105 protein-coding genes and 1 riboswitch (1 of these 106 running past the window's edge) are annotated in these 101710 nt (G+C 42.5%); of the genes, 103 read left to right on the top strand and 2 right to left on the bottom strand.

Translation table 11 applies throughout. The annotated features are described in order from the left end of the window. Positions 1-2 precede the first annotated feature (2 nt). From V6Z54_RS18910 to V6Z54_RS18715, 40 genes are all read left to right on the top strand, one after another. A complete protein-coding gene (locus V6Z54_RS18910; protein ID WP_338527575.1) occupies positions 3-2039 on the top strand; it encodes a carboxypeptidase regulatory-like domain-containing protein in 2037 nt (678 codons plus the stop codon). A 250-nt stretch (positions 2040-2289) separates the two neighbouring features. After that, entirely contained in the window at positions 2290-3219 is a 930-nt protein-coding gene (gene spoIIGA, locus V6Z54_RS18905; RefSeq protein WP_338527574.1) for a sigma-E processing peptidase SpoIIGA, read from the top strand. Between the two features lie 58 nt (positions 3220-3277). Beyond that, entirely contained in the window at positions 3278-3997 is a 720-nt protein-coding gene (gene sigE, locus V6Z54_RS18900) for an RNA polymerase sporulation sigma factor SigE (RefSeq protein WP_041084928.1), read from the top strand. A 143-nt stretch (positions 3998-4140) separates the two neighbouring features. Next, positions 4141-4920 carry an RNA polymerase sporulation sigma factor SigG gene (gene sigG, locus V6Z54_RS18895; RefSeq protein WP_041084927.1) on the top strand — a complete coding sequence of 260 codons (780 nt, stop codon included), beginning with the start codon at positions 4141-4143 and terminating at the stop codon, positions 4918-4920. A 151-nt stretch (positions 4921-5071) separates the two neighbouring features. After that, positions 5072-6010: a sugar-binding transcriptional regulator gene (locus tag V6Z54_RS18890; RefSeq protein ID WP_041084926.1), complete on the top strand. Its 939-nt coding sequence runs from the start codon at positions 5072-5074 to the stop codon at positions 6008-6010. Between the two features lie 244 nt (positions 6011-6254). Next, positions 6255-7499, top strand: a complete 1245-nt coding sequence (locus V6Z54_RS18885) for an SAF domain-containing protein (protein WP_041084925.1) — start codon at positions 6255-6257, stop codon at positions 7497-7499. 12 nt (positions 7500-7511) lie between these two features. Further along, positions 7512-7943, top strand: a complete 432-nt coding sequence (locus tag V6Z54_RS18880; RefSeq protein WP_041084924.1) for a transcriptional regulator GutM — start codon at positions 7512-7514, stop codon at positions 7941-7943. A gap of 18 nt (positions 7944-7961) precedes the next feature. Then, positions 7962-8492 (top strand): PTS glucitol/sorbitol transporter subunit IIC, encoded by a 531-nt coding sequence (locus V6Z54_RS18875; protein WP_003210918.1) that lies wholly within the window; start codon positions 7962-7964, stop codon positions 8490-8492. Positions 8493-8505: 13 nt separating this feature from the next. Further along, positions 8506-9516: a PTS glucitol/sorbitol transporter subunit IIB gene (locus tag V6Z54_RS18870; protein ID WP_254805786.1), complete on the top strand. Its 1011-nt coding sequence runs from the start codon at positions 8506-8508 to the stop codon at positions 9514-9516. Between the two features lie 26 nt (positions 9517-9542). Continuing rightward, complete coding sequence (locus V6Z54_RS18865) at positions 9543-9899, top strand: PTS glucitol/sorbitol transporter subunit IIA (RefSeq protein ID WP_007499733.1); 357 nt, start codon at positions 9543-9545, stop codon at positions 9897-9899. A 130-nt stretch (positions 9900-10029) separates the two neighbouring features. Beyond that, on the top strand, positions 10030-10806 hold the full coding sequence (locus V6Z54_RS18860) for an ABC transporter ATP-binding protein (protein WP_338527573.1): 777 nt from the start codon (positions 10030-10032) through the stop codon (positions 10804-10806). Positions 10807-10885: 79 nt separating this feature from the next. Then, positions 10886-11122, top strand: a complete 237-nt coding sequence (locus tag V6Z54_RS18855) for a YlmC/YmxH family sporulation protein (protein ID WP_008344958.1) — start codon at positions 10886-10888, stop codon at positions 11120-11122. Positions 11123-11357: 235 nt separating this feature from the next. Next, positions 11358-12197, top strand: a complete 840-nt coding sequence (gene pgeF / locus V6Z54_RS18850; protein ID WP_224928188.1) for a peptidoglycan editing factor PgeF — start codon at positions 11358-11360, stop codon at positions 12195-12197. 6 nt (positions 12198-12203) lie between these two features. Further along, the gene (locus tag V6Z54_RS18845) at positions 12204-12893 is read left to right on the top strand and encodes a YggS family pyridoxal phosphate-dependent enzyme (protein WP_039183105.1); all 690 of its coding nucleotides are present in this window, start codon (positions 12204-12206) and stop codon (positions 12891-12893) included. A gap of 1 nt (position 12894) precedes the next feature. Next, a complete protein-coding gene (gene sepF / locus V6Z54_RS18840; protein ID WP_003212271.1) occupies positions 12895-13353 on the top strand; it encodes a cell division protein SepF in 459 nt (152 codons plus the stop codon). Between the two features lie 6 nt (positions 13354-13359). Further along, positions 13360-13641: a YggT family protein gene (locus tag V6Z54_RS18835; RefSeq protein ID WP_073979465.1), complete on the top strand. Its 282-nt coding sequence runs from the start codon at positions 13360-13362 to the stop codon at positions 13639-13641. Between the two features lie 53 nt (positions 13642-13694). Then, positions 13695-14471: an RNA-binding protein gene (locus V6Z54_RS18830; RefSeq protein WP_041084920.1), complete on the top strand. Its 777-nt coding sequence runs from the start codon at positions 13695-13697 to the stop codon at positions 14469-14471. A 26-nt stretch (positions 14472-14497) separates the two neighbouring features. Then, entirely contained in the window at positions 14498-14992 is a 495-nt protein-coding gene (locus V6Z54_RS18825; RefSeq protein WP_008344947.1) for a DivIVA domain-containing protein, read from the top strand. 356 nt (positions 14993-15348) lie between these two features. Continuing rightward, on the top strand, positions 15349-18114 hold the full coding sequence (gene ileS, locus V6Z54_RS18820) for an isoleucine--tRNA ligase (RefSeq protein ID WP_041084918.1): 2766 nt from the start codon (positions 15349-15351) through the stop codon (positions 18112-18114). Positions 18115-18275: 161 nt separating this feature from the next. Further along, positions 18276-18650: a TraR/DksA family transcriptional regulator gene (locus V6Z54_RS18815; RefSeq protein WP_338527572.1), complete on the top strand. Its 375-nt coding sequence runs from the start codon at positions 18276-18278 to the stop codon at positions 18648-18650. 94 nt (positions 18651-18744) lie between these two features. Next, entirely contained in the window at positions 18745-19212 is a 468-nt protein-coding gene (gene lspA, locus V6Z54_RS18810) for a signal peptidase II (protein WP_024424236.1), read from the top strand. Then, positions 19209-20123 (top strand): RluA family pseudouridine synthase, encoded by a 915-nt coding sequence (locus tag V6Z54_RS18805; protein WP_041084915.1) that lies wholly within the window; start codon positions 19209-19211, stop codon positions 20121-20123. Before lspA ends, V6Z54_RS18805 begins: the two co-directional genes overlap by 4 nt. A 170-nt stretch (positions 20124-20293) precedes the next feature. After that, complete coding sequence (pyrR, locus tag V6Z54_RS18800) at positions 20294-20836, top strand: bifunctional pyr operon transcriptional regulator/uracil phosphoribosyltransferase PyrR (RefSeq protein ID WP_024424234.1); 543 nt, start codon at positions 20294-20296, stop codon at positions 20834-20836. Positions 20837-20991: 155 nt separating this feature from the next. Continuing rightward, a complete protein-coding gene (locus V6Z54_RS18795) occupies positions 20992-22320 on the top strand; it encodes a solute carrier family 23 protein (protein ID WP_039178389.1) in 1329 nt (442 codons plus the stop codon). Between the two features lie 130 nt (positions 22321-22450). Beyond that, positions 22451-23374, top strand: a complete 924-nt coding sequence (locus V6Z54_RS18790; protein ID WP_338527571.1) for an aspartate carbamoyltransferase catalytic subunit — start codon at positions 22451-22453, stop codon at positions 23372-23374. Next, the gene (locus V6Z54_RS18785) at positions 23358-24644 is read left to right on the top strand and encodes a dihydroorotase (RefSeq protein WP_024424231.1); all 1287 of its coding nucleotides are present in this window, start codon (positions 23358-23360) and stop codon (positions 24642-24644) included. The genes V6Z54_RS18790 and V6Z54_RS18785 overlap by 17 nt, the downstream gene beginning before the upstream one ends. Further along, on the top strand, positions 24641-25735 hold the full coding sequence (locus V6Z54_RS18780) for a carbamoyl phosphate synthase small subunit (RefSeq protein ID WP_073979470.1): 1095 nt from the start codon (positions 24641-24643) through the stop codon (positions 25733-25735). The genes V6Z54_RS18785 and V6Z54_RS18780 overlap by 4 nt, the downstream gene beginning before the upstream one ends. Further along, the gene (gene carB, locus V6Z54_RS18775) at positions 25720-28935 is read left to right on the top strand and encodes a carbamoyl-phosphate synthase (glutamine-hydrolyzing) large subunit (RefSeq protein WP_338527570.1); all 3216 of its coding nucleotides are present in this window, start codon (positions 25720-25722) and stop codon (positions 28933-28935) included. The genes V6Z54_RS18780 and carB overlap by 16 nt, the downstream gene beginning before the upstream one ends. Then, positions 28932-29708, top strand: coding sequence for a dihydroorotate dehydrogenase electron transfer subunit (locus tag V6Z54_RS18770; RefSeq protein WP_144491185.1), 777 nt, complete (start codon positions 28932-28934; stop codon positions 29706-29708). The genes carB and V6Z54_RS18770 overlap by 4 nt, the downstream gene beginning before the upstream one ends. Beyond that, positions 29702-30634 carry a dihydroorotate dehydrogenase gene (locus V6Z54_RS18765; RefSeq protein WP_047202127.1) on the top strand — a complete coding sequence of 311 codons (933 nt, stop codon included), beginning with the start codon at positions 29702-29704 and terminating at the stop codon, positions 30632-30634. The genes V6Z54_RS18770 and V6Z54_RS18765 overlap by 7 nt, the downstream gene beginning before the upstream one ends. Beyond that, entirely contained in the window at positions 30606-31310 is a 705-nt protein-coding gene (pyrF, locus tag V6Z54_RS18760) for an orotidine-5'-phosphate decarboxylase (protein WP_041084905.1), read from the top strand. The genes V6Z54_RS18765 and pyrF overlap by 29 nt, the downstream gene beginning before the upstream one ends. Positions 31311-31317: 7 nt before the next feature. Then, a complete protein-coding gene (pyrE, locus tag V6Z54_RS18755) occupies positions 31318-31956 on the top strand; it encodes an orotate phosphoribosyltransferase (protein ID WP_041084904.1) in 639 nt (212 codons plus the stop codon). Between the two features lie 163 nt (positions 31957-32119). Next, positions 32120-32222: riboswitch (SAM riboswitch) on the top strand. A 74-nt stretch (positions 32223-32296) separates the two neighbouring features. Next, the gene (locus V6Z54_RS18750) at positions 32297-32443 is read left to right on the top strand and encodes a YezD family protein (protein ID WP_080772238.1); all 147 of its coding nucleotides are present in this window, start codon (positions 32297-32299) and stop codon (positions 32441-32443) included. Positions 32444-32488: 45 nt separating this feature from the next. Then, positions 32489-33190 carry a phosphoadenylyl-sulfate reductase gene (locus V6Z54_RS18745; protein ID WP_041084902.1) on the top strand — a complete coding sequence of 234 codons (702 nt, stop codon included), beginning with the start codon at positions 32489-32491 and terminating at the stop codon, positions 33188-33190. A 13-nt stretch (positions 33191-33203) separates the two neighbouring features. Further along, positions 33204-34268, top strand: coding sequence for an inorganic phosphate transporter (locus tag V6Z54_RS18740; protein ID WP_041084900.1), 1065 nt, complete (start codon positions 33204-33206; stop codon positions 34266-34268). Positions 34269-34325: 57 nt separating this feature from the next. Then, positions 34326-35462, top strand: coding sequence for a sulfate adenylyltransferase (sat, locus tag V6Z54_RS18735; protein WP_039178416.1), 1137 nt, complete (start codon positions 34326-34328; stop codon positions 35460-35462). Positions 35463-35476: 14 nt separating this feature from the next. Then, a complete protein-coding gene (gene cysC / locus V6Z54_RS18730; protein ID WP_041084899.1) occupies positions 35477-36070 on the top strand; it encodes an adenylyl-sulfate kinase in 594 nt (197 codons plus the stop codon). 29 nt (positions 36071-36099) lie between these two features. After that, positions 36100-36855 carry a uroporphyrinogen-III C-methyltransferase gene (cobA, locus tag V6Z54_RS18725; RefSeq protein WP_041084898.1) on the top strand — a complete coding sequence of 252 codons (756 nt, stop codon included), beginning with the start codon at positions 36100-36102 and terminating at the stop codon, positions 36853-36855. Between the two features lie 77 nt (positions 36856-36932). Further along, positions 36933-37718, top strand: a complete 786-nt coding sequence (locus V6Z54_RS18720) for a sirohydrochlorin chelatase (protein ID WP_041084896.1) — start codon at positions 36933-36935, stop codon at positions 37716-37718. Further along, positions 37699-38202, top strand: coding sequence for a bifunctional precorrin-2 dehydrogenase/sirohydrochlorin ferrochelatase (locus V6Z54_RS18715; protein ID WP_041084894.1), 504 nt, complete (start codon positions 37699-37701; stop codon positions 38200-38202). Before V6Z54_RS18720 ends, V6Z54_RS18715 begins: the two co-directional genes overlap by 20 nt. A 34-nt stretch (positions 38203-38236) precedes the next feature. Here V6Z54_RS18715 and V6Z54_RS18710 read toward each other — a convergent pair whose 3' ends face one another. After that, the gene (locus V6Z54_RS18710; protein ID WP_338527569.1) at positions 38237-39946 is read right to left on the bottom strand and encodes an NFACT RNA binding domain-containing protein; all 1710 of its coding nucleotides are present in this window, start codon (positions 39944-39946) and stop codon (positions 38237-38239) included. A 165-nt stretch (positions 39947-40111) separates the two neighbouring features. Here V6Z54_RS18710 and V6Z54_RS18705 point away from each other — a divergent pair, with 165 nt between their 5' ends. From V6Z54_RS18705 to spoVM, 17 genes are all read left to right on the top strand, one after another. Further along, entirely contained in the window at positions 40112-42787 is a 2676-nt protein-coding gene (locus V6Z54_RS18705; RefSeq protein WP_269103615.1) for a calcium-translocating P-type ATPase, SERCA-type, read from the top strand. Between the two features lie 83 nt (positions 42788-42870). Next, a complete protein-coding gene (locus V6Z54_RS18700; RefSeq protein ID WP_073979480.1) occupies positions 42871-43746 on the top strand; it encodes a YicC/YloC family endoribonuclease in 876 nt (291 codons plus the stop codon). 76 nt (positions 43747-43822) lie between these two features. Next, complete coding sequence (remA, locus tag V6Z54_RS18695) at positions 43823-44092, top strand: extracellular matrix/biofilm regulator RemA (RefSeq protein ID WP_008344898.1); 270 nt, start codon at positions 43823-43825, stop codon at positions 44090-44092. Positions 44093-44101: 9 nt separating this feature from the next. Next, a complete protein-coding gene (gene gmk / locus V6Z54_RS18690) occupies positions 44102-44716 on the top strand; it encodes a guanylate kinase (protein ID WP_024424214.1) in 615 nt (204 codons plus the stop codon). 3 nt (positions 44717-44719) lie between these two features. After that, positions 44720-44923: a DNA-directed RNA polymerase subunit omega gene (gene rpoZ, locus V6Z54_RS18685; RefSeq protein WP_003211647.1), complete on the top strand. Its 204-nt coding sequence runs from the start codon at positions 44720-44722 to the stop codon at positions 44921-44923. A gap of 117 nt (positions 44924-45040) precedes the next feature. Further along, positions 45041-46258, top strand: coding sequence for a bifunctional phosphopantothenoylcysteine decarboxylase/phosphopantothenate--cysteine ligase CoaBC (gene coaBC / locus V6Z54_RS18680; RefSeq protein WP_041084889.1), 1218 nt, complete (start codon positions 45041-45043; stop codon positions 46256-46258). Continuing rightward, complete coding sequence (gene priA / locus V6Z54_RS18675; protein ID WP_338527568.1) at positions 46255-48663, top strand: primosomal protein N'; 2409 nt, start codon at positions 46255-46257, stop codon at positions 48661-48663. Before coaBC ends, priA begins: the two co-directional genes overlap by 4 nt. 15 nt (positions 48664-48678) lie before the next feature. Then, on the top strand, positions 48679-49161 hold the full coding sequence (gene def / locus V6Z54_RS18670) for a peptide deformylase (RefSeq protein WP_041084886.1): 483 nt from the start codon (positions 48679-48681) through the stop codon (positions 49159-49161). Between the two features lie 5 nt (positions 49162-49166). Then, entirely contained in the window at positions 49167-50120 is a 954-nt protein-coding gene (gene fmt / locus V6Z54_RS18665; RefSeq protein ID WP_338527567.1) for a methionyl-tRNA formyltransferase, read from the top strand. Beyond that, positions 50107-51450, top strand: coding sequence for a 16S rRNA (cytosine(967)-C(5))-methyltransferase RsmB (gene rsmB, locus V6Z54_RS18660; RefSeq protein ID WP_212039810.1), 1344 nt, complete (start codon positions 50107-50109; stop codon positions 51448-51450). The genes fmt and rsmB overlap by 14 nt, the downstream gene beginning before the upstream one ends. Positions 51451-51453: 3 nt before the next feature. Next, positions 51454-52536: a 23S rRNA (adenine(2503)-C(2))-methyltransferase RlmN gene (rlmN, locus tag V6Z54_RS18655; RefSeq protein WP_024424208.1), complete on the top strand. Its 1083-nt coding sequence runs from the start codon at positions 51454-51456 to the stop codon at positions 52534-52536. A gap of 3 nt (positions 52537-52539) precedes the next feature. Further along, positions 52540-53310: a Stp1/IreP family PP2C-type Ser/Thr phosphatase gene (locus V6Z54_RS18650; RefSeq protein ID WP_041084883.1), complete on the top strand. Its 771-nt coding sequence runs from the start codon at positions 52540-52542 to the stop codon at positions 53308-53310. Next, positions 53304-55259 (top strand): Stk1 family PASTA domain-containing Ser/Thr kinase, encoded by a 1956-nt coding sequence (pknB, locus tag V6Z54_RS18645; RefSeq protein WP_073979483.1) that lies wholly within the window; start codon positions 53304-53306, stop codon positions 55257-55259. The genes V6Z54_RS18650 and pknB overlap by 7 nt, the downstream gene beginning before the upstream one ends. Positions 55260-55271: 12 nt before the next feature. After that, a complete protein-coding gene (gene rsgA, locus V6Z54_RS18640) occupies positions 55272-56168 on the top strand; it encodes a ribosome small subunit-dependent GTPase A (protein ID WP_039178462.1) in 897 nt (298 codons plus the stop codon). 3 nt (positions 56169-56171) lie between these two features. Next, the gene (rpe, locus tag V6Z54_RS18635) at positions 56172-56822 is read left to right on the top strand and encodes a ribulose-phosphate 3-epimerase (RefSeq protein WP_041084879.1); all 651 of its coding nucleotides are present in this window, start codon (positions 56172-56174) and stop codon (positions 56820-56822) included. Between the two features lie 60 nt (positions 56823-56882). Further along, positions 56883-57527, top strand: a complete 645-nt coding sequence (locus V6Z54_RS18630; protein WP_041084878.1) for a thiamine diphosphokinase — start codon at positions 56883-56885, stop codon at positions 57525-57527. Positions 57528-57598: 71 nt separating this feature from the next. Further along, positions 57599-57679: a stage V sporulation protein SpoVM gene (gene spoVM, locus V6Z54_RS18625; RefSeq protein WP_008354550.1), complete on the top strand. Its 81-nt coding sequence runs from the start codon at positions 57599-57601 to the stop codon at positions 57677-57679. A 69-nt stretch (positions 57680-57748) separates the two neighbouring features. Here the strand turns inward: spoVM and rpmB are convergent, their stop codons facing one another. Beyond that, positions 57749-57937 (bottom strand): 50S ribosomal protein L28, encoded by a 189-nt coding sequence (rpmB, locus tag V6Z54_RS18620; protein WP_003212514.1) that lies wholly within the window; start codon positions 57935-57937, stop codon positions 57749-57751. Between the two features lie 271 nt (positions 57938-58208). Here rpmB and V6Z54_RS18615 point away from each other — a divergent pair, with 271 nt between their 5' ends. From V6Z54_RS18615 to flgG, 46 genes are all read left to right on the top strand, one after another. Beyond that, on the top strand, positions 58209-58571 hold the full coding sequence (locus tag V6Z54_RS18615; RefSeq protein ID WP_008344871.1) for an Asp23/Gls24 family envelope stress response protein: 363 nt from the start codon (positions 58209-58211) through the stop codon (positions 58569-58571). A 15-nt stretch (positions 58572-58586) separates the two neighbouring features. Then, a complete protein-coding gene (locus V6Z54_RS18610) occupies positions 58587-60260 on the top strand; it encodes a DAK2 domain-containing protein (RefSeq protein ID WP_075611381.1) in 1674 nt (557 codons plus the stop codon). Between the two features lie 148 nt (positions 60261-60408). Continuing rightward, a complete protein-coding gene (gene sdaAB / locus V6Z54_RS18605; protein WP_041084875.1) occupies positions 60409-61071 on the top strand; it encodes an L-serine ammonia-lyase, iron-sulfur-dependent subunit beta in 663 nt (220 codons plus the stop codon). Between the two features lie 20 nt (positions 61072-61091). Next, on the top strand, positions 61092-61994 hold the full coding sequence (gene sdaAA / locus V6Z54_RS18600; protein ID WP_024424200.1) for an L-serine ammonia-lyase, iron-sulfur-dependent, subunit alpha: 903 nt from the start codon (positions 61092-61094) through the stop codon (positions 61992-61994). Then, positions 61972-64020 carry an ATP-dependent DNA helicase RecG gene (gene recG, locus V6Z54_RS18595; RefSeq protein ID WP_041084874.1) on the top strand — a complete coding sequence of 683 codons (2049 nt, stop codon included), beginning with the start codon at positions 61972-61974 and terminating at the stop codon, positions 64018-64020. The genes sdaAA and recG overlap by 23 nt, the downstream gene beginning before the upstream one ends. 112 nt (positions 64021-64132) lie before the next feature. After that, a complete protein-coding gene (gene fapR / locus V6Z54_RS18590; RefSeq protein ID WP_024424199.1) occupies positions 64133-64699 on the top strand; it encodes a transcription factor FapR in 567 nt (188 codons plus the stop codon). Positions 64700-64714: 15 nt separating this feature from the next. Continuing rightward, positions 64715-65713, top strand: a complete 999-nt coding sequence (gene plsX / locus V6Z54_RS18585) for a phosphate acyltransferase PlsX (protein ID WP_034281756.1) — start codon at positions 64715-64717, stop codon at positions 65711-65713. A 15-nt stretch (positions 65714-65728) separates the two neighbouring features. Beyond that, entirely contained in the window at positions 65729-66673 is a 945-nt protein-coding gene (gene fabD / locus V6Z54_RS18580; RefSeq protein ID WP_041084873.1) for an ACP S-malonyltransferase, read from the top strand. Then, on the top strand, positions 66673-67416 hold the full coding sequence (gene fabG, locus V6Z54_RS18575; RefSeq protein ID WP_039178486.1) for a 3-oxoacyl-[acyl-carrier-protein] reductase: 744 nt from the start codon (positions 66673-66675) through the stop codon (positions 67414-67416). The genes fabD and fabG overlap by 1 nt, the downstream gene beginning before the upstream one ends. Positions 67417-67497: 81 nt before the next feature. After that, on the top strand, positions 67498-67731 hold the full coding sequence (acpP, locus tag V6Z54_RS18570) for an acyl carrier protein (RefSeq protein WP_008344853.1): 234 nt from the start codon (positions 67498-67500) through the stop codon (positions 67729-67731). A gap of 181 nt (positions 67732-67912) precedes the next feature. Then, a complete protein-coding gene (gene rnc, locus V6Z54_RS18565) occupies positions 67913-68656 on the top strand; it encodes a ribonuclease III (protein ID WP_008344850.1) in 744 nt (247 codons plus the stop codon). Positions 68657-68761: 105 nt separating this feature from the next. Continuing rightward, positions 68762-72322 carry a chromosome segregation protein SMC gene (gene smc / locus V6Z54_RS18560; protein WP_073979485.1) on the top strand — a complete coding sequence of 1187 codons (3561 nt, stop codon included), beginning with the start codon at positions 68762-68764 and terminating at the stop codon, positions 72320-72322. 21 nt (positions 72323-72343) lie between these two features. Beyond that, positions 72344-73330, top strand: a complete 987-nt coding sequence (ftsY, locus tag V6Z54_RS18555; RefSeq protein WP_073979486.1) for a signal recognition particle-docking protein FtsY — start codon at positions 72344-72346, stop codon at positions 73328-73330. 143 nt (positions 73331-73473) lie between these two features. After that, positions 73474-73806, top strand: coding sequence for a putative DNA-binding protein (locus V6Z54_RS18550; RefSeq protein ID WP_012009935.1), 333 nt, complete (start codon positions 73474-73476; stop codon positions 73804-73806). A gap of 13 nt (positions 73807-73819) precedes the next feature. Then, positions 73820-75160, top strand: a complete 1341-nt coding sequence (gene ffh, locus V6Z54_RS18545) for a signal recognition particle protein (protein ID WP_024426967.1) — start codon at positions 73820-73822, stop codon at positions 75158-75160. A gap of 105 nt (positions 75161-75265) precedes the next feature. Beyond that, complete coding sequence (gene rpsP, locus V6Z54_RS18540; RefSeq protein ID WP_008344841.1) at positions 75266-75538, top strand: 30S ribosomal protein S16; 273 nt, start codon at positions 75266-75268, stop codon at positions 75536-75538. After that, complete coding sequence (locus V6Z54_RS18535; RefSeq protein WP_024424192.1) at positions 75538-75783, top strand: KH domain-containing protein; 246 nt, start codon at positions 75538-75540, stop codon at positions 75781-75783. Before rpsP ends, V6Z54_RS18535 begins: the two co-directional genes overlap by 1 nt. Before the next feature lie 103 nt (positions 75784-75886). Then, the gene (locus V6Z54_RS18530; RefSeq protein WP_024424191.1) at positions 75887-76273 is read left to right on the top strand and encodes a YlqD family protein; all 387 of its coding nucleotides are present in this window, start codon (positions 75887-75889) and stop codon (positions 76271-76273) included. Positions 76274-76281: 8 nt separating this feature from the next. Next, positions 76282-76806 carry a ribosome maturation factor RimM gene (gene rimM / locus V6Z54_RS18525; protein WP_047202151.1) on the top strand — a complete coding sequence of 175 codons (525 nt, stop codon included), beginning with the start codon at positions 76282-76284 and terminating at the stop codon, positions 76804-76806. Next, positions 76803-77537 (top strand): tRNA (guanosine(37)-N1)-methyltransferase TrmD, encoded by a 735-nt coding sequence (gene trmD, locus V6Z54_RS18520; RefSeq protein WP_041084868.1) that lies wholly within the window; start codon positions 76803-76805, stop codon positions 77535-77537. Before rimM ends, trmD begins: the two co-directional genes overlap by 4 nt. A gap of 137 nt (positions 77538-77674) precedes the next feature. Beyond that, a complete protein-coding gene (gene rplS, locus V6Z54_RS18515; protein WP_008354510.1) occupies positions 77675-78022 on the top strand; it encodes a 50S ribosomal protein L19 in 348 nt (115 codons plus the stop codon). A gap of 90 nt (positions 78023-78112) precedes the next feature. Next, positions 78113-78961 (top strand): ribosome biogenesis GTPase YlqF, encoded by an 849-nt coding sequence (gene ylqF, locus V6Z54_RS18510; RefSeq protein WP_024424188.1) that lies wholly within the window; start codon positions 78113-78115, stop codon positions 78959-78961. Between the two features lie 76 nt (positions 78962-79037). Continuing rightward, a complete protein-coding gene (locus tag V6Z54_RS18505) occupies positions 79038-79802 on the top strand; it encodes a ribonuclease HII (protein WP_305960443.1) in 765 nt (254 codons plus the stop codon). A gap of 26 nt (positions 79803-79828) precedes the next feature. Continuing rightward, entirely contained in the window at positions 79829-81568 is a 1740-nt protein-coding gene (locus tag V6Z54_RS18500) for a glycosyltransferase (RefSeq protein ID WP_338527566.1), read from the top strand. Then, on the top strand, positions 81565-81840 hold the full coding sequence (locus tag V6Z54_RS18495) for a FlhB-like flagellar biosynthesis protein (RefSeq protein ID WP_003211418.1): 276 nt from the start codon (positions 81565-81567) through the stop codon (positions 81838-81840). The genes V6Z54_RS18500 and V6Z54_RS18495 overlap by 4 nt, the downstream gene beginning before the upstream one ends. A gap of 176 nt (positions 81841-82016) precedes the next feature. Beyond that, on the top strand, positions 82017-83177 hold the full coding sequence (gene sucC, locus V6Z54_RS18490; protein ID WP_024426972.1) for an ADP-forming succinate--CoA ligase subunit beta: 1161 nt from the start codon (positions 82017-82019) through the stop codon (positions 83175-83177). Between the two features lie 22 nt (positions 83178-83199). Next, a complete protein-coding gene (sucD, locus tag V6Z54_RS18485) occupies positions 83200-84102 on the top strand; it encodes a succinate--CoA ligase subunit alpha (protein ID WP_007499624.1) in 903 nt (300 codons plus the stop codon). Positions 84103-84165: 63 nt separating this feature from the next. Next, positions 84166-85068, top strand: a complete 903-nt coding sequence (gene dprA, locus V6Z54_RS18480) for a DNA-processing protein DprA (RefSeq protein ID WP_041084865.1) — start codon at positions 84166-84168, stop codon at positions 85066-85068. A 193-nt stretch (positions 85069-85261) separates the two neighbouring features. Next, complete coding sequence (topA, locus tag V6Z54_RS18475; protein ID WP_024424184.1) at positions 85262-87337, top strand: type I DNA topoisomerase; 2076 nt, start codon at positions 85262-85264, stop codon at positions 87335-87337. Between the two features lie 70 nt (positions 87338-87407). After that, complete coding sequence (gene trmFO, locus V6Z54_RS18470; protein WP_024424183.1) at positions 87408-88712, top strand: FADH(2)-oxidizing methylenetetrahydrofolate--tRNA-(uracil(54)-C(5))-methyltransferase TrmFO; 1305 nt, start codon at positions 87408-87410, stop codon at positions 88710-88712. A 62-nt stretch (positions 88713-88774) separates the two neighbouring features. Beyond that, entirely contained in the window at positions 88775-89692 is a 918-nt protein-coding gene (xerC, locus tag V6Z54_RS18465) for a tyrosine recombinase XerC (protein ID WP_305960445.1), read from the top strand. Between the two features lie 14 nt (positions 89693-89706). Next, on the top strand, positions 89707-90252 hold the full coding sequence (hslV, locus tag V6Z54_RS18460) for an ATP-dependent protease subunit HslV (RefSeq protein WP_024424181.1): 546 nt from the start codon (positions 89707-89709) through the stop codon (positions 90250-90252). Between the two features lie 16 nt (positions 90253-90268). Beyond that, entirely contained in the window at positions 90269-91669 is a 1401-nt protein-coding gene (hslU, locus tag V6Z54_RS18455; RefSeq protein ID WP_024424180.1) for an HslU--HslV peptidase ATPase subunit, read from the top strand. A gap of 34 nt (positions 91670-91703) precedes the next feature. Continuing rightward, complete coding sequence (gene codY / locus V6Z54_RS18450) at positions 91704-92483, top strand: GTP-sensing pleiotropic transcriptional regulator CodY (protein WP_007499612.1); 780 nt, start codon at positions 91704-91706, stop codon at positions 92481-92483. 288 nt (positions 92484-92771) lie between these two features. Continuing rightward, positions 92772-93161: a flagellar basal body rod protein FlgB gene (gene flgB, locus V6Z54_RS18445; RefSeq protein WP_039178512.1), complete on the top strand. Its 390-nt coding sequence runs from the start codon at positions 92772-92774 to the stop codon at positions 93159-93161. After that, entirely contained in the window at positions 93161-93613 is a 453-nt protein-coding gene (gene flgC / locus V6Z54_RS18440) for a flagellar basal body rod protein FlgC (RefSeq protein ID WP_024424179.1), read from the top strand. The genes flgB and flgC overlap by 1 nt, the downstream gene beginning before the upstream one ends. 11 nt (positions 93614-93624) lie before the next feature. Continuing rightward, complete coding sequence (gene fliE, locus V6Z54_RS18435; protein WP_039178515.1) at positions 93625-93942, top strand: flagellar hook-basal body complex protein FliE; 318 nt, start codon at positions 93625-93627, stop codon at positions 93940-93942. Positions 93943-93991: 49 nt separating this feature from the next. After that, positions 93992-95584: a flagellar basal-body MS-ring/collar protein FliF gene (gene fliF, locus V6Z54_RS18430; RefSeq protein WP_039178517.1), complete on the top strand. Its 1593-nt coding sequence runs from the start codon at positions 93992-93994 to the stop codon at positions 95582-95584. 11 nt (positions 95585-95595) lie between these two features. Continuing rightward, positions 95596-96612, top strand: a complete 1017-nt coding sequence (gene fliG / locus V6Z54_RS18425) for a flagellar motor switch protein FliG (protein ID WP_034281776.1) — start codon at positions 95596-95598, stop codon at positions 96610-96612. Then, complete coding sequence (gene fliH, locus V6Z54_RS18420; RefSeq protein WP_041084863.1) at positions 96605-97369, top strand: flagellar assembly protein FliH; 765 nt, start codon at positions 96605-96607, stop codon at positions 97367-97369. Before fliG ends, fliH begins: the two co-directional genes overlap by 8 nt. Further along, positions 97366-98682, top strand: coding sequence for a flagellar protein export ATPase FliI (gene fliI, locus V6Z54_RS18415; protein ID WP_024424174.1), 1317 nt, complete (start codon positions 97366-97368; stop codon positions 98680-98682). The genes fliH and fliI overlap by 4 nt, the downstream gene beginning before the upstream one ends. Positions 98683-98690: 8 nt before the next feature. Further along, positions 98691-99134, top strand: a complete 444-nt coding sequence (gene fliJ, locus V6Z54_RS18410; protein WP_024424173.1) for a flagellar export protein FliJ — start codon at positions 98691-98693, stop codon at positions 99132-99134. 12 nt (positions 99135-99146) lie between these two features. Beyond that, positions 99147-99848, top strand: a complete 702-nt coding sequence (locus V6Z54_RS18405) for a MotE family protein (RefSeq protein WP_073979489.1) — start codon at positions 99147-99149, stop codon at positions 99846-99848. Continuing rightward, positions 99849-101204 carry a flagellar hook-length control protein FliK gene (locus V6Z54_RS18400; protein WP_338527565.1) on the top strand — a complete coding sequence of 452 codons (1356 nt, stop codon included), beginning with the start codon at positions 99849-99851 and terminating at the stop codon, positions 101202-101204. Continuing rightward, the gene (gene flgD, locus V6Z54_RS18395) at positions 101204-101650 is read left to right on the top strand and encodes a flagellar hook assembly protein FlgD (RefSeq protein WP_041084858.1); all 447 of its coding nucleotides are present in this window, start codon (positions 101204-101206) and stop codon (positions 101648-101650) included. The genes V6Z54_RS18400 and flgD overlap by 1 nt, the downstream gene beginning before the upstream one ends. Before the next feature lie 17 nt (positions 101651-101667). Continuing rightward, a protein-coding gene (flgG, locus tag V6Z54_RS18390) for a flagellar basal body rod protein FlgG (protein WP_075611392.1) crosses the window boundary here: on the top strand, positions 101668-101710 show its 5' portion. 749 nt of this gene lie beyond the right edge of the window; the window shows 43 of its 792 coding nt (coding positions 1-43); it begins with the start codon at positions 101668-101670; its stop codon lies beyond the right edge, outside the window.

The raw sequence follows: 101710 nt of genomic DNA, 5'->3' as shown, positions 1-101710 counted from the left end.
ACGTGAGAGTTATTTTTCAGCTAAGAACAGATGGCAGTGTGACAAAAGACGGTTTTTATTTAGATGATGTGAAAATAACAGATGAAGCCTTGCCTCAAAAGGCAAAGAAACAACTTGGCGTCATCAAAAAAGAAAAGCCTGCACACGAGCAGAAGAAACCCGTTGATCCGAAAAGGGCAAAGCCTGCTAAAATAAAAGAAAAACATGTCCAGATGAAAAAGGAAAAAAGCTTAGATGCTCCGTCAATCAAAGCTCTTCCGATGAAGGCAGAAATCAGTGTGCTTGAAAGCGGCAAGTCCACGTACACAGATGAAGCGACAGGGAGATATCAGCTTTCTCATGGTGCAGGGGAGTTTACAGTGAAAGCTGAAGCATATGGGTTTGAATCACGCACCCAAAAAGTCAATATTTCCTCAAGTGACACGGCAGAGGCGAATTTCTCTTTGCAGCCACTTGAGAAACGAACGATCTCCGGGACAATTGTAAACGAAACAACGGGTGAAAAAGTCAAGGATGCTACGGTTTATCTTGTAGAGGATGCGAAAATTGAGCCGGTCAAAACAGATGAATCTGGCGAGTTTTCTCTAGAGGCATTGAGCGGTGTGTATACAGTCAAAGTATTTGCGAAAGGGTTTAAAGGATATTCGTTTACAGCGGATGTGACAGAAAAGCCGCTTGAAAAAGCAATTAACCTGGAACCTTTCATTGGTTTTGCTGGCGAAATTGGCTACGATGACGGAACAGCTGAAAATGCACGAGCGTTCTATGATCCTGGCAATGGCTGGGCGGTGAAATTTTCATTAGAAAAGGGGAAGAAACAAGCGCAAGTCACAGGTGGGCTTTTCCGTTTCTGGACAACAGAGTGGCCAGCTCCTGGCGGGAATGAATTTGCGGTTGAAGTGTATGATGCGTCCGGGAAGGACGGCGCTCCCGGTGAGAAAGTCGCTGGACCTTTCAAAGCGAATGCGCTGCGCAATGGTGAATGGACAAAAGTAGATTTAGAGGATCAAGCCATTACGGTGGAGGGAGATTTCTATCTTGTCTATATTCAAACGAAAAAGAATACGGAATCTCCAGGCCTTGCAACAGATGAAGATGGACCAAATGCTGAAAGAAGCTGGCAGCTGACAAGCGGTTCCTTTTCTCCTTCTCCAAAAGAAGAGGGAAATTATATGATTCGTGCGCTTGTCCAATATGAAGCTGATGTACCAGAAATAACATCTCCAAAAGCAGGAACGATCACGAGCAAAGATGAACTGGAGATTGAAGGAAAAGCCTCTCCAGGGCTTGATGTAGCGATCTATCAAAACGATGAAGAGATTGCCAAAGTGAAAGCAGACCAGTCAGGTGTTTTCAAAGAGGAGGTCACAGTGTCAAGCGGAGAGCATGTATTCACGGCTGCCACTGTTACAGATAAAGGTGCAACGAAAAAATCCAAATCAGTAAAGGTGATCATTGATCAAACAGCCCCAGCGTTAACGATAGATACACCGAAAAAAGGGGAAAAGTCTAACAAAGAATCTCTCACTGTAGAAGGAAAGGTAACGGATGCTCATCTTGATCAAGTCACTGTGAATGGAAAAAAGGCAGCAATAAAAGGTGGGAAATATTCTGTAAGAATACTGCTTGAAAACGGGAAAAATACGATCAAAGTAACAGCGAAAGATGCAGCAGGAAACAAAACGACTAAAAAAGTCGATATCGATGTTCAATACGAAGCACCTGAGATTTCGAAGCTGACACCAGCAGAGAATGTCAATCTATCATCAGGTGAGTCTGTTAAAATTTCATTTAGCAGCAGAGAAAAGCTAGACGCAACGTTTGTCATTCATATGCCGCTGACAAACGCTAGATCAAAGCTGCAAAATACAACAGAGCTGCCGCTTCGCGAGGTAGCTAACGGAACATATGAAGGCTACTGGACAGCTACCTCTACCGCCAAAGCAAAAGGTGCAGTCATTGAAGTGATTGTGCGGGATGATTATGGAAATGTCACACGACAAAAGGCTCCAGGCACATTAAATATCAATGAAAAATAAACCTTAAAAAAAGGCACGACTCCTTGGAGCGTGTCTTTTTCGTTTCGAACAATTGTTTGGAGGCTTGTCCGGTAGAACACTCTCTTGCTTTGTGCTCTCATTCCTCGACAAAAACAATAACAATCCACCAAAAGTTCTCTATCATCCCCAACAAGAATTGACAGACTTCCATCTCTTGGCTGTTTTATACTGGTACAAACAAGTGCAAGTACTGCTTTTGATTCTTTGTTTCAGATGAAAGGAGCAGAAGGTGGTCATTTATTTAGATGTGATTTGGCTGTTAAACTTTTGTTTTGATCTATTGCTTCTCTTACTCACTGCATTTATTCTCAAACGACAAGTAAAAAAACGGCGATATATGTTAGGAGCTCTGATTGGATCGAGCATTGTTCTCTTGCTCTTTACACCATTTGCAATGTTTGTGTCACACCCTATAGGCAAACTGCTTTTTTCTGTCTTGATCGTGCTTGCAACTTTTGGATTTCAAAGATTTCGTTCCTTTTTTCAAAACTTGTTTGCTTTTTACTTTGTCACATTTTTGATGGGAGGAGGCATGATCGGGGTTCATTCGTTTTTACAAACCAATACTGTTATTCAAAACGGCCTGCTGATTTCACAAAATGATGGCTTTGGTGATCCCGTTAGCTGGCTTTTCGTTTTAACTAGCTTTCCTGCGATTTGGCTCTTTTCAAAGAAAAGATTAGGAGAGGTCGGTGCGAAAAAAAGACAGTTTGATGAACAAGTACTTGTGGAGATACACATTCACGGAGAGACCATCCGGCTAAAGGGACTCGTCGATTCTGGTAATCAGCTGTATGATCCTATGACGAAAACACCTGTGATGATCGTTCAGGCCGATCAGCTCATGTCCATTTGCGGAGAGCCTTTTATAGAGCTTATGAAGCAGTCTCATCCTGTTGAAGTGATGCAAAAGCTCGATGAGCGATTTCCGCTTCTTGATCGTTTACGACTTGTTCCATATCGAGCGGTCGGGCATGATCACGGGTTTCTTCTATGCTTAAAACCAGATACGGTCTTCATTTATTCAAAAACGCATATGATCCAGCCAGCCAAGTGTTTTGTAGGCATGAGTCTAAGCGGTTTATCAGCAGATCAGGAATTTCAATCCATCATTCATCCAGATATGTTAGACGGAAAAATCATCCAAGGGGTGTCTTAAGTTTTGGTGATGTCTTTTATCTTACGAGGTCAACTTGACATTTAGAAGGGAGAAGAAGATGAAAAAATTAAAATTTAAATTCACTTACTACTGGTATAAACTCCTCATGAAGCTAGGTATAAAGAGTGATGAGATTTATTATATTGGTGGTAGTGAGGCGCTGCCGCCTCCATTATCAAAGGATGAAGAGCAGGAACTGCTTGTCAAATTACCAAAAGGTGATCAAACAGCAAGGGCCATTCTGATCGAAAGAAATTTGCGGTTGGTTGTTTACATCGCAAGAAAATTTGAAAATACAGGGATTAATATTGAGGATTTAATTAGTATTGGAACCATTGGCCTCATTAAGGCAGTCAATACATTTAACCCAGAAAAAAAGATCAAGCTTGCGACATATGCTTCGAGATGTATTGAAAATGAGATTTTGATGTATTTGCGCCGAAATAATAAAATTCGTTCAGAAGTGTCGTTTGATGAACCGCTCAACATTGATTGGGACGGAAATGAACTGCTTTTATCAGACGTACTTGGAACAGATGATGATATTATCACGCGGGATATTGAAGCAAATGTAGATAAAAAACTTTTGAAAAAAGCGTTAGAGCAATTAAATGACCGCGAAAAGCAGATCATGGAGCTCAGGTTCGGATTGGTCGGCGGTGAAGAAAAAACCCAAAAAGATGTCGCTGACATGCTAGGAATTTCTCAGTCGTATATTTCAAGGCTTGAAAAAAGAATTATTAAACGATTACAAAAAGAATTTAACAAAATGGTCTAAAAAAATTTTTTTGAAAGCTCTGTCCCTTTGCTGTCAAAGGAATCAACTTCTTTTCTCATGATTCTCATCATCACTCGTGCATATTTTTCCATCCCAAGGAGATACTGAACTTTGTACAACAGCTCCTGTAGGGAGGGAAAAAAGTGTCCAGAAATAAAGTGGAAATCTGCGGAGTCGACACCTCCAAACTGCCTGTTCTGAAAAACGACGAGATGAGAAAATTGTTCAGACAGCTGCAAGATGAAGGTGACGATACAGCAAGAGAAAAGCTAGTCAATGGCAATTTGCGGTTGGTTTTAAGTGTGATTCAGCGTTTTAACAACAGAGGCGAGTATGTGGATGATCTCTTCCAAGTAGGCTGTATCGGATTAATGAAATCAATTGATAATTTTGATTTAAGCCACAATGTCAGATTTTCAACTTATGCGGTCCCTATGATCATAGGAGAAATCCGTCGATACTTGCGTGATAACAACCCAATTCGGGTGTCTCGTTCACTAAGAGATATTGCCTATAAAGCACTTCAGGTCCGTGAGAGGCTGATCAGTGAGACAAGCAAGGAGCCAACGGCAGAAGACATTGCCAAAGTGCTGGAAGTGCCTCATGAGGAAATTGTCTTTGCCCTAGATGCGATTCAAGATCCTGTTTCTTTGTTCGAACCGATCTATAATGACGGAGGAGATCCGATTTATGTGATGGATCAAATTAGTGATGATCGGAACAAAGACACACAATGGGTAGAAGAATTGGCCTTAAAAGAGGGAATGCGCCGATTGAATGATCGAGAAAAAATGATTCTCCGCAAACGCTTCTTCCAGGGAAAAACGCAAATGGAAGTCGCTGAAGAAATCGGGATTTCTCAAGCACAAGTCTCAAGACTTGAAAAAGCAGCCATCAAACAAATGAATAAAAATATCTTTTAAAGCCGCCGCTTCATGTGCGGCTTTTTTCATTCTTGTGAGAGAGCACGTCTCTAGTATTGACTCTGTTATTTTTTTCATTTAATCTGTTTCTAACAAATGTTATTTTAGATATCATTTGTTAGGGAACACTTAAGCGGAAAGAAGGGTTATTATGACATTCCATGATGAAAGAAGGCTGCTCATAAAGGTTGCGCATATGTATTATGAAGAAGGCGCCACTCAATCTAAAATAGCAGAAGCTGTTGGGGTTAGCCGTTCGCTCATATCGAAATATTTGGCAAAAGCACGTGAAGCAGGAATCGTGGAAATCATTATTCATGATGAAGTGAATCAACAATATGGATCATTAGAAAGAAAAATAGAGCGGAAATATGGGCTGCGAGAAGTCGTCTGTGTGGAAACGCTCAGCCAAGAAACAACAAAAAGCCGAATCGGCGCTGCAGCGGCAGGCTTTTTGTTAAAAGTGATAAAGGATGGACAAGTTATCGGTTTTTCTTCAGGAACCACTTTGCATGAAATGGCGAAAGCGCTTACGTCAGTTCAGCACTTTCCATCCGTGACATTTGTTCCGCTTGTCGGGGGTGTGGGAAACGAAGATGTTGATATCCACGCCAACTATATTATTGCAAGGTGCACAGAAGCACTCAAATCTAAATGTGAGTTTTTACATGTGCCTGTTATGCTTGATACGAAAGAAGCGAAGGACGTACTAATCCGGCAGCCATCAATCAAAAAAGTGATTAAACTAGGAGAATCATCAAATATTGCGGTTGTCGGAATTGGCGGGGTTCCGCAGCATTCAACGATGGTGAAATCTTATATGACAAGCGGTGAGGAGGATATTCTTCAAGCGAAGGATGTAGTGGGTGACATTTGCTATAACTTTATTGATCATCAAGGGGAAGTGTATCCCCACCCGTGGAACGACCGGGTAATGGGCATAAGCCCGCAAAAGCTGAAGGAAATCCCGCTAGTCATTGGTGTCGCTGGAGGAGAAGAGAAAATTGAAGCGATCAGGGCAGCATTAGAAGGTGGATTAATTCATGTATTAATTACGGATGAACGAACAGGAGATGCCTTGTTAAAGTAACTACCTAATCATATTAGGTAGTTTTTTTGAGTCTTTAGACTCAAAAAGATTGAAAATTTTATCGATTTTAGCTTGACACAAAGTTGACACATCGTATAAACTAAGTTCATAACAAATGATAAATAAAATAACAAATGTTACAAGAAACAGATTTTTGTTAATTTTTATAACATTTGTTAAAAGTTTCAGATTATTTTTCTAGCAATCTACCCGAGAAGCAAGAAAACCTGAAAGGATGATTTTTATGTCAATCTATCAACAATTGTTAGCTCGAGAACGCAGTGGAGATCCAATCAAAGTAGGAATTATTGGGGCAGGCCAAATGGGCTTTGGACTCATTTCACAAATTTCTAAAATTCCAGGCATGATTGTAGCAGGTGTTTGTGATATTCACCTTAGTGCAGCAGAGAAGGCAGCGAATTTTTACAAGCAGCATGCGAAGCCGCATCAAATGGTCGTCACAAATGATTATAGAGAAGTGATTCAATCAGATTTTGTGGAAGTTGTCGTAGATGCAACAGGAGTGCCAGAGGTCGGAGCAAACATTTCTTTGGAAGCGCTTAATTCAAAAAAACATCTCGTTCTTTTAAATGTAGAAGTTGATATTACCATCGGTTTGGTGATGCATAAATTATTCACAAATGCAGGACTTGTTTACTCAGGATCAGCTGGAGACGAACCGGCAGCAACACTAGAATTATATGAATTTGCAAAAACAATGGGACTTGAGGTGCTCGTTGCTGGGAAAGGCAAGAACAACCCATTCTTCCCAGAAGCAAATCCAGATACGTGTAAAGCAGAAGCAGATAGTAAACATATGAGTGCACATATGCTCGCTGCCTTCCAAGACGGAACAAAAACAATGGCAGAAATGAACTTATTAAGTAACGCGACAGGGCTTTTGCCAGATAAAGTCGGTATGCACGGGGTCGAAGCAAATTTAGAGAATGTAGCAGATAAATTGAATCAAAAACAACAAGGCGGCGTGCTTGATAACTTCGGAGTCGTTGAATATGTAAACGGACTTGCGCCAGGCGTATTCGTTATCGTCAAGAGTGATCTTGAGCCAGTAGATGAAGAGCTTCGTTACTTAAAAGTTGGAAAAGGTCCTCACTACACGCTTTACCGTCCTTTCCACTTAGCGAGTCTTGAAACACCTGTTACCATCGCAAAAGCAGTCTTACAGCATGACTCATCGATCCACCCGATTGGTGTACCAGTGTCAGAAACAGTCGCTGTTGCGAAAAGAGATATTCAAGCAGGGGAATCACTTGACGGAATTGGCGGATACTCCGTAAGAGGTGTACTTGAAACGCATCAAGACATGAAAACGAACGGTCACATTCCGATTGGCTTAATCAGCGGAAAAGTCGTAGCGAAAAAAGACATCAAATTAGGACAGTTCCTCACTCATGATGATGTAGAGCTTGATTCAAACACAACCGTTTGGAAGCTGCGTTCATTACAAGATCACTTATTTCAATCTTAAGGACGTGAAGCTATGGAAAAATTAGCAATCGTACTTTGTATCATTCTCATCGTGCAGTATGGATTATCTTTTATTCAAATCAAGTATTACCGCAAAAGCATGGACTCACTAATTGATGACTACAGAGGGAAACAGGGTTATCACTTATTTTCAGGAATGGAACGGCGCAAAGTTGGCCCTGGGGCCATTGCGCTCATCATTGTGGATGAATCGTATATCATTCAGAAATGTCATGTGCTTGGCGGCGTGTCGATCTTATCTAAATTTAAAGAAGTTCCTTCATATGAAGGCAAGCATGTAGGGGCTGTGCTGGACGAGCACCACATGATGAAGAAAACGTTGAAAAAACGTAAAAAGGCGCCAGCTGTCATGCAAGCACTTTCCATGGCGGCTGAGCAGGCACTTGTCTCGATTTCGAAAAAAAATATAACAAATGTGAACTAAAGAAAGGGGAGATGAAACATGGAATGGATTCAATGGTTTGGAGAGCACTTTATCGGAATGTTTGAAGCCGGCGGAAAGCAATTCATGGGTCTTGTTACAGGTATCGTTCCAACACTTGTTGTGTTACTTACTTTCACTTATGCTGTCATGAAATTTATTGGAGAAGAGCGAGTGAATAGAGCCATTCAGTTTGCAGCGAAGTATACCATTTTGCGCTACACGTTAATGCCGATCTTATCCGTCCTTATTTTGACAAACCCAATGGCTTATACGTTTGGCCGCTTCTTACCTGAAAAACAAAAACCAGCATTCTATGATTCAGCTGTTTCATTTGTTCATCCGGTGACATCACTGTTCCCGTATGCCAACGCAGGAGAACTATTTGTCTACTTAGGAATTGCGAACGGGATTAAAGAAGCTGGATATTCAATGTCAGAGCTTGCTGTTCGTTACTTCTTAGTCGGGATCGTCGTCATTTTACTACGCGGAATCATTACTGAATGGATTACAAAATATTTAGCAGGAAAAATGAAAGCGAATTCACAATAGGGGAGGGTTAGACATGACAAACCACAAAGTATTTGTTGCAAAAGGTGCTGGCGGATGGGGAGAAGGCTTAGAGCTTGAACCAACTGGTAAAAGAAGAAAGGTTGTTTCCATTACAGGTGGAGGCATTCACCCGGTTGCACGTAAAATTGCAGAAATGACAGGGACAGAAGCATGTGACGGCTTTAAAAACTCCATACCAGAAGATGAAATGATGTGTGTTGTCATTGACTGCGGAGGAACAGCGCGAATCGGACTTTATCCAATGAAACGCATTCCTACTGTAGACGTTTTGGCATCCTCTCCTTCTGGACCGCTTGCTAAACATATTACAGAAGATATCTTCGTATCAGGCGTAACAGAAAAAGATATTTCCTATGCAGAAGCATCTGATGGTGAGGAAAAAGCAGAAGGTCAGGAAAACAGTGAGTCGATTGACAAAGAGAATTTCAAAGAGACGTATGCAAAGCTGAAAGAGGAAAATATCGAGCGGCAGGAAAAAGGCAATTTCCTGATGAGATTCTCGCGTGGAATTGGGAAAGTCACCGGTACGTTCTATCAGGCTGGCCGTGATTCTGTTGATATGCTTTTGAAAAACATTATTCCATTCATGGCATTTGTCAGTATGTTAATTGGAATTATCAATTATACAAAAATTGGTGACCTGATTGCCCATTTTCTATCACCTTTGGCAGGATCTCTTTGGGGGCTCTTACTGCTCGTAGTGGTCTGTACATTGCCGTTCCTATCACCTGTCTTAGGACCTGGAGCAGTCATTGCCCAAGTCATCGGTGTTCTGATTGGTAGTCAAATCGCACTAGGAAACATTCCGCCTCAATTTGCACTTCCTGCACTATTTGCCATCAACGGTCAAGTAGGGTGTGATTTTATTCCAGTGGGGCTGTCACTTGGTGAAGCGAAGCCGGAAACGGTACAATATGGGGTACCAGCTGTTTTGTATAGTCGTCTAATTACAGGGGTTCTATCTGTTGTGATCGCATACGTTGCTAGCTTCGGTATGTATTAAACGTATTTAAGGAGGAATCGAGATACATGGTAACACAATCTGTCGTAAAGGAAATTGGGATCTTAGTCCCGCAATTTAAAGAAGATAAGCTGATTGTATTATTTGGACCCGCAGCGCCGCAGGAATTAAGAGATATGTCTGTCATTCATGAGTTCGAACACTTAGAAGAAGAGCCGCTGAAGCTGGGCGGAACCATTCAAGTAGGCGATCAAACGTACACGATCACAGCCCTCGGCAATAAAGCAAATGACAACTTTAAAGAACTCGGCCATATTTCGATCTACTTCCAAGAGCCGTTTGATGATGTATTACCAGGAGCTGTATTTGCATCCCCTCACACGTTTCCTGATATAAAAGAAGGCGTACGAATTGAAATTTCGTAACCGTGTAAAAAAAGCTGTTCCTAATAAGGAGCAGCTTTTTTATATGAGGTTTACCAGAAAGAGCATTTACGATATGCTGTAAACATTCATTATTTGTATATTCAGAATTTTTACTCAGGAGGAAGTTATCGTGTCACTTGAATTGAAGAATGTTTCATTAAAACGAAATGGGAAATGGCTCCTGCAGTCTATTGACTGGCAGGTGAACAAGCAGGAACACTGGGTACTTTACGGTTTAAATGGTGCGGGGAAAACCGCATTATTAAATATGCTCTGCTCTTATTATTTCCCCACGTCAGGCGAAATGACAGTGCTGGGACATGTCTTTGGCAAGGAGGCTCTTGGTGAAAAGCTCAGGAGGAAAATTGGTCTCATCTCAGCAGGACTTGAAAAGAAATTGCACAGAGACGACAATGCTTTTGAAATTGTGCTGAGCGGCGCATTTGCTTCTATCGGGCTTTATGAAACCCCGACAGATGAAATGAGAGAGAAAGCCATTGATCTATTAAAAGCATTCGGTTCATTCAAATATGCCAACAGAACTTATGAAACACTCTCACAGGGAGAGAAGCAAAAAGTCTTGATTGCGAGGGCTTTAATGAATGATCCGCAGCTCTTGATTTTAGATGAACCTGTGACGGGTCTTGATTTTCTAGCAAGAGAGCAAGTGCTGGAGTCCATCTCATTTATTGCAGCAAAGCCTGATGCGCCTACTTTGCTCTATACGACCCATCATGCAGAGGAGATTCTGCCTGTTTTTCAGCATACCTTATTATTAAAAAATGGATCTGTTTTTGATCAAGGAGAAACAAAAGAGATGATGACAAGCGGCCTGCTTTCTTCTTTTTTTGAATGTCCGGTAGATGTCATGTGGAGAAATGGCCGTCCGCATTTAAGTAAATTGTAGATAAAAGAAACTATTGGTCTGCGTCCCTGCTTTTCCATCATACATATTATAGTAGAAAACGAAAGGCGGGGAAGGACAGATGATCAGCATTTCTGAATTCCAAATCAAGGATGTCGTCGATGTATCCAGCGGGAAAAAACTAGGTACCATTGGGGACATTGATATTAATGTCACAAGCGGCAAAATCCAAGCGATTATTATTGGCGGCACAGGTAAAATGATGGGATTTTTCGGAAAAGAAGAGGAAATGATTGTCCCATGGCGAAATATAGTAAAAATTGGCGAAGATGTGATACTCGTCCGCTTGTCTTCTTAATTCGTATAACTCCTCAATGAATCATTCAATTTTTCCTTAAAATAAACTCTTCATTCTTAGCAAACAATGTCTTTTTCGGGTAAAAAGATTACGTTTTCATATCAATTTGAAAAAAAACCTGCAGAAAGTGCACATTTGAGTGTAATATTTAATGAATCCCACTAACTGTCTATGTATGTCTTGTGGTAAAATAGGAGCGAAATAAAGAGAGATGAATGAAAGGTGGGAGGCAGCTTTGACACACAAATATGACCCCTTTCAGCAGAAATCACCATATGCAATGACCATTCATGATTGGACGAACATGACATGTTCTGGTAAAGAGGTATTGGCCGGATTTACAACAAAAAATGGCGGCTTCAGCCTACCTCCATATCAATCATTGAACACTGGACTCCATGTAGGAGACGATGCTTCTAGTGTTCAAATGAATCGTCAAGTCATAGCAGATGCTGCTGCTGTGCCGCTCTCTGATTGGGTGTTTGCAGACCAAACACACGAGGATCGCATCCTGAAAGTCACCAAGGAGCAAAGAGGAAGAGGAAGTCTTCATTATGATGAGGCACTGCCTGGTACAGACGGTTTATATACGTCTGAGACGAACATGATGCTCGCTCTTTGTTTCGCTGATTGTGTTCCGCTTTATTTTCTAGCTCCGCAAAACGGATTAATTGGAACGGCTCATGCCGGCTGGAAAGGAACCGTCAAGCAAATTGGTGCAAAGATGGTTGATGTATGGGTCAGCCAAGAAGGTGCCAAGGCCGATCAGATTCAAGTCGTCATTGGACCATCCATTGGCAGTTGTTGCTACATAGTCGATGACGTCGTCATGGATCAAGTGAAACAGCTTCCTTTTTCAACAGAGGATGTGTATTCCGAGATTTCACAAGGACAATATAAAATTGATTTGAAAACACTAAACAAAAACGTATTGCTTCATGCAGGAATAAAAGAAGAAAACATACATGTCAGTTCGATGTGCACAAGCTGCAATGATCAGCTTTTCTTCTCACACCGGCGTGATCAAGGGAAAACAGGACGTATGATGTCTTTTGTCGGGTTTAAGGAGGCATAAGTGCAATTGAATGTACGAGAGAATCTCAGACAAATAAATGAACAAATAAACGAAGCATGTAAAAGAGCCGGTAGACAACCAGCAGATGTATCAGTCGTCGCTGTGACAAAATATGTTTCGATTGAACGAGCACTAGAAGCCAAGGAAGCAGGGATTGTGCACTTTGGTGAAAATCGAGACCAAGGGTTACTTGAAAAGCAGGCGGCCATAACCGATGAAAACATTAACTGGCACTTTATCGGCAGTTTACAAACACGAAAAGTGAAATCAGTCATTCAGACAATTGACTACTTACATTCGCTCGACAGGATGTCTCTTGCGAATGAAATTGAAAAAAGAGCGGATCACACAGTTCGCTGTTTTGTACAAGTGAACACATCACTTGAGGAGTCAAAACACGGCTTGAAAAGTGAAGACGTCATTCCATTTGTGAAACAGCTCGCTGATTTCAAACAGATTGAAATTGCAGGACTGATGACGATGGCTCCATTTACAGAGGATCACACTGTGATTCGCAACTGTTTTAAAGCATTAAAAAACCTTCAAGAAGAAGTAAAACATCTTAACCAAGTAAATGCACCTTGTCAGCATTTATCGATGGGCATGTCAAATGATTTTGAAATCGCAATTGAAGAAGGTGCGACATTCGTTCGGATTGGCTCTTCACTTGTTGGAAATGAAACAGGAGGTGCGTGACATGAGCATAAAAAATAAGTTTAAAAGCTTTTTCACTCTCGACGATGAAGAGTATGAGTACGAATATATTGATGAAGAAAGAGAACCCGTTCAAGAAGAAAAAGGAACGAAGGACAAAGCAGCATTTCAAGAGCGCCCGCAGACAGGAAAACAAAATGTTGTCAGCTTGCAAAGCGTGCAGAAATCCTCTAAAGTGGTGTTAAGTGAGCCGCGTGTTTATGCAGAAGCGCAGGAGATTGCAGACCATATTAAAAACAGACGTGCAGTCGTCGTGAATTTGCAGCGCATTCAGCATGATCAAGCAAAGCGAATCATTGACTTCTTAAGCGGAACCGTTTATGCAATCGGTGGAGACATCCAGCGTATTGGCTCGAATATATTCCTCTGCACACCTGATAATGTAGATGTATCTGGCACAATATCAGAGCTATTGACAGAGGAAGAACCTCAGAGGTGGTAAATCATAGTGATTCTATATTACATTTTCCAGCTTTTACAGACTGTATTAACGATTTACTCATTCGCGATTATTATTTACATCTTTATGTCATGGGTGCCATCTGCAAGAGAAACTGTAGTTGGCCGTTTCCTGACAAATATATGCGAACCGTATTTAGAACCATTTCGTAAAATTATTCCGCCAATCGGTATGATTGACATCTCGCCGATTGTGGCATTGCTTGTGATTCGTTTTGCATCTTCATATGGACTAACTGGTCTTTACAATATGATTTTGCGCTTCATGTAAACAGGCTGCCGGGCTTGGCACTGCCAGGCTCTTTTACATAAGAGGGGAACAAAATGAGCGATATCTATCAGCATTTTAGAAAAGACGAACAGCCATTTGTCGACCAAGTGTTAGGCTGGAAAAAAATCGCACTCGACCAATATCGAATGAAATTAACAGACTTCCTTGATCCGCGTGAGCAATTTATTACCGAGTCCGTCATCCAGCATGCTGAAGAACTTGGGATCATGTTTTTTGGCGGGTATGAGGGAGCGGAGCGCAAAAGAGCTCTCATTTATCCTGATTATTTAGAACCTTCTATTGAAGATGTTGAGCTGTCATATTTTCAGGTGAACTATGCGAAAAAGTTTATTTCCTTAGAACACCCGAAGCTTCTCGGCTCATTGATTGGGACAGGCTTGAAGCGTCAAAAATTCGGAGATCTATTATTTTCAGAGGAAGATGTGCAGTTTATTTGTACAAGTGATGTCGCTGATTTTGTGCGGGCGCAGCTGACACATGTCGGCAGAGCATCCGTTTCATTAGAGGAAATCACGCAGGCAGATATAAAGCCAGTGATGACGAAGACTGATATCAAAGAAGATACCATTTCTTCACTTCGGCTTGATGCTGTATGTGCTGCTGTCAGCCGTCAGTCTCGGCAAAAAGCACAGCTTTTAGTCAAAAATGGGCTTGTCAAAGTCAATTGGAAAGTCACTGAGGACCCTTCCTTTACAATCGGTGAAGGCGATCAGCTCTCTGTTCGGGGATTTGGCCGCTTTAGCCTCAAAACGATTGATGGGAAGACCAAAAAAGATAAATTCAAAGTAACATTTGAGCTTATGACATAACGAACTTGAATCTGGAGGTGGCGAGGTTGCCATTAACACCTAATGATATTCATAATAAAACGTTCACAAAAAGCTTTCGCGGCTATGACGAAGACGAAGTAAACGAGTTTTTAAGCCAAGTACGTAAAGACTACGAGATCGTACTCCGTAAAAAGAACGAGCTTGAAGACAAAGTAAACGAGCTTGACGAAAGACTAGGTCATTTTGCCACAATTGAAGAGACATTAAACAAATCGATTCTTGTGGCGCAGGAAGCAGCAGAAGACGTTAAGCGTCATTCTGATAAAGAAGCAAAATTGATTATTCGTGAAGCAGAGAAAAATGCAGACCGTATTATCAACGAAGCGCTGTCAAAATCAAGAAAGATTGCAATGGAAATCGAAGAGCTGAAGAAACAGTCGAAGGTCTTTAGAACTCGTTTCCAAATGCTCATCGAAGCGCAGCTTGATCTTCTGAAAAATGATGATTGGGATCATTTACTGGAATATGAAGTGGACGCTGTCTTTGACGAAAAAGAATAAGCGCATCATCTTGACATGACGTGCTCATGTTGCATATAATACCATCATAAATTAACAAGAGATAAACGTTTGAAAGGGACACTCGCAGCTGTCACATGCGTAATTAAGCGAATCAGGGATGGTGGAAGCCTGACATTACGAGACGCTGCAATGAGATCACCCCTTTAGTTCCTTTTCTGAAAAAAACAGTAAGAAAAGGCGTCTGATCACGTTACGATTTTAGAGTGGATAAGCGGCTGCTTAAATAGCGCTTGTCTAAAAGGGTGGTACCGCGAGACAAGCCTTCTCGTCCCTTATGGGATGAGAGGGCTTTTTTTATTGTTTTTTAATCAGAATTTGCATGTGGAGGAATGGGTATGAACTACAAAGACACCTTATTAATGCCGAAAACAGAATTCCCGATGAGAGGGAACTTGCCGAACAAAGAGCCTGAAATCCAAGAGGAGTGGGCAGAGAAAGACATCTATCAAATGGTTTTAGAGCGGACAAAAGGACGCCCGACGTTTATTTTGCATGATGGACCTCCATATGCGAATGGTGACATTCATATGGGGCATGCACTCAATAAAATCCTAAAAGATTTTATCGTCCGTTTTAAATCAATGAACGGGTACCATGCTCCGTACGTACCGGGCTGGGATACACACGGGCTGCCAATTGAAACAGCTCTTACTAAAAATAAAAAAGTAAAACGCAAAGAAATGTCTACAGCAGAATTCCGCAAACTATGCGAGGAGTATGCTTGGAAGCAAATTGAAGGTCAGCGCAGCCAGTTTAAACGCTTAGGCGTCAGAGCAGACTGGGACAATCCATATGTCACATTAAAGCCTGAATACGAAGCGCAGCAAATTCTTGTCTTTGGTGAAATGGCGAAGAGAGGCTATATCTATAAAGGATTAAAGCCAGTTAACTGGTCTCCTTCAAGTGAATCAGCTCTTGCTGAAGCCGAAATTGAATATAAAGACAAACGTTCACCATCGATTTACGTTTCGTTTAAAGTAAAAGATGGCAAAGGCGTTCTTGAAAACGGCGAACAATTCATTATCTGGACAACAACACCTTGGACGCTTCCTGCAAACCTTGGCATTTGTGTTCATCCGAACTTAGAGTACAGTGTTCTTCAAGTCGGTGCTGAGCGTTATGTCGTTGCATCTGAACTGGTTGAACAAGTGGCAAAAACACTCGGCTTTGAAGAGTATGAAGTCGTGAAAACGCTAAAAGGAAAAGAATTAGACAACATCGTTGCAGAGCATCCAATCTATGGTAGAGATTCTCTTGTGATGCTTGGCGATCACGTGACAACTGATGCAGGAACAGGCTGTGTTCACACTGCACCAGGCCACGGGGAAGATGACTTTATTGTCGGTATGAAATACGGTCTTGATGTGCTCTGTCCAGTAGATGAAAAAGGTGTGATGACAGATGAGGCACCTGGTTTTGAAGGACTATTCTATGAGGATGCCAATAAAGCCATCACAGAACAGCTTGAAGCAAAAGGCGCGCTGAAAAAGCTCGACTTTATCACGCACTCCTACCCGCATGACTGGAGAACGAAAAAACCAACGATTTATCGTGCGACAGCTCAGTGGTTTGCATCCATTAAAGATTTTAGAGAAGCGTTATTAGACAATATTAAAGAAACGAAATGGGTTCCAGCATGGGGTGAAACACGCCTGTTCAATATGGTGCGTGACAGAGGTGACTGGTGCATTTCAAGACAGCGTGTATGGGGCGTTCCAATTCCGGTGTTTTATGCGGAAAATGGTGAGCCGATCATCACGGACGAAACAATCCAGCATGTATCTCAATTGTTTAGAGAGCATGGCTCGAATATTTGGTTTGAAAAAGAAGCGAAAGAGCTATTGCCAGAAGGCTTTACACATCCAGGCAGCCCGAATGGTGAATTCACTAAAGAGCAGGACATCATGGATGTATGGTTTGATTCCGGTTCTTCTCACCAAGCCGTTTTAGAAGAAAGAGATGACCTAGTCCGTCCGGCAGATTTATACCTTGAAGGCTCTGACCAATATCGCGGCTGGTTTAACTCCTCTTTATCAACAGCAGTTGCTGTCACTGGAAAAGCGCCGTATAAAGGTGTCCTAAGCCACGGCTTTACGCTTGATAAAGAAGGACGTAAGATGAGTAAATCATTAGGCAACACGATTGACCCAACGAAGGTTGCGAAGCAGCTCGGTGCAGAAATTCTTAGACTTTGGGTATCTTCTGTCAACTATCAAGCCGACCATCCAGTGTCTGATGATATTTTGAAACAAGTAGCAGAAGTCTATCGTAAGATCCGTAACACCTTCCGCTTCCTGCATGGAAACCTATTTGACTTTGATCCAGCAGTAAATGCTGTGCCAGTAGAAGAGCTTCGCGAAGTGGATCAATACATCTTGATCAAATTAAACAAATTGATTGATAAAGTGAAAAAAGCTTATGATGATTACGAATTTGCGGTCGTCTATCATGCGATTCACAATTTCTGTACAATTGAGCTCAGCTCTTTCTATCTCGATTTTGCAAAGGATGTCGTCTACATTGAGCATGCGGATCATCCAGACCGCCGCAGCATGCAGACTGTCTTCTACGAAACATTAATGGCATTAGTGAAGCTGACTGCACCAATTCTTCCGCATACAGCAGATGAATTATGGAGCCACTTAAGCTTTGTTGAAGAGCCAAGTGTTCAGTTAACAGATATGCCAGAAGGTGTGGCAGTTCCTCAAGCTGAAGTGACAGAAGCGAAGTTTGACCGCTTTATGGAGGTACGTGACGATGTGCTAAAAGCGCTGGAGATTGCGCGTAACGAGAAAGTCATCGGACGTTCACTTGAAGCAAGTGTGACGCTTTATGCGACAGACGAAGTGAAAACCCTTCTTGCATCCATTAAAGAAGATGTGAAGCAGCTCTTTATCATCTCTGAATTAACGGTAGAGGATAAGCAGCATGCAGATACATCGGCGCCTGAATATACATCAGGAAGAATTGTGGTTCAAAAAGCAGAAGGAGAATTGTGCGAACGTTCCCGTATTATTTCAAAAGATGTTGGTGCAAATCCGAAATACCCAACATTGTCGCTGAAAAATGCTGAAATCGTGGAGAAATATTACCAAAATTAACAGTGCGATAATCACAAGCTAGCGCCCCGTCATATGCGGGGCGTTTTCTTTTTTGAGAAAATGACAGCGTTTAGAACGAAAGGAAAAATCTTATGGCTTTAAAGTAACCAGGCAGGGCAACAATATGATTATCACGACAGGGCAGGAGTTGAAATTGCGACATGAATGGCGATCTAGAGACGATTTACACGGAACTCCTTCAAATAAAAGAAGAGCTGCAATCTAAACTGTTTGAATACGCATCATTTCGTTCACCCGCTGAGCATGTCTCGTTGAATGACGTTAAAACGACCACACTTCTTTATCACATCAAAGAAGAGCTGCAAGATGTGTCTCTCGCTATTGCGAAAATCGAACAAGGAAACTATGGCATATGTGAGGCAACAGGAGATGTGATTCCGCTTGAACAAATGAGCATTCTTCCTACCGCCCGCACGGCTGACGACTTTTTATATCATAAGCAATACGAGAAAAAAGCATTCACTCCTTATCCTTCCGAATCAAATGATTCTCATTTTGAAGCCTTCCACATGTAGGGAGGTTTTTGTCTGTCAACTAAAGTTTCTTTACTCCTTCCTGTTTTCTTGATAAAATGCTTAAAGATCAAAGTATGAAGATGGAGGAACGTGTGTGTTCTATTACATAATCGCATTCGTTATCATTTGTTTAGACCAATTAACAAAATGGCTCATTGTCAAAAATATGATGCTCGGAGATTCTGTTCCAGTCATTGATGGATTCTTTTATATCACGTCTCACCGAAATTCAGGAGCCGCATGGGGAATTCTCCAAGGGCAAATGTGGTTTTTCTATGTGATCACACTCGTTGTTATTGCGGGAATTGTTTATTACTTACAAAAACATGGACAAAAGGACAAGCTGCTTGGAGTAGCGCTGGCCTTAATGCTTGGCGGAGCGATCGGAAACTTTATCGACCGTATTTTCCGTCAGGAAGTGGTTGATTTTGCTCATTTCGTATTTGGGGATTATCACTACCCAATCTTTAATATTGCAGATTCTTCTCTCTGTGTAGGGGTTATTCTGCTCTTCATTCAAATGCTGTTAGATGGAAAGAAAAATAAGGAGTCAACTACATGAATCAAGTAAATATTGCCGTTTCAGAAGAACAAACGAGTGAACGGCTAGATAAATTTCTAAGCACAACAGAACCAGAATGGTCAAGAACCCAAGTCCAGCAATGGGTTAAAGATGGGCTGATCGAAGTAAACGGGAAACAAGTAAAGGCCAATTACAAAGTACAAGCTGGGGATCAAATCAAAGTGGAGATTCCAGATCCGGAAGCGCTAGATGTAGAAGCAGAACCAATGGATCTTGATATTTACTATGAGGATGCAGATGTGTTAGTCGTAAATAAGCCTCGAGGAATGGTCGTTCATCCAGCCCCAGGTCATGTGTCAGGTACACTTGTAAATGGTCTGATGGCACATTGTACGGATTTATCAGGGATTAACGGTGTGATGCGTCCTGGAATTGTCCACCGAATTGATAAAGATACGTCTGGGCTGTTAATGGTCGCGAAAAACGATATGGCACATGAGTCACTCGTCAATCAGCTGGTGGCTAAAACTGTCACAAGAAAGTATACGGCCGTTGTCCACGGTATTATCCAGCATGATACAGGCACAATTGATGCACCAATTGGCAGAGACAAAAAAGACCGCCAAAGCATGACGGTCACAAAAGAAAATGCAAAACAGGCCGTCACTCACTTTGATGTGATTGAACGCTTTAAAGACTTCACGGTTGTCGAGTGCCGACTTGAAACAGGAAGAACACACCAAATTCGTGTTCATATGAAATATATCGGCTACCCTCTTGCAGGAGATCCGAAATATGGGCCGAGAAAAACAGTCGATTTTAATGGACAGCTGCTGCATGCTGGTGTTTTAGGATTTGATCATCCTAGAACAGGAGAATATATCGAGTTCACAGCACCAATTCCAGCTGATATGAGGGGCTTTATCGATTCATTAAGAAATAACGATTGACAGGCCGTTCTTTTTTTGAAATAATAAACGAAGAAATTGAGATTCTTTAAAACAGTCCAGAGAGGCTGAGAAGGATAACGGATCAATTTGTGCACGAGTATGCACAAATGAACGCCCCTCTCTGCCCTTTGCAGAAGGGGCTTTTTATTTGTCAAAAAGAGGTGTAAAAGATGGAACAAAAAGCAGTCATTCTTGATGAACAAGCGATCAGACGAGCGCTTACCCGAATTGCACATGAAATGATTGAGCGCAACAAAGGGATGAAGGATGTCATACTTGCCGGGATCAAGACAAGAGGCATACATCTTGCAAAGCGCCTTGCAGAGCGCATCGAGCAAATTGAGGGAAATCCAGTCACTGTGGGTGAACTTGATATTACACTATACCGTGATGACCTGACAAAAAAGACAGACAACCAAGACCCGCTTGTAAAGGGTGCAGACATCCCAGCTGACATTAATGACAAAACTCTCATTGTCGTTGACGATGTCCTGTTTACAGGCAGAACCGTCAGAGCAGCTATGGATGCCCTTGTGGATGTAGGAAGACCTTCTTCCATTCAGCTGGCTGTGCTCGTCGACCGGGGACACCGGGAGCTGCCGATTCGAGCGGATTATATCGGGAAAAACATTCCGACATCAAAAGCAGAGACCGTTATGGTTCAACTGAATGAAGTAGATCAAAACGACCTTGTCGCTATATATGAAAAATAACCTTTTTAAATGCATTCCAGAGAGTTTGCAAAGAGGGCAAAAACAGAGACACCGAGCACACGGCTAACATGACGTGTCCGGTTTTTCTAGGCCTCTTTGCGCATACTCGCAAAGAGGCTTTTTTAATGAAAAAGGACACATCTAGGAGGAAAATCATGAGTCAGCAAAAAGCCAATTTAGGCATTCGAGATATCCCAAAACCATTCACATGGCTATCACTTAGCCTGCAGCATTTGTTTGCGATGTTTGGTGCAACCATTCTTGTACCAAAAATCATTGATATGAGTCCAGCCGTCGCGCTCATCTCAAGCGGTGTGGGAACAATTGTTTACTTAATCATCACAAGAGGACAAATTCCGGCGTATCTTGGATCGTCCTTTGCCTTCATCGCCCCCATACTGAATGTGAAAGCAACGGGCGGCCCCGGAGCCGCAATGGTTGGCGCCTTCATGGCGGGTGTCGCTTATGCGCTCATTGCCCTGTTCATTAAATGGCTCGGCACAGGCTGGCTGATGAAGCTTCTGCCGCCGGTCGTCGTAGGACCAGTCATTATGGTCATTGGACTTGGACTCGCTGGAACAGCAGTCAACATGGCGATGTATGTTGATCCGAATGCAACCGAGCTTGTTTACAGCCTCAAGCACTTAATGGTCGCTGGCTTCACACTGGCTGTCACGATTATCAGTATGATTTTCCTAAGAGGATTCCTTAGCTTAATCCCAGTTTTAATCGGCATTATCAGCGGCTATCTCTTTGCCTTAACACAAGGCATTGTGAACTTTCAGCCGGTCATTGACGCAAAATGGTTTGCTGTCCCAGACTTCGTCGTACCATTTGTCGACTATACACCTGCAGTGACTTTAAGCATTCTCACAGTGATGGTGCCGGTTGCCTTTGTCACAATGTCTGAGCATATCGGCCACCAAGTGGTGTTAAGTAAGGTCGTAGGACAAGATTTTATTAAAAAACCAGGTCTTCACCGCTCCATTTTAGGAGACAGTGCGGCGACCATCTTCGCTTCACTTATTGGCGGACCACCAACAACAACTTATGGAGAGAACATTGGCGTACTTGCCATCACAAGAGTGTTCAGTATCTTCGTCATCGGCGGAGCAGCAGTGTTTGCGATCTGCTTCGGTTTTGTAGGGAAAATTTCAGCATTAATCAGTACAGTGCCGTCCGCGGTGATGGGAGGCGTTTCGTTCCTGCTCTTTGGAATCATTGCCTCAAGCGGCCTGAGAATCCTGATTGATCATAAAGTGAATTTTGAAGAAAAGCGTAATCTCATTATCGCATCAGTCATCCTAGTCATCGGAATTGGCGGGGCATTCATTGAGGTGAAACAAATCAATCTCACTCTATCTGGAATGGCACTTGCTGCGATTACGGGTGTCCTGTTAAACCTTATCCTGCCGCATCAAAAAGCGGAAGATGACGAGTCAAATGAATCAAATACAGAAAACCTTTTAAAAGAAGTCCAGTGAGGCTGACAAGGGTTCTAAATGGAGCAGAATGCACGAAAGTGCCGCTGCTTCTTTTGGAGAACCCTAAGCTGCCGAGGCTTAGGGTTTTTTTGAACCTGAAAGTGATGAAAAACTAGAGGGGGAAGAAAAAATGAATGATTTATCGACAATGAGCAGCTTGTCTAAAGAAGAGATTTTACAGCTGATTGAAGAAGCAGCGGCACTCAAAAAGGGGAAACAAGAACATGGATTAGCCGGAGAATTTGTGGCAAACCTCTTCTTAGAGCCTAGCACAAGAACACGTTTTAGCTTCGAAGTAGCCGAGAAGAAACTAGGGATGAATGTCCTGAGCTTAGATGCAGCAAGCACCTCCGTTCAAAAGGGCGAAACACTTTACGATACGGTAAAAACACTGGAATCGATCGGAGTAAAGGCATGTGTGATCAGAGACAGCACCGATGAATATTATAACGAGCTGATCGGGAAGGTTGGAATTCCCATCATCAATGCAGGTGATGGCTGCGGACAGCATCCAACCCAATCACTGCTTGACCTCATGACCATCTTTGAAGAGTTTGGCGGCTTTGAAGGCTTAACGATTTCGATTCATGGAGATATCAAACATAGCAGGGTGGCAAGGTCAAATGCTGAGGTTCTCTCAAGGCTGGGAGCGACAGTCCTCTTTTCAGGACCTGCTTCCTTCCAGGATGAACAAAACCCTCACGGAACGTACGTCCATGTAGATGAAGCCATCGCACAATCTGATGTGGTGATGCTGCTCAGAATCCAGCATGAACGGCACGCTGAAAAAATGGGCAGTGAAGATTACTTATCAACTTATGGATTAACAGTAGATAGAGCCAACAAGATGAAAGAACGCGCGATTATTATGCATCCAGCCCCAGTAAACAGAGGTGTTGAAATAGATGATTCATTAGTAGAGTCCAAGCAGTCAAGGATTTTCAAACAAATGGAAAATGGTGTTTATATCCGAATGGCCGTATTAAAAAGAGCTTTTCAAAATAGCACACTACATCAAAAAGGGAGAGATTCTGTCTATGTCATATCTCATTAAAAACGGTTTTATCTTAACGAGCACAGGTGAAAGAGTGCAGCAGGATATTAGGGTAAAAGGAAAAGTGATTCAAGCGATTGGTCACCTAGAAAGAGAAGACGGAGAAGAGGTTATTGATGCAGCAGGGCTATTTGTGTCACCAGGCTTGATCGATCTGCATGTGCATTTAAGAGAGCCAGGCGGAGAGAAAAAGGAAACAATTGAAACAGGCTCTAAAGCAGCCGCAAGAGGCGGATATACGACGATTGCAGCGATGCCGAATACACGTCCAGTTCCAGATACAAAAGAGCAAATGGAATGGCTCATGAATCGAATCGAAGAAACCTCATCTGTTAGAGTGCTGCCATACGCCTCCATCACAACGAGACAAATTGGGGAAGAGATGACGGATTTTGCAGCACTAAAAGAAGCAGGCGCCTTTGCTTTTACAGATGACGGTGTCGGTATCCAAACAGCAGGCATGATGTACGAAGCGATGAAACAGGCAGCAAGTCTTGATCAAGCGATTGTGGCGCACTGCGAAGATAACTCGCTCATTTACGGCGGGTGCGTTCATGAAGGAGAATTTTCAAAAGCAAATGGATTAAACGGAATACCGTCCATTTGTGAATCGGTGCATATTGCAAGAGATGTTCTTTTAGCAGAAGCAGCGAACTGTCATTATCATGTATGTCATATCAGTACGAAAGAATCTGTGCGGGTCGTACGCGATGCAAAAAAAGCAGGTATCCGTGTGACGGCTGAGGTGTCACCGCATCACCTGCTGTTGTGTGATACGGACATTCCAGGTCTTGATACAAATTATAAAATGAACCCGCCGCTCAGAGGAAAAGAGGATCGCGAGGCATTGATCGAGGGACTGTTAGATGGAACGATTGATTTCATCGCAACAGACCATGCGCCGCATACAGAAGAAGAAAAGAACGAAACCATGCAGCGTGCCCCGTTTGGAATTGTGGGACTTGAAACAGCGTTCCCGCTTCTGTATACACGATTTGTCAAAACAGGCGAATGGACATTAAAAGAACTCGTTGATTATATGACAATCAAACCAGCAGAAGCCTTTTCCCTTCCATACGGAAAGCTTGAAGAAGGACACATAGCTGATATTACACTCATTGATTTAAACAAAGAAATGGCAATCGATAAAACAAGCTTCTTATCTAAAGGACAAAATACACCGTTTGACAAATTGACTGTATCAGGATGGCCGGTCATGACACTTGCATCTGGGAAAGTCGTTTATGAAGAGGGGAGACTAGTAAAATGAAGAGACGCTTAGTGCTAGAAAACGGAACAGTATTCGAAGGAACAGGCTTTGGCAGCTTAGAACCATCAGTGGGAGAAGTCGTCTTTAATACAGGGATGACAGGCTATCAAGAAATTTTATCTGATCCATCATACTGCGGACAAATTGTCACACTCACTTACCCGCTTATCGGCAACTACGGCATTAACCGTGATGATTTTGAATCGATCACACCGTTTGTGAAAGGGCTGATTGTGAAAGAGCTTTGTGAAAAGCCCTCAAACTGGCGCTCTTCATACTCACTCGATGAATATTTAAAAATGAAAAACATTCCGGGGCTGAGCGGAATCGATACACGGAAGCTGACTAGAATGATTCGAAGTGCAGGGACTTTAAGAGGGGCGTTTGCAGGACCTGATGAACAAGTGGAAGACGTTGTGCGCCGCCTTCAAACATTGCAGCTGCCAACTGATCAGGTGAGTCAAGTATCTGTGAAAAATGCGTACCCAAGCCCAGGCAGAGGAAAAAGAATTGTCCTTGTCGATTTCGGCATGAAGCACGGCATTTTGCGCGAGCTCAATAAACGTGATTGCGATGTCATTGTGGTGCCATACAACATCACTGCAGATGAAGTGCTGCAGCTAAAGCCTGATGGTATCATGCTTTCAAACGGACCTGGAGATCCTGTGGATGTACCAGAAGCCGTTGAGATGATTCAGCAATTGATTGGAAAGGTGCCGCTCTTTGGTATTTGCCTCGGACATCAATTATTTGCTCTAGCGTGCGGTGCAAGCACAGAAAAAATGAAATTTGGTCACAGAGGGTCGAACCATCCGGTGAAAGAACTAGCAACTGGCAAGGTGACACTCACGTCTCAAAACCATGGCTACACGGTTAGCAGTATTAACGAAGCCGTGCTCGAAGTCACACATATTGCCCTAAACGACAATACGATTGAAGGATTAAAACATAAAGAAGCACCAGCATTCACTGTTCAGTACCACCCAGAAGCATCACCGGGTCCAGAAGATGCAAACTACTTATTTGACCAGTTCATGGAAATGATTCATACGACTGAGAAAGAAGGGGAAGAAGTATGCCAAAACGCGTAGACATCAAAAAGATTTTAGTAATCGGATCAGGTCCTATCATCATCGGTCAGGCAGCGGAGTTTGACTATGCAGGTACACAGGCTTGCTTAGCACTAAAAGAAGAGGGCTATGAAGTCGTTCTAGTGAACTCTAACCCTGCGACCATCATGACAGATACAGAAATGGCCGACAAGGTATACATCGAACCACTGACACCAGAATTTTTAACACGAATCATTCGAAAAGAACGCCCTGATGCGATCTTGCCAACACTTGGCGGGCAAACTGGATTAAACCTTGCTGTTGAATTGTCAGACCTTGGTGTATTAGCTGAATGCGGCGTTGAAGTACTCGGTACAAAGCTGTCAGCCATCCAAAAAGCAGAGGATAGAGATTTATTCCGTAATTTGATGAATGAACTAAATGAGCCTGTACCAGAAAGTGAAATCATTCATAACCTGGAAGAAGCAATGGCGTTTACGGATCAAATCGGTTTCCCTGTCATCGTCAGACCAGCCTATACATTAGGTGGAACGGGCGGCGGAATTTGTACAAACGAGCAAGAACTGAAGGAAATCGTTGAAAACGGCCTGAAGCTAAGCCCAGTTACTCAATGCTTACTTGAAAAAAGCATTGCAGGCTTTAAAGAAATTGAATATGAAGTCATGCGAGACAGCGGTGACCATGCAATCGTTGTTTGTAACATGGAAAACTTTGACCCTGTCGGTATCCATACAGGTGACAGTATTGTTGTAGCACCAAGCCAAACGTTAAGTGATCGTGAATATCAGCTGCTTCGCAATGTGTCGCTTAAGCTGATCCGCGCACTTGGCATAGAAGGCGGCTGTAACGTTCAGCTGGCACTTGATCCAAACAGCTTTCAATACTATATCATCGAAGTAAACCCGCGTGTGAGCCGTTCCTCTGCGCTTGCGTCAAAAGCGACAGGCTATCCAATTGCCAAATTGGCAGCGAAAATTGCAGTCGGCTTAACGCTTGATGAAATGATGAACCCAGTCACAGGTAAAACCTATGCAGCCTTCGAGCCTGCACTTGACTATATCGTTTCAAAAATACCGCGCTGGCCGTTCGATAAATTTGAATCTGCCAACAGACGTCTTGGTACGCAAATGAAGGCAACTGGTGAAGTCATGGCGATCGGCCGCACATTAGAAGAGTCTCTTCTAAAGGCTGTACGTTCACTTGAAGCCGATGTGCATCACATTGAATTAAAAGATGAAGCAGACATCACAAATGAAGTGCTTGAAAAACGGATTATCAAAGCGGGAGACGAACGATTATTTTATATTGCTGAGGCGCTTAGAAGAGGCTATACAGTCGAACAAATACACGAATTCTCAAAAATTGATTACTTCTTCCTTCATAAACTGGAAGGCATCATCGCCTTTGAGAAGACATTAAAAGAAAACAAAGGCAATACAGACGTATTAAAAGAAGCGAAAGAAAAAGGCTTCTCAGATATCTACATTAGCCGCGAGTGGAATATGAACGAATCGGATGTCTACAAGCTAAGACAAGAAGCAGGCATTGTACCTGTATACAAAATGGTAGATACATGTGCGGCAGAATTTGAATCAGAGACACCTTATTTCTACAGCACGTATGAAGATGAAAATGAATCAGAACGTACAGACAAGAAAAGCGTTATCGTATTAGGTTCAGGTCCTATCCGAATTGGACAAGGGGTTGAATTTGATTATGCGACCGTTCACTCTGTGTGGGCAATTAAACAAGCAGGCTATGAAGCGATCATTATTAACAACAACCCTGAAACGGTCTCAACAGACTTTAGTATTTCAGATAAGCTCTACTTTGAACCACTCACTGTAGAAGACGTAATGCATATCATCGACCTTGAACAGCCTGAAGGGGTTGTCGTTCAGTTCGGCGGGCAAACAGCGATCAACTTAGCAGATGAATTATCAAATAGAGGGGTTAAAATTCTTGGAACTTCTCTAGAAGACCTAGACCGCGCAGAAAACCGGGACAAGTTTGAACAAACGTTAGAAACACTCGGCGTGCCCCAGCCTAAAGGGAAAACAGCAACGTCTGTGCCTGAAGCAGTAGCGATTGCCAATCAAATTGGCTACCCAGTCCTTGTCCGTCCTTCCTATGTATTAGGCGGCCGCGCGATGGAAATTGTGTATCAAGAAGCTGAGCTTCTTCACTACATGGAGAATGCGGTGAAGGTCAATCCGCAGCATCCAGTGTTAATTGACAAGTATTTGACAGGAAAAGAAATTGAAGTAGATGCCGTGTCTGATGGCGAAACTGTCGTGATCCCAGGCATTATGGAACACATTGAAAGAGCCGGAGTTCACTCTGGTGACTCGATTGCGGTCTATCCGCCGCAAACATTGTCTGAGGACATCAAAGCGAAGATCGCAGAATACACGATCAAGCTTGCAAAAGGACTCAACATTATTGGGCTTTTGAACATCCAATTTGTCCTATCAAAAGGCGAAGTGTATGTACTTGAAGTGAACCCGCGATCAAGCCGGACGGTTCCTTTCTTAAGTAAAATTACAGGCATCCCGATGGCCAACCTTGCGACAAAAGTCATCTTAGGAGAGAAGCTAAAAAATTATGGCTACGAAGAAGGGCTTCACACAGAGCAAGAAGGAGTGTACGTTAAAGTCCCAGTCTTCTCTTTTGCTAAATTAAGAAGAGTCGATATTACACTCGGACCTGAAATGAAATCAACAGGTGAAGTCATGGGGAAAGATGTCACGATCGAAAAAGCCCTATATAAAGGATTGATTGCGTCAGGCATTCAAATTCCTAATGACGGAACAGTACTTCTGACAGTGGCTGATAAGGATAAAGAAGAAGGACTTGAGATCGCAAGAAGATTTCATTCTATCGGCTATCATATTTTAGCAACGGAAGGAACGGCGAATTATTTAAAACAAGCCTCCATTCCTTCAAGTGTGGTCGGTAAAATCGGAGAGGAAGGCAAAAACCTTCTCGATGTCATTCGAAACGGGGAAGCGCAATTTGTCATCAACACCTTAACAAAAGGAAAACAGCCGGCAAGAGACGGCTTTAGAATTAGACGTGAATCTGTTGAAAACGGAGTGGCTTGCTTAACGTCCCTAGATACTGCAGAAGCCATTTTAAGAGTGCTTGAGAGCATGACATTTAGAGCGGATGAAATGCCAGAAGTGAAAACGAATGCTGAGGTGACAGTAACGATATGAAAAAAGCATACTTGACGGTCGTCTCGAACCGAGAGATCGCTGATCATATTTACGAAATGACATTAAAAGGTGACCTTGTGGACTCCTTTCAAACGGCTGGACAATTTCTTCATCTAAAGGTCAGTGAATCCATGACACCGCTGCTGAGAAGACCGATCAGTATTGCCAACATTCATGCCGAACAAAAAGAAGCAACCATCATTTACCGGGCAGAGGGAGAGGGCACAAAGCTCCTCTCCCAAAAGCGGGAGGGAGAATCAGTCGATGTATTAGGTCCGCTTGGAAACGGGTACGATCCTTCAGTCGTCCAGCCCGGAGAGACGGCTTTACTAGTCGGCGGCGGAATTGGCGTACCGCCTCTATATGAACTGTCCAAGCGTTTAACGAAAAAAGGCGTCATCGTGAAGCATGTCCTCGGCTTTCAATCGAAAAAGGATGTATTTTACGAGGAGAAATTTCAAGCACTCGGCGATACGTTTATTGCAACGGTTGATGGCACATACGGTGCTAAAGGCTTTGTAACAGATGTGATAAAAGAGCAAAACCTGAGCTTTGATGTGCTGCTTTCCTGCGGTCCAACACCTATGCTAAAAGCGCTGAAAGACACGTATCCTGATAAGCCCGTCTACATTTCGATGGAAGAACGAATGGGCTGTGGAATTGGTGCCTGCTTTGCATGTGTCTGTCACACCGATCAGCTCGACAAACCTTACGTCAAAGTGTGTCTTGATGGACCTGTTTTTAAAGCAGAGGAGGTGGCATTGTCATGCTAAACGTTGAGTTACCCGGATTATCTTTAAAAAATCCAATTATCCCTGCATCAGGCTGCTTTGGATTCGGGAGAGAATTTGCATCCTTATATGACCTATCATTGCTAGGCGGTATCATGATCAAGGCCACAACCCTTGAACCGAGATTTGGCAATCCGACTCCAAGGGTAGCCGAGACAGGAGCCGGTATGCTCAATGCAATCGGCCTTCAAAACCCAGGTCTAAAAGGCGTGCTTGAAAATGAGCTGCCTTGGCTTGAGCAATTTGATACGCCTATTATTGCGAATGTTGCTGGCTCACAGGTTGATGATTATGTGGAAGTAGCCAAGCAAATCAGCCAAGCAAAAAATGTTCATGCCCTTGAACTGAATATTTCTTGCCCAAATGTGAAAACAGGCGGGATTGCCTTCGGTACAGATCCAAATATGGCGGCGTCATTGACAAAAGCGGTCAAGGAAGTCTCTTCTGTACCTGTCTATGTCAAGCTGTCACCTAACGTAGCCAATATTGTGGAGATTGCTCAAGCGATTGAAGCTGCTGGAGCAGATGGACTCACCATGATTAACACATTAATCGGTATGCGTTTAGATTTAAAAACAGGGAAACCCATCCTTGCCAATAAAACTGGCGGATTATCAGGACCAGCTGTCAAACCGGTCGCTGTGCGCATGGTACACGAGGTGAGTCAAGCGGTTTCTATTCCGATTATCGGGATGGGCGGGGTGCAAAGTGCTGAAGATGTACTTGAATTTTTACTAGCAGGTGCAAGTGCAGTAGCTGTCGGCACAGCCAATTTTGTGAATCCATTTATTTGCCCGGAAATCATTGAAGAGCTGCCAAATGTGTTAGCAGCATATGGATATTCATCTGTAGAGGAATGCATCGGAAGGAGCTGGAAACATGAAGCACTTGCCCATCATCGCGCTTGATTTTCCATCAGGACAGGAGGCCCACGCCTTTTTAGATCGTTTTGAAGGCACTCCATTATTCGTAAAGGTTGGCATGGAGCTGTTTTACCAAGAAGGTCCTGCCATCATTGACGCACTAAAAGAAAAAAATTGCCGTATTTTCCTTGATCTGAAGCTTCATGATATTCCAACAACCGTGCAAAAAGCGATGAACCGGCTTGCTACACTTGGTGTTGATTTGGTGAATGTGCATGCAGCCGGCGGGAAAAAAATGATGCAGGCTGCCGTAGAGGGGCTTGAAAGCGGAACCCCTGCCGGGCAAAATCGCCCGGGCATTATTGCAGTGACCCAGCTGACTAGTACGTCAGAAGACATGATGAGAAACGAATTACTCATTGACCGTCCGCTGCAAGAGACTGTTATCCGGTACGGACAATTAGCATATGAAAGTGGGCTGGACGGGGTTGTTTGCTCTGTTCATGAATCTAAAGCACTTCATGAACATATTTCACCATCCTTTCTCACTGTAACGCCAGGAATTCGCATGTCGAATGATCAAACCGATGACCAACAGCGCGTGGCGACACCTGCCTATGCAAAGGAGCAAGGTGTTTCACAAATCGTTGTCGGAAGATCAATCACAAAAGCTGATAAACCAATAGAAGCCTATCATCAAATTTTGAAAGAGTGGGAGTGACTGCCAGATGAAATCAAAAATTGCGAAACATCTATTACAAATCAAAGCGGTCTCATTAAAACCAGACGAACCGTTTACATGGGCGAGCGGTATAAAATCACCGATCTATTGTGATAACCGCCTGACATTGTCATATCCAGAAGTGAGACACGACATTGCTGAAGGTCTAAAAGATTTGATTCTCACTCATTTCAAGGGAGCAGAGGTTGTCGCGGGTACTGCAACAGCAGGCATTCCTCATGCGGCATTAGCAGCAGACCGCTTGAATATTCCTATGTGTTATGTTAGAAGTAAGCCGAAAGCACACGGAAAAGGAAATCAAATTGAAGGGGCCGTATCGAAAGGTCAAAAGGTTGTCGTCGTCGAAGACCTGATTTCCACAGGAGGCAGTGTGCTTGAAGTGGTCGCTGCTCTTCAAGATGAGGGCTGCGAGGTACTAGGAGTTGCCGCGATCTTCACATACGGACTGCCAAAAGCAGCGGCAGCATTTCAAGAAAAAAATATTCCATATGTCACCCTAACAGACTATGACACTTTGACAGACGTGGCACTTGAAATGAAAGCGATTGAGCCTGCTGCGATGAACAAACTAAAACGCTGGAGACAAGATCCATCCTCTGAATCTTGGATGGAAGAAACGGTCTGAAAAGTGAAAGCCCATCGTTAACAAAAGCTGTGCCTGCCCGCACGGCTTTTGTTATTTGGGTAAAAATAGTAAAATAGACTCAAATTTTAATAAAAACTAATCCTATCAACAAAGTCGGGTTGACTTTTGTTTGAATTGTGTTAATATTTAAGACAAATTGAAACTCTTATCCAGAGAGGTGGAGGGACTGGCCCGATGAAACCCGGCAACCTGCGATTCGCAAGGTGCTACTTCCTGCAAAATGATTCTATTTTGAAAGATAAGGAAATCGTGAGCTTCCTCATCTTTCTTTCGGACTGAAAGAAAGTTTTTTTATTTTAACGGTGAGGGGGAAGAGGAGATGGAAGTGAAACAAAATCAGGATGAGGACTTAGTAAAGCATATGCAAGAACTGATTGGGGATATGAAATTCGGTTCAATTATGTTAATTGTTCAGGACGGTCAAGTGATTCAGGTGGAAAAAAACGAAAAAATTAGATTAAAGTAGTGCGGAAAATAGCAATATGAGCGGTACTCCGGAAGGGGAGAAATCATGTTAACTTATGAAAATTGGCAAGAGCCGTCCATTACATTTCAAGAGGATGATTTGTATAAAGGAGCCCTGTCTGTACTGAAATGGGCGTACGGTCATTATGGTGACCAGCTCGTATATGCGTGCAGCTTTGGGATTGAGGGCATCGTTCTAATTGATCTGATTGCAAAAGTAAAAAAAGATGCGAAAATTGTCTTTTTAGATACAGGTCTGCATTTTAAAGAAACATACGACACAATTGATGCGGTAAAGGAAAGATACCCAGGTTTAGACATTGAACTGAAAACGCCTGAGCTGACGGTTGAACAGCAAAATGAGCAGCACGGTGATCAATTATGGAAAACAAATCCCCAAAGCTGCTGCCATATGCGTAAGGTCATTCCGTTGCAAGAAGCCCTCTCTGGTTATCCAGCATGGCTTTCAGGTTTAAGAAGAGAGCAGTCACCAAAACGAGCAGGGACGAATTTCTTAAATAAGGATGAAAAATTCAAATCAGTAAAAGTATGTCCGCTCATCCATTGGACGTGGAAGGACATATGGAGATATGCATCTAGAGAGGAACTTGCTTATAATCCGCTGCATGACCAAGGATATCCAAGTATCGGCTGTGCACCGTGTACACAACCAGCATTTACTGCAGATGATCTGCGTTCTGGCAGATGGTCAGGCACAGCAAAGACAGAGTGCGGATTACATGAGTAAGGGAGCATAATGTATGGAAATCGCCGCAATTTTATTTAGTCTATTCTTTGCTTTAAACATAGGCGCAAGCGGAGCAGCTGCTTCTATGGGCATTGCGTATGGATCAGGTGCCATTCAAAAGCCCATTTATGCACTCAGTTTTTGTGCAGTTGGGATTTTAGCAGGTTCAGTGATTGGCGGCGGTGAGGTCGTCAAAACGATCAGCTCTGGTATTATGCCAGAATCAGTCATTACACTTGAAATCGTTTGTATTATCATTGGTTCTGCTGCACTATCACTTTTCATAGCGAATCTGATAGCGATTCCTTTATCAACAAGTGAGGTCACAGTAGGGGCTGTGGTTGGTGTGGCAGTCGCGTATAAAGTATTGTTTGTGAAATCCATTTTAGTGATTGTGGCATTTTGGGTCATCATCCCGCTTTTCGCCTTTCTTTTTACCTTTGCTGTCGTCAAAATCATCAGAATGTTCCCTAAACGAAAGTTGTCTAAAAAAAGCACAGTTATTTTATCTGTCGTCTTAATCCTCAGCGGATTTTTAGAAGCATTTTCAGCCGGGATGAACAATGTGGCAAATGCGGTCGGCCCGCTCGTCGCTTCAGGCGTTTTGTCAGTTGGGCAGGGAACACTTTACGGTGGAATTTTCGTCGCAGCAGGGGCCCTCTTGCTAGGCAGAAGAGTGCTGGAAACAAACGGAAAGAAAATTACCCGCTATCAAACAGGCGAAGGGATTTTACTTTCGAGTACCGGTGCCGGGCTTGTCATCGTCAGCTCTATTTTTGGTCTGCCCGTTCCGCTTACGCAAATCACCTCCTCGTCTATTATCGGACTTGGAATGGCAAAAGGCGGGCCTAACATTTTTCACAAACATGTTGTGAAAAAAATGCTGAAAGTGTGGGTGGTGTCACCCTTCTTATCACTCAGCCTATCGTATTTGCTGGTGAGCCTTTTCTTAAAAGGAGACTATTACTCTATCTTTATCATGATGAGTGTACTGCTTGCCTCACTTGGTGCGCTGAGTCTGATGAAGGCAGTCAAAAATGAGAGCAGCTCTATTCATGAACAGGGCGGCGGGATTTAATCACAAATCCGACTATTAACATCTAATAAATAAGAACATTGAGAGGAAGATGAACAAATGAGTTTAACACCACATGGTGGCGTATTAATTAATCGAGTAAACGAAGAATATGATCTCAGCACAGCTGCAAAGGAAATTGAACTAGATGCAATCTCCTTTGCAGACCTTGAACTCATTGCAATTGGCGGATATAGTCCAATTGAAGGGTTTTTAACAAAAGCTGATTATGAAGCAGTTGTGAGCAGTATGCGGCTAGCAAGTGGTGTCGTTTGGTCTCTTCCTATTACACTGCCAGTGACAAAAGAAAAGGCGGCGGAAATCCATCAAGGCGATATCGTACGCTTATCCTATAATGGAACTGTATATGGGGTCATTGAAGTAGAGGATCAATACACACCAGATAAGGAAAAAGAAGCGGTGAATATCTATAAAACTGATGACCGCAATCATCCAGGTGTGAAAAAATTATTTGAACGCGGCGATACTTATATTGGCGGGAAAATTACACTGACGAAACGCAGTGAAAAACCATTCCCTCAATTTACGTATGAGCCAGAAGAAACAAGACGTCATTTTAAAGAAAACGGCTGGAAAACCATTGTTGGTTTCCAAACGAGAAACCCGGTTCATCGTGCGCATGAATATATTCAAAAAACAGCATTAGAAACGGTCGATGGTTTATTTTTAAATCCGCTTGTCGGTGAAACAAAATCTGACGACATCCCGGCAGATGTGAGAATGAAAAGCTATCAAGTGTTATTGAATGGTTATTATCCAAAAGACCGCGTCTTTTTAGGTGTTTTTCCTGCTGCAATGCGTTATGCTGGACCAAAGGAAGCGATATTTCACGCGCTTGTTCGGAAAAATTATGGCTGCACCCATTTTATTGTCGGAAGAGATCATGCAGGTGTTGGTGACTATTACGGCACATACGAGGCGCAGGAACTATTTGATCAATTTACAAGCGAAGAAATCGGCATTACTCCATTAAAATTTGAACACAGCTTCTACTGTAATACATGTGAAGCGATGGCCACACCAAAAACGTGTCCTCACGACAAAAGCGAGCATGTCATTCTTTCAGGTACAAAAGTTCGAACGATGCTAAGAAACGGTGAATTACCACCAAGCACGTTCAGCCGAAAAGAAGTCATTGAAACATTAATCGAAGGATTAAAAACGACGGTATCTTAATGGGAGGGTATGACATGAGCAACGAACATATCGTGTGGCATGATTCATCTATTACGAAAAAAGAATATCAACAGAAAAACAATCATACGAGCGGCATTATCTGGCTTACAGGTTTAAGCGGATCAGGTAAATCAACGATCGCAAATGCAGTTGCAAGAGAGCTGTTTGAACAAGGCTACCAAGTCACAGTTCTTGACGGCGATAACGTGCGGCACGGACTCAATAAAGATCTAGGGTTTTCAGATGATGACAGAAAAGAAAACATCCGCCGGATCGGAGAAGTGGCGAAATTATTTGTGGAGCAAGGAACGATTGTCATCACTGCTTTTATTTCTCCATTTCAAGAAGACCGACACATTGTCAGACAGTTGGTCGAAGATGGGGAATTTCACGAAGTGTTTGTCAAATGTGATCTGAACGTGTGTGAAGAGCGTGATCCAAAAGGGTTATATAAAAAGGCGAGAAACGGCGAAATTCCATTTTTTACTGGAATTGATTCACCGTATGAAGAGCCCGCTGCGCCTGAGCTCGTATTAGATACAGGTGAATTATCCCGTGAAGAATCAAAACAGCGTCTTGTTGATTATGTAAAAGGAACAACGAAATAATCGCCTGATGGCAGGGGGAGAAAAGCAAGATGGGGAAAGTATACATTGTGGGTGCTGGACCCGGGGATCCAGATTTAATTACATTAAAGGCCCATAAGGCAATACAGCAGGCAGATGTCATCTTATATGATCGTCTTGTCAATCAAGACATTCTCGCCCACGCCAAACCAGATGCGGAATTGATTTATTGCGGCAAGCTGCCAAATCATCATACAATGAGACAGGAAGCCATCAATGAAGCGCTTGTGGCTCATGCAAAGAAAGGGAGTATTGTCGTTCGGCTGAAAGGCGGAGACCCCTTTGTCTTTGGACGTGGCGGTGAAGAAATCGAATGCTTAGCTGAGCACGGAATTCCGTATGAGGTCGTCCCGGGAATTACTTCTGGAATTGCAGCGGCTGCTTATGCGGGCATCCCTGTGACACATCGTGAATTCAGCTCAAATGTTGCTTTTGTCACGGGTCACTATCAAAAGGATGAACATTTTGAAGAAAAGTGGGAGGCGCTGGCTACAGGAATTGATACTCTTGTGATTTACATGGGTGTCAAAAACGTGGAAAGGGTGCAGCGCCTGCTTTTGAAAAATGGACGGGACCCTGAAACTCCCGCTGCATTTATACACTGGGGAACCACAACGAGGCAAAAGACAACTTGCTGCACGGTGGCGACATTGTCTGAAACCGTTGAAAAAGAAGGGATCGAGCATCCAAGTTTAATTGTTGTTGGAGATGTCGTTCATTTTCATCAAAAGCTGAACTGGTTTGAACCCGCATTAATCGAGAAATGAGAATGATAGAGAAAAGACACGTACGTACATACATCGTGTCTTTTCGTCTGATGAAATAAGTGAGAGGGAGGAGCCGCATGAAACAAGCTGTCCTTTATGTTGGGCATGGAAGCCGAGTAAAAGAGGCGCAAGATAAGGCCATTTCTTTTATGAAAAGCTGTATGCCGTTAGTGAAAGCAGATATACAAGAAATTTGTTTTTTAGAGCTGACGGACCCTTCTATAGAAGAAGGATTTGAGGCCTGTGTGAAAAAAGGAGCGACACACATTGCCATCGTCCCGCTCCTCCTTTTAACTGCCATGCATGCCAAATCGGATATACCGGTCGAAATTGAGAAAGTGCGCGTGCGATTCCCGCAAGTGAAGGTCACATATGGAAAGCCAATCGGGGTGAATCAAGAAGTAACAAAAGCGGTTGCCGCAAGAATTGAAGAAGCAGGATATCAAGGCGAGCGGGCGCGGATTCTTTTAATTGGCCGCGGGAGCTCTGATCCGGATGTGAAGCGAGATGTGTTTGGCATTGCAGACGATGTCCGAAGTCTGCTTCCGCATGCAGAGGTTCTTCCGTGTTTTATTACAGCATGTGAGCCCAATTATCGAGATGTTCTCGCGCATTTATCAGCAGATGACGATGGGCCTGTCTATATCGTTCCTTACTTGCTGTTTACCGGAATTTTAATGAAAGAAATTGAAAGTGAAGCCGCTCAGGCGAGAAAGCGACTGAAAGATGTCCGGGTATGCCGGTATATTGGCTTTCATCCGTATGTTAAAGCGGCTTATATTGAACGCGTGCAAGAAACCATTTTAAACAAAGACGATGCGTTTCGTTTCCGAGGAGAAAGCCATGCTTCCAGTCCATCTTGATTTAACCAATAAACAAGTGGTCATTGCCGGCGGCGGATCGGTGGCGTTAAGAAGAGCAAAGGCGCTGTGCGCGGAGCCTTGCCATATAACCGTTGTGAGTCCTAATCTTTCTGAAGAGATGGCACACTTCATTGATACATACCAATTGAATTGGAAGGAAAAGAAGGTAGATGCTGAAGATTTGAAGGATGCATTTTTCATTGTAGCTGCGACAAATGACCCTTCGGTAAATGAATGGATCGCACAAATAGCACAGCCTCACCAGCTCGTGAATTGTGTGAGCCAATCAGAGCTAGGCAATGTGATGGTGCCGAAGGTTGTCAAAGCAGGAAAAGTGACGATTTCAGTCTCTACAAGCGGTGCAAGCCCCGCCCGGACAAAACAGTTGGCTGCGGCAATTGAATCCTTGCTTGAACAAGAGGATATTGACGCACTTGATGCCCTTTACATCGAAAGAAAAAAACGACAAAGAAAAAGCCGATAAATCCTCATGTCAGGATTTTATCGGCTTTTCTTATTTATTTTCTCAGCTTGAGCACAAGATCTTCGTCAGGCGTGACAAATAATGTTTGCTGCTGATCATACGTAACAAAGCCAGGCTTTGCTCCATTCGGTTTTTTCACATGCCGGATTTTTGTATAGTCGACAGGAACGGAACCAGACTCTTTGGCTTTCGAAAAGTAGGCGGCAATTTGAGCCGCTTCAAGCAGCGTTTGTTCATCAGGTGCTTGGTGACGAATGACGACATGTGATCCAGGAATATCCTTTGTATGCAGCCAAATATCATCACGAGCAGCTGCCTTTGTAGTCAAATACTCGTTTTGTTTGTTGTTTTTTCCGACTAAAATTGGAATGCCTTGGGACGACTCGTACGTTTCGAGCTGAATGGCCGCCGGTTTTTTCTTTTTGGCGTGGCGCTTTTGTTTGGCGCGCAAATATTTTCCTTCAACAAGCTCTTCTCTCATTTCCTCTAAATCCTTTGGCGAAGCAGAGGACAGCTGCTGAATCAGCTCTTCAAAATAAGCAATTTCTTCATGTGTCCGCTTAATTTGTTCTTTTACAGCTTCTACTGCATTTTTTGCCTTTTGATATTTTGTAAAGTATGCCTGTGCATTTTCAGAAGGGGTTTTGTTTGTTTTAAGCGGGATTGTGATTTCTCCGCCGTCTTCTTCGTAATAATTGATGACAGTCGCTTCTTTATCCCCTTTATTGATCGCATATAAATTGGCTGTTAACAATTCGCCATAGAGCTGATATTTGTGTGCATCCTGAGATTCTTCAAGGGTTCTTTTTAGCTTTTTCAGCTTGTTTTCATTTTTCTTTTTTTCATTGACGACAAACCGTTCAAGGTCAGCTGCCTGTTGTTTGACTCTGTCTCTCTCAGCTTTTCCAAAATAAAAACGGTCAAGCAGCTGGCTGAGTGAGTCGAATGTCTTCATCTCGCCTTGGACATGCTGAAGCTCTAATAAATAGAAATACTCTTTCCCGTCTTTTCTTGTAAGCTGCGGCGTAAAAGAATGCATGCGAATGAGCTGGAACATGTCGAGCAGTGTATTTGGAATCGTTTCTTGATTAGCAAGACCGGCCCGGTGTACTGCTTCCTTTGCAAACAGCGGGGAAACCCCAGAGAAGGTATTGACAATTTGATTTGCGATCTTTCCTTCTTGAAAGCGTAAATGCTTCAAAATATCATCCTTTGTCACTTCAAAAGGATTCAATTTTTGCTGTGCAGGCGGCAGTAGGTATTCATAACCAGGAAGTACCGTTCGATAGCTGTTCACAGATGGTGAAAGGTGTTTCAGACCATCAATGATCTGCTGCGTTCCATCCTCTACAAGAATGAAGTTGCTATGACGTCCCATGATTTCAATGTAAAGCTTACGCGTCTGTTCATCGCCGATTTCATTTCGGCTTCGCACATGAAGCACGATCACCCGGTCAAATCCAATCTGTTCAAAACGTTCAATGAAGCCGCCCTCAAGATGCTTTCTGAGAAGCATACAAAACATTGGTGGCTCGCTTGGATTGTCGTATTGATGCTCTGTGAGCTGCACTCTCGCATAGCTCGGATGAGCCGATAAAAGGAGCTTATGATTTTTCCCGTTTGCCCGAATATGAAAAATCAGCTCGTGTTTATATGGCTGATGGATTTTTGAAATCCTCCCGCCAGTTAATGCCTTTTGCAATTCATTTGTCATACCATATGTAAAAATGCCGTCAAATGACATGTTAGATACACCCTCTTCTTTCACACAAATCTACTGAAAGAACCTTCCGTTTTCTCGTTCTTTAGGCAGTCTTATTATTATAGCATGATTTAGGACGAGTCTGAATAAACTGGCTTATAGAACACTGCATATGAGAGAGAACAAAAGAGGAGTGGACGAGGTCAAATGAATTGGCATGAACTGAACCAAACCGATTTATTAAAAACAATGAATACATCGATAGGTGACGGACTGTCAGAAAAAGATGTACAAAAGCGGCTTGAAAAACACGGGCCAAATGAATTGCAGGAAGGAAAAAAGGCGTCGGCTCTGATCATTTTTTTAGCACAGTTTAAAGATTTCATGGTGTTAATCTTGCTTGCAGCAACAATCATTTCTGCCTTTTTAGGAGAATACATTGATGCTGTTGCGATTGTGGCCATTGTTATGATTAATGGTGTACTCGGCTTTTATCAAGAACGCCGGGCGGAAAAATCCCTTCAAGCGTTAAAGGAATTATCAACTCCGCACGTGTATGCAAGGAGAAATAATGAATGGGTCAAGATCCCGTCTAAACATCTCGTGCCAGGGGATATTGTGAAATTTTCAAGCGGAGATCGGATTGGGGCAGATATTAGATTACTAGAAACAAAGAGCTTAGAAATTGAGGAGTCCGCTCTCACTGGTGAGTCTATCCCAGCGGTCAAACACGCAAGTCCGCTTTCAAGCGGCCATGTCTCGCTTGGAGATTTAACGAACATGGCCTTTATGGGGACGCTTGTCACTAGAGGCAGCGGCGTAGGGGTTGTCATTGGTACAGGAATGAATACAGCGATGGGACAAATTGCCGGTATGCTGGATGCAGCAGGTAATATGGAAACGCCGCTGCAAAGGCGTCTCGAGCAGCTTGGAAAAATTCTGATTGTGGCTGCTTTGTTTTTAACGGTGCTCGTTGTTGTTCTTGGTGTAGTGCAAGGACATGAATTGTATCATATGTTCCTAGCGGGAGTATCTCTTGCTGTGGCGGCGATTCCAGAAGGACTGCCGGCGATCGTCACTGTCGCCCTTTCCCTAGGGGTGCAGCGGATGATCAAACAAAAATCGATTGTCAGAAAGCTCCCGGCAGTGGAAACACTCGGCTGCGCGTCAATCATTTGCTCTGATAAAACAGGAACGATGACGCAAAATAAAATGACCGTGACCCATGTATGGGCGGAGGGAAAAACGTGGAATATTTCTGGCACAGGCTACGAGCCATCCGGTGACTTTACCTTAAACGGTGAAATCGTCCATGCCGACAAGCACCCAAGCTTGCAAAAGGTGTTATTATACGGGGCGCTTTGTAATACATCGACCATTGTTGAAAAAGACGGGGAGATGAGGCTTGATGGCGATCCGACAGAGGGAGCGCTCCTTACCGCAGCACGTAAAGCGGGTTTTACAGAGCAATTCATCGAAGCTGGATTTCATGTCATTGAGGAGTTTCCTTTTGACTCAGAAAGAAAGATGATGTCAGTCGTCGTTGAAACGAATCAAAAAGAGCGGTATGTCATTGCAAAAGGTGCGCCGGATGTACTAATGAACCGTTCAAGTTATATCATGCACGGCGGACGCACAGCTTCTTTTTCAACCACTCACAGGCAAGAAACAGAAGTAGCGATTCAAGGCTTAGCAAGACAGGCGCTTAGAACCATTGCCATTGCGTATAAAAAAGTTGGTCTGACAGAAAAAATCACCTCTGTACAGCAGGCTGAAACCGATCTAACATTTATCGGGTTAGAGGGCATGATCGATCCACCGCGTCCTGAAGTCAGACGAGCGATTAAAGAGTGCCGGGATGCTGGCATTAAAACGGTCATGATTACAGGGGACCACGTGGAAACGGCCAAAGCGATCGCCAAAGACTTGAGCCTTTTACCGAAGCAAGGACAGGTGCTCGACGGAAAAGCGCTTGATCAGATGAGCGACAAAGAGCTTGAGCAAACGGCTGAAAATGTATATGTCTTTGCCCGGGTTTCCCCTGAGCATAAGCTGAGAATTGTCAAAGCCTATCAAAAAAATGGTCATGTTGTGGCGATGACAGGTGACGGGGTCAATGATGCGCCTGCCATTAAACAAGCAGATATCGGCATCTCCATGGGCATCACAGGAACAGACGTAGCCAAAGAAGCGTCTTCTCTTATTTTACTTGACGACAACTTTGCGACCATTAAATCCGCCATTAAAGAAGGCCGGAATATCTATGAAAACATTCGTAAGTTTGTCCGTTATTTGCTGGCATCAAATGTCGGAGAAATTTTGGTCATGCTGTTTGCGATGCTCCTCGCGCTGCCGCTGCCACTCGTTCCTATACAAATCTTATGGGTAAACCTTGTCACAGATGGTCTCCCGGCTATGGCACTTGGCATGGATAAGCCAGAAGGCGATGTCATGAAGAGAAAGCCGCGGAATGTGAAAGAGGGCATTTTTGCTAGAGGGCTTGGGTGGAAGGTGATCTCAAGAGGATTCCTCATCGGGCTTGCGACCCTTTTGGCATTTATATTTGTGTATCACCGCGATCCAAACAACCTGCAATATGCGCAGACTGTCGCATTTAGTACGCTTGTATTGGCGCAGCTCATTCATGTATTTGACTGCCGCAGTGAACGGTCCATTTTTGAACGTAATCCATTTGGGAACCTCTATTTGATCGGTGCGGTTTTGTCATCACTTTTACTCATGCTTGTGGTTATTTATTACCCGCCGCTTCAACCAATTTTCAAAACGGTCGCGGTTGCACCAATTGATTGGCTGCTGATCATCGGGATGTCTGCACTGCCAACTTTTTTACTGGCAGGATCACTTTTGACAAGAAAAAAATAATTCATTATGGTATAATTTTGAGGTAATAGTGTCTGCTATTACCTTTTTCATTTTATTAATATGAAAGAATTGGGTGTTTTAACATGATACGCAGTATGACGGGATTCGGCCAAGCGAGTAAAACGGATGGAGAACTGACAGTGTCAGTTGAGCTAAAATCGGTCAATCACCGTTTTAAAGAGGTTCATGCCCGTTTGCCGAGGCCGCTTTTATATTTCGAAGATACATTAAAAAAGATCATTCTTCGTCACGTGCAGCGCGGTAGGATTGAGCTGTTTGTCACGATTGAAGGCGGTAAACTAGCAAGCCGGTCCTTACAGATCGACTGGCCGCTGCTTGATGAATACATGAAAGCCGCAAAAGACCTCGAAGAACGCTATCACATTTCAGGCATTCAGCATGCACATGACTTACTGGGGCTGGAGCTTGCCGTTCAGGTGGAAGAGTCAGCCAGCCGAAATGAACAGCTAGAGCAGCTGCTGATGGAAGCTTGCGAGGCTGCTGTCAAGGAGCTTTGCTTCATGAGAGAGCAAGAGGGAGCATCACTAAAAAAAGACTGTGAACTGAGGCTTTCTGAACTAGAGGCCTATACAGAAGAAATCAAAGTCTTTGCACCAGAGGTTGTGAGTCAGTACAAAGAACGATTGAATCAGCGATTGCAAGAATGGATCGGAGAGGCGCTTGACGAGAGCAGACTGACTACAGAGGCTGCCATCTTTGCTGACCGGTGTGACATTACAGAAGAGATTACGAGATTAAAAAGTCATTTTCAGCAGTTTCAGCAAATCTTGCTGCAAGGCGGTGCTGCCGGCCGAAAACTTGACTTCCTTGTACAGGAGCTCAACCGTGAAGTGAACACCATTGGATCAAAAGCAAACCATCACCATTTAACAAAGCTGGTGGTGGAAATGAAAAGTGCTATTGAAAAAATAAAAGAACAAGTGCAAAATATAGAATAGTCATTGTGTATGCTGTTTACAGTGCGTCTCTTTCGGCGAGACTAGAGACGTTTATATTACAGGGGGACGAAAGAAGATGACCATAAAGTTGATCAATATCGGATTTGGAAACATCATTTCAGCGAATCGGATGATTTCGATCGTCAGTCCGGAATCAGCACCGATTAAACGAATGATACAAGACGCAAGAGATCGAGGCATGCTCATAGATGCTACATACGGAAGAAGAACCCGTGCTGTTGTCATTATGGACAGTGACCATGTCATCTTATCTGCCGTTCAGCCTGAGACTGTCGCGCAAAGACTTTCTGTAAAAGAAGAAATCATAGATGAAGGGCAGGGGTAATACGCCATTATGAAAGAAAGAGGACTTTTAATCGTTCTCTCTGGACCTTCGGGAGTTGGAAAAGGAACGGTCAGACAAGCCATTTTCTCCCAGGAAGATACGAAATTTGAATACTCTATTTCTGTGACGACACGCAAACCGCGTGAAGGTGAAAGAAATGGTGTCGATTATTTCTTTAAAACCAGGGAAGAATTTGAACATATGATTGAAAACAAAAAGCTGTTAGAATGGGCAGAGTACGTCGGGAATTACTACGGCACGCCTGTTGACTATGTAGAACAGACATTAAGCGAAGGAAAAGATGTTTTCCTTGAAATTGAAGTGCAAGGTGCACTTCAAGTAAGAGAAGCATTCCCGGAAGGTCTATTTATTTTCCTTGCACCGCCTAGTCTTTCAGAACTTCAAAACCGTATCATTACACGCGGTACAGAATCTGAAGAGCTCATTCGAAACCGAATGGCCGCTGCGAAAGAAGAAATTGAAATGATGGATGCTTACGATTATGTCGTTGAAAACGATGATGTCGAGCTTGCTTGTGAAAGAATCAAAGCGATCGTCCTTGCCGAACATCTGCGCAGAGACAGAGTCGCACCAAGATATAAAAAAATGCTGGGGGTAGAATAAACCATGTTAGATCCTTCAATTGACTCATTGATGAACAAACTTGATTCAAAATATACACTTGTAACAGTGTCTGCACGCCGTGCACGTGAAATGCAGATCCACCAAGATCAGCAAATTGAAAACACAAAGTCTTACAAATTCGTAGGCAAAGCACTAGAAGAAATCGACGCTGGTCTTTTGACATTTGAAAAAGAGGATCAAGAATAACACATCGCTTCTGCTATGCAGATACGATACGTTCAAAAAAGTCAAAACTATGATTGGTTTTGACTTTTTTGAATTGTAGACGAATTTGTGAAAAAGGCCGTTAAGGGGGACAAACAAATGTTACAGTCAAAAAATATTTTGCTCGGTGTCAGCGGAGGAATCGCCGTATATAAAGCAGCAGCACTTACTAGTAAACTTGTACAAGCAGGCGCAAATGTCAGAGTGATTATGACGGAATCTGCTCGTGAGTTTGTGTCTCCGCTTACCTTCCAAGCACTGTCTCGGCATGAGGTATATGTGGATACATTCAAAGAAAACAATCCAAAAGTCATTGCGCATATTGACGTAGCTGACTGGGCCGATCTCATTCTTGTTGCCCCTGCAACAGCACATACAATTGGTAAAATGGCCGCTGGACTTGCAGATGATATGCTCACGACGACTTTGCTTGCTTCAACAGCACCTGTATGGATCGCACCAGCGATGAATGTGCATATGTACGATCACCCGGCTGTGAAACGGAACATTCGCACATTATATGAAGACGGGTACCGGTTTATTGAGCCAAGTGAAGGTTATTTAGCCTGCGGGTACATTGGAAAAGGGCGATTAGAAGAGCCTGAAAAAATTGTAGAACACATCCGTGCTTTTTTTGAAGAGCCAAAAAGCTTACCGCTCTCAGGAAAAAAAGTCGTCGTGACAGCAGGCCCTACACGTGAAGTCATCGACCCTGTCCGGTTCTTTACAAACCGTTCTAGTGGAAAAATGGGCTATGCGATTGCAGAGGCTGCTCAGCAAATGGGGGCAGATGTTACGCTGATTTCTGGACCTGTTTCTTTAACTGAACCTGACCATGTACATGTAGTGCACGTTGAATCAGCTGAGGAGATGTATCGAGCTGCGCTAGATGTATACGGAGAAGCTGATCTTGTCATTAAATCAGCAGCTGTTGCCGATTACACCCCTGTCACGACATATGCTCATAAAATGAAAAAACAGGACGGCGCTCTGGACATTGAATTCACTCGGACAAAAGATATTTTAAAAGAGCTGGGGAAAAGAAAAGAGCATCAAGTGCTGGTCGGTTTTGCAGCTGAAACGCAGGATGTAGAATATTATGCGAAAAAGAAAATTGAATCAAAGCATCTAGATATGATTGTCGCCAATAACGTCACAAAAGAGGGTGCCGGCTTTGGTACAGATACCAATGTGGCAGCGATGATCAAAGCAGATGGTACAAAAAAAGAGCTGCCGATGATGAGCAAAAAAGACCTCGCTTTTGAAATTTTAAAGGAGGCAATACAGCTGCTTCCAGAAGAGCGTGATCGAGCATGATTGCTGAAGTCATCGTAGATGTCACAACGAAAGCCATTGACCGGCCATTTGATTACCGTGTACCAGATCGGTTCAAAGATCTCGTCAAAGCGGGAATGAGGGTGGTCGTTCCCTTTGGCCCGAGGAAGATTCAAGGGTTTGTGACAAAAGTCAAAGATGAAACAGACATCAAGACAGGAAACATCAAAGAGATTGTCGATTTATTTGATTTATCACCTGTTCTGACAGATGAGCTATTGGAGCTTTCCCACTGGCTGACGGAAAAAACATTGTCCTATCATATCACGGCACTTCAATCGATGCTGCCCGCAGCCATGAAGGCAAAGTATGAAAAAGAAATTCAGGTGCTTTCAGAGGAAGAACTTCCGCAGTCATTGAAAGAGCTTTTCGGTCAGCGAGAAAGCATTCTTTATGCTGACATCCCGGCTGAACAATTAAAACAGATTCAAAAGCATGTCCAAAAAGGTCATCTAGAGGTGAGATACCATGTTTCGCAAAAATCTGGAAAGAAAAAGGTCCGCATGCTCCAGATGGCTGTATCGAAAGAAAAACTTGCAGAAAAACACCAGCAGCTAAAGAAAAATGCGGTGAAACAAAAAGCACTGATCTCCTATCTGCTTGAAGCGGGAGAGATAACCTTTTTAGCGAAAGACTTGCAGCAGCAAACAGGCGCAAGTTCTCAAACGCTTAAAACCTTTATTCAAGAAGGGCTGTTAACAGAAAGCTATGAAGAGGTCTATCGAGACCCTTATCGTGACAGGGAGTTTACACCATCAGCTTCACTTGATCTCACGCCAGAGCAAAGAGAGGCGGCCAAGCATATTCATCAAGCAGTGAGTGATGATCAGCACGAAACCTTTCTTTTGCACGGGGTGACAGGAAGCGGCAAAACGGAGATTTACTTGCAGACAATCGATCATGTTCTTCAAAAAGGAAAAGAAGCGATCGTTTTAGTTCCTGAAATCTCGTTAACCCCTCAAATGGTGCAGCGATTTAAAGAACGATTTGGCTCAAATGTGGCCGTTCTTCACAGCGGCTTATCGACAGGAGAAAAATATGATGAATGGCGGAAAATCCATCGCAAGGAAGTCAAGCTTGTCGTTGGCGCAAGGTCTGCTGTTTTCGCTCCATTTGAAAATCTAGGCATGATTATTATAGATGAAGAGCACGAATCCTCTTATAAACAAGAAGAAATGCCTCGTTACCATGCCAAGGATGTCGCCATTGAACGAGCAGTGCGGCATCAATGTCCAGTCGTATTAGGCAGTGCAACACCTTCACTTGAAACCTATGCACGTGCGAAAAAAGGCGTTTATACATTGCTGTCGCTAAAACACCGCATCAACCAGCAGCAGCTGCCGCACGTTTCGTTAATTGATATGAGAGAAGAACTAAGAAACGGCAACCGCTCCATGTTTTCAGAGGAATTGATGCTCAGGTTAAAGGAAGTGCTTGAAAGAAAAGAACAAGCCGTTTTATTTCTGAACAAAAGAGGCTATTCATCCTTCGTCATGTGCCGTGATTGCGGATATGTAGAGCAATGTCCTCATTGCGAAATTTCTCTTACCTATCACCGCTATCAAAAACGGCTGAAGTGCCATTATTGTGGTCACGAAGCACCAGTACCTGCTGAATGTCCAGAATGCCACAGTGAGCATATTCGCTATTTTGGTACGGGAACGCAGCGTGTAGAAGAAGAGCTGACAAAGGTATTGCCTGAGGCGCGTGTGATCCGAATGGATGTGGATACAACGTCTCGTAAAGGTGCTCACGAAAAGCTTCTTACCTCTTTTGGCAATAAAGAGGCGGACATTTTGCTCGGGACGCAAATGATTGCAAAGGGACTGGATTTCCCAGATGTCACACTTGTTGGTGTTCTTAGTGCGGATACATCTCTTCACATCCCTGATTTCCGTTCAAGCGAAAAAACATTTCAGCTTCTCACACAGGTCAGCGGCAGGGCAGGGCGCCATGAAAAAGCGGGCTCGGTCATTATTCAATCGTATACGCCTTCTCACTATAGTATTGAATTAACGAAGCAGCATGACTACGAAGCCTTTTATGAACAGGAGATGCTGCATCGCCGCCACCAGTCCTATCCGCCGTATTACTTTTTGGCGATGGTGACAGTGTCACATGAGGAAGTGACGAAGGCAGCACATGTGACTGATCAAATTGTTCAGTTCCTAAAAATAAATTGTGCACCGAATACGCGAATCCTTGGTCCGGCTGCATCACCAATCGCTAAGATCAAAGATAGATATCGCTATCAATGCGTGATAAAATACAAAAGGGAAAATGAACTGGCAAGTTTACTACGGAAAATACAAGACCATTATCAAAAGGAAATGGAACAAAAACAATTGATGATTTCAATAGATATGAATCCATATATGATGATGTAAAACGGAGGGCTATAAGTGGCAGTAAAACCAATAGTCATACATCCGGCAGAAGTGCTTGAACAAAAGACAGAGCGTGTTGATACGTTCGATAAAAAGCTTAAAAAACTGCTGGATGATATGTATGATACAATGCTTGAGCTGGATGGAGTTGGACTAGCAGCACCACAAATCGGTGTTTCAAAAAGAATCGCTGTTGTAGATATCGGAGAAGAATCTGGCAGAATTGACTTAGTGAACCCCGAGGTGCTTGAAGTAGAAGGAAGCCAGACAGATATTGAAGGCTGCCTGAGCTTTCCATCTTTATACGGCACTGTAGAGAGACCGAACTATGTGAAGGTAAAAGCCTATGATAAGAAAGGCAAACCATTTACAATAGAAGCAGACGGATTTTTAGCAAGAGCTTTATTGCACGAAATTGATCATTTAGACGGCATTTTATTTACGTCAAAAATCATTGAAACCTATACAGAAAAAGAACTTGCGGAAATGGAAGGGTGAAGAAAATGGCACGTATCGTATTTATGGGAACCCCTGATTTCTCAGTACCTGTGCTGCAAACACTAATAACAGAAGGATACGAAGTGGTAGGGGTCGTCACGCAGCCAGACCGCCCGAAAGGAAGAAAGCGAGTGCTCACACCGCCTCCTGTGAAAGTGGAAGCCTTAAAACACGGCATTCCTGTGTTGCAGCCTGAAAAGGTACGCCTAGATGAAGAAATTGATAAAGTGCTTGCATTACAGCCGGATTTAATCGTCACAGCGGCATTTGGACAAATTCTACCTAAACGGTTACTCGATGAACCTAAGTTTGGCTGTATCAATGTTCATGCCTCGCTCCTGCCAGAACTAAGAGGCGGCGCGCCGATACATTATGCGATCCTTCAAGGCAAAAAGAAAACAGGCGTTACGATCATGTACATGGTGGAAAGACTTGATGCAGGTGACATGATCAGTAAAGTAGAAGTGGAAATCGATGAATTAGACAATGTTGGAACACTGCATGACAAATTAAGTACAGCTGGTGCCGCACTGCTAAAAGATACGGTGCCAAATGTTCTGAGCGGGTCTATTTCTCCGATTCCGCAAAATGAAGAAGCCGCCACATACGCACCAAATATTAAGCGGGAGCAAGAAAGATTAGACTGGACAAAAACCGGTGAAGAGCTTTACAACCAAGTTCGCGGGCTAAATCCATGGCCAGTTGCCTATACTGAATGGAACGGCGCTCATCTAAAAGTATGGGAAGCGAAAAAGGTTCCGCTGCAAGCGCAAGAAGAATCTGGGAAAGTGATTGAGCTTCAAAAAGAAGGTCCGGTCATTGGAACGGGGAATAAGCAAGGCCTCTTGTTAACAGGTGTGCAGCCGGCTGGTAAGAAAAAAATGAGCGGCGAAGACTTCTTAAGAGGCGCAAATATTGAAATTGGACAGAAATTAGGGTTAATGAATGAAGAAAAGTAATGTGAGAGAAGTAGCGCTGGACGCTTTAATCAAACTCGAACAAAATCAAGCTTACAGTAATTTGCTTTTGCAGTCAGTCATGAAAGATAAAGACTTAGCTGATCAGGACAAACCGCTGTTAACAGAGCTTGTGTATGGTACACTGCAAAATAAATTGGCATTAGATTATATGCTTGCGCCCTTTGTGAAAAAACCGCAAAAGGTCGCTCCATGGGTGATGCAGCTTTTACGGATGTCTCTTTATCAAATGGTGTACCTTGAAAAAATACCAGATCGTGCAGCCATTCATGAAGCTGTCGAGCTAACGAAAAAGCGCGGGCACAAAGGCATTTCTTCACTTGTGAACGGTGTTCTTCGTTCCGTACAAAGAGAAGGCGTTCCGTCATTTGATGCGATCAAAGATCCAGTAAAACGGCTGTCCATTGAGACAAGCCACCCATTATGGCTTGTGCAGGAATGGGTTCAGGCGTACGGATTTGAAGCGGCAGAAAACATGTGCCGCATTCATTTAGTCCCGCCAAAGCAAACCCTTCGCGTCAATCGAATGAAAACTGACCGCACGGCACTGCAGCAAAAGCTAATGGATGCAGGCATCGAAACGGAGCTTGGCGACTTATCTGAAGATGCACTTAAGCTCATGAAAGGGTCCATCGTCTCAACCCCTTCTTTTCAAGAAGGCTATGTTACGATACAAGACGAAAGCTCTATGCTTGTTGCAAGAGCGCTTGACCCTCAGCCAGGAGAAACGGTGCTTGACGCCTGTGCGGCTCCTGGCGGAAAATCAACACATATTGCAGAACGTATGAATGATGAGGGGAAAATTGTTTCACTTGATTTACATGAACATAAAGTGAAACTCATCAAACAAGCAGCAAAACGTCTGAACCTTACTCAGATTGAGGCAAAAGCACTTGATGCAAGGAAAGCAGCAGACTATTACAGCGAAGCTTCGTTTGACCGCATTCTCATTGATGCGCCGTGTTCCGGTTTTGGCGTCATTAGACGAAAACCAGATATGAAATATACAAAGTCACAAGAAGACTCAGCAAGGCTTGCAGCTATCCAGCAGGCCATTTTAAAGGAAGCGGCCCCGCTTTTAAAACCGGGCGGAACCCTTGTATACAGTACATGTACAATGGATCCAACAGAAAATCAACAAGTGATTCATGCGTTTTTACAAGAACACCAAGACTTCGAACCCGATCTATCTCTTAATGAACGGCTGCCTGAGCAGGTTGCTCCGTTTGTTCAAAACGGAAGTGTACAAATTCTTCCTCATTATTTCGGAACAGATGGTTTCTTTATTTGCAGCATGAGAAAGAAGGGATAAAAAATGACAGAACAAAAAGTAAGAAAAGAACTGAAGACAGAAATGCCGTCGATTTACTCATTTGAGCTTCACGAAATGAAAGAATGGTTAAAAGAACAAGGCGAAAAGCCTTTCCGCGCAGCTCAAATTTTCGAGTGGCTTTATGAGAAACGTGTGACATCCTTTGACGATATGTCTAACCTTTCAAAGGATTTAAGAGAAAAATTAAAAAATCAATTTGCGATCACCACATTAAAAACTGTCATCAAACAAACGTCTCAAGACGGAACGATCAAGTTTTTATTTGAATTACATGATGGCTATACCATTGAAACAGTGCTGATGCGCCACGAATACGGAAACTCTGTCTGTGTCACAACTCAGGTTGGCTGTAGAATTGGCTGTACATTCTGTGCATCTACACTTGGCGGGTTAAAACGAAACCTTGAAGCAGGAGAAATCGTTGCTCAAGTATTGAAAGTGCAGCAGGCACTTGACGAAACAGATGAGAGAGTCAGCTCGGTTGTCATCATGGGAATTGGCGAACCGTTTGATAACTTTGACGAAATGCTTGCCTTCCTTAAAATCATCAACCATGACAACGGCTTAAATATTGGCGCACGTCATATTACAGTGTCGACAAGCGGAATCATTCCAAAGATCTATCAATTCGCTGATGAGCAAATGCAAATCAATTTTGCTGTTTCCCTGCATGCACCGAACACAGAAATCAGAAGCCGTTTAATGCCGATCAATAAGGCATATAAGCTGCCGAAATTAATGGAAGCCATTGAATACTACATTCAAAAAACAGGAAGACGTGTCAGCTTTGAATACGGCCTGTTTGGCGGAGTAAATGATCAAGTTCATCATGCAGAAGAGCTTGCAGACTTATTAAAAGGAATCAAGTGCCACGTGAACCTCATTCCAGTGAACTATGTACCGGAAAGGGATTATGTAAGAACACCGAGAGAACAAATCTTCCTATTTGAAAAAACGCTGAAAGAACGCGGCGTAAACGTAACGATTAGACGAGAGCAAGGCCATGACATTGATGCTGCTTGCGGTCAGCTAAGAGCGAAGGAGCGTCAGGAAGAGACGAGGTGACGAATGTTGATAAGGGCAGCCTTTCAAACCGATACAGGAAAAGTCCGTCAGCATAATGAAGATGATGCAGGTATTTTTGAAGCAAAAGAAGACACCCTTCTAGCTGTTGTAGCAGATGGAATGGGAGGTCATCTTGCTGGTGATGTCGCCAGCAGGATGGCCGTCTCTTCTTTAAAAGAATACTGGGAAGAAACATCTTCAATCCCAGCAAAACCAGCAGAGCAAGAAAGCTGGTTAATCTCAAAAATTAGTGACATTAATGATCAAGTATATGAACATGCGAAAAACAATGAGGAGTGCCAAGGAATGGGGACGACCATTGTTTGTGCGCTTGTTCATTTGCAAACGGTCACAATTGCCCATATTGGAGACAGCCGCTGCTACTTGCTAAGAGAAGGAGCACTGACCCAGCTAACGGATGACCATTCACTTGTAAATGAGCTTGTGAAAACAGGTGAAATTTCTAAAGAGGATGCAGAATATCATCCAAGAAAAAATGTGCTCACGAAAGCACTAGGAACAGATAAACACGTTCAAATCGATGCACATACTTTTGAAGTGGACCCAGGAGATCAAATCCTGCTTTGCTCAGATGGTTTATCAAATAAAGTAGAAGAAGAGAATTTGATTGAAATTTTAACGCAAACGACCGCACCAGATGAAAAAGTAACAGCATTAATCCAAACAGCGAATGACAACGGCGGTGAAGATAACATTACAGCAGTATTGTTAGAAATCTCCTCCCAGCCAGAGGAGGGTGACAGCAAGTGTTGATCGGAAAACGGATCAGCGGCCGTTATCAGATTCTTCGCGTCATAGGCGGAGGCGGAATGGCAAACGTTTATTTGGCGGAGGATATGATTTTAGATCGCGAAGTCGCGATTAAAATTTTGCGCTTTGATTTTGCAAGCGATGATGATTTTATTAGACGTTTCCGGCGCGAGGCGCAATCAGCCGCAAGCTTAGATCATTCAAATATTGTCAGCATCTACGATGTAGGGGAAGAAGATGACATTTATTATATTGTCATGGAATATGTCGAGGGGATGACGCTAAAAGAATACATACACGCCAATGGCCCGCTTCATCCGAAAGAAGCCGTTCGCATTATGGAGCAAGTCGTTGCAGCGATGGAAGAAGCTCATGCGAAACAGATCGTCCACCGGGACATTAAGCCTCACAATATATTAATAGACAACATGGGTAATATTAAAGTGACTGATTTTGGGATTGCCATAGCACTCAGCTCAGCGACCATCACCCACACAAATTCGGTCCTAGGATCCGTGCACTATTTGTCTCCAGAACAAGCACGCGGAGGTCTTGCGACGAAAAAGTCAGACATCTATTCACTTGGCATTGTGCTCTATGAACTCATTTCTGGACGCATGCCATTTGAAGGAGAATCAGCTGTCAGTGTTGCGCTGAAGCATTTGCAATCAGAGCCGCCATCTGTGAGAAGGTGGAATCCTTCTGTTCCACAAAGCGTGGAAAACATCATTTTAAAGGCGATGGCCAAAGACCCATTTTATCGATATGAAGATGCATCTGAAATGCAAAAAGATTTACAAACTGCTTTCGACCCTTCAAGACTAAAAGAAAAACGCTTTGTGATTGAAGAAGATCATGAAGCAACGAAAGCGATCCCAATCATTCAAGATCATCAAGTCGATCAAGACAATGAAAAAACAGCTGTCCATCCAGTGAAAAAACCGAAGAAAAAAAAGGAACAAAAGCCGAAAAAGAAACGGAAAAAATGGCCTTGGATTGTAGCATCCATCCTATTTATTCTGACTGCTGCGACCATTTTAGCCATCACTGTGTTTCCGGGACTGCTTTTTCCAAAAGATGTTGAGGTCACTGATGTATCTGGCATGACGATTGATAAAGCCGAGGACACCTTGAAGAAAGCTGGCTTTACCGTCGACTCTGATCCAATTGAGATCGCAGATGAAAAAATTGAAAAAGGGCTTGTCGTCAAAACAGACCCGAAAATCGGCACAAAGGTAAAAGAAGGAACCGAAATTCAGCTTTACCAAAGTACGGGCAAGGAAAAAACCGAATTACCTGATGTAACAGGTGAAAAGGTCGATAAAGCAAAAGAATTATTAGAGAAAAAAGGGTTTAAGCAAGTTGTTGTGGAGGAAGTAAATGATAATGACACCGAATCTGGAATTGTCATGGAACAGAAACCTTCAGCGAGTACTGAGCTTGTGGCAGCAGATGAAGAAGTGACGTTGACGGTCAGCATAGGTCCTGCCGATATTACTTTGCGGGATTTAACGACATATAGTAAACAGGCTGCATCGAATTATTTAGAGGATAACGGATTAAAGCTTGATGAAAAAGAAGCGTATTCTGATGATGTGCCAAAAGGTGAAGTGATGAAACAGGAGCCAGGAGCTGGTACTGCTGTGAAACCAGGTGATACGGTTAAGATCACCTTCTCACTCGGACCGAAGAAAAAACCGGCTAAAACAGTGACTGAGAAGATTGCCATCCCGTATGAACCAGTAACAGAAGGGCAAGAGATGACCGTTCAGATTTCCATTGACGATGCTGAGCATAGCATTTCTGATTCATATGAAACCTTTAACATCACTGCACCAACTGAACGGACCATTAAATTTAAGATTGAACCAGGTCAAAAAGGATACTATCAAGTGACGGTTGATGATAAAGTCGTAAGCTCTAAAACAATCGAATACCCTGAAGATGAATAAAGGAGGGACTTTATGCCTGAGGGCAAAATTATTAAAGCATTAAGCGGATTTTATTATGTGCTCGATGAGTCTTTAGAAACTGGAAAAGTGATTCAGTGCAGAGCGAGAGGCATTTTTCGGAAAAACAAAATCACACCTCTTGTTGGAGATTATGTCGTGTATCAAGCAGACAACGATAAAGAAGGCTACTTATTAGAAGTAAAAGAGCGGACAAACGAACTTGTTCGTCCGCCTATTAGTAACGTCGATCAAGCGGTGCTCGTTTTCTCTGCGACAGAACCAACCTTTAGCACATCGCTTTTAGACAGATTTCTAGTGCTTGTAGAAGCAAATGATATTGAGCCGATTATCTGTATCACAAAAGTGGACTTATTGAAAACAGATGAAGAGCGTGAAAGTATCCAAGGCTATGCAGAGGACTATCGGCAAATTGGATATGATGTTCATTTAACATCCACGATCGAGGGAGACGGAATTGAAAAGCTGACCCCGCATTTTCACAATAAGATCACTGTATTTGCTGGTCAGTCTGGTGTAGGCAAGTCCTCTCTTTTAAATGCGATGAGTCCTGATCTGGCGCTGAAAACCAATGATATTTCCTCCCATCTTGGAAGAGGGAAACATACGACAAGACATGTCGAACTCATTCGTACAGCAGAAGGGCTTATTGCAGATACACCTGGCTTTAGCTCACTCGAATTTACCGGCATCGAAGCGGAAGATTTAGGTCTTTACTTTTTAGAAATCAAAGAGCGGAGTGCAGATTGTAAGTTTAGAGGCTGCCTGCACGTGAAAGAGCCAGGCTGTGCGGTAAAAGATGCGGTCGAACAAGAGCAAATCAGAGAGTATCGCTATCAGCATTATTTAGAGTTTTTAACTGAAATCAAAGACAGAAAGCCGAGGTACTAAATCATGGTTTATATTGCCCCTTCCATTTTATCAGCAGATTTCTCCAATTTGGAGAAAGATATCCGAGATGTGGAACAAGGCGGAGCGGATTACATTCATATCGATGTGATGGACGGCCATTTTGTACCGAATATCACATTTGGGCCGAATGTTGTGGAAGCAATCAGACCGCATACAAAGTTGCCGCTCGATGTTCACTTAATGATTGAGCAGCCAGACCGGTATATTCCTGCATTCGCCAAAGCAGGTGCTGACATTATTTCTGTCCATGTAGAGGCTTGTCCGCACTTGCACCGAACGATACAGCACATAAAAGAACAAGGTGTAAAAGCAGGTGTTGTCTTGAACCCACACACACCTGTTTCCCACATTGAGCATGTATTAGAAGATGTAGACCTTGTCTTATTCATGACGGTGAATCCTGGTTTTGGCGGTCAGGCGTTTATTCCATCTGTCCTCACGAAGGTAAAAGAAGTGAAGACCCTTAGTGAACAAAAGGGCTTGTCAGATTTACTCATAGAAATAGACGGCGGTGTCAATGTAGAGACTGCAAAGAGCTGTAAAGAGGCGGGCGCTAACTTACTTGTGGCCGGCTCAGCGGTATACGGTAAAGACAACCGTGCAGCAGCCATTCAGGCCATTCGAGAAGCGTAAAAAAAGGAACCAAAGTCATTGTGATCTTTGGTTCTTTTTACATGGAAAGGAGCGTATATCATGCACATACATATCGTAGCCGGCGGTCCTTTTGAATACATTCCTCCCCTTGAACATGAAGCATCACAGGATGATATTCTCTGGGTTGGTGTAGACCGGGGAACCCTCTTTTTACTAGAGCACGGCATCATGCCTGCCAAGGCTTTTGGTGATTTTGACAGTGTGACAGAAGAAGAGCTTTGTGAGCTGAAAAAGAAATTGCCTGCCCTGAATGTATTTCAGGCTGAAAAGGATGAAACCGATTTAGAGCTTGCGCTGAACTGGGCCATGCGCCAGCACCCAGCGCATATTTACATCTACGGCATTACAGGAGGAAGGGCTGATCATTTTCTAGGAAATATTCACCTTCTATATCAAGGCATTCAGCGCAAGCAGAACATGACTCTTGTAGATAAACAAAATATCATTCAAATGTTTGGGCCTGGTACATACGAAATAAAAGAAGACCCGGATAAAAAATATGTGTCGTTTCTGCCCTTTGGTACATCGGTTGAAAAGCTGACATTAAAAGGTTTCAAATATCCTCTGAAAAATTGTCATATTGAGCCTGGTTCCACACTATGTATTAGTAACGAACTCATCCACTCAAATGGTACTTTTTCTTTTCATGAAGGCATATTAATAATGGTAAGAAGCAAAGATTGACCAACCTATCAATGTGGATGGCTGATTAAGCTCAATTGTGCTGCAAGCGGTACTTTTAGGAGGGGGACAAAATGAAATTTTATACAATCAAACTGCCTAGATTTCTTGGGGGCATTGTCCGTGCGATGCTTGGTTCATTTAAAAAAGATTAATGAGTAATCTCCTTTATTTCCACATAAAAACGCCTGCTACAGTTTATTGTAGCAGGCGTTTACTCTTGCTTATACACGCTCAACTTTACCAGATTTCAAAGCTCGAGCTGATACATATACTCTTTTAGGCTTACCGTCCACTAGAATACGAACTTTTTGAAGGTTCGCGCCCCATGTACGTTTTGTAGAGTTCATTGCGTGAGAACGGTTGTTCCCAGCTTTTGTTTTTCTGCCTGTAATAACGCATTTACGTGCCATTTGTTTCCCTCCTAACTGCGAAAACATCATCATATTCTTCATATACGTACTTAGAGATGCCTCAAGATACTTTAATAATTTACCACAGCTTCAAGGGGTTTGCAAGGATTGTTTACTCCTCTTTCAAGAAAAATACCTTGACATCTTGATAAAAAATCAAGGCTATAGTATAAGTAGGATTGGGTCGGATTGAATGATTTCTTTTAAAAAGAAGGGTCTTATAGTAAAATAGTGATAACTCAGGGCAATTTCTCAAAAAGGGGGAACCAATGTGTCCATTGAACTTAGAACGAAATACGGACAAATTGATATATCAAATGAAGTCATTGCAATGGTGGCAGGAGGCGCTGCGATCGATTGCTATGGTATTGTTGGCATGGCGTCCAAAAATCAAATCAAGGACGGCTTGACGGATATTCTCCGCAAAGAGAACTTCAGCCGGGGTGTTCTTGTGCGTCAAAAAGAAGACCGCATTCATATTGATATGTACATCATCGTCAGCTACGGTACAAAAATATCAGAAGTCGCACATAATGTTCAAACGAAAGTCAAATACACGATTCATCACACAATTGGACTTTCTGTTGACTCGGTCAACATTTATGTACAAGGAGTAAAAGTTACGAACCCGTAGTAAGGAGGAAATATATTGTCTATTAGAAATCTTGATGGCCGCTCATTTGCAAAAATGATTCTTGCAGGTGCTCACCATCTTTCTCAAAACGCACAAATTGTGGATGCGTTAAATGTTTTTCCAGTGCCAGACGGAGACACGGGGACAAATATGAATTTGTCGATGACTTCAGGGGCCAAAGCAGTTGAAGAAACAAATACCGATCATATTGGGAAGGTCGGCGTGGCTCTCTCGAAAGGGCTATTGATGGGCGCAAGAGGAAACTCAGGCGTGATCCTGTCACAGCTCTTTAGAGGTTTCAGTAAACATATTGAGCAAAAAGAAACGATTGATGCAAAAGAATTTGCTCTTGCCTTACAGGCGGGTGTTGATACAGCATATAAAGCCGTAATGAAACCGATTGAAGGGACCATCTTAACGGTTGCAAAGGATGCAGCAAAGAAAGCGGTTGCTGTGTCAGCAGCAGAGGATCAAATTGACCGCGTTCTAGAGTTAACGATTGAGGAAGCAAGAGCATCACTTGATCGAACGCCAGATCTGCTTCCTGTCTTAAAAGAAGTGGGCGTTGTCGATAGTGGGGGTAAAGGACTTCTATGCGTATATGAAGGTTTCCTTGCTTCATTAAGAGGAGAAGAGCTTCCTCCTAAAGCGGCTTCTTTACCGACGCTAAAAGAGCTTGTCAGTGCAGAGCATCATAAAAGTGCACAAAGCCATATGAACACAGAAGATATCGAATTTGGCTACTGTACTGAATTTATGGTGAAATTTGAAGAAGACAAACAGTCCTTTGATGAGAATGCCTTCAGAGAAGACTTAAGTGAATTCGGAGATTCACTTCTTGTGGTGTCTGACGATACACTTGCGAAAGTTCATATTCATGCAGAGCAGCCAGGAGATGTCTTATCATATGCACAGCGCTACGGTAGCTTGATTAATATGAAAATTGAAAACATGAGAGAGCAGCATAGTTCAATCGTGAACGAAGAAAGAGAAAACGCGCCTACTGCACCAAAAGCACCTGCTGCTGAAAAACAGCGCTTTGGCGTCGTCAGTGTCGCAATGGGAGAAGGAATTGCTGAATTGTTCAAAAGCATCGGAGCTTCCGTCGTCATTGAAGGCGGGCAGACGATGAATCCGAGCACAGAAGACATTGTCACAGCAATAGAAAGCGTACATGCCGAAACCGTCTTTATTTTACCTAATAATTCTAATATTGTCATGGCAGCTAAACAGGCGGCAACTGTCTCAAGTCGTGAGGTCGTTGTCATTCCGACGAAGACCGTTCCTCAAGGAATGTCGGCACTTCTTTCTCTCAATGAAGCAGCTTCAAATGAAGATAACGAAAGAGCGATGCTAGAAGCGATTGACCATGTGAAAAGCGGGCAAATTACCTTTGCAGTGAGAGATACTCAAATTGATGGAATCGACATTGCAAAAGGTGACTATATGGGTCTGTTCAACGGGAAAATCACCTTAACAGCGAAAAATCAATTAGATGCAGCAAAAGAACTTCTCGCCAAAATGGTGACAGAAGATGATGAGATTGTCACAATCATTAAAGGGGAAGATGCCTCATCTGATGAGCTGGATGCGTTACAAGCCTTTATTGAAGAAACATTTGAAGATGTAGAAGTTGAAGTCCACGATGGAAAACAGCCGCTTTATTCATATATTTTGGCGGTTGAATAACGAAAGAAGGGCAAATAAAGCCCTTCTTCTTCTTTTGCAATTTTTTACTAGCCATTCCACGGTGAAATGAGTTGCGGGAAACGAATGAATCCATTAGTCTAAAGAAAGAACCAAACCATACGTGAGTGGTGATGAGAGGGGAAGACCTATGAAATTTAGAAGTGTGTTTGATATTATTGGACCTGTCATGATTGGGCCATCAAGTTCGCACACAGCGGGTGCGGCTCGTATCGGGAGAGTAGCTCGCAGCTTATTTGGAAGAGAGCCGAAACGAATTGTCATTTCATTTTATGGTTCCTTTAAAGATACGTATAAAGGACACGGTACAGATGTCGCCATTATCGGCGGTGTTCTTGACTTTGATACATTTGATGAGCGAATCAAAACAGCGATCGATATTGCTAAAAGCAAAGAGATCGATATTGAATTTAAAGAAGAAGAGGCAGTGCCGGCGCATCCAAATACAGCAAAAGTAGAGATTTCAGATGCGAACGGAAGCCTTGAATTAATCGGGATTTCCATCGGCGGAGGTAAAATTGAAATCACAGAATTAAATGGCTTTGAGCTCAGGCTTTCAGGGAATCATCCTGCCATTCTTGTGGTTCATAACGATCGCTACGGGACGATTGCGGCAGTTGCCAATGTCTTAGCGAAATTCGCCATTAACATCGGTCATATGGAAGTGGCGCGTAAAGATGTCGGGCAAGAGGCACTGATGACGATTGAAGTGGATCAAAATATTGACCCAGCTGTCCTATCAGAGCTTGAAACACTGCCAAACATTATTCAAGTCACACAAATTGCAGAGTAACAACAAGGAGGTTATGAATGATGTTTAAAAACGTCAAAGAACTCGTGCAGCTAACAGAAGAACGGAATACCTCCATTTCAGAAATTATGATTGTGCAAGAAATGGAAGTGACAGGGAAGTCACGTGAAGAAATTTTCTCCCAGATGTACCGCAACTTAGAAGTGATGGAGCAGGCTGTTGAAAACGGGCTGAAAGGTGTGAAATCATTATCAGGCTTAACAGGCGGAGATGCAGTCAAACTTCAAGCCTATATCGCATCAGGCAAAACGCTGTCTGGTCATACGATATTAGATGCTGTCAGTAAAGCAGTTGCAACAAATGAAGTCAATGCCGCAATGGGAACCATTTGTGCAACGCCTACAGCAGGTTCAGCAGGAGTTGTACCCGGTACGTTATTTGCAGTAAAAGAAACATTAAAGCCAACAAAGGAACAAATGGTCAGATTCCTATTTACTTCTGGCGCATTTGGTTTTGTTGTGGCGAATAATGCCAGCATTTCCGGTGCAGCAGGCGGCTGTCAGGCAGAGGTAGGTTCTGCATCAGGTATGGCAGCAGCAGCTATAGTTGAAATGGCAGGCGGTACACCGCAGCAATCTGCAGAAGCGATGGCAATTACACTCAAAAACATGCTTGGACTTGTTTGCGATCCAGTAGCGGGACTTGTCGAAGTGCCGTGCGTGAAACGAAATGCAATGGGTGCATCTAACGCTATGATCGCAGCAGACATGGCTCTTGCTGGCATCACAAGCCGCATTCCTTGTGATGAAGTCATTGATGCGATGTACAAAATCGGTCAAACGATGCCAACAGCTCTTCGTGAAACAGCCCAAGGCGGTCTCGCTGCGACACCGACAGCAAGAGAGCTTGAAAAGAAGATTTTCGGAGGTGTGACCTCATCTCGTGATACAGAAACTGCAAGATAATGTCTCTGTCCTGAAGGGGATTGGAGAGGAAACCGAAAAAACACTCAATGAACTTGGAATCTACACAGTAGCCGATTTACTCGGCTACTTTCCTTATCGATATGACGACTATGAGCTTCGTAACTTAGAAGAAGTAAGGCATGACGAACGAGTCACAGTTGAAGGGAAAGTACATAGTGAGCCCGTTCTCACCTATTATGGAAAAAAACGAAGCAGGCTGACATTCAGGCTGCTTGTCGGGCGTTTTCTCATTACAGCGATTTGTTTCAATCGCCCATATTTAAAACGAAGCCTTGTGTTAGGTGATACAGTTTCCGTCACAGGAAAATGGGATAAAAACCGTCAATCTATCATGGTGCAGGAATTTAAAAAAGGGACGCACGAGCAAGATGGCAGCATAGAGCCCGTTTATTCAGTAAAAGAAAATGTGACCGTGAAAATGATGAGACGCTTTGTGAAACAAGCCTTGTCACTTTATGCAGACAAAGCTGAAGATCCATTGCCAAAGCAGCTTGTCTCTGCCTATAAACTCATGTCCTATCAAGAAGCATTAAAAACCATTCATCTCCCAGAAACAAGAGACTCACTCAAGCAAGCAAGACGACGTTTTGTGTACGAGGAATTTCTCATCTTTCAGCTGAAGATGCAGGCGATTAGAAAGAAAGAGCGAGAGAGAACGTCAGGCATCCAGCATCCTTTTTCCAAAGAAGCTGTTTTTGAGTTTGTTCACAGCCTGCCATTTCCATTGACGAAGGCACAATCAAGAGTGCTTGATGAAATCATGTCGGACATGGCGTCTCCATATCGAATGAACCGGCTGCTCCAAGGAGATGTAGGTTCTGGGAAAACAGCTGTTGCAGCCATTGCGCTTTATGCCGCTCATTTATCAGGTTTTCAAGGTGCATTAATGGTCCCAACAGAAATTTTGGCAGAACAGCATGCTGATTCGCTTTACCAGCTGTTTGAAAAATGGGGACTGAATATCGCCCTTTTGACAAGCTCTGTGAAAGGAAAGCGCCGTAGAGAATTGCTTGAACGTCTAAAAGAAGGCGAGATTGACATTTTAGTCGGCACGCACGCACTCATTCAAGACGAAGTCGAATTTCAGCAGCTTGGTCTTGTCATCACAGATGAACAGCACCGGTTTGGCGTAGAGCAGCGGAAAAAACTGCGAAGTAAAGGTCAGGACCCAGATGTCTTGTTTATGACTGCCACACCTATTCCGCGAACACTTGCGATCACTGTTTTTGGAGAAATGGACGTATCCGTCATTGATGAATTGCCAGCTGGCAGAAAACAAATCGAAACGTATTGGGTGAAGCATGACATGCTTGAGAGAATTCTTGCTTTTGTGGATAAAGAGCTGAGAAAAGGCAGACAGGCATATATTATTTGTCCGCTCATTGAAGAATCAGACAAGCTGGACGTCCAAAATGCGCTTGATGTCCATAGCATGCTGACTGAAGCATACCGCGGTAAGTGGTCGATTGGCTTAATGCATGGGAAACTGGCAAGTGATGAAAAAGATCAAGTAATGAGAGCCTTTACCGCAAATGAAGTGCAAATTCTTGTTTCAACCACAGTCGTTGAAGTCGGGGTCAACGTACCGAATGCAACCATCATGGTCATTTATGATGCAGACCGTTTTGGACTGTCTCAGCTTCATCAGCTTAGAGGCCGGGTCGGCCGAGGAGAGCATCAATCATTTTGTATTTTAATGGCTGATCCAAAGTCAGAAACGGGGAAAGAGCGGATGCGGATCATGTCCGAAACAACCGATGGCTTTGAGCTGTCTGAAAAGGACTTAGAACTAAGAGGACCCGGCGACTTCTTCGGTAAAAAACAAAGCGGGATGCCTGAATTTAAGGTAGCAGATATGGTTCACGACTATAGAGCATTGGAAACGGCTAGAAAAGACGCAGCTGACCTTGTCCAATCTGACGTCTTTTGGACTGATCCCGAATACAAAGAACTCCGGCAAACACTGATAGACAGCGGTGTGCTAGGCGGGGATAAATTAAGCTGATCAAACGCTGGAGGAATTTTCTTGTCTTTTTGAAACAAGGATTGATTTCTCATCTATGAGATTATATACTACTATTAGTACCTAGTCATAAATGTACGGATGGTGTCTGCATATGAAACTAAATAAAAAAGAACGTCAAAAGCTCCTCCAGCAAACGATCAGCTCGACTCCATTCATTACTGATGAAGAATTGGCAAGTAAATTCGGTGTCAGCATACAAACGGTTCGTCTTGATCGTTTAGAGCTGTCGATCCCTGAATTACGCGAAAGAATTAAGCATGTGGCCGAAAAGACATTAGAGGATGAAGTAAAGTCACTTCCACTGGATGAAGTGATTGGAGAAATGATTGATGTAGAACTTGATGACCAAGCCATTTCCATTTTAGAAGTGAGAAAAGAGCATGTATTCAGCCGAAACCAAATTGCCAGGGGACATCATCTCTTCGCCCAGGCAAATTCACTGGCAGTTGCCGTCATTGACGATGAACTGGCTTTGACAGCAAAAGCGAATATCAGGTTTACAAGGCAGGTGAAACAAGGCGAAAGAGTTGTCTCTAAAGCCAAAGTAGCCTCACATGATAAAGAAAAAGGAAGAACCGTAGTTGAAGTAAACAGCTATGTTGGTGAGGAAGTTGTCTTCTCAGGTGACTTCGTCATGTATCGCTCAAAACAAAAGTAAAAGGTGGCACGTAATATGAGAATTGCAGTCGATGCAATGGGGGGAGATCATGCCCCTAAAGCCATTATTGACGGTGTGCAAAAAAGCTTAACGGCATTTTCAGATATCGAGATTACACTTGTCGGCGATGAAAACAAAATTAAACCATACATAACAAACAACGACCGCATCACGATTTTAGATGCAAAAGAAGTCATTGAACCGACGGATGAACCAGTGCGTGCAGTCAGACGTAAAAAGGATTCATCCATGGTCAAAATGGCGCAGGAAGTCTCCGAGGGACGAGCAGATGCCTGCATCTCAGCAGGAAATACCGGCGCCCTCATGACAGCTGGGCTGTTCATCGTAGGCAGAATTGACGGTATTGACAGACCAGCCCTTGCCCCAACTTTGCCAACACTGGATGGTAGCGGCTTCTTATTACTAGATGTTGGTGCCAACGTTGATGCAAAACCAGAACATCTCGTGCAATATGCCATGATGGGATCCATCTACGCAGAGCGTGTCTTTCCAAAGAGCAATCCGCGTGTTGGACTGTTAAATGTAGGAACAGAAGATAAAAAAGGCAACGATTTAACGAAAAAAACCTTTGAATTATTAAAAGCATCAGACTTGAATTTCGTAGGAAATGTAGAGTCCCGTGACTTATTAGAAGGTGTTGCTGACGTTGTTGTCACAGATGGTTTCACAGGAAATATCGCGCTTAAAACGATTGAAGGCACAGCCCTTTCTGTCTTTAAAATGCTGAAAGAAACATTAACATCTAGTTTTACAGCAAAAATAGCAGCAGGCATGATGAAGCCGAAATTGATGCAGATGAAATCTAAAATGGATTACTCTGAATATGGCGGTGCTGCTTTATTTGGTTTAAAGGCACCTGTTATTAAAGCGCACGGCTCCTCTGATGAAAATGCCATTTTCCATGCAATTCGTCAGGCACGTGATATCGTAGAAAAAGACGTTTCAGCTATCATTCATCAAGAAGTCCAAAAAGAAACGACGAATGAGTCTTAATGGAGGTAAAGCAGCATGACTAAAATTGCATTTTTATTCCCTGGCCAAGGCTCTCAAAAAATTGGCATGGGAAAAGATTTATTTGACCAAGAAGCAGTATCTAAAGCTGTATTTGAAGAAGCAGACAATACCCTCGGGTTTGATTTATCTTCTATGATTTTTGAAGGGGATGCAGAAGAACTGACGCTCACTTATAACGCGCAGCCAGCTCTTTTAACAACAAGTATCGCCATCCTAAAGAAATTTGAAGAGAGCGGAATCAAAGCAGATTATGCAGCAGGACACAGTCTTGGCGAATACACTGCCCTCGTTGCAGCAGGCGCACTTTCGTTTAAAGATGCTGTTTATGCAGTCAGAAAGCGCGGAGAATTAATGAATGAAGCTGTTCCAGCAGGAGAAGGCGCCATGGCAGCGATTCTCGGCTTAGACAAAGCGGCACTTGTAGAAGTGACAAAAGAAGTGACAGAAAGCGGTCACCTTGTAGAGCTCGCTAACTTAAACTGTCCTGGTCAAATCGTCATCTCTGGTACAGCAAAAGGGGTAGAACTTGCTTCAGAAAAAGCGAAAGAAAAAGGCGCAAAACGTGCAATTGCCCTTGAAGTGAGCGGACCTTTCCATTCTGCATTAATGAAACCAGCCGCTGAAAAATTTACAGATGTTTTGTCAAAGCTGGATATTAAGGATGCGAAAACTCCGGTCATCTCAAATGTAACAGCAGACATCGTGACATCTCGTGATGACATTGAGACAAAGCTCATTGAACAACTGTATTCTCCAGTTCGTTTTGAAGAAAGTGTGGAGCGCCTTATTGATTTAGGCGTCACAACATTTATTGAAATTGGTCCTGGCAAAGTGCTTTCAGGTCTTGTGAAAAAAGTGAATCGCCGCCTGACGACGATTTCCGTTTCAGATCAAGAAACAATTGAAGCAGCTATTCAAACACTCAAGGGGGATTCTTGATGCTTACAAATAAAACAGCCGTTGTAACAGGAGCATCACGCGGGATTGGCCGTTCCATCGCGATCGATCTAGCAAAAAGTGGTGCAAATGTTGTCGTGAACTATTCTGGAAACGAAGCAAAAGCAAATGAAGTCGTAGATGAAATCAAAGCACTCGGCCAGCAGGCATTTGCAGTTAAAGCTGATGTCTCAAATGCTGAAGAAGTACAAGCTATGATGAAACAAGCGATTGATACCTTTGGTTCAATTGACATTCTTGTGAATAATGCAGGCATCACAAAGGACAACCTGCTTATGAGAATGAAAGAGAATGAATGGGATGATGTCATTAACATAAACTTAAAGGGTGTCTTTAACTGTACAAAAGCCGTGACACGTCAAATGATGAAGCAAAGAAGCGGAAGAATCATCAATTTGGCTTCAGTCGTTGGTGTATGTGGAAACCCTGGACAAGCAAACTATGTTGCAGCAAAAGCTGGCGTCATCGGATTAACGAAAACAACAGCAAAAGAGCTGGCAACTCGTCACATTACAGTTAATGCAGTAGCACCAGGCTTTATTTCAACAGATATGACAGACAAGCTTGATGACAATGTACAGACGGAAATGCTCAAACAAATCCCGCTCGCACGCTTTGGTGCACCTGAAGATATTAGCAACGTCGTTGTCTTTTTAGCTTCAGAAGGAGCAGGTTATATTACAGGCCAAACCATCCAAGTAGATGGCGGAATGGTCATGTCCTAAGAAATATCAAAATTTCATTAGGTTTTCTCTAGTTTTTTAAAAACGAATCAACTATAATACTTTGAGGGGAGGTGAAAGGCAATGGCAGACGTATTAGAGCGTGTATCAAAAATTATTGTAGACCGCCTTGGCGTTGATGAGGCTGACGTGAAAATGGAAGCTTCATTTAAAGAAGATTTAGGCGCTGATTCCCTTGATGTAGTTGAGCTAGTTATGGAACTTGAAGATGAGTTCGATATGGAAATTTCTGACGAAGATGCTGAAAAAATTGCAACAGTCGGTGACGCTGTGAACTACATAAATAACCAGCAATAAGCGTAACAAAGTCCCGTCTACTTTCGACGGGACTTTGAAAATTTATGTTAGTTTCAACACATTCAGCTGATCAATTGTCAGCCTTTTTCAGATGCTGGGAGCAATGTTTCCCTGCATGTAGAAAGAGAGACTCCATATAATCAGTATCCTTAAAGGCGATTACGCCTACCTGGAGGTTGCTATGCCAAAACAATATAAAGACAAACAGAAACAGAGCAAAAAACTAGAACAATTTAGAGAATTCCAGCAGCGCATTTCTGTACACTTTAAAAACGAAAAGCTTCTATATCAAGCTTTTACCCATTCCTCTTATGTGAATGAACACCGGAAAAAGCCATACGAGGACAATGAAAGACTTGAATTTTTAGGAGATGCTGTTTTAGAATTGACCATCTCTCAATTCTTATTTGCGAAATATCCAGCGATGAGCGAGGGAGATTTAACGAAACTGAGAGCGGCGATCGTCTGTGAACCGTCACTTGTATCACTAGCGCATGAGTTGTCCTTCGGTGACCTTGTTCTTTTAGGAAAAGGCGAAGAAATGACAGGCGGCAGAAAACGCCCAGCACTCTTAGCGGACGTATTCGAGGCGTTTATCGGCGCACTTTATTTAGATCAGGGGCTGGAGCCGGTTGAACGGTTCCTAGAAGCGTACGTTTATCCGAAAATTAATGATGGAGCGTTCTCGCACGTCATGGACTTTAAAAGCCAGCTGCAAGAATTTGTCCAGCGCGATGGAAAAGGTGTGCTTGAATACCGCATCCTGCATGAAAAAGGGCCCGCACATAACCGGGAATTTGAAGCAAATGTATCCCTTCGAGGTGAAGTGCTCGGAATCGGAAATGGACGCTCTAAAAAAGAAGCAGAACAGCACGCTGCACAGGAAGCACTTGCTAAATTGCAGAAACATCATATGAACCAATAAAATCCCCCTCGTTATTCAGGGGGATTTCACTCTGTTTTCCATCATCTTTTTACACTTCATATGGTAAGATGATAGTACTTTAAATACATAAGGAGGATCACTCTCATGTTCCTCAAACGTTTAGACGTGATAGGATTCAAATCATTTGCACAGCGAGTGACCGTGGACTTTGTCAAAGGGGTCACAGCTGTTGTTGGACCAAACGGAAGCGGCAAAAGCAATATTACCGATGCCATCCGCTGGGTACTTGGAGAACAATCAGCGAAAAGCCTCCGCGGAGGAAAAATGGAAGATATCATTTTTGCAGGCAGTGACTCAAGGAAAAGAGTCAATCTAGCAGAGGTGACTTTAACATTAGATAACGAAGACCACTTTTTACCGATCGATTTTCACGAAGTCAGTGTGACAAGAAGGGTTTATCGTTCAGGAGAAAGTGAATTTCTCATAAACAATCAATCTGTCCGCTTAAAGGATATTATTGATCTTTTCATGGATTCAGGTCTTGGAAAGGAAGCTTTTTCAATCATCAGCCAAGGAAAGGTAGAAGAAATTCTATCAAGCAAGGCAGAAGAGAGAAGAAGCATCTTTGAAGAAGCGGCTGGCGTTTTAAAATATAAAACAAGAAAGAAAAAAGCCGAAAATAAACTGTTTGAAACGCAGGACAACTTAAACCGAGTAGAAGATATTCTGCATGAACTAGAAGATCAAGTAGAACCATTAAGAATGCAAGCCTCTATTGCAAAGGACTATTTGCAAAAAAAAGAAGAGCTTGAAAATGTCGAAATCGCCCTCACTGTCCATGACATCGAAGCACTTCATGAAAAATGGACAACACTTGGTGAAGCAGTCGAGCGCTTCAAACAAGATGAAATGAAGCAGTCTACAGATATCCAAGCAAAAGAAGCCAAAATTGAAGAGTCGAGAGACCGCATTCAAGCTCTGGATGAATCAATTAATGACCTGCAAGAAGTTCTTCTTTTCACAAGTGAAGAATTAGAAAAGCTTGAAGGAAAAAAAGAAGTGCTAAAAGAACGGAAAAAAAATGCTGCTGCAAATCAAGGGCAGCTAGAAGAAACGCTCGTTCGCTTAACTGAAAAGCAGGCACTGTTAACCGAAAAGATTGAGCAGCAGAAAATTACGCGGGACAGCCTGCAAAAAGAAGTGCAGCAGCTAAAAGATGAAGTGAACACAAAGCAGCATCAACTGTCGCTTCATAGTGAAGATGTGGAAGGCCAAATTGAACAGCTGAAAAGCGATTATTTTGATCTGCTCAATGAACAGGCTTCCATCCGTAATGAACGTAAATTACTAGAAGAACAGCAGCGACAAGCGGCGATGCAGCTAGAGCGGCTGACGCAAAATAACCAAAAACATATCGAAGAACGAGTGTCTGTCAAAGAAAAGAAAACAGAGGCTGAGCAGCAGCTTTCAGTACTGGAAGAAGACATTCTGGCTCAAGTCAAGCGTTTTAGAGAAGCAGAACAAAAGCTTGAGCAAATGAAACGTCAATACGAGAAAAAAGAAACGGCTCTTTACCAAGCCTATCAATACGTACAGCAGGCAAAATCCAAAAAAGAGATGCTTGAATCCATGCAGGAAGACTTCTCAGGCTTTTTCCAAGGAGTGAAAGAGGTCTTAAAGGCAAAAGAACGGTTAGGCGGTATTCACGGTGCCATTGCAGAGCTGATTCAAACGGATCAGCAGTATGAGACAGCGATTGAAATTGCGCTAGGTGCAGCCACGCAGCACGTCGTCACAGAAAATGAAGCAGCTGCGAGACAAGCGATTGGATACTTAAAGCAGCATTCCTTTGGACGTGCAACCTTCCTGCCAATGAACGTCATCAAAGAAAGAACCATTCAGCTCAGAGATGTCCAAACAGCAGAGCAGCACGCTGCATTTATCGGCGTAGCGAGTCACCTCGTTTCCTTTGACGAAAAGTATCAAAAGGTGATTCAGAATTTACTTGGCACTGTGCTGATCGTTAGGGATTTAAAAGGCGCCAATGAATTGGCAAAAATGCTTGGACATCGTTACCGTATCGTGACCCTTGATGGAGATGTCGTAAACCCCGGCGGTTCAATGACCGGTGGCGGCGTAAAGAAAAAGAACAACTCTCTTCTTTCAAGAAACCGGGAGATCGAAACGTTAACAAAGCAGCTCGTTGAAATGGAAGAGAAAACAAGGATCCTTGAAAAAGAAACAAAAGAAACGAAGCAATTGATCGGAGCAAACGAAAGCCAATTAAACGAACTGCGCCAGCGCGGCGAAATGCTTCGTGAAAAGCAGCAAGAGCTCAAAGGGAAGCTATACGAACTGCAAGTTGCAGAAAAAAATATCAATGCTCACCTTGAACTCTATGATCAAGAAAAAGAAGAATTGCAGCAGCGTTCTACTGAACTTGCGGATAAGGACAAAAAGCAGGTCGCTCTTGAAGCCTCTATAGGTGAAAAATTGACGACTCTTGATCAAGAGATCAATACATTAACAAAGCGTAAGCAGACGCAAAGCTCAACGAAAGAAACCATTTCTGCCGAATTAACAGAGCTGAAAATCTCGCTTGCGAAAAAAGAGCAGTCCTTAGCCAATGAACAAGAAAAGCTTTCGAGCTTAATGGCTGAATTAGAAGAGGCTGAACAGACGCTGAAGGAAACAAAAGAAGATCTGTCACTCTTAACAAGTGAAATGTCATCTAGTTCAAGCGGAGCCGAACAACTGGAAGAAGCGGCGAAAGAGAAGCTGGAAAACAAAAACAAAACAACCGCACTCATTTCAGAGCGGCGCAAGCAGCGTCTCGCTCTTTCTGAAACATTAGAATTTGCTGAACGTGAACTTAAAGAACAAAAGCGTTTGTACAAGCAGCTCACCACAAGCTTAAAAGATGAAGAGATTAAGCTAGGCCGTATGGAAGTCGAGCTCGATAACCTGATCGCTTATCTGAACGATGAATATGCTCTTTCGTTTGAAGGAGCAAAAGAGATGTATCAGTTGACGTTATCGCCAGATGAAGCAAGAAAACGAGTGAAGCTGATCAAACTAGCGATTGAAGAACTTGGAACAGTGAACTTAGGCAGCATTGACGAGTATGAACGTGTCAATGAACGCTATCTCTTCTTAACAGAACAGCGAAATGATCTGACAGAAGCGAAAAATACATTATTCCAAGTCATCGAAGAAATGGATCAAGAGATGACAAAGCGCTTCTCTGAGACATTCTCTCAAATTCGCGGGCACTTTGAATCTGTTTTCCAAGCATTATTTGGCGGCGGAAGAGCCGATCTTAAGCTGACAGATCCAAATGATTTGCTCAACTCTGGCGTTGATATTGTCGCGCAGCCGCCAGGGAAAAAACTGCAAAACTTAAGCCTGCTTTCAGGCGGAGAGAGAGCCTTAACAGCGATCGCTTTACTATTCTCTATTTTAAAAGTGAGACCTGTTCCATTCTGCGTATTAGATGAGGTAGAAGCGGCGCTTGATGAAGCAAATGTTTTCCGTTTTGCGCAATATTTAAAGAAATACAGCCAGGAAACACAGTTCATTGTCATTACGCACCGCAAGGGAACAATGGAAGAAGCCGATGTGCTCTACGGCGTGACCATGCAGGAATCAGGTGTTTCTAAGCTTGTATCTGTCAAACTAGAAGAAACGAAAGAGCTTGTCCAGTAATTAAAGGAGGTTTTTGAACCAATGAGCTTTTTTAAGAAATTAAAAGAAAAATTTACGCAGCAAACCGATTCAGTATCAGAAAAGTTTAAAGATGGACTCGAAAAAACGAGAAACTCCTTCCAAGGAAAAGTAAATGAACTGATTTCTCGCTACCGCAAAGTCGATGAAGACTTTTTTGAAGAGCTCGAAGAGGTTCTAATCGGCGCTGATGTCGGTTTCACAACTGTGATGGAACTGATTGATGAGCTGAAAAAAGAAGTGAAATTAAGAAACATTCAAGACCCAAGTGAAGTACAAGCGGTGATTTCTGAAAAACTGGTTGACATCTACAATAGTGGAGAGGAACAAATCTCTGCGCTGAACATTGAAGCCGGGCGTTTGAATATCATTTTGTTTGTAGGCGTCAACGGTGTTGGGAAAACAACGACTATCGGTAAGCTTGCAAACAGGCTGAAAAATGAAGGGAAATCCGTCATTTTAGCAGCAGGTGATACGTTCCGTGCCGGTGCGATCGAGCAGCTTGAAGTTTGGGGAGAGCGTTCAGGTGTTCCTGTCGTCAAACAAACAGCAGGCTCTGATCCAGCAGCAGTGATCTATGATGCCGTTCAATCAGCAAAAGCGAAAAATGCAGATGTCCTCATCTGCGATACAGCAGGAAGACTTCAAAACAAAGTCAACTTGATGAAAGAGCTGGAGAAAGTCAAGAGAGTCATTGAACGTGAGGTTCCAGATGCACCTCATGAAGTATTGCTCGCTCTTGATGCGACAACAGGTCAAAACGCCATGGCACAAGCCAAGGAATTTTCTAAAGCGACAAATGTGACAGGGATTGCTTTAACAAAGCTTGACGGTACTGCAAAAGGCGGAATCGTTCTTGCAATTCGAAATGAGCTGAACATCCCAGTAAAGCTTGTCGGTTTAGGTGAAAAGGTGGACGATCTGCAAGAGTTTGATGCAGAATCGTATGTGTATGGATTATTCTCAGACGTAATTGATCAACAAGACTAACAAAAAAATGCCGGCAAAACTGCTGGCATTTTTATTTATACGTAGCTTCATGAAGTGACAAGATAAAAACTTGACACACAGAAGAGAACCGTGTAAACTTAGTTGATGTAAAGGGAATGAACTTAACAAAGGGGAGAGAGCCCATGACGCTTGAAAAAACAACGAGAATGAATTACTTGTTTGACTTCTATCAATCGTTGTTGACCGCAAAGCAAAAGAGCTACATGTCGCTTTACTACCTAGACGATTTTTCCCTCGGTGAAATTGCGGATGAATATGAAGTATCAAGGCAGGCTGTTTATGATAATATTAAACGGACTGAAGCGATGCTTGAACAATATGAAGAAAAGCTGCTCTTGTTTAAGAAATTTAAAGAGCGTAAAGAACTTCTCAAAAAAATGAGAGAGCTTGTAGCTGATTCTGCGCAAACGGAAGAAGCAGAAGCTTTAATTGAATCGCTTGAGAAATTAGATTAGGAGGCGGCACAGTATGGCATTTGAAGGATTAGCCGACCGACTGCAGCAGACGATTTCAAAAATCCGCGGCAAAGGAAAAGTGTCAGAGCAAGATGTAAAAGAAATGATGCGCGAGGTACGCCTTGCCCTTCTTGAAGCTGACGTCAATTTTAAAGTAGTCAAAGACTTTGTGAAAAAAGTAAGTGAGCGGGCAGTTGGACAAGAGGTCATGAAAAGCCTTACCCCTGGACAACAGGTCATTAAAGTTGTAAAAGAAGAACTCACTGAATTAATGGGTGGAGAAGAGAGTAAGATCGCTGTAGCGAAAAAATCTCCAACAGTCATTATGATGGTTGGTCTTCAAGGGGCAGGTAAAACAACCACAACTGGAAAGCTTGCCAATTTACTTCGCAAAAAACATAATCGCAAGCCGATGATGGTGGCTGCTGATATTTACAGACCAGCAGCGATCCAGCAGCTTCAAACGCTTGGGAAACAGCTTGATATGCCGGTGTTTTCATTAGGTGATCAAGTCAGTCCTGTCGAAATTGCCAAACAGGCAATTGAAAAAGCGAAAGAAGAACACCATGATTATGTCATTTTAGATACAGCAGGACGTCTTCATATTGATGAAGAATTAATGGATGAACTTCAGAAAGTAAAAGAAGTAGCGAATCCAGAAGAAATTTTCCTAGTTGTTGACTCTATGACAGGTCAAGATGCGGTCAATGTCGCAAAAAGCTTTAATGAACAGCTTGGTTTAACAGGTGTTGTTCTAACAAAACTAGACGGTGATACAAGAGGCGGTGCAGCACTTTCTATTCGAGCTGTCACTAATACGCCGATTAAATTCGCTGCACTAGGAGAAAAGCTTGATGCAATTGAACCATTCCATCCGGAGCGGATGGCATCAAGAATTCTTGGCATGGGAGATGTGCTGACCCTTATTGAAAAAGCACAGGCAAACGTCGACCAAGATAAAGCGAAAGAGCTTGAGCAAAAAATGCGGACAATGAGCTTCACGCTCGATGATTTCCTCGAGCAGCTTGGCCAAGTTCGGAATATGGGTCCTCTTGATGAACTGATCCAAATGATGCCGGGAGCCGGTAAAATGAAAGGGCTCAAAAACGTCCAAGTGGACGAAAAGCAGCTCAATCACATCGAAGCAATCATTAAATCAATGACGACTCAGGAAAAAGAACAGCCAGAGGTCATCAATGCAAGCCGAAGAAAACGGATTGCAAAAGGAAGCGGAACATCTGTACAGGAAGTCAATCGCCTTTTAAAGCAATTTGATGAAATGAAAAAGATGATGAAGCAAATGACCAACATGTCCAAAGGAAAGAAAAAGGGCTTTAAATTACCATTTATGTAATTGGTTATACATGATAAAACCGTTGTTAAGAAAAAACACTTTACAAACCCTTTTATCATTGTTAATATACTATCTTGTTGAAATATTTTCGGAGGTGCTAGTAAAATGGCAGTAAAAATTCGTTTAAAACGTATGGGAGCAAAAAAATCTCCTTTCTATCGTATTGTTGTAGCAGATTCTCGTTCACCACGTGACGGTCGTTTCATCGAAACAGTTGGAACTTACAACCCAGTGGTATCACCAGCTGAGGTGAAAATCAACGAAGAATTAGCGCTTAAATGGCTTCAAAATGGTGCGAAACCATCTGATACAGTTCGCAACCTTTTCTCAAGCCAAGGAATTCTTGAAAAATTTCATAATGCGAAAAACAGCAAATAATGAATGAGCTGTCCTTGGAAGAATTGATTGTGTCCATCGTCGAGCCACTTGTTGATTTCCCAGAAGATATTCACGTATCTTCATTAGAAAAAGATGAGCAGGTGATTTACACACTGTCTGTCAATGCTGAAGATACCGGAAAAGTGATCGGAAAGCAGGGACGTACAGCAAAAGCGATACGAACAGTCATTTTTGCAGCAAGTGCAGAGTCTTCTAAGAAAGTTCAACTTGAGATTGCTGACTAAAAAGGGAGAGGGCTTAGGACCTCCCCTTTTTTTACACGTTTAAATCTATTTTTCGTTATACTGTAGAGGACAAATGCCTTCGGATAGGGGGACAAAAAGGAAGATGCAGATCATTCAACATGTCACCGTGATGCAAGTATTAACTGAAAGCAGTAAGGACAAACTGTTAACGACTTTTTTGGAGAAAAAAGAAAGACTAGAACGTGAATGCAATCAATTATATTTTCAACTAAAAAAACATGAAAAAGAACCACATCAGCAAGAAGCCATCCCTCAATTTCAAAAAGCGATCGATAAAAGGCAAGAGAAGATCAGGCAGATTGATTTTCAAGTAGAGCAGCTTCATATTTTGCCGCTTGGAAGTGAAATGAAAGAAACAGAAGTGGATGCACTGGTTGAAGTAAAAATAGGTGATAAATGGGATGACAAAATGCAAGATAATGTCATCGTCGTGAAAGACGGCACCATTGTGGAAATACGTCAGGGGTGATTGAGAACATGGAGCTAGAATGGTTGAATGTAGGAAAAATCGTCAATACACACGGAGTGCGCGGAGAAGTACGCGTCGTGTCAAAGACGGATTTCCCAGAAGAGCGCTACAAAAAGGGAAGCGTGCTCTATATTTTTAAACAAGGTCAAAAAGAGCCGCTGAAAGTGACTGTTGCATCACACCGCCAGCACAAACAGTTTGATTTGCTCACATTTGAAGAAATCAACTCATTAAATGAAGCAGAGCTTCTGAAAGAGTCGATCTTAAAGGTAGAAAAAGAACATCTTGGGTCATTAGACGAAGGAGAATTTTATTTCCACCAAATCATTGGCTGTGAAGTATACGATGAAGAGGACAAGCTGATCGGTCAAATCAAAGAAATTCTTACACCAGGGGCAAATGATGTGTGGGTGATTGGAAGAAAAGGCAAAAAAGATGCCCTCATTCCATATATTCCATCTGTCGTCAAAAACATTGATATCTCATCCAAAACTGTACACATTGAAGTGATGGAAGGACTCATTGACGAATGAAAATCGACTTCTTAACCCTTTTTCCTGAAATGTTCGAAGGTGTGCTTCACTCATCAATCTTAAAAAAAGCACAGGAGAAAGAAGCTGTCTCATTTCATGTTGTCAATTTTAGAGAGTATTCGGATCATAAGCATAAAACAGTGGATGACTATCCGTATGGCGGCGGTGCTGGTATGGTACTGAAAGCACAGCCCGTATTTGATGCGGTAGAAGATTTAACGAAGAAAGCAAGCACGAAGCCCCGAGTTATTCTTGTCTGTCCTCAAGGGGAAAGATATACACAAAAGAAGGCAGAAGAACTTGCAAAAGAAGAGCATCTTATGTTCATTTGCGGCCACTATGAAGGCTACGATGAGCGCATCAGGGAGCATCTTGTCACAGATGAGATCTCAATCGGAGATTTCGTCCTCACAGGCGGAGAGCTGCCAGCGATGATGATTGCAGACAGTGTGGTCAGGCTTTTGCCTCATGTGCTTGGAAAAGAAGCGTCTCACATCGAAGATTCATTCAGTACAGGTCTGCTTGAGCACCCGCACTATACAAGGCCAGCGGATTATAAAGGACTAAAAGTGCCGGATGTGCTCCTCTCTGGAAATCATGCCAAAATAGAAGAGTGGCGGCGCAAAGAATCATTGAAGCGAACCTATACAAGACGGCCAGATTTGATCGATTCGTGCAAAACGTTAACGGAAGAAGAAAAAAGATGGCTTTGGCAGCTTCATAATGACTAGATTGTATTGCACACGGCATAGAGGTATGGTATGATACTACTTGTGACTTGGACGGCTTGCTGATCCAAGTTTGAAAACGATGTTCCGCTGCAATGAAGAAAGAGGACATGAGCATCTGTTGGAAGGAGTTGAAAACGATGCAACATTTGATTGAAGAAATCACAAAAGAACAATTACGCACTGATCTTCCTGCGTTCCGTCCTGGTGACACTTTACGTGTACACGTTAAAGTTGTCGAGGGTACTCGTGAGCGTATCCAGATCTTTGAAGGTGTTGTAATTAAGCGTCGTGGTGGTGGAATCAGCGAAACTTTCACAGTTCGTAAGATCTCTTACGGTGTAGGCGTTGAGCGTACATTCCCTGTACACACACCAAAAATCGCTAAGATCGAAGTTGTACGTCACGGTAAGGTACGTCGTGCGAAACTTTACTACCTACGTGAACTTCGCGGTAAAGCGGCTCGTATCAAAGAAATCAGACGATAATGATATCAAAGGAAAGAGCTTGTTACCTGTAACAGGCTCTTTTTTTGTACAATGTATAAAGATAACAGGTAGAAGAGAGAAGGTGCACATATGACGATTCAATGGTTTCCAGGCCATATGGCAAAAGCAAGACGTGAAGTCACAGAAAAATTAAAGCTCATCGACATCGTATTTGAATTAACCGATGCAAGAATTCCGATGTCCTCTAGAAACCCAATGATCGAAGAAATCCTTCAAAACAAACCCAAAATCATGCTATTAAACAAAGCTGATAAAGCAGATCCTCGTATGACAAAGGAGTGGCAGGCGCATTTTGAGCAGCAAGGCGTTCGGTCACTGGCTATTAACTCTGTCGATGGACAAGGGTTAAATCAGATCATCACAACTTCAAAAGAAATTTTAAAAGAAAAGTTCGACCGCATGAAAGCAAAAGGCGTCAAACCACGTGCCATTCGAGCACTGATTATCGGGATTCCCAATGTCGGAAAATCGACCTTAATCAATCGTTTAGCGAAAAAGAACATTGCCAAAACAGGAGACCGCCCTGGTATAACGACATCACAGCAATGGGTAAAGGTAGGGAAAGAATTAGAACTGCTCGATACCCCTGGAATCCTCTGGCCGAAGTTTGAAGATGAACAAGTAGGACTCAGACTTGCGGTGACTGGAGCGATCAAAGATTCGATCATCAACTTACAGGATGTCGCTGTGTATGCACTTCGTTTTCTAGAAGAGAACTACCCAGAGCGATTAAAAAAACGCTATGACCTAGCGGAGATACCTGAAGATACGGTTGAGCTGTTTGATGCAATTGGTACTAAGCGCGGCTGTCTAATGAGCGGGGGATTCATTAACTATGACAAAACCACCGAAATCATTATTCGGGATATTCGAACAGAAAAATTTGGTCCCCTCACTTTTGAGAAGCCTGAAAGCTAAAAGACACGCAGCTCATGCGGGTCTTTATTTTTTGCGAAAAACTGCCGATATAAAGAAGGAGGCTGCGAAAAAGCCTATGTACACGGTGAAACAAATAAAAGAACTAATAGAAAAGCATGCAGGCGACGAGTCATACATTCGTGAGCTTGTAAAAGGTGATACGAGAAAAAGTGTCCAAAAACTCATAGAAAAGTGGCACAAAGAGAGAGAAAAGCAGCAAGCACTTCGCGTGGCATGGGATGACATGCTGCAATTTGAAAACAAAGCAAAGGCGCAGGGATACACGTGTATTGCTGGAATAGATGAAGCAGGAAGAGGACCGCTCGCCGGCCCAGTTGTGGCAGCAGCCGTCATATTAAAGGAAGATACAGTCCTGCTCGGTTTAAACGACTCAAAGCAATTATCTGAGAAAAAAAGATTGGCTTATTATGATTTAATTCAAAAAGAAGCACTTGATATCGGAATCGGCATTGTTGATGCAGCTACGATTGACGAAATCAATATTTATGAAGCATCAAGACTGGCGATGGTGAGAGCTGTGGAGCAGTTAACTTATACACCAGATTATCTACTCATAGATGCCATGACACTCCCGCTTTCAACTCACCAGGAGAATATCATAAAAGGAGATGCAAAGAGTGCATCCATTGCAGCAGGTGCATGTATTGCGAAGGTGACTAGGGATCAGATCATGGAAGAGTATGGGCGTAAGTATCCTGAGTATCAATTTGAAAAACATAAAGGATACGGAACGAAAGAGCACTTGGCTGCGATTCAAACACATGGTGCGGTCCCAATCCACCGATTATCGTTTGCGCCAGTGAAATCTGTTATATCATAAATTTTAATCTAAGGAGGCTGCCTGTGATGACAAGAGTTGAGGACATACATACAGCACTGAATAGCCGGCTGAATACGGCTGAATCTGTTCCATTAAACACCGAAGGGAAGGAAAATGTTCATCGGCTGATTCTCGGTAAAGTACTAAAAATGCTTGGAGATGATACAGCCCTTGTCCAAATAGGCTCAACGAAAATAAAAGCGCAGCTGGCGGCCCAGCTTAAAGCAGACGCATTTTATTGGTTCCAATTTGAACAAGAGGGCGGCGGCAGCCTCAATAAACTAAGACCCGTTCAGCAATTTGATCAAGATCCTAAGACGTTAAAGGATGCAGCAGCCAAACTATTAGAAGGACTTTCACTTAAAAATGGGCTTGAAAACATGCTGACAGCTACAGCTTTTTTAAAGGAAAAGTCCGTCATTAACGAAGGAGAGTTAAAAACGGCAGTGAAATGGATCGAACAGCTTCAAGGAGCTGATGTGAAGAAAGGGCTCCAAGCACTCCTCTTTGCTTTAAAGAAAGATTTACCGATCCAGCAAGGGGTACTTCAATCTATTTTAGCCGTGAAATCATCCTCTGCTCTTCATCAGGATATAACAGCGCTGCTAAATCAATTAACACAGCTTCCGAAGCACACAGATGCTACACAGACCCTTACACAAGCCGTTCGGTCAGTTGTAGATGCAGAGACAGCCGTCCATGCAGAAAAGCTCTTATCAGTCCTTCTAGCAGCGAGAGAAGGCGAGGCGAAGCAAGGCGGCAGTTTACCAGTAACGACTCAGCTCAATCCGTCTCAGCAAAAAGAAAATAGCCATGCCCCAATCGTTCAAGAGCGTCTACCGTCCCAAGTTCATCAGACAAACGTGCAGCAGCAGTCAACAAGTCCAAAAGAGCTGCAAATCCCGCTTCAGCAAATTGAGCGGATACTGGCCAGCTTGATGAAACAAGGTGCAGACGGGCAGCAAGAACCAAACTTAAAACAGCTCACAGCATTGCTGCACGGACTCCAGCAGGCAGGCTCTCAGCCTGACGCAAAAGCAGCTGTATTGCAAAAAGAGTTTCCATTCCTTTCAAAACCGGAGGCGAAAGCATTGGCTCAGGCGGTGCAGCAGACTGAACCAACATTAAGCAATAAAACTGATGTGCTCGATTTACTAATGACGATGAAAAAGGCAATCGGTGTGCGTGATGAAATTGGTATGCTAAAACTGCTTGAAAAAGGCAGCCAGGATGTCAAAAGTCAGGAGCTGCACCAATTAAAGCTTACCTTAAATGATGTGAGACAGGCTGATTTACCAGAGCACGTTAAAAAAGAAGTGGATCAATTATTTCATAGGTTGAATGGACAGTTATTTGTGCAGCAGGAGAACCAAACCGTCAGTCAAATGATGGTTTCCTATCCTCTTTTCTCAAAACATAGTGTTCAAGATTTAACCTTTATACTAAAGGGACATAAGAAAAAAGATGGCTCTATTGATATTTCTCAGTGCCGCCTGATGTTTTATTTAAACATGGAAAACCTTGAAGAAACCTTAATAGACTGTACGATTCAGCAAAAGGTCATGTCCATTACTGTCGAGACAGCTCATGAACTGCAAGGAACCATTAATCCGATGATTCCGGCTGTTCGGGAGAATTTAAATGCTCTAGGATACAGTTTAACGGGAATTACAGCAAAAAAGAGACAAGAGCCAGTAGATCCGTCTCAATTTCTAGATGAACACTTTCATAAAATCAGCGAGAAAGGGCTGGACTTACGAGTATGAAGGATTCGAAACCGCTTAGAAGAGCGGTCGCTCTGCATTACGATGAAGAAAAACAAAAGGCGCCAAAAGTCGTTGCAACAGGCAGCGGCTATGTGGCAGATCATATTATTGAAGAAGCAAAAAAGTCGGGAGTCCCTATCCAGGAAGACCGCAATTTAGTCGAACTCATGCGCCACTTAACATTAGATGAGGAGATCCCTGAAGCGTTATACGATACTGTAGCAGAAATTTTTTCGTTTATCTACAGGTTAGATCAAAAAATGAAAAAATAAGGTAAAATAAGTGATTTGACTGAAAAATTTATATTTTTAATAAAATAAAAGTTTGAATGTTTAGAAGGATTTTACGATTTTACATAGAACCCTAGACATTCTCTTTTTTATTCTTTAAAATGAAAGCGCAGTCTATTTTATAATTTTTGTTTCTACATATGTTGGGAGGATGGGAAATGAATATCCATGAGTACCAAGGAAAAGAAATCCTAAGAAAATATGGGGTTTCAGTTCCAAATGGTAAAGTAGCATTTACACCTGATGAAGCAGTGAAAGCATCAGAAGAGCTAGGGAGCTCTGTATATGTCGTAAAAGCACAGATTCATGCAGGCGGCCGTGGTAAAGCAGGCGGGGTAAAAATTGCAAAAACGAAAGATGAAGTGAAAGGGTTTGCAGAGGAATTACTCGGCAAGACACTTGTCACACATCAAACAGGGCCTGAAGGGCGCGAAATAAAACGCTTACTTATTGAAGAAGGCTGCGATATTCAAAAGGAATACTATGTTGGACTAGTTTTGGACAGAGCGACATCAAGAATTGTATTGATGGCATCTGAAGAAGGCGGTACTGAAATTGAAGAAGTAGCAGAAAAAACGCCAGAAAAAATCGTGAAAGTTGTTATCGATCCAGCGATTGGCTTGCAAGGCTATCAGGCGAGAGAAGTAGCATTTAAAATTAATATTCCAACAAAATTAGTTGGCCAAGCTGTTAAGTTTATGACAAGCCTTTACAATGCGTTTATTGAAAAAGATTGTTCAATTGCTGAGATTAATCCACTGGTTGTAACAGGCGATGGAAAAGTCATGGCACTTGATGCAAAATTAAACTTTGATAGCAATGCCTTATATAGACAAAAAGATATATTAGAATACCGTGACCTTGATGAAGAGGATCCAAAAGAAATTGAAGCATCTAAATATGACTTAAGCTACATTTCTCTAGATGGAAATATTGGCTGTATGGTCAATGGAGCAGGTCTTGCGATGTCTACAATGGATATCATCAAGCATTACGGCGGGGACCCTGCAAATTTCCTAGATGTTGGCGGCGGTGCAACAGCTGAAAAAGTAACGGAAGCATTTAAAATCATCTTATCTGATCAAAATGTAAAAGGGATTTTCGTGAACATTTTTGGCGGCATCATGAAATGTGATGTCATTGCAGAAGGTGTTGTTGAAGCGACGAAACAAGTCGGCTTAACATTACCACTTGTTGTACGTCTTGAAGGAACAAACGTTGAATTAGGGAAGAAAATCCTGAGTGATTCAGGCTTAAATATCACTTCTGCTGAGTCTATGGCTGACGGGGCAGAAAAGATTGTATCTTTAGTCAAGTAGAGCAGAAAGGCAGGGAACCTAAATGAGTGTATTTATTAATAAAAATACGAGAGTAATTGTTCAGGGGATTACCGGTTCAACCGCATTGTTCCATACAAAACAAATGATTGAGTACGGAACAAATATTGTTGGCGGTGTCACACCTGGAAAAGGTGGAACTGAAGTAGAAGGAGTTCCTGTATTTAATACTGTATCTGAAGCAGTTCAAACAACTGGAGCGAACGCTTCTGTTATCTATGTACCAGCACCATTTGCGGCAGATGCCATTTTAGAGGCTGTTGACGCAGAAGTCGATCTCGTCATTTGTATTACTGAACATATTCCAGTGCTTGACATGGTCAAAGTGAAGCGTTACATGGAAGGTAAGAAAACAAGACTTGTTGGACCAAACTGCCCAGGTGTCATTACACCTGAAGAATGTAAAATTGGTATCATGCCTGGCTACATTCATAAAAAAGGTCATGTGGGTGTTGTTTCTCGTTCTGGAACGCTTACATATGAAGCGGTACATCAGCTTTCAGAAGCTGGCGTTGGTCAATCGACAGCTGTAGGAATCGGGGGGGACCCGGTAAATGGGACAAACTTTATTGATGTGTTAAAAGCATTCAATGAAGACCCTGAAACGCATGCTGTGATTATGATCGGTGAAATCGGCGGTACGGCTGAAGAAGAAGCAGCTGAATGGGTAAAAGCAAATATGACTAAACCAGTCGTAGGCTTTATTGGCGGTAAAACGGCGCCTCCAGGAAAACGTATGGGACATGCTGGCGCTATTATTTCTGGTGGTAAAGGAACAGCTGATGAAAAGGTAAAAACAATGCGTGAATGTGGAATTGAAGTGGCAGAAACACCATCTGTCATGGGAGAAACGTTGATTAAAGTATTAAAAGAGAAGAATCTCTTCGAAGCTTGTAAAACGCATTAATGACACAAGAAGACTTGTTCTTTGACAAGTCTTCTTCTTTCTATCTTATACTGGAGGAATGGTATGTACAACGTGTCCGAAAGAATGATTTTTCACCGCTTAAAAGGCCTCATCTCACCCTCTTTACTTACAAAATGGTGGAAAGTCGATCCTGAGCTATATATAAATGAAGAAACACATCATTTTAAACAGGATCGAGCATTCCAAACGATCGACTTTACCCGCTTAAAACAAGCTGAAGAAAATGAATTCCCCATTTTTCAACACATCGTTCAAGCCTATTTAGAGCAAAACATTCACATGATTCCCATCACATCACCCTTATATCCAAGCACACTAAAAAATATTTATGATCCTCCCCCTGTGTTATTCCTAAAAGGAAACGTATCATATTTAAATGAAGAAAAAAGTTTAGGTGTAGTCGGTACGCGACTTCCATCGTCTTATGGAGAAGCATGTGTGAAAAAAATTGTTGGTGAGCTTGTCAAAGAAGAGTGGATGATTGTTAGTGGTCTAGCTAAAGGAATCGATGGACTTGCACATAAAGAGTGCATCAGGAACAAAGGGAAAACGATCGGCATTATAGCAGGCGGCTTTCAGCATTTATACCCAAAAGAGCATGTGCAAATGGCTCAATATATGGGCGAGCATCATTTGCTTTTGTCAGAGCATCCGCCTTATGTCAAGCCAGAAAAGTGGCATTTTCCAATGAGAAATCGTTTAATTAGTGCATTGACGAAAGGGACCATCGTGATTCAGTGCAAAGAAAAGAGCGGTTCTCTTATTACAGCCTATCAAGCGCTTGAGCAAGGCAAAGAAGTATTTGCGGTTGCCGGATCCATATTTGATTCTAATTCCACAGGTCCGGCAAGACTCATTCAGCAGGGGGCAAAGCTTGTTCATTCCACAAAGGATATTTTAGAGGAATTCTCCTTCAGCAACGTTCAATATACTGAACTCTCATAAAAATATCGTTTGACAAAAGACATCGGAATATTTAATAATAGTGAGGATTTAAGTTTACACTTTGTTTTTCGTGTTTATAATGATGTTCATCATAAAGAATTTTTAATGATTGCCTGTTAGATAGGTGCAATTAACATAAATATGAATTGTGAAATGTATAAAGAGAGAACACCTCTTAAGGGGGATTTTGAGTATGGCTGATTATTTAGTCATCGTTGAGTCGCCAGCAAAGGCGAAAACGATTGAGCGTTATTTAGGAAAGAAGTATAAAGTAAAAGCTTCAATGGGGCACGTAAGGGATTTACCGAAAAGTCAGCTCGGTGTTGACACTGAGCATGACTTCGAACCGAGATATATTACGATTCGCGGGAAAGGCCCAGTTTTAAAAGAATTAAAAACAGCGGCGAAAAAAGCAAAGAAAGTCTATCTCGCAGCTGACCCCGATAGAGAGGGAGAAGCGATTGCTTGGCATTTAGCACACAGCCTTGACCTTGACCTCTCTTCTGACTGCCGCGTTGTTTTTAACGAGATTACAAAGGATGCGATTAAAGATTCCTTTAAGCATCCACGTATGATCAATATGGACTTAGTTGATGCGCAGCAGGCAAGACGGATTTTAGATCGTCTCGTTGGGTATAAAATCAGTCCGATTTTATGGAAGAAAGTGAAAAAGGGCTTAAGTGCCGGACGTGTTCAATCAGTTGCACTCCGCCTGATTATTGATCGCGAGAATGAAATTAATGAATTTAAACCAGAAGAATACTGGACAATTGACGGTACATTCCTTAAAGGAAAAGAAAGCTTCGAAGCAAGTTTCTTTGGCCTCAATGGCAAAAAACATCCATTGAAAACAAAAGAAGATGTAAAAGAAATCCTTTCGAAATTAAAGGGAAGCAAATTCTCTGTAGAGAAAGTAACGAAAAAAGAGCGTAAACGTAATCCAGCTGTTCCGTTTACGACTTCTACTTTACAGCAGGAAGCTGCAAGAAAATTAAACTTCCGTGCGAAAAAGACAATGATGATTGCACAGCAATTATATGAAGGAATTGATCTTGGTAAAGAAGGTACAGTCGGTCTCATTACATATATGAGAACGGACTCAACACGTATTTCCAATACGGCGATTGAAGAAGTATCTGCCTTCATTGATCAGACGTACGGCAAAAATTTCTTAAACACAACAAAACGAACAGCTAAAAAGAATGAAAATGCACAAGATGCTCACGAAGCCATCCGCCCAACTTCTACGTTAAGAAAACCGGCAGATGTCAAGCACGTGCTAAGCCGTGATCAGCTTCGCCTGTACAAATTGATTTGGGAACGATTCGTGGCAAGCCAAATGGCGCCGGCTGTTCTTGATACAATGAGTGTGGATCTTGATCATAACGGTCTTACTTTCCGTGCGAATGGAAGTAAAGTCAAATTCCCTGGATTTATGAAGGTTTATGTGGAAGGAAAGGACGACCAGCTCGAGGAAAAGGACAAAATGCTTCCTGATCTGAAAGAAGGAGATACAGTTCTTTCAAAAGATATCGAACCTGAACAGCACTTCACACAGCCGCCTCCGCGCTACACTGAGGCAAGACTGGTCAAAACACTTGAAGAGCTCGGTATAGGCCGTCCATCTACGTATGCACCAACATTAGATACGATTCAAAAGCGCGGTTATGTCGCACTTGATAATAAACGATTTACTCCGACAGAGCTTGGAGAGATTGTACTTAACTTAATCATCGAATTCTTCCCTGAAATCATTAACGTTGAATTTACAGCGAAAATGGAAAAGGAACTTGACAGTGTTGAAGAAGGTACGATCGAATGGGTTCGTATTATCGACAGCTTCTATCAAGACTTTGCAAAACGGGTAGAAAAAGCAGAAGCAGAAATGCAAGAAGTTGAGATTGAGCCGGAATACGCAGGTGTTGATTGTGAAGAGTGCGGACATCCGATGGTGTACAAAATGGGGAGATACGGTAAGTTCATGGCATGCTCTAACTTTCCTGACTGCCGTAACACAAAACCAATTGTCAAAGATATCGGTGTCAAATGCCCATCATGTCATGAAGGAAACATCGTTGAACGAAAATCGAAGAAACGCCGCATTTTTTACGGCTGTGATCGTTTTCCAGAGTGTGAATTCGTCTCTTGGGACAAACCAATTGAAAGAAAGTGTCCAAAATGCGAAAATATGCTTGTAGAGAAAAAGCTGAAAAAAGGCGTTCAAGTTCAATGTGTGAACTGTGATTATAAAGAGGAACAACAAAAATAGCGGTGAGCAGCCTTGTTCACCTGCTTTTTTATGTCATCAAACAGAACTTACGAAATAGGAGAGTTGTACAATGAGTCAATTTGTAAATGTGATCGGAGCAGGGTTAGCTGGAAGTGAAGCTGCATGGCAAATCGCTAAAAGAGGTATTAAAGTCAATTTATATGAAATGAGACCTGTTAAACAAACCCCGGCTCACCACACAGATAAATTTGCGGAGCTTGTATGCAGCAACTCATTGCGTGCGAATGCTTTGACAAATGCAGTAGGTGTATTAAAGGAAGAAATGCGTCATTTAGATTCAGCCATTATCGCAGCGGCAGATGAAAGCTCAGTTCCTGCAGGGGGCGCGCTTGCAGTAGACCGTCATGAATTTGCAGCAAACGTGACAGACCGCGTGAAAAATCATCCGAATGTTACGGTCTTTCAAGAAGAAGTGCAAAGCATTCCAGAAGGTCCGACAATTATCGCGACTGGCCCGCTGACATCAGAAGCACTTTCAAAAGAATTAAAATCGTTAACAGGAGAAGAATATCTCTATTTCTACGATGCAGCGGCACCTATTTTAGAGAAAGATAGCATTGATATGGATAAGGTGTACTTGAAATCACGCTATGACAAAGGAGAAGCCGCTTATTTAAACTGTCCAATGACAGAAGAAGAATTCGATCGTTTTTATGAGGCGCTCATTTCTGCTGAAACTGTGCCATTAAAAGAATTTGAAAAAGAAATCTTCTTTGAAGGCTGTATGCCAATTGAAGTCATGGCGAAAAGAGGAAAGAAAACGATGCTGTTTGGTCCGATGAAGCCAGTAGGACTTGAAGATCCGAAAACAGGAAAAAGACCTTACGCTGTTGTTCAATTAAGACAGGATGATGCAGCAGGTACTCTATATAACATCGTTGGCTTCCAGACACATCTGAAGTGGGGCGATCAAAAGGAAGTATTCCGTTTGATTCCAGGTCTTGAAGAAGCGGAGATTGTTCGTTACGGCGTAATGCACCGTAATACATTTATTAACTCGCCAAGCCTTTTAAGACCGACTTATCAGTTTAAAAATAGAGATGACCTGTTCTTTGCCGGACAAATGACAGGTGTTGAAGGGTATGTCGAGTCAGCAGCGTCCGGGCTTGTGGCTGGCATTAACGCTGCTCGTTTTGTCAAAGGAGAAGAGCTTGTAACACTTCCTGAGGAGACGGCGATTGGCAGTATGGCTCATTACATTACATCGACAAACAAGAAAAGCTTCCAGCCGATGAATGCGAATTTTGGTTTGCTGAAAGATCTAGGTGTTCGAATTAAAAACAAACAAGAACGTTATGCAGAGTATGCTAAGCGCGCAATCGAAACTATTCAAACTATTTCGAAATCTCTGTAGTAAAACATTGCACGGAAAGCAAGATATGTGATACCATTTAAAAGCCTTAAAGAGGTGTAAAAATGACGAATAAACAGCGTCTTGTCCACTTATTCATTGAATATCTGCAAATTGAAAAAAACTATTCAGCTTTAACGATCTCAGGATATACAGAAGCTATTGAAGAGTTTGTCAGATTTATGAACATTCAAGGAATAGACGGTTTTGAAGAGGTATCCTATCAAGATACGAGAATTTATTTAACAGAAGCTTATGAAAAAGGCCTGACAAGAAGAACGATTAGTAAGAAAGTCTCTGCGCTTCGCAGCTTTTATAAATTTTTATTAAGAGAACAGCTTGTGAAAGAAAATCCTTTTTTACTCGTTAGCTTACCAAAACAGGATAAGCGGATTCCTTCATTTTTGTATGAGGAGGAACTAAAAGAGCTTTTTTCAGTTTCTGATGTCAGCACACCGCTGGGGCAAAGAAATCAAGCCATTTTAGAACTTCTTTATGCAACAGGTATGAGGGTCAGTGAGTTATGTTCATTAAAAGAATCTGATCTTGATTTATCGATGGATACAGTGCTTGTTCATGGGAAAGGCAGCAAGCAGCGATATGTTCCTTTCGGGTCATATGCTCATGAAGCGCTCATTACTTATTTAGAGGATGGAAGGCAGAAGTTGAAGTATAAGGGGAAAGACCGCGCTGATGTACATGTGTTTTTGAATCAGCGCGGGACGCCTCTTACAGACCGAGGTGTTCGATTCATTCTCACTGAATTAATGAAAAAGGCGTCAGGTACATTACATATCCATCCTCATATGTTAAGGCACACCTTTGCCACGCATCTCTTAAACGAGGGGGCGGATTTGAGAAGTGTTCAAGAACTTCTCGGTCATTCAAATTTATCATCTACACAGGTGTACACGCATGTATCAAAAGATTCTTTAAGAAACACGTACATGTCTCATCACCCAAGGGCTTTTAAACGATCCTAAAAGGAGGTTTTTTCATGTCATCATTTCATGCAACAACCATCTTTGCCGTTCAACATAAAGGAAAAAGTGCAATGGCTGGCGACGGTCAAGTGACTTTCGGGCAGGCTGTCGTGATGAAACACACAGCAAAAAAAGTGCGTCGTCTTTTCGGAGGCAAGGTGCTTGCAGGTTTTGCAGGTTCAGTAGCAGATGCTTTTACACTCTTTGAAAAGTTTGAAACAAAGCTAGAGGAATATGGTGGTAATTTAAAGCGGGCAGCCGTAGAACTAGCAAAGGAATGGCGAAGTGACAAGATGCTAAGGCAGCTTGAGGCCATGCTCATCGTCATGAACAAAGAAAGCATCCTGCTTGTCTCTGGAACAGGAGAGGTCATCGAACCAGATGATGGGATTTTGGCAATTGGCTCAGGCGGCAACTATGCGCTTAGCGCTGGGAGAGCACTCAAAACCCATGCAGGTGATCACCTTTCAGCGAGAGAAATTGCAAAGGCCGCTCTTGAAACGGCCGGAGAAATTTGTGTCTACACGAACGATCAAATCACTTTAGAAGAGCTTGAATAGAAAGGACATGAGACGTATGGAGAAAAAGCCGTTCACCCCAAGAGAGATAGTTGAAAAGCTTGATCAATACATCATTGGTCAGCTTGATGCAAAAAAAGCAGTGGCGGTGGCTTTAAGAAACCGTTACAGAAGAAGTCTTTTACATGATAAGCTAAAGGATGAAGTCGTTCCTAAAAACATTTTAATGATTGGCCCAACAGGTGTGGGGAAAACAGAAATTGCCCGCAGAATTGCTCGAATTTCTGGAGCGCCATTTATTAAAGTGGAAGCGACGAAATTTACTGAAGTGGGTTATGTCGGCCGTGATGTAGAGTCCATGGTGAGAGATTTAGTTGAAACAGCGATTAGACTTGTCAAAGAAGAAAAGATGAAAGATGTTCAAGAAGAAGCAGAAAAGCAAGCAAATAAACGTCTTGTTCATTTGCTTGTTCCTGGTAAGAAAAAAAGCCAGTCTGTGAAAAATCCTTTTGAGATGCTGTTTGGCGGTTCAGATGAAGATGACCGTGATCGAGATCATTCAAATGAAGAAGTGGAACTCGAATCGACAAGAAAGCGAATCGCTCATCAGCTGGCTATGGGAGAACTTGAAGATCATTACGTCACGATTGAAGTAGAAGAACAGCAGCCTTCCATGTTTGATATGCTTCAAGGCTCGGGTATGGAGCAAATGGGTATGAACATGCAGGATGCGCTCGGCAATCTCATGCCTAAAAAGAAAAAACGCAGAAAGCTGACTGTTAGAGAAGCAAGAAAGGCGTTAACGGCTGAGGAAGCTTCAAAACTGATTGATATGGATGAAGTCAGTCAGGAAGCGGTCTACAAAGCAGAGCAGCAAGGAATTATTTTTATCGATGAAATCGACAAAATCGCCAAAAGCGGCGGTGCATCATCTGCAGATGTTTCTCGTGAAGGGGTTCAGCGTGATATTTTACCGATTGTAGAAGGTTCAACTGTGATGACGAAATATGGTGCTGTTAAAACAGATCATGTGCTTTTTGTTGCAGCAGGTGCATTTCATATGGCAAAGCCATCAGATTTGATTCCAGAGCTTCAGGGGCGCTTCCCAATCCGTGTAGAATTAGATAAATTAAGTATAGAAGACTTTGTGAAAATCTTAACGGAACCAGATAATGCATTATTAAAGCAATATAAAGCTTTACTTGAAACAGAAGGTATATCTCTTGAATTTTCTGACGATGCTATTCATAAGATTGCCGAAGTGGCTTATCATGTCAATCAGGAGACAGATAACATCGGTGCAAGAAGGCTTCATACCATACTTGAGAAGCTGCTTGAAGAGCTTTCATTTGAGGCGCCTGATATTACGATGGAGACAGTGACCATTACCCCTCAGTATGTCGAAGAGAAGCTAGGAAAGATTGCAAATAACAAAGATTTAAGTCAATTTATACTTTAACAAATGAATAAAGTAATCTAGGAGGATCATTATTATGGCGTTACTACAAAAAACAAGGATTATTAACTCAATGCTGCAAGATGCAGCGGGGAAACCAGTTAATTTCAAAGAAATGGCAGAAACACTGAGAGATGTCATTGATTCAAACATTTTCGTATTAAGCAGAAGAGGAAAGCTTCTTGGCTACTCCATTAATCAACAGATCGAAAATGCACGTATGAAAAAAATGCTTGAAGATCGTCAGTTCCCTGAAGAATATACAAAGAGTCTATTCAATGTCCCAGAAACGTCTTCAAACCTTGATATTAACAGTGAATATACAGCTTTCCCGATTGAGAACCGTGACTTATTCCAATCAGGTTTAACAACAATTGTTCCAATTATCGGCGGAGGAGATCGTTTAGGTACGTTAATCCTGTCCCGCTTACAAGATACATTCACAGATGATGATTTGATTCTTGCTGAATACGGGGCAACAGTTGTTGGAATGGAGATTCTTCGCGAGAAAGCAGAAGAAATCGAAGAAGAAGCAAGAAGTAAAGCGGTTGTCCAAATGGCGATTAGCTCTCTATCATACAGTGAGCTTGAAGCGATTGAGCACATTTTTGAAGAGCTTGATGGAAACGAAGGTCTTCTTGTCGCAAGTAAAATTGCAGACCGTGTAGGGATCACTCGTTCAGTGATCGTAAACGCATTACGTAAGTTGGAAAGTGCAGGCGTAATCGAATCTCGTTCTCTTGGAATGAAGGGAACGTACATCAAAGTGTTAAACAACAAATTTTTAATTGAACTCGAAAATTTAAAATCTCATTAATCAAAAACCCTTTTTGGCCGCAATAAATGCTGAAAAGGGTTTTTTTATGTGAAAAAATGAGGATTTGTCCGAAAAATGTCACTCTTTTTTCCAAGAAACCCCTTACAAATCTGTAGTGCTTTGAATCTAGGCCTTTGTACCTATTCGTAAAATAGATATATATTACGAGTTTTTTTTACATATACATCATAGACTTTAATCCTATTATTTCTTACAATGAACATATGGTTTTACAAATCTCGACATGATTAAATGGAATGAAATACATATGATTGGAGGTATATGGTTTTGGATATATTTTCTGGAACGATAAGCAACCTTGAGAATGCCTTGGGCAGAGCGAATGTTAAGCAAAAAGTCATAAGCAATAATATCGCGAATATAGACACACCGAACTACAAGTCGAAAAACGTCGCATTCCATGACATGCTAAATGATGCATCGAACAAATTAGATGCTAAAAAAACATACCAAGGTCACATTGATTTTTCGAAAACAGGGTCTAATTATTCAGTTGTTTCTAGCAACCGTACTTCATATCAAGAAAACGGAAATAATGTCGATATTGATCAAGAGATGAGTGAACTCGCTAAAAACCAAATTCAGTATAATGCTTTGGTGGAAAGAATGAGCGGGAAATTTAATTCTCTTAAAACAGTTTTGACAGGAGGTAAGTGATGTCGATTTTTTCAGGAGTGAACGCTTCGGCCTCAGCATTAACGGCACAGAGGCTCAGAATGGACGTTGTATCCTCAAACCTTGCAAATATGGATACAACAAGAGCTAAACAGGTTGATGGTAACTGGGAGCCATATAGACGTAAGCTTGTCACATTACAGCCGTCAGGTGAATCATTTTCATCTATATTGAACTCAAGTATGAATTCAAGCGGCAAATTAGGAAACGGCGTCAAAGTAACAAAGATTACTGAAGACGAAACTCCATTCAACCTTCAATATGATCCTACAAATCCCGATGCCAATGAAAATGGATATGTTCAAACACCAAATGTCGATCCATTAAAAGAAATGGTCGACCTCATCAGCAGCTCAAGATCATATGAAGCAAACGTGACTGCTCTAAATGCAAACAAAAGCATGCTGATGAAAGCTTTAGAAATAGGAAAGTAAGGTGAAAAGAATTGGTTAATGCAATATCTCCTTTCCAGCTTCAAACCGCTCAGCAAGCAAGTGAATTGACGAATGCATCGTCCTTGCAGGCGGCTGCACCTAAAAGTCAAACGAATTTCTCTGATGTGCTGAAGAATTCCATTGAGGCATTAAATCAATCACAGCTGAAATCAGACCAGTATACAAATGCGCTTGCACAAGGAAAAGATGTCAATCTCGATGAAGTCATGATTGCTTCACAAAAAGCGAGTGTCACACTCACAGCTGCGACAGAGTTTCGAAATAAAGCAGTCGAAGCGTACCAAGAGATTATGAGAATGCAGATGTAGGAGGTGCTGGTGGACAAAAAAAGACTGAATGGAATGACCGGGGGTTAAGATGAATCGTACTTTAATGCAATTAAGAACAAAAACAGTTGAGTTTTGGCGAAATCGATCAAAATTACAAAAAATACTCATGATTGGCGGCGTTGCTGCCCTAGCAATCATTATTACGGTTGTTAGCATCTTTGCTTCTTCTGAAAAAATGGTTCCGCTCTTTAGAGACTTGTCTGAGGCAGAAGCTGGACAAATCAAACAGGAACTAGATGGCAAAAACGTTAAATCGGAACTTGCAAACAATGGAACAACGATTCTCGTTCCAGAAAAGCAAGCAGACTCTTTAAAAGTAACACTCGCATCTGAAGGGCTTCCTAAGACAGGCAACATTGATTATTCCTTCTTTGCAAACAATTCAGGCTTCGGTTTAACAGATAATGAATTTGATGTTCTGAAAGTAGACGCAACTCAGACAGAACTATCCAATCTGATCAACACAATTGATGGGATTAAAGATTCAAAAGTGATGATTAACCTGCCAAAAGATTCCGTTTTTGTTGGAGAAGAGCAAAGTAATGCATCAGCATCCATTGTGCTGCAAGTTGAGCCTGGCTACACGCTTACGCCGCAGCAAGTAAAAGGCCTTTATCATCTTATTTCAAAAAGTGTGCCGAATTTAAAAACAGAAAACATTGTCATTATGGACCAAGATTCCAACTACTACGACTTAAACACCAGCTCCGATTCTTATGCAAGTGGAATGGATGCACAGCAGCAGAAAAAAGAGGAAATCGAAAAGAATCTTCAAAGAAAAATTCAGCAGCTGCTCGGAACAATGATGGGTCAAGATAAAGTGGCTGTATCGGTCACAACAGACATTGATTTTACTGAAGAAAAAAGAAAAGAAGATCTTGTAGAACCTGTTGATAAAGAAAACATGCAGGGGATTGCTGTCAGCGCTGAAAAGATTGCTGAAACATATTCAGGCAATGGAGCAGCAGCTGGAGGCACAGCTGGAACAGGTGACGATGATGTCACAAATTATCAAGGTGCCGATGGAGCGAATGGAAGCGGAGATTACGAAAAGAGTGAAGATCGTATCAATTATGAAGTCAACCGCATTCATAAAGATATCAAAGAAAGCCCTTATAAAATTAGAGATGTTGGCATTCAAGCGTTGGTCGAACCACCAACTGCAAACGATGCAAACTCTTTAACAGCTGAAAGACAAGATGATATCAAAAAGATTCTTTCAACGATCATTAGCACATCGATTGATAAAGAATACACAAATGGTCAAGCGCTCACTCAAGCAGACTTAGATAACAAAATCGTTTTATCAGTATCAAAATTAGACGGTAAACAGCAAACTGCGGCAGATAACCCTTCAAACAATATTCCAATCTGGGTTTATATTGTAGGCGGTGTGCTCCTACTTGCAATTATCGCTCTTATCATTCTTCTTGTACGCAAGCGTAGAAGAGATGAGGAAGAAGAGTTTGAGTTTGATGAACGTACACCAATCGATGTTCCTGATATCGACACTGAACCAGAAACAGAAGAAATGGTGAGAAAAAATCAGCTTGAAAAAATGGCAAAAGAAAAACCAGAAGACTTTGCTAAATTGCTACGCAGCTGGCTGTCCGAGGATTAGGAGGAATACACATGTCGAGAAAAGATCCAAATCGACTAACAGGCAGACAAAAAGCAGCAATCCTAATGATTTCCTTAGGGCTAGACGTGTCAGCATCTGTATACAAACATCTGTCTGAAGACGAAATAGAAAAGTTAACATTAGAAATTTCCAATGTACGAAGTGTAGATACTGCTAAAAAAGATGAAGTCATCGAAGAGTTTCACAGCATTGCCATCGCGCAGGACTACATATCACAGGGTGGTCTTATGTACGCAAGACAAGTGCTTGAAAAAGCGCTTGGTGAGGACAAAGCGGACAGCATCTTAAACCGGTTAACATCCTCTCTTCAAGTAAAACCATTTGATTTTGCTCGAAAGGCTGATCCAGAACAAATTTTAAACTTTATCCAGCATGAGCATCCACAAACGATTGCGCTCATCCTTTCCTACCTGGATCCAGTGCAGGCTGGGCAAATTTTATCTGAGTTAGGCGAGGAAGTACAAACTGAGGTTGCGAGACGTATTGCCTTAATGGACCGCACATCTCCAGAGATCATCAATGAGGTGGAACGCATTCTTGAACAAAAGCTGTCTTCAACCTTTACGCAGGACTACACGCAAACAGGCGGAGTCGAAGCAGTGGTGGAAGTGCTAAATGGTGTAGACCGTGCTACGGAGAAGACCATTTTAGACACACTTGAAATTCAAGATCCTGAACTTGCTGATGAAATTAAGAAACGTATGTTTGTCTTTGAAGATATTGTCACTCTTGACAGCAGAGCGATTCAGCGCGTCATCAGAGATGTTGAAAATGATGACTTATTGCTCGCACTCAAAGTGGCAAGCGAAGAGGTCAAAGAAATTGTCTTCCGCAACATGTCACAGCGGATGGTCGAAACATTCAAAGAAGAAATGGAGTTTATGGGTCCTGTCCGGCTTAGAGATGTCGAGGAAGCACAAACCCGTATTGTCAGCATCGTAAGACGACTTGAGGAAGCTGGAGAAATCGTCATAGCTCGAGGCGGAGGAGACGATATCATTGTCTAGGATTATCAAACATGAAACATCTGTTATTCCTGAACAAGGACGGCAAACGATTCCTTTACAGCAAGTGGAGTTTAAAAGAGAACATCACGAAGAAGAGCTTGTCAATGAAACCGAAGCATCGCAACTTGTACTTAGTGATGCAGAAGATCAGGCGAGCCGCATATTAGAACAAGCAAACAGTGAGCTGGAAAAAACAATGGCTGAAATCAATCAGCGCAGAACTGATTTTGAAGAAGAAAGAATACAGCTCATTGAAGAAGCGAAACAAGCAGGTTATCAAGACGGCTTTCAAAAGGGCGAAGCAGATGCGAAAATGCAGTACCAAGCTATTCTTGATCAAGCAAATGACATCGCCGGTCTTGCAAGGCAGGACTACGAAGAAAAAATTGAAAGCTCTGCTGAGCAAATTGTGGAACTCGCTTTTGAACTCGCCAAACGCGTTTGGAATGCAGCTGAGGAGACGAACGATCAATTTTTGGCTCTTGTGAAGCAGGTCATTTCAGAAGTGAAAGAATATGACGATATTTCCATCTATGTTGACCCTGAACATTACGAGCATGTGATGGAATATAAAGACGAATTGATTAGAATCCTTCAAAAGGATACACATCTTGCCATTTACTCGGATGAAAAAGCGCCAAAAGGAACTTGTTACGTAGAAACAAGTTTTGGAAAAGTGGAAGCGAGTGTTGATACCCAAATGAATCAGTTGAAAGAAAAATTATTAGAAGTCATTGATTCAGGTGATCACAAATGAAAATGGATGTGTTAAAAGAAACGATTGAAACCGCTGATCCTTATAAACGATTTGGTAAAGTCAACCGAGTGGTTGGATTGATGATTGAATCGAAGGGGCCGGAAAGTTCGATCGGTGACGTGTGTCTCATTCATAAAAAAGGGAGCAAGCACCATCCGATAAAAGCAGAGGTCGTTGGGTTTAGAGATGAAAACATTCTGCTCATGCCTTATGTAGAAGCATCCAATATTTCACCAGGAAGTCTTGTGGAAGCGACGGGTGAGTCGCTGAAGGTCAAAGTAGGGACTGGATTAATTGGTGAAGTCGTTGATGCCTTCGGTGATCCGCTTGATGGCAGTATGCTTCCAAAAGGACTTGCACCTGTTTCGACAGATCAGTCACCCCCAAATCCGATGGACAGACCACCTATTCGAGAAAAGATGGGTGTCGGCGTTAGAGTCATCGACAGTCTGCTCACAGTTGGCACTGGTCAAAGGATCGGGATTTTTGCCGGAAGTGGTGTTGGAAAAAGTACCTTAATGGGGATGATTGCAAAGCAGACAGAAGCAGACCTCAATGTCATTGCCCTTGTTGGAGAGCGTGGCCGTGAAGTTCGTGAGTTTATTGAAAAGGATTTAGGTGCTGAAGGACTGAAGCGATCAATTGTTGTCGTCGCAACTTCTGACCAGCCTGCACTGACGAGACTGAAAGCTGCGTATACAGCAACAGCCATTGCGGAGTATTTCAGGGACAGAGGCAAAAATGTCATGTTTATGATGGATTCTGTTACGAGGGTTGCCATGGCGCAAAGGGAAATAGGTCTTGCAACTGGCGAGCCGCCCACAACTAAAGGATATACACCATCAGTGTTCGCTATACTGCCAAAATTGCTCGAACGAACTGGGACAAATCAGCTTGGTTCGATCACAGCGTTTTACACAGTGCTTGTTGATGGGGACGATATGAATGAACCGATCGCTGATACAGTGAGGGGGATCCTGGATGGCCACATTGTACTTGATCGTGCTTTAGCCAATAAAGGACAATTTCCCGCTGTTAATATTCTAAAAAGTATCAGCCGTGTCATGAGCAATATCGCAAGTCATGATCACAAGGAAGCGGCTAACCGGTTCCGCCAGCTTTTATCCACTTATCAAAACGCTGAAGACCTCATAAATATTGGAGCATATAAAAAAGGCTCCTCTAAAGATATTGATGAGGCCATGCAGGCTTACCCTCATCTGATTTCATTTTTGAAGCAGGATGTAGAAGAGGCTGTATCTATTGAAGACAGTGTGAGTTTATTGCTCAGTTTGATGAATAGAGAGGATTGACAAAAACAGTGAGATATCAATACAAATTTCAAAAGCTCTTAGAACTGAAAGAAAGTGAAAAAGACAAGTCACTCGCAGCGTACCAACAATCCGTTTCGGCATTTGAGCAAGTCGCTGAAAAACTCTATGAAAATATGAGTAAAAAAGAGCTAATGGAAAAAAGCAAAGAAGAAAAGCTGAGAAGTGGAATGAGTGTTCAAGAAATGCGTCATTACCAGCAATTTGTGACCAACTTAGATAACACCATTCAGCATTATCAGCAGCTTGTGATCATGAAACGCCATCAAATGAATGAAAAACAATCTGATTTAACTGAAAAAAACATTGAGTTTAAAAAGTTTGAAAAAATGAAAGAAAAGCAATTTGAAAAGTTCTCCCTTGAACATAAGGCAATTGAAATGAAAGAAATGGATGATATCTCTATCAGCCAATTCATGTTTCAAGGACATTAGGAGTCGAGATGAATGCCTAAGAAGGAAAAAACGAAGGAATCAGGCGGCGGGAAATTTCAATGGATCTTGTTTATTGTCATCATCCCATTGATTGTGCTTGTGATTGTCACTGGCACGATCCTTTATATGGCAGGTTTTGATCTAAAAAAACCGCTCCAAAACATTCCGGGGATCAGCAGTTTGGTTGGTTCAGAAGACAGCTCAAAAACGTCATCTTCACCTAATAATCAAAGTGATGCAGAGCTGAAAGAACTGAAAAAGACCATTAAAGAGCAAAAAAATGAGCTCGAAATTGCACAAAAAGATTTGAAAACAAGTGATGAGGAGATTAAAAGGCTAAATCAAAAAATCAACTCACTTGAAAAAACATCTGAAAATGATTCAAAGAATACGTCAGCCAATGACAGTTCATCGAATAACAGCTCATCAAATAACACGTCAGGTAATAACTCAGAAGGGGCTTCCTCTGATGCAGCTTCATCCTCTAATCAGCAGACAAAAGGAAAGGTCGCCAGCATTTATGAAAGCATGGACCCAGGGAAATCCGCAAAAATTTTATCAGAATTAAGTGATAAAGAGGCGTTAAAAATCCTTGAAGAGCTGAGCAAAAATAAACTGACAGACATATTAGCAAAACTGACACCTCAGAAGGCAGCAACGTTTACAAAAGAGCTCGCCAAAAAAGAAGAAAGTGAAAATGGGGGTGGACAATAAGTGAAGCTATTGGATATTGCAGCCTTACAGCAATCTTCTCAAGGTCTCTCGGGAACAAAGGGAGGCGGCGCGGCAACTGCCAGCGGTTTGTTTAAACAATTACTTAGCGGAGCAGGCGCCCAAAGCGGTCCTGTTGATGCTGAGACAGCCGCTTCTGCCTCTCTTTCTATCAATGATGCGATGCAGATCATTGAAAAATGGATGCAATCACCTGAAGAAGGAATGAGCGCAGACCTACTAAGAGCGCTTCAAACACTACAAGGTCAAACACTACAAGGTCAAACACTACAAGGTCAAACACTTAAAGCAACTGATCTCAAGTCACTTGAAGAATTATTTCAAAAAATGGAATCTTCCATTTACGGTGATCAAGCTGAAAAGCCAGGTTCTGAACATAGTGAACAACTCATACAAGTCCACTTTTTCATCTATCAATTGTTCAATCAACAGCCGCTCAGCTTTGATGCGAAACTTGTGCAGGATATTGAAGGAAAAGGTCAAGACTTCATCGACTTTCTTTCGAAAAACGAGGTAGATGAGAAACTCATTCAACAAGTAAAAGAGCAGGTCTTTTCGCAGGGTTCAGCACCAAAGCTGAATTCGATGACTCAAAGTGAGCTAAAGCACTTTAATCAGTTAATCGATCATATGATGGCGAGTGCGAAAGGATCTGACAAAGAGTGGAAAATTTCACTAGGAGAGTTGAAGGAACTAGTCTCTCCAAAACAAGAATCTCCTCTCGCTTCTCCGGCAAAAGGGAATGCATCTCTTGAGTGGCTCATCAAAAAAGAAGTTGTAAAAGGACAAAGCACAGCTGCACCAGCTTCTGAAAAAATAATGACCCATACTCTTTTGCCAGGTCATAAGCAGTTTTTCCAACTGCAGTCAGCGGCTCCTGTTCAGCAGACACAAACGACTGATGAAAAGCCAGGAACGGTTGATCAGCAAATTCTAAACACGTGGAAGCAAATGAAATTCACGCCGTTTGGCAATTCAAGCGGACGCTTTACCGTTCGATTAAATCCTGAAAATCTTGGGTTTATTACCATTCAGCTAACGAAGCAAAACGGTATGTATGCGAGTAAAATTACAGCCTCGACACAAGCAGCGAAAGAGCTGTTAGAGCATCATCTGCCGCAGCTCAAGCAGGCGCTTCCGAATATGTCGGTTCAAGTGGACCGTTTCCATATACCGCTTCAATCAAATGAGCAGCCGTTATTTGGACAGTTTAGTGAAGAAAACAAGCAGCAGCAGCCAAAAGGACAGAATTTCCAGCAGACTGATGAACAGGAAGCAGAATTCCAAGATGTTCTGGATGCTCTTGTTGGGTCAGATGAAGAAGAGGAGGAGATCTAATGGCAACAGTCGATGCTACGAATAGAACAGCCGCACAAACAGACACTTCTTCAAAAGCAGAAAAGAAAACAGATACGCTCGGCAAAGATCAATTTTTGAAAATTTTGCTCACGCAGCTTCAAAACCAAGATCCGACAAATCCGCTTGATGACCGTGAGTTTGTCACACAGCTTGCAACTTTTTCATCTTTAGAACAGCAAACCAATATGAACGATTCGATCACCAAGCTGAATCAGCTCATGTCTACATTTGTTGCACACCAAGATCCGTTTACGACGTATGTAGGCTGGATTGGTAAAGAAGTATCGGGCAAGCTGGATGATAAAGAGATATCGGGCACTGTGAAGTCTGTTAAAAACATAGACAACGAGTACTTCTTGATTTTAGAAGATGGAACGAAAATCAGCCCTTGGGATGTTACAGCAGTTGGAGAAAAAACGAAGTAATTAGAGGAGGAAAATAAATGTTACGCTCACTTTACTCAGGAATTAGCGGAATGAAAAACT

The organism is Bacillus sp. MAG717A (assembly GCF_036884855.1).
In the GTDB taxonomy this organism is placed as follows: Bacteria; Bacillota; Bacilli; order Bacillales; family Bacillaceae; genus Bacillus; species Bacillus safensis.
Note: the sequence above shows the minus strand (reverse complement) of the source record. Positions and strands in the feature narration are given on the sequence as shown.

Excerpts from the sequence above, each read along its gene's own strand:
- sigE (WP_041084928.1), top strand. The coding sequence starts at position 3,278 with ATGAAAAAATTAAAATTTAAATTCACTTACTACTGGTATAAACTCCTC.
- V6Z54_RS18890 (WP_041084926.1), top strand. The coding sequence starts at position 5,072 with ATGACATTCCATGATGAAAGAAGGCTGCTCATAAAGGTTGCGCATATG.
- V6Z54_RS18885 (WP_041084925.1), top strand. The coding sequence starts at position 6,255 with ATGTCAATCTATCAACAATTGTTAGCTCGAGAACGCAGTGGAGATCCA.
- V6Z54_RS18880 (WP_041084924.1), top strand. The coding sequence starts at position 7,512 with ATGGAAAAATTAGCAATCGTACTTTGTATCATTCTCATCGTGCAGTAT.
- V6Z54_RS18875 (WP_003210918.1), top strand. The coding sequence starts at position 7,962 with ATGGAATGGATTCAATGGTTTGGAGAGCACTTTATCGGAATGTTTGAA.
- V6Z54_RS18870 (WP_254805786.1), top strand. The coding sequence starts at position 8,506 with ATGACAAACCACAAAGTATTTGTTGCAAAAGGTGCTGGCGGATGGGGA.
- V6Z54_RS18865 (WP_007499733.1), top strand. The coding sequence starts at position 9,543 with ATGGTAACACAATCTGTCGTAAAGGAAATTGGGATCTTAGTCCCGCAA.
- V6Z54_RS18855 (WP_008344958.1), top strand. The coding sequence starts at position 10,886 with ATGATCAGCATTTCTGAATTCCAAATCAAGGATGTCGTCGATGTATCC.
- sepF (WP_003212271.1), top strand. The coding sequence starts at position 12,895 with ATGAGCATAAAAAATAAGTTTAAAAGCTTTTTCACTCTCGACGATGAA.
- V6Z54_RS18830 (WP_041084920.1), top strand. The coding sequence starts at position 13,695 with ATGAGCGATATCTATCAGCATTTTAGAAAAGACGAACAGCCATTTGTC.
- ileS (WP_041084918.1), top strand. The coding sequence starts at position 15,349 with ATGAACTACAAAGACACCTTATTAATGCCGAAAACAGAATTCCCGATG.
- V6Z54_RS18815 (WP_338527572.1), top strand. The coding sequence starts at position 18,276 with ATGAATGGCGATCTAGAGACGATTTACACGGAACTCCTTCAAATAAAA.
- V6Z54_RS18805 (WP_041084915.1), top strand. The coding sequence starts at position 19,209 with ATGAATCAAGTAAATATTGCCGTTTCAGAAGAACAAACGAGTGAACGG.
- pyrR (WP_024424234.1), top strand. The coding sequence starts at position 20,294 with ATGGAACAAAAAGCAGTCATTCTTGATGAACAAGCGATCAGACGAGCG.
- V6Z54_RS18795 (WP_039178389.1), top strand. The coding sequence starts at position 20,992 with ATGAGTCAGCAAAAAGCCAATTTAGGCATTCGAGATATCCCAAAACCA.
- V6Z54_RS18790 (WP_338527571.1), top strand. The coding sequence starts at position 22,451 with ATGAATGATTTATCGACAATGAGCAGCTTGTCTAAAGAAGAGATTTTA.
- V6Z54_RS18785 (WP_024424231.1), top strand. The coding sequence starts at position 23,358 with ATGTCATATCTCATTAAAAACGGTTTTATCTTAACGAGCACAGGTGAA.
- V6Z54_RS18780 (WP_073979470.1), top strand. The coding sequence starts at position 24,641 with ATGAAGAGACGCTTAGTGCTAGAAAACGGAACAGTATTCGAAGGAACA.
- carB (WP_338527570.1), top strand. The coding sequence starts at position 25,720 with ATGCCAAAACGCGTAGACATCAAAAAGATTTTAGTAATCGGATCAGGT.
- V6Z54_RS18770 (WP_144491185.1), top strand. The coding sequence starts at position 28,932 with ATGAAAAAAGCATACTTGACGGTCGTCTCGAACCGAGAGATCGCTGAT.
- V6Z54_RS18765 (WP_047202127.1), top strand. The coding sequence starts at position 29,702 with ATGCTAAACGTTGAGTTACCCGGATTATCTTTAAAAAATCCAATTATC.
- pyrF (WP_041084905.1), top strand. The coding sequence starts at position 30,606 with ATGAAGCACTTGCCCATCATCGCGCTTGATTTTCCATCAGGACAGGAG.
- pyrE (WP_041084904.1), top strand. The coding sequence starts at position 31,318 with ATGAAATCAAAAATTGCGAAACATCTATTACAAATCAAAGCGGTCTCA.
- V6Z54_RS18750 (WP_080772238.1), top strand. The coding sequence starts at position 32,297 with ATGGAAGTGAAACAAAATCAGGATGAGGACTTAGTAAAGCATATGCAA.
- V6Z54_RS18745 (WP_041084902.1), top strand. The coding sequence starts at position 32,489 with ATGTTAACTTATGAAAATTGGCAAGAGCCGTCCATTACATTTCAAGAG.
- V6Z54_RS18740 (WP_041084900.1), top strand. The coding sequence starts at position 33,204 with ATGGAAATCGCCGCAATTTTATTTAGTCTATTCTTTGCTTTAAACATA.
- sat (WP_039178416.1), top strand. The coding sequence starts at position 34,326 with ATGAGTTTAACACCACATGGTGGCGTATTAATTAATCGAGTAAACGAA.
- cysC (WP_041084899.1), top strand. The coding sequence starts at position 35,477 with ATGAGCAACGAACATATCGTGTGGCATGATTCATCTATTACGAAAAAA.
- cobA (WP_041084898.1), top strand. The coding sequence starts at position 36,100 with ATGGGGAAAGTATACATTGTGGGTGCTGGACCCGGGGATCCAGATTTA.
- V6Z54_RS18720 (WP_041084896.1), top strand. The coding sequence starts at position 36,933 with ATGAAACAAGCTGTCCTTTATGTTGGGCATGGAAGCCGAGTAAAAGAG.
- V6Z54_RS18715 (WP_041084894.1), top strand. The coding sequence starts at position 37,699 with ATGCTTCCAGTCCATCTTGATTTAACCAATAAACAAGTGGTCATTGCC.
- V6Z54_RS18710 (WP_338527569.1), bottom strand. The coding sequence starts at position 39,946 with ATGTCATTTGACGGCATTTTTACATATGGTATGACAAATGAATTGCAA.
- V6Z54_RS18705 (WP_269103615.1), top strand. The coding sequence starts at position 40,112 with ATGAATTGGCATGAACTGAACCAAACCGATTTATTAAAAACAATGAAT.
- V6Z54_RS18700 (WP_073979480.1), top strand. The coding sequence starts at position 42,871 with ATGATACGCAGTATGACGGGATTCGGCCAAGCGAGTAAAACGGATGGA.
- remA (WP_008344898.1), top strand. The coding sequence starts at position 43,823 with ATGACCATAAAGTTGATCAATATCGGATTTGGAAACATCATTTCAGCG.
- gmk (WP_024424214.1), top strand. The coding sequence starts at position 44,102 with ATGAAAGAAAGAGGACTTTTAATCGTTCTCTCTGGACCTTCGGGAGTT.
- rpoZ (WP_003211647.1), top strand. The coding sequence starts at position 44,720 with ATGTTAGATCCTTCAATTGACTCATTGATGAACAAACTTGATTCAAAA.
- coaBC (WP_041084889.1), top strand. The coding sequence starts at position 45,041 with ATGTTACAGTCAAAAAATATTTTGCTCGGTGTCAGCGGAGGAATCGCC.
- priA (WP_338527568.1), top strand. The coding sequence starts at position 46,255 with ATGATTGCTGAAGTCATCGTAGATGTCACAACGAAAGCCATTGACCGG.
- fmt (WP_338527567.1), top strand. The coding sequence starts at position 49,167 with ATGGCACGTATCGTATTTATGGGAACCCCTGATTTCTCAGTACCTGTG.
- rsmB (WP_212039810.1), top strand. The coding sequence starts at position 50,107 with ATGAAGAAAAGTAATGTGAGAGAAGTAGCGCTGGACGCTTTAATCAAA.
- rlmN (WP_024424208.1), top strand. The coding sequence starts at position 51,454 with ATGACAGAACAAAAAGTAAGAAAAGAACTGAAGACAGAAATGCCGTCG.
- V6Z54_RS18650 (WP_041084883.1), top strand. The coding sequence starts at position 52,540 with ATGTTGATAAGGGCAGCCTTTCAAACCGATACAGGAAAAGTCCGTCAG.
- rsgA (WP_039178462.1), top strand. The coding sequence starts at position 55,272 with ATGCCTGAGGGCAAAATTATTAAAGCATTAAGCGGATTTTATTATGTG.
- rpe (WP_041084879.1), top strand. The coding sequence starts at position 56,172 with ATGGTTTATATTGCCCCTTCCATTTTATCAGCAGATTTCTCCAATTTG.
- V6Z54_RS18630 (WP_041084878.1), top strand. The coding sequence starts at position 56,883 with ATGCACATACATATCGTAGCCGGCGGTCCTTTTGAATACATTCCTCCC.
- spoVM (WP_008354550.1), top strand. The coding sequence starts at position 57,599 with ATGAAATTTTATACAATCAAACTGCCTAGATTTCTTGGGGGCATTGTC.
- rpmB (WP_003212514.1), bottom strand. The coding sequence starts at position 57,937 with ATGGCACGTAAATGCGTTATTACAGGCAGAAAAACAAAAGCTGGGAAC.
- sdaAB (WP_041084875.1), top strand. The coding sequence starts at position 60,409 with ATGAAATTTAGAAGTGTGTTTGATATTATTGGACCTGTCATGATTGGG.
- sdaAA (WP_024424200.1), top strand. The coding sequence starts at position 61,092 with ATGTTTAAAAACGTCAAAGAACTCGTGCAGCTAACAGAAGAACGGAAT.
- fapR (WP_024424199.1), top strand. The coding sequence starts at position 64,133 with ATGAAACTAAATAAAAAAGAACGTCAAAAGCTCCTCCAGCAAACGATC.
- plsX (WP_034281756.1), top strand. The coding sequence starts at position 64,715 with ATGAGAATTGCAGTCGATGCAATGGGGGGAGATCATGCCCCTAAAGCC.
- fabD (WP_041084873.1), top strand. The coding sequence starts at position 65,729 with ATGACTAAAATTGCATTTTTATTCCCTGGCCAAGGCTCTCAAAAAATT.
- fabG (WP_039178486.1), top strand. The coding sequence starts at position 66,673 with ATGCTTACAAATAAAACAGCCGTTGTAACAGGAGCATCACGCGGGATT.
- acpP (WP_008344853.1), top strand. The coding sequence starts at position 67,498 with ATGGCAGACGTATTAGAGCGTGTATCAAAAATTATTGTAGACCGCCTT.
- rnc (WP_008344850.1), top strand. The coding sequence starts at position 67,913 with ATGCCAAAACAATATAAAGACAAACAGAAACAGAGCAAAAAACTAGAA.
- smc (WP_073979485.1), top strand. The coding sequence starts at position 68,762 with ATGTTCCTCAAACGTTTAGACGTGATAGGATTCAAATCATTTGCACAG.
- ftsY (WP_073979486.1), top strand. The coding sequence starts at position 72,344 with ATGAGCTTTTTTAAGAAATTAAAAGAAAAATTTACGCAGCAAACCGAT.
- V6Z54_RS18550 (WP_012009935.1), top strand. The coding sequence starts at position 73,474 with ATGACGCTTGAAAAAACAACGAGAATGAATTACTTGTTTGACTTCTAT.
- ffh (WP_024426967.1), top strand. The coding sequence starts at position 73,820 with ATGGCATTTGAAGGATTAGCCGACCGACTGCAGCAGACGATTTCAAAA.
- rpsP (WP_008344841.1), top strand. The coding sequence starts at position 75,266 with ATGGCAGTAAAAATTCGTTTAAAACGTATGGGAGCAAAAAAATCTCCT.
- V6Z54_RS18535 (WP_024424192.1), top strand. The coding sequence starts at position 75,538 with ATGAATGAGCTGTCCTTGGAAGAATTGATTGTGTCCATCGTCGAGCCA.
- V6Z54_RS18530 (WP_024424191.1), top strand. The coding sequence starts at position 75,887 with ATGCAGATCATTCAACATGTCACCGTGATGCAAGTATTAACTGAAAGC.
- rimM (WP_047202151.1), top strand. The coding sequence starts at position 76,282 with ATGGAGCTAGAATGGTTGAATGTAGGAAAAATCGTCAATACACACGGA.
- trmD (WP_041084868.1), top strand. The coding sequence starts at position 76,803 with ATGAAAATCGACTTCTTAACCCTTTTTCCTGAAATGTTCGAAGGTGTG.
- rplS (WP_008354510.1), top strand. The coding sequence starts at position 77,675 with ATGCAACATTTGATTGAAGAAATCACAAAAGAACAATTACGCACTGAT.
- ylqF (WP_024424188.1), top strand. The coding sequence starts at position 78,113 with ATGACGATTCAATGGTTTCCAGGCCATATGGCAAAAGCAAGACGTGAA.
- V6Z54_RS18505 (WP_305960443.1), top strand. The coding sequence starts at position 79,038 with ATGTACACGGTGAAACAAATAAAAGAACTAATAGAAAAGCATGCAGGC.
- V6Z54_RS18500 (WP_338527566.1), top strand. The coding sequence starts at position 79,829 with ATGACAAGAGTTGAGGACATACATACAGCACTGAATAGCCGGCTGAAT.
- V6Z54_RS18495 (WP_003211418.1), top strand. The coding sequence starts at position 81,565 with ATGAAGGATTCGAAACCGCTTAGAAGAGCGGTCGCTCTGCATTACGAT.
- sucC (WP_024426972.1), top strand. The coding sequence starts at position 82,017 with ATGAATATCCATGAGTACCAAGGAAAAGAAATCCTAAGAAAATATGGG.
- sucD (WP_007499624.1), top strand. The coding sequence starts at position 83,200 with ATGAGTGTATTTATTAATAAAAATACGAGAGTAATTGTTCAGGGGATT.
- dprA (WP_041084865.1), top strand. The coding sequence starts at position 84,166 with ATGTACAACGTGTCCGAAAGAATGATTTTTCACCGCTTAAAAGGCCTC.
- topA (WP_024424184.1), top strand. The coding sequence starts at position 85,262 with ATGGCTGATTATTTAGTCATCGTTGAGTCGCCAGCAAAGGCGAAAACG.
- trmFO (WP_024424183.1), top strand. The coding sequence starts at position 87,408 with ATGAGTCAATTTGTAAATGTGATCGGAGCAGGGTTAGCTGGAAGTGAA.
- xerC (WP_305960445.1), top strand. The coding sequence starts at position 88,775 with ATGACGAATAAACAGCGTCTTGTCCACTTATTCATTGAATATCTGCAA.
- hslV (WP_024424181.1), top strand. The coding sequence starts at position 89,707 with ATGTCATCATTTCATGCAACAACCATCTTTGCCGTTCAACATAAAGGA.
- hslU (WP_024424180.1), top strand. The coding sequence starts at position 90,269 with ATGGAGAAAAAGCCGTTCACCCCAAGAGAGATAGTTGAAAAGCTTGAT.
- codY (WP_007499612.1), top strand. The coding sequence starts at position 91,704 with ATGGCGTTACTACAAAAAACAAGGATTATTAACTCAATGCTGCAAGAT.
- flgC (WP_024424179.1), top strand. The coding sequence starts at position 93,161 with ATGTCGATTTTTTCAGGAGTGAACGCTTCGGCCTCAGCATTAACGGCA.
- fliF (WP_039178517.1), top strand. The coding sequence starts at position 93,992 with ATGAATCGTACTTTAATGCAATTAAGAACAAAAACAGTTGAGTTTTGG.
- fliG (WP_034281776.1), top strand. The coding sequence starts at position 95,596 with ATGTCGAGAAAAGATCCAAATCGACTAACAGGCAGACAAAAAGCAGCA.
- fliI (WP_024424174.1), top strand. The coding sequence starts at position 97,366 with ATGAAAATGGATGTGTTAAAAGAAACGATTGAAACCGCTGATCCTTAT.
- V6Z54_RS18405 (WP_073979489.1), top strand. The coding sequence starts at position 99,147 with ATGCCTAAGAAGGAAAAAACGAAGGAATCAGGCGGCGGGAAATTTCAA.
- flgD (WP_041084858.1), top strand. The coding sequence starts at position 101,204 with ATGGCAACAGTCGATGCTACGAATAGAACAGCCGCACAAACAGACACT.